The organism is Bacteroides sp. AF20-13LB (genome assembly GCF_003603065.1).
Classification (GTDB): Bacteria; Bacteroidota; Bacteroidia; order Bacteroidales; family Bacteroidaceae; genus Bacteroides; species Bacteroides uniformis.
In genome coordinates, this window is record NZ_QTMH01000007.1 from 1 (window position 1) to 115343 (window position 115343).

Annotated in this window: 97 protein-coding genes and 4 tRNA genes (1 of these 101 running past the window's edge); 45 read left to right on the forward strand and 56 right to left on the reverse strand. The window is 48.2% G+C overall.

Annotation, left to right across the window (positions count from 1 at the left end):
- Positions 1-74: 74 nt before the first annotated feature.
- The 10 genes from DWX62_RS09220 to DWX62_RS09265 all read right to left on the reverse strand — a co-directional run bounded on the left by DWX62_RS09220 (position 75) and on the right by DWX62_RS09265 (position 8845).
- Complete coding sequence (locus DWX62_RS09220; RefSeq protein ID WP_120172765.1) at positions 75-1475, reverse strand: lipopolysaccharide biosynthesis protein; 1401 nt, start codon at positions 1473-1475, stop codon at positions 75-77.
- Positions 1476-1494: 19 nt separating this feature from the next.
- Positions 1495-2796, reverse strand: a complete 1302-nt coding sequence (locus DWX62_RS09225; RefSeq protein WP_120172766.1) for a hypothetical protein — start codon at positions 2794-2796, stop codon at positions 1495-1497.
- Entirely contained in the window at positions 2786-4075 is a 1290-nt protein-coding gene (locus DWX62_RS09230; RefSeq protein ID WP_120137059.1) for a DUF4910 domain-containing protein, read from the reverse strand. Before DWX62_RS09230 ends, DWX62_RS09225 begins: the two co-directional genes overlap by 11 nt.
- Positions 4076-4080: 5 nt before the next feature.
- Positions 4081-4587, reverse strand: a complete 507-nt coding sequence (locus tag DWX62_RS09235; protein ID WP_120137058.1) for an HAD family hydrolase — start codon at positions 4585-4587, stop codon at positions 4081-4083.
- Positions 4588-4932 carry a serine acetyltransferase gene (locus tag DWX62_RS09240; protein WP_165859008.1) on the reverse strand — a complete coding sequence of 115 codons (345 nt, stop codon included), beginning with the start codon at positions 4930-4932 and terminating at the stop codon, positions 4588-4590.
- Between the two features lie 237 nt (positions 4933-5169).
- Entirely contained in the window at positions 5170-6210 is a 1041-nt protein-coding gene (locus tag DWX62_RS09245) for an N-acetylneuraminate synthase family protein (protein WP_120172768.1), read from the reverse strand.
- Positions 6210-6962: a glycosyl transferase family 2 gene (locus DWX62_RS09250; RefSeq protein WP_120137055.1), complete on the reverse strand. Its 753-nt coding sequence runs from the start codon at positions 6960-6962 to the stop codon at positions 6210-6212. Before DWX62_RS09250 ends, DWX62_RS09245 begins: the two co-directional genes overlap by 1 nt.
- Positions 6963-7135: 173 nt before the next feature.
- Positions 7136-7747: an N-acetylmuramidase family protein gene (locus DWX62_RS09255; RefSeq protein ID WP_229078221.1), complete on the reverse strand. Its 612-nt coding sequence runs from the start codon at positions 7745-7747 to the stop codon at positions 7136-7138.
- A gap of 35 nt (positions 7748-7782) precedes the next feature.
- Positions 7783-8271 carry a UpxZ family transcription anti-terminator antagonist gene (locus tag DWX62_RS09260; protein WP_120172769.1) on the reverse strand — a complete coding sequence of 163 codons (489 nt, stop codon included), beginning with the start codon at positions 8269-8271 and terminating at the stop codon, positions 7783-7785.
- A gap of 37 nt (positions 8272-8308) precedes the next feature.
- On the reverse strand, positions 8309-8845 hold the full coding sequence (locus tag DWX62_RS09265; protein WP_008663192.1) for a UpxY family transcription antiterminator: 537 nt from the start codon (positions 8843-8845) through the stop codon (positions 8309-8311).
- Positions 8846-9563: 718 nt separating this feature from the next.
- Between DWX62_RS09265 and DWX62_RS21800 the strand changes: the two genes are divergently transcribed.
- The 3 genes from DWX62_RS21800 to DWX62_RS09275 all read left to right on the forward strand — a co-directional run bounded on the left by DWX62_RS21800 (position 9564) and on the right by DWX62_RS09275 (position 11235).
- Positions 9564-9791 carry a hypothetical protein gene (locus DWX62_RS21800; protein ID WP_034528723.1) on the forward strand — a complete coding sequence of 76 codons (228 nt, stop codon included), beginning with the start codon at positions 9564-9566 and terminating at the stop codon, positions 9789-9791.
- A 216-nt stretch (positions 9792-10007) separates the two neighbouring features.
- Positions 10008-10355 carry an SH3 beta-barrel fold-containing protein gene (locus DWX62_RS09270; RefSeq protein ID WP_022401485.1) on the forward strand — a complete coding sequence of 116 codons (348 nt, stop codon included), beginning with the start codon at positions 10008-10010 and terminating at the stop codon, positions 10353-10355.
- Positions 10356-10395: 40 nt separating this feature from the next.
- Positions 10396-11235 (forward strand): DUF4373 domain-containing protein, encoded by an 840-nt coding sequence (locus DWX62_RS09275; protein ID WP_120172770.1) that lies wholly within the window; start codon positions 10396-10398, stop codon positions 11233-11235.
- A gap of 127 nt (positions 11236-11362) precedes the next feature.
- Here DWX62_RS09275 and DWX62_RS09280 read toward each other — a convergent pair whose 3' ends face one another.
- Both DWX62_RS09280 and lipB read right to left on the reverse strand, forming a co-directional pair.
- A complete protein-coding gene (locus tag DWX62_RS09280) occupies positions 11363-11959 on the reverse strand; it encodes an ACP phosphodiesterase (RefSeq protein ID WP_117589442.1) in 597 nt (198 codons plus the stop codon).
- Positions 11956-12627, reverse strand: coding sequence for a lipoyl(octanoyl) transferase LipB (gene lipB / locus DWX62_RS09285; protein WP_272202404.1), 672 nt, complete (start codon positions 12625-12627; stop codon positions 11956-11958). The genes DWX62_RS09280 and lipB overlap by 4 nt, the downstream gene beginning before the upstream one ends.
- Positions 12628-12764: 137 nt before the next feature.
- On the opposite strand from lipB, the gene DWX62_RS09290 reads away from it, so the two are divergent.
- Together DWX62_RS09290 and DWX62_RS09295 are read left to right on the forward strand one after the other, a co-directional pair.
- On the forward strand, positions 12765-15611 hold the full coding sequence (locus tag DWX62_RS09290; RefSeq protein WP_120172772.1) for a TonB-dependent receptor: 2847 nt from the start codon (positions 12765-12767) through the stop codon (positions 15609-15611).
- A gap of 92 nt (positions 15612-15703) precedes the next feature.
- Positions 15704-16537 carry a helix-turn-helix domain-containing protein gene (locus DWX62_RS09295; RefSeq protein ID WP_005828170.1) on the forward strand — a complete coding sequence of 278 codons (834 nt, stop codon included), beginning with the start codon at positions 15704-15706 and terminating at the stop codon, positions 16535-16537.
- 11 nt (positions 16538-16548) lie between these two features.
- On the opposite strand, the gene DWX62_RS09300 is transcribed toward DWX62_RS09295, so the two are convergent.
- The 4 genes from DWX62_RS09300 to DWX62_RS09315 all read right to left on the reverse strand — a co-directional run bounded on the left by DWX62_RS09300 (position 16549) and on the right by DWX62_RS09315 (position 21352).
- On the reverse strand, positions 16549-18243 hold the full coding sequence (locus tag DWX62_RS09300; protein ID WP_035448221.1) for a heavy metal translocating P-type ATPase: 1695 nt from the start codon (positions 18241-18243) through the stop codon (positions 16549-16551).
- A gap of 70 nt (positions 18244-18313) precedes the next feature.
- On the reverse strand, positions 18314-18625 hold the full coding sequence (locus DWX62_RS09305) for a heavy-metal-associated domain-containing protein (RefSeq protein ID WP_035457917.1): 312 nt from the start codon (positions 18623-18625) through the stop codon (positions 18314-18316).
- A 28-nt stretch (positions 18626-18653) separates the two neighbouring features.
- A complete protein-coding gene (locus DWX62_RS09310; protein ID WP_008663185.1) occupies positions 18654-20870 on the reverse strand; it encodes a TonB-dependent receptor in 2217 nt (738 codons plus the stop codon).
- An 83-nt stretch (positions 20871-20953) separates the two neighbouring features.
- Positions 20954-21352 (reverse strand): hypothetical protein, encoded by a 399-nt coding sequence (locus DWX62_RS09315; protein ID WP_034532772.1) that lies wholly within the window; start codon positions 21350-21352, stop codon positions 20954-20956.
- Between the two features lie 138 nt (positions 21353-21490).
- Between DWX62_RS09315 and DWX62_RS09320 the strand changes: the two genes are divergently transcribed.
- The 9 genes from DWX62_RS09320 (at position 21491) to DWX62_RS09360 (ending at position 31878) form a co-directional block, all read left to right on the forward strand.
- Complete coding sequence (locus tag DWX62_RS09320; RefSeq protein ID WP_008663184.1) at positions 21491-22357, forward strand: DUF3298 and DUF4163 domain-containing protein; 867 nt, start codon at positions 21491-21493, stop codon at positions 22355-22357.
- Positions 22358-22394: 37 nt separating this feature from the next.
- Entirely contained in the window at positions 22395-23015 is a 621-nt protein-coding gene (gene rsmG, locus DWX62_RS09325) for a 16S rRNA (guanine(527)-N(7))-methyltransferase RsmG (protein WP_008663183.1), read from the forward strand.
- Positions 23016-23030: 15 nt separating this feature from the next.
- On the forward strand, positions 23031-23669 hold the full coding sequence (locus DWX62_RS09330; RefSeq protein WP_005828155.1) for an MBL fold metallo-hydrolase: 639 nt from the start codon (positions 23031-23033) through the stop codon (positions 23667-23669).
- A 31-nt stretch (positions 23670-23700) separates the two neighbouring features.
- On the forward strand, positions 23701-26550 hold the full coding sequence (gene gcvP / locus DWX62_RS09335; protein WP_120172773.1) for an aminomethyl-transferring glycine dehydrogenase: 2850 nt from the start codon (positions 23701-23703) through the stop codon (positions 26548-26550).
- The gene (locus DWX62_RS09340; protein WP_120172774.1) at positions 26529-27212 is read left to right on the forward strand and encodes a hemolysin III family protein; all 684 of its coding nucleotides are present in this window, start codon (positions 26529-26531) and stop codon (positions 27210-27212) included. The genes gcvP and DWX62_RS09340 overlap by 22 nt, the downstream gene beginning before the upstream one ends.
- Positions 27213-27329: 117 nt before the next feature.
- Positions 27330-28154, forward strand: a complete 825-nt coding sequence (locus tag DWX62_RS09345) for an ABC transporter ATP-binding protein (RefSeq protein ID WP_009036898.1) — start codon at positions 27330-27332, stop codon at positions 28152-28154.
- A complete protein-coding gene (locus tag DWX62_RS09350; RefSeq protein ID WP_005836332.1) occupies positions 28151-28945 on the forward strand; it encodes a hypothetical protein in 795 nt (264 codons plus the stop codon). The genes DWX62_RS09345 and DWX62_RS09350 overlap by 4 nt, the downstream gene beginning before the upstream one ends.
- A 3-nt stretch (positions 28946-28948) precedes the next feature.
- Entirely contained in the window at positions 28949-29317 is a 369-nt protein-coding gene (locus DWX62_RS09355; RefSeq protein WP_005836330.1) for a GntR family transcriptional regulator, read from the forward strand.
- Positions 29318-29547: 230 nt separating this feature from the next.
- Complete coding sequence (locus DWX62_RS09360) at positions 29548-31878, forward strand: carboxypeptidase-like regulatory domain-containing protein (RefSeq protein ID WP_120172775.1); 2331 nt, start codon at positions 29548-29550, stop codon at positions 31876-31878.
- A gap of 111 nt (positions 31879-31989) precedes the next feature.
- On the opposite strand, the gene DWX62_RS09365 is transcribed toward DWX62_RS09360, so the two are convergent.
- The 3 genes from DWX62_RS09365 to DWX62_RS09375 all read right to left on the reverse strand — a co-directional run bounded on the left by DWX62_RS09365 (position 31990) and on the right by DWX62_RS09375 (position 34496).
- Positions 31990-32553 carry a nitroreductase gene (locus DWX62_RS09365; protein ID WP_005828141.1) on the reverse strand — a complete coding sequence of 188 codons (564 nt, stop codon included), beginning with the start codon at positions 32551-32553 and terminating at the stop codon, positions 31990-31992.
- A gap of 64 nt (positions 32554-32617) precedes the next feature.
- Positions 32618-33742, reverse strand: coding sequence for an HpaII family restriction endonuclease (locus DWX62_RS09370; protein ID WP_005836324.1), 1125 nt, complete (start codon positions 33740-33742; stop codon positions 32618-32620).
- Positions 33743-33899: 157 nt separating this feature from the next.
- Positions 33900-34496 (reverse strand): YigZ family protein, encoded by a 597-nt coding sequence (locus DWX62_RS09375; RefSeq protein ID WP_005837654.1) that lies wholly within the window; start codon positions 34494-34496, stop codon positions 33900-33902.
- 184 nt (positions 34497-34680) lie between these two features.
- Between DWX62_RS09375 and DWX62_RS09380 the strand changes: the two genes are divergently transcribed.
- From DWX62_RS09380 to DWX62_RS09390, 3 genes are all read left to right on the forward strand, one after another.
- On the forward strand, positions 34681-35523 hold the full coding sequence (locus DWX62_RS09380; protein WP_035449226.1) for an AraC family transcriptional regulator: 843 nt from the start codon (positions 34681-34683) through the stop codon (positions 35521-35523).
- Positions 35524-35658: 135 nt separating this feature from the next.
- A complete protein-coding gene (locus DWX62_RS09385) occupies positions 35659-36237 on the forward strand; it encodes a sugar O-acetyltransferase (RefSeq protein ID WP_035448206.1) in 579 nt (192 codons plus the stop codon).
- Between the two features lie 9 nt (positions 36238-36246).
- Entirely contained in the window at positions 36247-37398 is a 1152-nt protein-coding gene (locus tag DWX62_RS09390; protein WP_035448204.1) for a glycerate kinase, read from the forward strand.
- Here the strand turns inward: DWX62_RS09390 and DWX62_RS09395 are convergent.
- The 12 genes from DWX62_RS09395 to ettA all read right to left on the reverse strand — a co-directional run bounded on the left by DWX62_RS09395 (position 37395) and on the right by ettA (position 53987).
- Entirely contained in the window at positions 37395-38735 is a 1341-nt protein-coding gene (locus tag DWX62_RS09395) for an MATE family efflux transporter (RefSeq protein ID WP_035448203.1), read from the reverse strand. The genes DWX62_RS09390 and DWX62_RS09395 overlap by 4 nt on opposite strands.
- Before the next feature lie 109 nt (positions 38736-38844).
- Complete coding sequence (locus DWX62_RS09400; protein WP_005828120.1) at positions 38845-39027, reverse strand: hypothetical protein; 183 nt, start codon at positions 39025-39027, stop codon at positions 38845-38847.
- Positions 39028-39091: 64 nt separating this feature from the next.
- The gene (locus tag DWX62_RS09405; protein ID WP_008663162.1) at positions 39092-39493 is read right to left on the reverse strand and encodes an FKBP-type peptidyl-prolyl cis-trans isomerase; all 402 of its coding nucleotides are present in this window, start codon (positions 39491-39493) and stop codon (positions 39092-39094) included.
- An 18-nt stretch (positions 39494-39511) separates the two neighbouring features.
- On the reverse strand, positions 39512-40087 hold the full coding sequence (locus tag DWX62_RS09410; RefSeq protein ID WP_005828115.1) for a flavodoxin family protein: 576 nt from the start codon (positions 40085-40087) through the stop codon (positions 39512-39514).
- Between the two features lie 130 nt (positions 40088-40217).
- On the reverse strand, positions 40218-41465 hold the full coding sequence (locus DWX62_RS09415; RefSeq protein WP_117879011.1) for a DUF1015 domain-containing protein: 1248 nt from the start codon (positions 41463-41465) through the stop codon (positions 40218-40220).
- Positions 41466-41568: 103 nt separating this feature from the next.
- The gene (locus DWX62_RS09420; protein ID WP_005828107.1) at positions 41569-42489 is read right to left on the reverse strand and encodes an NAD(P)-dependent oxidoreductase; all 921 of its coding nucleotides are present in this window, start codon (positions 42487-42489) and stop codon (positions 41569-41571) included.
- A 110-nt stretch (positions 42490-42599) separates the two neighbouring features.
- Entirely contained in the window at positions 42600-43667 is a 1068-nt protein-coding gene (gene serC / locus DWX62_RS09425) for a 3-phosphoserine/phosphohydroxythreonine transaminase (protein ID WP_005828105.1), read from the reverse strand.
- Between the two features lie 274 nt (positions 43668-43941).
- A complete protein-coding gene (locus DWX62_RS09430) occupies positions 43942-45279 on the reverse strand; it encodes a DEAD/DEAH box helicase (RefSeq protein ID WP_120172776.1) in 1338 nt (445 codons plus the stop codon).
- Positions 45280-45425: 146 nt separating this feature from the next.
- Entirely contained in the window at positions 45426-46715 is a 1290-nt protein-coding gene (locus tag DWX62_RS09435; protein ID WP_005828102.1) for a DNA/RNA non-specific endonuclease, read from the reverse strand.
- A gap of 97 nt (positions 46716-46812) precedes the next feature.
- Positions 46813-49305, reverse strand: a complete 2493-nt coding sequence (locus DWX62_RS09440) for a choice-of-anchor J domain-containing protein (RefSeq protein WP_070101216.1) — start codon at positions 49303-49305, stop codon at positions 46813-46815.
- 12 nt (positions 49306-49317) lie between these two features.
- Positions 49318-52065 (reverse strand): TonB-dependent receptor, encoded by a 2748-nt coding sequence (locus DWX62_RS09445; protein ID WP_005828100.1) that lies wholly within the window; start codon positions 52063-52065, stop codon positions 49318-49320.
- Positions 52066-52289: 224 nt separating this feature from the next.
- Positions 52290-53987 (reverse strand): energy-dependent translational throttle protein EttA, encoded by a 1698-nt coding sequence (gene ettA, locus DWX62_RS09450; protein ID WP_005828098.1) that lies wholly within the window; start codon positions 53985-53987, stop codon positions 52290-52292.
- Between the two features lie 138 nt (positions 53988-54125).
- On the opposite strand from ettA, the gene DWX62_RS09455 reads away from it, so the two are divergent.
- A tRNA-Lys gene (locus tag DWX62_RS09455) sits at positions 54126-54198 on the forward strand.
- Between the two features lie 343 nt (positions 54199-54541).
- On the opposite strand, the gene DWX62_RS09460 is transcribed toward DWX62_RS09455, so the two are convergent.
- Entirely contained in the window at positions 54542-56746 is a 2205-nt protein-coding gene (locus DWX62_RS09460) for an alpha-galactosidase (RefSeq protein ID WP_120172777.1), read from the reverse strand.
- A gap of 100 nt (positions 56747-56846) precedes the next feature.
- Positions 56847-57608, reverse strand: a complete 762-nt coding sequence (locus DWX62_RS09465) for an SDR family oxidoreductase (protein WP_005836294.1) — start codon at positions 57606-57608, stop codon at positions 56847-56849.
- A gap of 213 nt (positions 57609-57821) precedes the next feature.
- Here DWX62_RS09465 and potA point away from each other — a divergent pair, with 213 nt between their 5' ends.
- The 7 genes from potA (at position 57822) to mtgA (ending at position 65109) form a co-directional block, all read left to right on the forward strand.
- Complete coding sequence (potA, locus tag DWX62_RS09470) at positions 57822-59228, forward strand: polyamine ABC transporter ATP-binding protein (RefSeq protein ID WP_005828085.1); 1407 nt, start codon at positions 57822-57824, stop codon at positions 59226-59228.
- 16 nt (positions 59229-59244) lie between these two features.
- Complete coding sequence (locus tag DWX62_RS09475; protein WP_005828083.1) at positions 59245-60018, forward strand: ABC transporter permease; 774 nt, start codon at positions 59245-59247, stop codon at positions 60016-60018.
- Positions 60015-60806 carry an ABC transporter permease gene (locus DWX62_RS09480; RefSeq protein WP_005828082.1) on the forward strand — a complete coding sequence of 264 codons (792 nt, stop codon included), beginning with the start codon at positions 60015-60017 and terminating at the stop codon, positions 60804-60806. The genes DWX62_RS09475 and DWX62_RS09480 overlap by 4 nt, the downstream gene beginning before the upstream one ends.
- Positions 60807-60850: 44 nt before the next feature.
- A complete protein-coding gene (locus DWX62_RS09485; RefSeq protein WP_171028991.1) occupies positions 60851-62188 on the forward strand; it encodes an ABC transporter substrate-binding protein in 1338 nt (445 codons plus the stop codon).
- 32 nt (positions 62189-62220) lie between these two features.
- Positions 62221-63549 (forward strand): MATE family efflux transporter, encoded by a 1329-nt coding sequence (locus DWX62_RS09490; RefSeq protein ID WP_005828079.1) that lies wholly within the window; start codon positions 62221-62223, stop codon positions 63547-63549.
- 100 nt (positions 63550-63649) lie between these two features.
- Positions 63650-64324 (forward strand): OmpA family protein, encoded by a 675-nt coding sequence (locus tag DWX62_RS09495; protein WP_005828077.1) that lies wholly within the window; start codon positions 63650-63652, stop codon positions 64322-64324.
- A gap of 80 nt (positions 64325-64404) precedes the next feature.
- The gene (gene mtgA / locus DWX62_RS09500; protein WP_005828075.1) at positions 64405-65109 is read left to right on the forward strand and encodes a monofunctional biosynthetic peptidoglycan transglycosylase; all 705 of its coding nucleotides are present in this window, start codon (positions 64405-64407) and stop codon (positions 65107-65109) included.
- A gap of 75 nt (positions 65110-65184) precedes the next feature.
- Here the strand turns inward: mtgA and DWX62_RS09505 are convergent, their stop codons facing one another.
- The 3 genes from DWX62_RS09505 to DWX62_RS09515 form a co-directional block, all read right to left on the reverse strand.
- A complete protein-coding gene (locus DWX62_RS09505) occupies positions 65185-66333 on the reverse strand; it encodes a cytochrome d ubiquinol oxidase subunit II (protein WP_005828073.1) in 1149 nt (382 codons plus the stop codon).
- Positions 66334-66353: 20 nt separating this feature from the next.
- On the reverse strand, positions 66354-67928 hold the full coding sequence (locus DWX62_RS09510; protein ID WP_005828071.1) for a cytochrome ubiquinol oxidase subunit I: 1575 nt from the start codon (positions 67926-67928) through the stop codon (positions 66354-66356).
- 116 nt (positions 67929-68044) lie between these two features.
- A complete protein-coding gene (locus DWX62_RS09515; protein ID WP_005836288.1) occupies positions 68045-68266 on the reverse strand; it encodes a DUF4492 domain-containing protein in 222 nt (73 codons plus the stop codon).
- A 210-nt stretch (positions 68267-68476) separates the two neighbouring features.
- Between DWX62_RS09515 and DWX62_RS09520 the strand changes: the two genes are divergently transcribed.
- The 9 genes from DWX62_RS09520 to DWX62_RS09560 all read left to right on the forward strand — a co-directional run bounded on the left by DWX62_RS09520 (position 68477) and on the right by DWX62_RS09560 (position 78376).
- The gene (locus tag DWX62_RS09520; protein ID WP_005836286.1) at positions 68477-69877 is read left to right on the forward strand and encodes a TolC family protein; all 1401 of its coding nucleotides are present in this window, start codon (positions 68477-68479) and stop codon (positions 69875-69877) included.
- Positions 69878-69889: 12 nt separating this feature from the next.
- Complete coding sequence (locus DWX62_RS09525) at positions 69890-71119, forward strand: efflux RND transporter periplasmic adaptor subunit (protein WP_117991489.1); 1230 nt, start codon at positions 69890-69892, stop codon at positions 71117-71119.
- A gap of 15 nt (positions 71120-71134) precedes the next feature.
- Positions 71135-71881, forward strand: a complete 747-nt coding sequence (locus DWX62_RS09530; protein ID WP_005828066.1) for an ABC transporter ATP-binding protein — start codon at positions 71135-71137, stop codon at positions 71879-71881.
- A gap of 60 nt (positions 71882-71941) precedes the next feature.
- Positions 71942-73162, forward strand: a complete 1221-nt coding sequence (locus DWX62_RS09535) for an ABC transporter permease (RefSeq protein ID WP_022401517.1) — start codon at positions 71942-71944, stop codon at positions 73160-73162.
- A gap of 245 nt (positions 73163-73407) precedes the next feature.
- Positions 73408-74475 carry a sensor histidine kinase gene (locus tag DWX62_RS09540; protein ID WP_022401518.1) on the forward strand — a complete coding sequence of 356 codons (1068 nt, stop codon included), beginning with the start codon at positions 73408-73410 and terminating at the stop codon, positions 74473-74475.
- Complete coding sequence (locus tag DWX62_RS09545; RefSeq protein WP_022401519.1) at positions 74472-75173, forward strand: LytTR family DNA-binding domain-containing protein; 702 nt, start codon at positions 74472-74474, stop codon at positions 75171-75173. The genes DWX62_RS09540 and DWX62_RS09545 overlap by 4 nt, the downstream gene beginning before the upstream one ends.
- A 412-nt stretch (positions 75174-75585) precedes the next feature.
- On the forward strand, positions 75586-76272 hold the full coding sequence (locus DWX62_RS09550) for an energy transducer TonB (RefSeq protein WP_005828058.1): 687 nt from the start codon (positions 75586-75588) through the stop codon (positions 76270-76272).
- A 316-nt stretch (positions 76273-76588) separates the two neighbouring features.
- Complete coding sequence (gene pdxH, locus DWX62_RS09555) at positions 76589-77233, forward strand: pyridoxamine 5'-phosphate oxidase (protein WP_120172778.1); 645 nt, start codon at positions 76589-76591, stop codon at positions 77231-77233.
- Positions 77234-77332: 99 nt separating this feature from the next.
- On the forward strand, positions 77333-78376 hold the full coding sequence (locus tag DWX62_RS09560) for a DUF2776 family protein (protein WP_120172779.1): 1044 nt from the start codon (positions 77333-77335) through the stop codon (positions 78374-78376).
- Here DWX62_RS09560 and pgl read toward each other — a convergent pair.
- From pgl to gnd, 3 genes are read right to left on the reverse strand one after another with little or no spacing between them, the layout of a single operon-like run.
- Entirely contained in the window at positions 78369-79085 is a 717-nt protein-coding gene (gene pgl, locus DWX62_RS09565; protein WP_005836269.1) for a 6-phosphogluconolactonase, read from the reverse strand. The two genes, DWX62_RS09560 and pgl, sit on opposite strands and share 8 nt — an antisense overlap.
- Entirely contained in the window at positions 79082-80578 is a 1497-nt protein-coding gene (gene zwf, locus DWX62_RS09570; RefSeq protein WP_117589218.1) for a glucose-6-phosphate dehydrogenase, read from the reverse strand. The genes pgl and zwf overlap by 4 nt, the downstream gene beginning before the upstream one ends.
- Before the next feature lie 17 nt (positions 80579-80595).
- Positions 80596-82071: a decarboxylating NADP(+)-dependent phosphogluconate dehydrogenase gene (gnd, locus tag DWX62_RS09575; RefSeq protein WP_034523384.1), complete on the reverse strand. Its 1476-nt coding sequence runs from the start codon at positions 82069-82071 to the stop codon at positions 80596-80598.
- A gap of 128 nt (positions 82072-82199) precedes the next feature.
- Between gnd and DWX62_RS09580 the strand changes: the two genes are divergently transcribed.
- The 7 genes from DWX62_RS09580 (at position 82200) to DWX62_RS09610 (ending at position 92706) form a co-directional block, all read left to right on the forward strand.
- Positions 82200-83360 carry a dicarboxylate/amino acid:cation symporter gene (locus DWX62_RS09580; protein ID WP_120172815.1) on the forward strand — a complete coding sequence of 387 codons (1161 nt, stop codon included), beginning with the start codon at positions 82200-82202 and terminating at the stop codon, positions 83358-83360.
- Positions 83361-83434: 74 nt separating this feature from the next.
- Positions 83435-84511 carry a GDP-mannose 4,6-dehydratase gene (gmd, locus tag DWX62_RS09585; protein ID WP_005828049.1) on the forward strand — a complete coding sequence of 359 codons (1077 nt, stop codon included), beginning with the start codon at positions 83435-83437 and terminating at the stop codon, positions 84509-84511.
- Positions 84512-84537: 26 nt separating this feature from the next.
- On the forward strand, positions 84538-85614 hold the full coding sequence (locus DWX62_RS09590) for a GDP-L-fucose synthase (protein WP_120172780.1): 1077 nt from the start codon (positions 84538-84540) through the stop codon (positions 85612-85614).
- 20 nt (positions 85615-85634) lie between these two features.
- Positions 85635-88049 (forward strand): TonB-dependent receptor, encoded by a 2415-nt coding sequence (locus DWX62_RS09595; protein ID WP_120172781.1) that lies wholly within the window; start codon positions 85635-85637, stop codon positions 88047-88049.
- A gap of 101 nt (positions 88050-88150) precedes the next feature.
- Positions 88151-89809, forward strand: coding sequence for a long-chain fatty acid--CoA ligase (locus tag DWX62_RS09600; RefSeq protein ID WP_035448166.1), 1659 nt, complete (start codon positions 88151-88153; stop codon positions 89807-89809).
- Between the two features lie 54 nt (positions 89810-89863).
- Positions 89864-91411, forward strand: coding sequence for a sulfatase (locus DWX62_RS09605; RefSeq protein WP_005828045.1), 1548 nt, complete (start codon positions 89864-89866; stop codon positions 91409-91411).
- An 8-nt stretch (positions 91412-91419) separates the two neighbouring features.
- Positions 91420-92706 (forward strand): hypothetical protein, encoded by a 1287-nt coding sequence (locus tag DWX62_RS09610; RefSeq protein WP_008663090.1) that lies wholly within the window; start codon positions 91420-91422, stop codon positions 92704-92706.
- Between the two features lies 1 nt (position 92707).
- Here DWX62_RS09610 and DWX62_RS09615 read toward each other — a convergent pair whose 3' ends face one another.
- The 9 genes from DWX62_RS09615 to DWX62_RS09655 all read right to left on the reverse strand — a co-directional run bounded on the left by DWX62_RS09615 (position 92708) and on the right by DWX62_RS09655 (position 99722).
- The gene (locus DWX62_RS09615) at positions 92708-94696 is read right to left on the reverse strand and encodes a fructose-1,6-bisphosphatase (protein ID WP_005828043.1); all 1989 of its coding nucleotides are present in this window, start codon (positions 94694-94696) and stop codon (positions 92708-92710) included.
- A gap of 54 nt (positions 94697-94750) precedes the next feature.
- Positions 94751-96421, reverse strand: a complete 1671-nt coding sequence (locus DWX62_RS09620) for a putative transporter (protein WP_120172782.1) — start codon at positions 96419-96421, stop codon at positions 94751-94753.
- A gap of 93 nt (positions 96422-96514) precedes the next feature.
- Complete coding sequence (locus DWX62_RS09625; protein ID WP_005828041.1) at positions 96515-97528, reverse strand: inorganic phosphate transporter; 1014 nt, start codon at positions 97526-97528, stop codon at positions 96515-96517.
- A gap of 12 nt (positions 97529-97540) precedes the next feature.
- Positions 97541-98188 carry a DUF47 family protein gene (locus DWX62_RS09630; RefSeq protein ID WP_005828040.1) on the reverse strand — a complete coding sequence of 216 codons (648 nt, stop codon included), beginning with the start codon at positions 98186-98188 and terminating at the stop codon, positions 97541-97543.
- A 28-nt stretch (positions 98189-98216) separates the two neighbouring features.
- On the reverse strand, positions 98217-98864 hold the full coding sequence (locus DWX62_RS09635; RefSeq protein ID WP_009036866.1) for a DedA family protein: 648 nt from the start codon (positions 98862-98864) through the stop codon (positions 98217-98219).
- A 95-nt stretch (positions 98865-98959) separates the two neighbouring features.
- Positions 98960-99373: a hypothetical protein gene (locus DWX62_RS09640; RefSeq protein WP_005828038.1), complete on the reverse strand. Its 414-nt coding sequence runs from the start codon at positions 99371-99373 to the stop codon at positions 98960-98962.
- A gap of 96 nt (positions 99374-99469) precedes the next feature.
- Positions 99470-99541: transfer RNA gene (locus DWX62_RS09645), tRNA-Glu, on the reverse strand.
- Positions 99542-99556: 15 nt separating this feature from the next.
- A tRNA-Lys gene (locus DWX62_RS09650) sits at positions 99557-99629 on the reverse strand.
- A 3-nt stretch (positions 99630-99632) separates the two neighbouring features.
- Positions 99633-99722 (reverse strand) — tRNA-Ser (locus tag DWX62_RS09655).
- A 228-nt stretch (positions 99723-99950) separates the two neighbouring features.
- On the opposite strand from DWX62_RS09655, the gene DWX62_RS09660 reads away from it, so the two are divergent.
- The 3 genes from DWX62_RS09660 to DWX62_RS09670 all read left to right on the forward strand — a co-directional run bounded on the left by DWX62_RS09660 (position 99951) and on the right by DWX62_RS09670 (position 103492).
- Positions 99951-101300, forward strand: a complete 1350-nt coding sequence (locus tag DWX62_RS09660) for an MATE family efflux transporter (RefSeq protein ID WP_009036865.1) — start codon at positions 99951-99953, stop codon at positions 101298-101300.
- Positions 101301-101387: 87 nt separating this feature from the next.
- Positions 101388-101972, forward strand: a complete 585-nt coding sequence (locus DWX62_RS09665) for a cyclic nucleotide-binding domain-containing protein (protein ID WP_120172783.1) — start codon at positions 101388-101390, stop codon at positions 101970-101972.
- Between the two features lie 161 nt (positions 101973-102133).
- Positions 102134-103492, forward strand: a complete 1359-nt coding sequence (locus DWX62_RS09670) for a transposase (RefSeq protein WP_009036863.1) — start codon at positions 102134-102136, stop codon at positions 103490-103492.
- 230 nt (positions 103493-103722) lie between these two features.
- On the opposite strand, the gene DWX62_RS09675 is transcribed toward DWX62_RS09670, so the two are convergent.
- The 7 genes from DWX62_RS09675 to DWX62_RS09705 form a co-directional block, all read right to left on the reverse strand.
- Positions 103723-104484: a creatininase family protein gene (locus DWX62_RS09675; protein WP_009036862.1), complete on the reverse strand. Its 762-nt coding sequence runs from the start codon at positions 104482-104484 to the stop codon at positions 103723-103725.
- A 62-nt stretch (positions 104485-104546) separates the two neighbouring features.
- A complete protein-coding gene (locus DWX62_RS09680) occupies positions 104547-105425 on the reverse strand; it encodes a helix-turn-helix domain-containing protein (protein ID WP_120172784.1) in 879 nt (292 codons plus the stop codon).
- 74 nt (positions 105426-105499) lie between these two features.
- On the reverse strand, positions 105500-107824 hold the full coding sequence (locus DWX62_RS09685) for a TonB-dependent receptor (protein WP_009036860.1): 2325 nt from the start codon (positions 107822-107824) through the stop codon (positions 105500-105502).
- 151 nt (positions 107825-107975) lie between these two features.
- On the reverse strand, positions 107976-108314 hold the full coding sequence (locus DWX62_RS09690; protein WP_009036859.1) for a hypothetical protein: 339 nt from the start codon (positions 108312-108314) through the stop codon (positions 107976-107978).
- A 45-nt stretch (positions 108315-108359) separates the two neighbouring features.
- Entirely contained in the window at positions 108360-110105 is a 1746-nt protein-coding gene (locus tag DWX62_RS09695; RefSeq protein WP_009036858.1) for a bifunctional metallophosphatase/5'-nucleotidase, read from the reverse strand.
- A gap of 26 nt (positions 110106-110131) precedes the next feature.
- Positions 110132-112042 carry a HAMP domain-containing sensor histidine kinase gene (locus DWX62_RS09700; RefSeq protein WP_120172816.1) on the reverse strand — a complete coding sequence of 637 codons (1911 nt, stop codon included), beginning with the start codon at positions 112040-112042 and terminating at the stop codon, positions 110132-110134.
- Entirely contained in the window at positions 112035-112598 is a 564-nt protein-coding gene (locus tag DWX62_RS09705; RefSeq protein WP_008663017.1) for a hypothetical protein, read from the reverse strand. Before DWX62_RS09705 ends, DWX62_RS09700 begins: the two co-directional genes overlap by 8 nt.
- Positions 112599-112730: 132 nt before the next feature.
- On the opposite strand from DWX62_RS09705, the gene DWX62_RS09710 reads away from it, so the two are divergent.
- A complete protein-coding gene (locus tag DWX62_RS09710; RefSeq protein ID WP_057256087.1) occupies positions 112731-114866 on the forward strand; it encodes a Tex family protein in 2136 nt (711 codons plus the stop codon).
- Between the two features lie 53 nt (positions 114867-114919).
- Here DWX62_RS09710 and DWX62_RS09715 read toward each other — a convergent pair whose 3' ends face one another.
- Positions 114920-115343: the end of a type II CAAX endopeptidase family protein gene (locus DWX62_RS09715; RefSeq protein ID WP_120172785.1), read on the reverse strand. Its footprint extends 473 nt past the window's final position; only the last 424 of its 897 coding nucleotides appear in the window; its start codon lies beyond the right edge, outside the window; its stop codon occupies positions 114920-114922.

Sequence of the window (115343 nt, forward strand, 5' to 3'; positions counted from 1 at the left end):
ATTTTTGTTCGCAGCGAAGATAGAGGTTGCAATCAATAGCCATTTTTTGACTGCTTACCTATATAATAATAATATTACGTCTTTTTAAATTGTAACCACGATTTTATTACTAAACAAGCAATAAAGACAATTGTAATAACTATCTTAATGTTAAGATCGGAATCAACAAAAAATAAAGCCATTACTGTTAGAAACAAATGAATGGCAGCTATTTTAAGTATAGGATATGTAATCTTAGAATTATCTTTAAATACCTTCATATAAAAGCCTGCGTAACCCATATAGAAAGATGCGATGAAATACGCAATAACTATTCCCCAAATAGATAAGAAGGGAATTAAAATACAATACAACACAAAAGCAATGATACCAGAACAGAAAGTTAATCTTAAAAGGGAGGTTGTCTTTTCATGATAAAAAAATATATTACTCGCACCTACGTACATCGGTCGATAATTAAAAGCCATTACAAATATGACAGCATACGGATAGGTTGATGCCAACTCTTTATTGGAAATCAAAATATTGAAAACTTCACGACTCCACAAAGAAAAAATAAAAGTGCAAAAATAGGTAATGCCCAAATAGACATAAATTAATGCTTTAGCCCTGACTTCATCACGTTTCTTAATTGATTCCATACACATGGGATAGATAGCCTGATTTATAGCATTCACCCAATTCTCCATCAGCGAACTAATCTGAATCATTATGTTAGCACGTCCAAATACCGGAAGAGGGGTGGAATAAAAATCCATGATCACTTTACTGGAGGAGTTCAATAAGAAGCCACAATAGTAGTGAGGCACTGTAGGGAGTGAAACACGAAGGTATTTAAGTATAGTTTTTCTCTTAAAATTATAGATTGGTGATAGCTTTAATTCAACATTAACTGCATACCAATAAGAAGCGTTCATTAGAAATACTCCTAAAAAGCCACCTACATACCAACCCAAGTAGCCAAGTCGATAATGTACGACTAGAATATAATTGGCTAGAAGAGTAACTATACCAGACAAAATACTCCTCCACACTATTGGGATTGGCTTCATACTATTAACATAATAATAATTGCCAATTGTAGCAGTAGGACCAAAGAATACATTAGAAAAATTAGTTAAAGCAATAATCAGCCATTTATATTCTGCCGCCTCCTCAGGAATGATGAAATACAAAAGTAAGCCTTGAAGAAATGCAAAGAATATCATCCAAATATTGAGAAAACCATATATCTCACGCCACAAGATCTTGTATTGAAAACTACATTTATAAAAAATAACTCCCAGAACAGAATTAAATCCTAAAGTGGATAAAGCTGTGAGTGCTTGTGTATATGCATTAATTGTACCAGCAATACCATAATCTGTTGCAGTTAGGTATTGTGTCATTATAGGCAGCAAGAATACGTTTATTACCTGTGGTATATAAGGTGAAATACCAAAAAGCAGAGAATTAGTAAGAAGCTTACGTAGCATACTTTATTCCTATATGCAATTATACGAGCTTTGCAGATTTGATGTCAAGTCCCAAGGATTGAAGATATTCTTCATCAAAACCCCTCTTTAAAAAGTTGGCAACAATAGTAGAACAATTTCCTTCATATTCTTTATCGTATGCAGCATTAAAGAACTGTGCAATATCTGTAGAGACCATTTTAAGAGAATGACCAGACAGCATACACTTCAACTCATCTTCGTCTTTTGCATACTTAACCAATCCTTGTGCTACATAACTATATTGATCGGAAAATCCGCTCTTAGACAATGAATACATAATACTTGGCACACGAGCCATCAAGGCATCTAAATGTATTGAGGAATCATTTGCTATCAATATACCAATTCGATTAAGAAAATCAAAAGGAGTTTCATCATAGGCAGAAGTATATTCGATATTAGCATTTTCAAATTTAAAGTGCTCAAAATGCAGCATTCCCGGGTGTGTGCGAATAACGATCTTATAGGCAGGACTAATATTTAATATGAACTTGCATAATGCCTCTATATGATTATAATCATCAATCATATTGACAGCCACTCCAATCGTATTTATAAAAGCCTCTTTTTGATTAATGATTTTTGGTTTCATATAATCAAAGCGACATGCACCTAAAATCACCGTTTTCGATGTTCCGTCTTTATGAATATCTGTGTATTTATGAAAACTTTCGACTCCATCCAAAAAGGCATAACTAAATTGAAGTGCTGGATAGTAATTGGCCACAGATGCATGCTGAATATATAATGATTTTATATTCAAATTATTACAATGCCAAAGTGCCATTCTTGCACAATCCACATGGTCATTAGAAAAGAAGACACATTTAGGCGACATTTTTTTAATAAAATCACCTATAGTAAAAAAGTAACCTGGACTTCGTAATATCAATGGTAATCCATAACCATAGATTCTTTTTTCTTTCCCTTTATATTTCAGAAATCGTATTAGAATTGGTATTATATAAATTAAAGATTTTATATAAACCCTCTTTAATGTCAATTCAGGAACTTCAACGTCAAGAAGAAGATGATAATCCTGTTTATCGAATTTGTCCATCACAGAACTTAAAGCCCTTCGATTATTGAGTGACAAACAGAAAAACAAAATTTTTCCTTTCACTGAATTAATCTCTTTATACTTATAATTTCCATATATCAAAGAATAGACAAAACTGCGTGTGAAATAATATACTCCCCGCACTATATAGTAAAAGGATGAATGCCTTTTAAGGGGATATAAGTTTTCATTCAAAGTGAAATCTGAAAAATGAAAGAAAAAATCCACATTATTCTTCATATTTCAATATGCCATTTTTGATTAATACATCTTTTGCTTCCAAAAAGGAACCAATGGGGAGTTGTGCTTTCTTCAATATGTCGAATAGAGTATGCTTTCCATCAGAATAGTTGAGTATCCACATCATTGCATCAGTAACTTTACTCCGTGCATTAGGGGCACTTATAGTAGGATATAGTCCTCTTTTCCCCAATTGTGGTTCACACATAGGCATTTGATTAAAATACCTTCCATCATTCTCTAGAATACGAATTACATCATATAAATCTTCTGTCGATTGTTGTATTACCTCAAATGAAATATAACTCTTGTTGTCTAATGAAGTGTGATACTCTTTGAATGTTCCATAAACGCTATGCATTAATGAGCAAAATGGAAGATTAACACCTGGAGAGCAGTATTGTCTTTCATCACTACCCAATGGAAAAAAATCAATCACACAAGTGTTTGGATATCTACTTTTAGCAATATATTCAGTTGCAGCTTCAAGCAAGCTATCCCCGCGTCTGGACTTCTTGAGTGAATAGGGGGCAGCATCGCCAATACAAGTCAATATCATTCCACCTTTTACATATTTCTGCAAGTGCTCAAAATGATGAGAAATATACCAAATACTACCTATAGTCTCAGGCATCAATAAAAAGCGATATGTATATCGGGGCTTTACAAGTTTCTGCCTTATGAGACTATATAAATAACATAATACCAATGGACCAGAAAGTTCATTGTTGGCCAATGACGGATGACAAATATAACTGGAAAAAACTATTTCTTCCTTTGATTCTCCTTCTATCACTGCTTCTGCGACAGTCATTGATCCCTCTTCGTTATGACATGAGTCTATAAATACTTCATATTGTTCTTTGGGGTTTAAAGAAAGGAATTGATTGTAGCTCAAGCAGAACCCCCATCTTTTAGTATAATAGGAAGTTCTATAAGGTATAGCTTCAGGCTGGGCTTGAATATAATACAGATGCTTAATCAGATTATCATAAGAAAGAAGTTCATGACAAGCTATTGAATAACCCATCAGGTGCAAATTATTATTTGAGAAATCTATAATAATATTTCCTTTGGTATCTTTAATCCAAGCCTCTTTGACATTCCACTCTGCAGGTACTTTCCAGTCATAACAAGAGGTTCCTGCAGGCACTTCCGTAACATTGAATGGTACTAACTCAGACAGTATTTTTATTGTCTGTCGATTACCTTCACCTGTAAGGCTTCTGTTCAACGGCCATAAACGGTCAAAATAGGATTCTATTTCATTAACATCCATTGCACCTATTGATTTGCTAATACTACATTATCTATGATTGAAAGGATTTTTTCCTCCCCCAAAATAGCCTCAACAAACTCACGAAACACACCTTCACCGCCTTTTTTGGATAGCGTAATATTTCCATATGACTTCATATAGAATGGTGCCGAGGAAGGTACTCCACTGGTACCCACACTTCTAAGAACAGCCAAATCGTTGATATCATCCCCAATATAGGCCACTTCAGATAGTGAAATCCCTAAATCAGAAATAAGCTGATTAACAATCTGCATTTTGTTTTTAACTCCAAGAAAGCAGTAATCAACTTTCAATTTATCCGCTCGGCGTTTTACTATTTCCGTATTCTCACCAGTAATAATGCCAACCGAGATATTACATGCATGAGCAAACAAAACACCTGCGCTATCATAGGTATTAAATTTCTTCCATTCATCGTCTGTACGATTATAATACATGCCGCCATCCGTCCAAACGCCATCTATATCAGTTAGTATCAGCTTGGGTAACATTTATCTTTTATTTATTGCCGGAGTACCTACAAGTATGGCATTGGATGGAAAATCAGACATAACCAATGCATTAGCCCCTATAACAGAATTATCGCCAATATGAATTGAACCAAGAATTAAAGAACCGGCATACATGGTAACATTGTTACCAATCGTAGGACGTCCTCCATTTTTGTCTCCAATTGTACAATTTTGATGGATAGTAAAGTTGTCTCCAATATGTGCTCTTGCTCCTATGACTGTGCCAACTCCATGATTAATTCTAAATCCTTCTCCTATCTCAGAAGAATAATAAATTTCTATCTGTCCAATCACTCGGCCTAACAGAGAATATAAGTCCGCCACCCCCCCCGTTTTTGTAAATATTATTCGCTATTCGATAACAAAGAACTGTTTGCAACTGTGGCGTAAGAGACAACCTCTTAATGTCAATCACCCCTTCATACCATCTATTATAGTCCGATTGAAACTTAGCCAAAGCATCGTCTATTAGATGTGCCGGACAATCGAAAGAGTAATTGGATAAATAACAATTACTCTTCCATTGATTGATAAGTTGAATGACTTGAATTGATTTCATTATTATTGAATATACTTAAAGTAAATAATCTCATTTACAGGAATGTCTTCACGAGCCGTTTTTCCCACCACTTCATTTAGTTGGTTCCATTTAAAACCATCTCCAGGACTTAACATATGGAGGTCTTCCTTTTTTATTATCTCACCTTTCTTAATGTGCCGTTTACTCGCAATAGAACGTTCTAATTTTATTTTAGAATTAATTACACTCTTATCAATATAGAGCTTTTCTTCTCCCAACCAACGTTCAGCTATTCTAATATCACGAACCATGCGATTTACTCCATCAGGACCCAATGAACCAGCTTGATCTGTACCTTTCATATGGCGGTCGATAGTAATATGTTTCTCAATGATTTCCGCACCCATCCCCACTGCTACTATAGGAGCTGAGATGCCAACCGTATGGTCCGAGAATCCTATTCGGTATTGTCCATAATGCTTTTTTAAGTATTCAATTGTACGAAGATTTAGATTGTCTGGATGCGTAGGGTACTGAGAAACACAATGTAAAATTGATATCTGTGAATGATACTTGGTAATCACTTCCAAAGCATCATCCAGTTCTTTCTTTCCAGCCATTCCCGTAGAAAGAATAATGGGAATTTCTGTTTCGGCCATTACCTCCAAAAGAGGAAGATTTGTCAAATCTCGACTTGCTACCTTTAAATAATCTGGAGTAAAAAGTTTGAGAAGAGACATACAGCCTTTTGCACACAATGTTTCTACAAAATCAAGCCCCTTTTCTTTTGCATACTTATATACTTCATAATGCTCCTCATCTGATAATTCAAGGAAAGCACGATGTTCTCCATAAGTACGCCCAAAAGAATTAGGTGTATCGTAGATGCGATTCATCTGTGAAGTTGTTAATTCTTCGTTTAAATCTCTTTTGGTCAACTTGACCGCATTCATTGGCTTAAGTTCAATATTAAAATCGTCTTCCCTTACCGGACGAGCAATCAACTCGACAATTAATTTCGCAATATCCACTGAGCCGTTGTGATTTTGGCCGATTTCGCCAATAATATAGGTATCTTTCATTATTTGCTGTTTTTTTCGATTTGATTCTTCATGTCATCATAATAAGTCACATGATTATCTAAGTAGTTGATTATCTCAGAGATTTTGGGATAGGGATTAGTCATACACAAATCACCATAGATCTTTGCGGCATTGTCAAAATCTTCTTTCGTGTCTATTGTTAGACGTATGTTAGGATGGTTTTGCAAACATTCAGGCCCTTCAATCCAACCAATTCTGAAAGATTCGGGATGGGTATAAATATAATTGGTAACATGCTCATGATATAATTTTTCTGTCGTAATTGCGCTTATTTTCTTTAGTGCATCCAGCCGGACATATTCAGTCCAAAAGCCATAATGAGTTTTAATCGAAGGCGAACCTGAAATCTTAAAACTTACATAGTCATATTCTTCTGAGACAGATGAAACATATTGAATAAGATTTTCGATAGAATCTAATTCCAAAAAAGGATTATCAGAACAAACACGAATCAAGTGCTCTACACCTAAATATTCAGCAGCATCTATAAAACGTTGGAGAACATCATTCTCTGCCCCTCGAAAACAAGTTATACCATATTTTTGGGCAACCATCTCTAATTCTTTGTTTTTTAAATCAATAGATGTTGCTAATACCACATTTGCATGAATATGCAAAAGCTTCTTAATTAAAAGGTCAAGTATTGTTTCTCCTTGATAAAAAGGAAGCAAAATTTTCCTAGGTAAGCGAGACGAGCCTAATCGGGCTTGGATAAAAAAAGCGAATTGCATTTTACACTATATTTATTATATTGAGAATTGTTCTTACGAATATAATACTCACTTGAACACGGGAGCTGTACTCAAGAATGCGGTGATAGTAACCTTTATCATGCGAAGTATAATCATTTTGAGTATAACGACTAAACCAATTATTGGTCAACATTCAATTTAGACGTATTATTTTACAAGCTGTATTTCTGATAAGCTGCCTCCAACTTCACGTCATAACGATTCTGCGCATACGCCGGTCCGTTATAGCATTTAGCAAACACTGCCCAATCCCTAGCCTGCAAAGCCTGAAGCATCTGGCTATTCTTCTTAATAAAATTAGCAGTAAGTAATAGCTGTTTGAATTCGCTCTCGCACATGCTACGTACAAAACTTTCTATGCTTTCTTCTCCACAAGCCGCATAGTTAAAGCCCATAATCTGGAACATACCCCAACTGGCGGAAGCATCTGCCGCTTCACGATTTATCTTACGGGCTTGCTCCAAGCGGTCATATTCGCCAATACCACCTTTATAGTGTCCTTTTTCCCATTTAGGATAAAGGATATTCTCATTACCTTTCACATAATCTTCAGGATTACTCCCCCTTTTCTTCAACTGGGTCCAAAAAATATGCCCCTCAAAAAGAATGGCAGGCCTTCCGGGAGAAAAAAAACCTCCCCTACCGCCGGTTTCCACTTGCTGAACAGCCTTCAATGCTGCAGGTTCACAGCCCAACAGTTCGGCTACTTGGGTGAAATCCTCATCTATCAGACGCCCACTATTTGATTTTTCAATGATACTCATACACATTTATATTTATAAAATCCATTTTATGGATTTTATTCGTCAATATATTCCCAAGGATAAGGATTATCCACCACATTCTGAAACTCATCAACGGCCTCCCGTTGTTCGGCAGTCAGCAATGCAGCATCCCAAGAGGCAATGATGGAGTGAGCTTCATCCGCCAAAGCCTCATCGAACACCTCCCCATAGCAGGCAGTAAGCAGACGGAGCTTCAGCAAAGATGCGGGAAGAGTATCCAGAACACCCCAGCAACGGTTCAGAACTTCCTGTACATGCTGCTGTTTCTCGCCATGGTCAATGAACGAAGCGTTGTAACCCATCAGGAGGGCAAGGCAGACATTCGCCTGCTCCTCCATCGTAGCACCCCAGGTACCCGAACTATACAGAACTGCAGTCTGGTGATAAACCTCACCATTACGACGTGACAAGTCATCACTATAAATAGGACTCCCGTCCATACCCAAATACATCAGATCGTGCGCGGCACGCTGAAGGAGAAGTGCTTCTTCTAAAAGAGACATGAGTAATAATTAAAAATTATAAATTAAAAATTAAAGATTAGCGGATTACTTCGATGAGGTCCGGATGGATGGTGGCCATGGCAACAGCAATGACACCTTGTATCTCTATAACCACACGGCGGTCACGTGCCCCCTTTACTTTCAGAAAAATACCCTCCTGACCTGCAAAGTCACCACCCGTAATACGGACTCTAGTTCCCTTCGACAGATTCAACTCTTCGGGCTGGAAATAAAGCAAATGGTCGTTATAGGTTCCGGCAACGGCGATGAAGCGCTGCATCTCATGGTCGGGAATAATTATCTTCTGACCACTGCGAGTATCGGTTATATATTGCAAATAAGTAATTTGAGACTTAACACGCTGTACGTCGGAAGGACGTGCATGGACAAAAACCAGATTACGGATGACGGGAACCAAAGTACGGACTTTCTTACCCTTACGGATACTTACCTTATATTGCATGGGGACAAAACAGCCGAGGTTCTCCTTCTCGAGAAGATGCACCGCATCAAGCTCTCTGCGGTATGTGGCACGCATGGCATGCCAGACTTCAACCTCGTTATCCGTTTCCATTTTCGTTGTTTTGTTCACAAAAGAGTGTTCCTCTGGGGCTTTGAACCCTCGGTATATACCTGGTATCCAATCATTTGCGAGCACCTTATGTAAAATACAGCAAGCATTGTGCCCTTCTTGCCAACAGTTTTTTTGCAGTTCGTCATTACCTTCTGGTAAGAGACTATAAACGAACGGATTACAAACAAAAAGCGTTTTTTAAACGTTCGTTTAATGGACGTCAAATTTCAGGAAATGAAATAGGGAATGAGTTAATAAAAGGGAATGGAAATTTTAAATATTAAATAAGATACTTAATATACTGAATTACTGTAGATTAAACTTAGATACGATGGGTTTTACAAAATATTTTTATTAAACATTTTGAGGATATAAAAAACAGTCTTATCTTTGCGTCCATTAAACGAACGTTTAAAAAACACTTCCAAGTCAAAGTCATTTCCATTTATATATCAACGCATTAACCCATCATAAAGATAAAACCCAGCTTTTTATCTCCATCCTTACTCTACAAAAACAAAAAACTTGATATACCTTTGCATTTATTTTACAAACTACAGTAATTTTAATTATTAACCCAAAAACATTAGAAAATGAAGGCAAAAAAGACACTCCAAAGTAAGGAAAAAAAACAAAAAGAGACACCCTTAAAACGGATGTAAAGCACGGCATATCAGCTCCGAAAGCAGGAGTAGGACGTCCCTCAAGCGGGGAGGTTATGGGAATACTGCCACAATATAGGAAAGAAGTCATTAAAGACATCATCCTATGGAAAAAATCAAGATACTTTATAGAAGAAAAGCCGACAAGCAACAAGGCATTGGCACAATGGGCATACTCACATTTCGACTTTAGAACGCCAGACTATAAAAGACTGTCAGAAAACACTATAATACAAGAGTTCGGTGAAGTGTGGCGGGAAATGAAGGTAGCAGGAGAGATATAGGGAATAAAACAAAAAGGGCAGAAACCACGAAACTTATTGACAATAATTAAATATAAACAACTTAAGGAATAAACCACTTATCTTTGCCGCCACTTTGGTAAGGATGAAGCCACACCACCTACAGATGCCGCTTTCTCAATGAATGCGGCATCTTTTTTTATATACAAGCGTACCTCCTGCCAAACTAATACAATTATTAATTTTAAAGACAACAAGATGAGAAAGTCGACAAAGAACGCTTCACTTCACGAAGCACTGAGAAACCTATGGAAAATACGTATCATGCTGGAAAAGAACTACACGGAAACATGCGCCACATGGATGGCCCGACGGATAGAAAGCCTGATAGACCACATGCAATACGGCCACGCACTCATAGCCTACCACAAGCAGGACGGGACATTCAGGCTGGCGAAAGCCACCTTACTGCCCTACAAGGCTGACTTCAGAAGAGATTATGACATCACAAGAGTGACAAGCACCATAGCCTTCTGGGATGTGGAACTGCAGGCATGGAAAACTTTCCAGCTGGAGAACTTCCTCGAATGGAGCCCCATATGCTAACCATTAACCATTAATCACTAATCATTAAACACTAAAAACAATGGCCATGATGTACGGGGGAATGCTATACTTCCCCCTCAAAGTAAATCTATTCGAAGAGATAGCAGTGGAACTGGTGGAAGCCAGGTTCGGACTGAAAGGAACGGCGGCGGTAATGAAACTGCTGTGCAAGATACACAAGGAAAACGGATATTACCTGAAATGGAACGCGGAGCAATGCACACTGTTCACAAACAAGGCGGGAAAGGACATCAACGAGCAGGAGATGCAGGGAATCGTGGACATCCTGGTGGAGAAAGCCTTTTTCGACCCCAAAACCTATAAGGAGCAAGGGGTACTGACCTCTACCGAGATACAGAAGGTATGGCTGGAAGCCACCAAAAGAAGAAAAAGGGACCTCACCACCCTGCCCTATCTGCTGGTAGAGACGGAGGAAGATAAACCGGACAAGGACAAAACTTGTACGCAAAACCGAGAAAATTGTACGCAGGATGCGGACATTTTCCCCGAAAATGCATGCAATTCCAAACAAAGCAAAGAAAGCAAAGTAAAAGAAAGCAAAGCAAAAGAAAGTAGAGCACTTCCCCCTCTTACTCCCCCCGGGGAAAGCGGAGGAGCGCAGGGAAATCCTGATCTGGACATTCCCGGATATGCCTACAACAGGAATACGCACAACCTGGAATGCCTCATGCTGAATCTGGAAAAGCTCTACATCACCGACCGGGAGGAAATCAGGAAGATTCTGAAGTTATCGGACTACGGCAGGCTGGGAAACTACGTCTGGAAAATATTCAATGGGACGAACTGGAGCAAGGTGAACAGCAAGGGAGGGTACATCATCTCGGTACTGGCAAGAGAGAAGCGGAGTACGGGAAGCTGATTCCACAGGGCACAAGCTATCAATAACATGTCATGCAGGAAATCAACAACGTGTGATACAAAAAACAAATATCGTGTCGGCAGGATATTAATTCCTTGCCGACACGATATTCATTCCTTCTTCGTCCTTAAAATTGTGACTTATAATTATGCTGATATTCAGCGCAAAACCTCTGCAATTCAATAAAAAATGGCTGGAACACAGCAAACAGTTCCTCATCGTGCTCTTTAAGGTAACAAATTGCCTTATCTACGGATATATCAATATGATGATATTCCACCATGATGTTCAAAGACTCTCTTATTCCGTTCAGAGTGGCGTATTTCCGCAAACGGTCGGTCAGGATAAAATGCCAGATGAAACGTTTGAACCGTACCGGAAGATAGCGGTAATTGATGAGGAGGGAAAGATAGAAAGTCCGGGTATACCTCCTCAAGGAAACTCCGGAGAACGACTCGAAACGGGAAGCCAGCAAATAATCGAAATAAATATCCAGCAACACCCCCGAATACCGTCCGAATTCAGGTTGAAGCCTATGCACCACCTCGCAAACTGCCGGATGATGGTCGGTATAGTCGTCAATAGCGCGGTGAAGCTGAATCCCCTTGGCTATATCCGGCGGATAATTTTTATAGGAACTTCCTTTTACGGCATCCCCTACAAAATTGCCCAACTGTACTTTTCTGTTCGAACCGGAAAGGAATATATGTGCCAGGTAGTTCATGACAAAAGACTTACCAGTTCCTTGCAAAGACGCTCCTTCACCTCTTCCATCGGCACTTCATGTCCCAGTTCTTTCTGCAAAGAAGTGACCCCCTTGTCGATGAATCCGCAGGGATTGATATAGCTGAAATAACGTAAATCGGTATTCACATTCAGTGCCAGCCCATGCATGGTAACAAAATGGCTGCTGCGCACGCCGATGGCACAAATCTTACGGGCACGGGGAGTATCGCCCTCCAGCCATACGCCCGTTGCCTTCTCCAGGCGTCCGGCAGCGATGCCAAACGAAGCACAAACGCGAATTACCGCCTCTTCCAGCAGATGCACATACTCCTTCAACCCCAAAGAAAAGTCCTCGAGGTTCAGAATAGGATAACAGACCAACTGTCCCGGACCATGATACGTAATGTCTCCACCACGGTCAATATGATAGAGCGTAGCCCCTATCCTGCGCAGTTGTTCTTCTCCCAGCAGCATATTCCCTTCTTTCCCGCTACGCCCCAATGTATAGACATGGGGATGCTCGCAGAGCACAATATGATTGACATAGCACTCTCCTGCCTGCTTGGCGTGTACAAGTGCGTCAAACCATTCCGTCTGCCGGCTCCATGCCCCGGCATAAGGAATCATGTTCCAATCTGATATTTCCAGTTTCATGCAAGCAAATATAGCACTTTTTTGAATTCACTCCCCGAATTTATCTTAAATATGTAGCATCTATTCATAAAAATACACCTTGATAATCTGATAATATCTCACGTACTTTGCAAACATTCTGATATAACTATTCACAAAAAGACAGACTTATGAAAAAAAGAATTCTAATAACGCTATTCGCAGCGTTACTGTTCAGCTTTTCCATATCTGCACAGATATTGAAGGGGCACGTATATGATGCAACGACCAATGAACCGCTTGCAGGGGCATCGGTCACCTACAAGCTGAAAGACACGCAAGGCGTAGTGACCGACATAAACGGTGCATACGAAGTACACCTGCCGGCGGGAGGTGTAGATTTGGTATTCAGCTACGTGGGATATGAGGATGTGCCAATGCCCATCGTCATCAGCAAAGGAGACATTATGCAGAAAGACGTGTACATGAAGGAAAGCACCAACCTGCTGGAAGATGTCGTGGTCTCGGCCGGACGGTTTGAACAGAAGCTGAGCGATGTGACGGTCTCCATGGATTTGATAAAGGCCAGTGACATTGCCCGCCAGGCTCCCACAGACATCACCTCGACACTGCAGACCATTCCGGGGGTGGATATCATCGACAAGCAACCCAGCATTCGAGGCGGTGGCGGCTGGACTTACAGCGTAGGTGCCCGCAGCCTGGTACTGGTAGACGGGATGAGCGTGCTCAGCCCCCAAAACGGAGTCATCAACTGGAACAGCGTACCTCTGGAAAATGTGCAGCAGGTAGAGGTCATCAAAGGAGCCTCCAGCGTGCTCTATGGTTCGTCGGCCCTGAACGGCATCATCAACATACGCACCGCACGGCCGGGACTGACCCCTCAGACCCGTTTCAGTGCCTATGTAGGAATCTATGACGACCCCGACAACAGCGATTACCAATGGAGTGACAAATCTTTCTGGAAAGAGGACAAATATCCGGTAAAGCCCTTGTTGCGCAACAGCCTTTTCAGCGGTGTACGCAATCCGCTCTACGAAGGTTTCGACCTCACCCACTCCCGCCGCATCGGTAACTTTGACGTCAGCGGCGGACTGAATCTCTTTACCGACGAGGGCTACCGCCAACAAGGTTACAACAAACGTTTCCACATCAACGGAAACCTCACCTACTATCAGCCGGATATGGGTATGAAACTGATGAACTACGGTTTCAACGTGGATTTCCTTTCCAACAAGTACGGGGATTTCTTCATCTGGCGCTCGCCCGGCGAGGCCTACCGCCCCTCTCCCTTTACTAATATGGGACGTGAGTCCAACAACTTCCGCATTGACCCTTTCTTCAACTTCACCAATCCTGAAAGAGGTACTTCACACAAAGTAAAGGGCCGTTTCTACTACAGTGCGGACAATGTGGTACGCCCTACACAATCCGCCTCCATTACGGATATTCTGGGCAACATGGGCACCGACGCACAAGTCATCCAGAACATTGCCAATGGAGACTACACAGCCCTCCAACCACTGATGACCGGAGTTATCAAATGGCTGGGAAGCGACAAGCTGAGTGATTTGATGGACGGTGTCTTCGGCTCTCTGGACAACATATTCCCCAATGCCACCACTGCCGACTATTGCGACCTCATCTCCTGGGTAATGAGCAACGGCCTGCCGTCTGACATAGGCGGACTGCTTGAAGGGAAACTGCCCAGCGACCTGGTTCCCTGGCTATCCGGTGTACTCAATCCGGAGCGCAATCAATCACCGACACGGACGGACAAGAATTACGACTATTATCTGGACTATCAGTTCAACAAGAAATGGGACGGCGGCGCACAAATCACCACGGGCCTGACTTACGAACATATCCGCACCTTCTCCGGCGAAACGGAAGAAGTACATCAAAGTGACAATGTTGCCGCCTATATGCAATACGACCAGCGCTTCTGGGACCGCCTCAGCGTATCGGCCGGTGTACGTGCCGAATACTACCGGATAGACAAGCACTACCGGGAAGCCGACACAAAGGTTTTCGGGAGCAAGATCCCTTTCCGCCCCGTGTTCCGTGCCGGGCTGAACTACCAGCTGGCCGATTACAGCTTCCTGTGTGCCAGTTTCGGCCAGGGTTACCGTAATCCCTCCATCACCGAGAAATACCTTCGCAAAGACATCGGAGGTGTAGGCGTATATCCCAACTACAACGTACAGCCGGAAAAAGGATTCAATGCCGAGCTGGGATTCAAGCAAGGGTACAAGGCAGGCAATTTACAAGGATTTGCAGATGTCGCCGCTTTCTATACCCAATACAAGGATATGGTGGAATTCCAGTTCGGCCTATTCAACAATGCGGACCTGAGCATGATAAACAGCGTTACAGACGCCATACAAATGCTGAAGGACGGCAAGGGTTTCGGCATCGGGGCACAGTTCCACAACGTGTCCAAAGCACAGATTTATGGAATGGAAATCAGTACCAACGGCATGTACACCTTCAACAAAAACGCCAAGCTGCTCTATAACCTGGGATATGTATATACCGAACCGAGGGATGCCGACTACAAGAAACGCAATGCCCTGGAGAACACCTATACCGACCCGCTTCAGATGAAGGAGAAAAGCAATGACGGCAAGTACTTGAAATACCGTCCGAAACACAGTTTCAAGGCCACGCTGGACTTTCAGTGGAAACGCATCAACATAGGTGCCAACGTAAACTGGAAAAGCAAGATGCTTGCCGTGGACTATATTATGCTGGACGAACGCAGCAAAAGTGAACCTGACCTGCTGGACTACGTGCGCGGCATCCTCTTCGGCTCGTCCAACGGGGAAACCCTGGCATCCTATTGGAAAAAGCATAATACGGACTATGCCACAGTGGACATGCGCTTCGGGGTGAAAGCCACCAAGGAAGTAGCTTTCCAGTTCATGATAAACAACCTGCTGAACAAGGAGTACAGCTATCGTCCCATGGCAGTAGGCGCGCCACGTACTTTCGTCGTAAAGATGGACGTTACATTTTAAAAAAAGAACATTTCATTTTAAAAACAGAATGTCTTCCGTTACTTTTTCCCGGAAAAGAATTACCTTTGTGCGAACTCTAAACGACAAAGCGTATGGAATTTCCTCAAGTCGACCTGCCAGTAGACATGATTGCATGGACTGAAGTAACGGAAGACATTCTAAACATATACAAACAGTCGTGCCGCCTGAAAGCATGCATCTTTGCACTATGCATAGAAGGTTCCATCACGGTATCCATCAACTTGATGGATACGGAAATCAAGCAAGGGGATTTTATCACCCTGCTTCCCGGAACCATCATACAGTTTTACGAACAAAAGGAAAAAGTGTGCCTGGGATTCGTGGGGTTTTCTTCCCATTGCCTCAATGGAGTCAACCTCATCCAGTCTACATTGAGCTCCTTCTCCAACATACTGGAGTATCCGGTACTGGCTGTCAACCCTACCGTCGCCTCCTACTTCAAGGACTATTTTGCCCTATGGGCACGCATCACGACCGGTCCCTATCCTCCCGATACAAAAATGGCTCAAAGCACATTGAACATGCTCCTCAGCGGCATAGACAGAATGTATTGCCACCGTCCGCAGATGCAAAAAGGGAATAAGAGCCGGAAAGAGGAAATATGCCGCGAACTGGTGCAGCTCGTCATCGAAAACTATACCCGCGAACGCCGCGCGCAATTCTATGCCGACAAACTGGGCATCTCCCTGCAACACCTCAGCACCACCGTGAGGCAGGTGACCGGCAGAAATGTATTGGACATCATCGCCCACGTCGTCATCGTAGACGTGAAAGCCAAGCTGAAATCAACCAACATGACCATTCAGGAGATTGCCTATTCCCTGAACTTCCCCAGTGCTTCCTTCTTTGGAAAATACTTCAAGAGGCACATGGGCATGAGTCCGCTGGAGTATAGGAACAGCTGAGAATACAGCCGTCAGAACCTGGAACTCAGACGAAGGCTGCTCAAAGCCACGGATACACAGGAAAGAGCCATGGCAGCACCTGCCAGCGCAGGACTCAGCAGGATGTCATAGACGGGATAGAGTACTCCGGCCGCGACAAAGATACCCACTGTATTATAGATGAAAGCCCAGAACAGATTCCGGTACATGAGGCTCACAGTCTGGCGAGACAACCGGAAAACTTTGGGCAACAGCAGCAGGTCTGAAGTCCTGAGAGTAATCATGGCGGTGTCCATCAACGTATCGGTCCCCTTTCCCATGGCAATGCTTACATCAGCACAGCTCAAGGCTTGCGCATCGTTCACGCCGTCACCTACCATGGCGACCGTTTTACCCTGAAGCTGCAGCTTATGGATGAAATCCTCTTTGTCGTCGGGCATGGCATCAGCCACAAAACGCATGATACCCAAACTGCCGGCCACGGAAGAAGCTGTACGCTCACCGTCTCCCGTAAGCATGCATATCTCGATGTCCTGGATACGCAGTTCCCGGATAGCTTCCATAGAAGTCACCCGCAACTGGTCCTTGATGGCAATAACGGCAAGTAAATCGTTCTCACGCCCAAAGTAGACAATACTGTTTCCGTCCGATTCATATTGTGTCAGCATATCGGCCAGGATATCCGACAAATTGGCTTGATAATCTTTCAGCAGTTTATGGCTTCCTACCCAATATTCCGCACCCTGATAGGCCACTCTGACACCTTTTCCGGTAATGTTTTCAAAACCGTCCAGGTGGGCAGGGATAACCTGCTCCTCCCCTTCCAGGGCCGTAACGATTGCTTCTGCCAGAGGATGGTCCGAAGTAGACTCGGCAGCAAGCAGTACATCTTTATAATGCTCCTCCTGCCCTTGCGCCCACAGCCAGCCTATTACCGTAGGATGTCCTTCTGTCAAGGTCCCGGTCTTGTCGAATACCACCACATCCACATTGCGCATCTGCTCTAAAGCGGAAGTGTCCCTGATAAGGATATGATTGCGGGCAGCTTTATTAAGGCCCGCCGCCAAAGCTACTGGAGTGGCCAGCCCTACCGCACACGGACAAGCCACCACCAATACGGACAAAGCGGCAAACAGACCGTGTGACACTACATCTATGCCTCCGAAGAACACCCATATAAAAAAGGTCAGCAGGGAAATGATGAGAATGACCGGGACAAAAAGCTCGGCAACGCGGTCGTCAATGCGTTGCTTCTCCGGCAGTACGCGGGCTGCGTTATGCTGCCAGCCTCCCAACCGGCAGATAGCCGCCGACACATTTCGCCGGGCACGTTCCTCCATAAACTCGCCGGTCAGGGAAAAGGCGATGATGACGGCGGCAACCCCATAATAGACATGCGGTTCCAGCCCGATGCCCAGCCAATAATCCGGGAAGAAAGTGTTGAACACACTGAACAGAAAAGCCACAGAGGTGGTAAGCGCCACCAGACGGTCTATATTGTTGCGGCCCGACCGGGTTCCCTTCCAGGCACCGGCATAAAAAGGAGCGCCGAAAAACAGCAGTACCGGAATTGCCAGTACCATCTGTATTTCACGGGTATAGGGTACATGCACAAAGACTGTAGAAAACAGTATCAGTACGATGGCAAAAAGCCATGCACCGACGACGCGCAATCCCGTGCTGTGCATATCCGGCACGGGATGTGCCTTAGTAATTATATTGCTCATTCGATTTATTTTTTAGATGGTTGTTGTTCCGCTTTAATAAAGCAACAACTGGAATGAGCAGTTTGTTCAATTACTTCTTATCGTCCTGCTTGGTTTCCTTGACAAACTCCGCTTCATAATGGAACTTTTGGAAACCTTCTTTCAACTTTTCCACATTGGTCTTGTCGGCATCATACGTGATGGTTACCGTCTTTGTCTTCAGGTCTGTGTGGAAGTCCTTCAGTCCCTTCTCAAAACGGATGTTATTGTTTATCTTCCTTACACAGTTCTCACACTTCATCTGTGCTACCTTGAACACGGCTGTACGGATGTCTTTCGCCATTGCGGCAGATGCACAGAAGAGTACAACTGCCAAAGTCATTAAAAATCTTCTTGTTTTCATTGTTTCGCTATTGATTTAATAAATAATATTATATTCTCGGCAAGTTAAAACGGACACCTACATAGGCTTTTGCCCCATGCATCGGTCCCCACACCATCGTAGCGTCAAAGTTGCTTCCCCAGGGATTGGAAGCATCAATGATGGGGTTTTTCTGCTTGAAGTTTGTCAGGTTCTCGCCACCGACGTATATAGACCAGCGACGGAAATAGCGCGTCACCTGGGCACTCAACTGCTCGAAGCCGCCATAGCGCCTTTCCCACGACCAGTTGCCGTCTGTCAGTTCGTATGGAGCCGGCATGCGCCCGCCACCGTTCAGTTGCAAAGTCACATCAAACTGCCACAATCCCAAAGGTGTCTGATAAGAAGCCGTCAGCAAACCTTTATACTTGCTGGTAAGGGGTTTCTCCATCAGCTCTCCGTTGTAATTCGTTTTGGCATCCGTCCAACGGTAAGCCGCGGTAAAGGTGAAACCCGGGAAGAACGGATAGCTTGCCTCCACCTGCACTACCTGCGAATAGGAACGGCCGTGAAGGTTGTAGAACAGAACGGCATGCGGGTCCGTATCCATATCCACCACCACCTGCTTGCGGAAATCCGTGTAATAGTATTCCGCATTCAGGTTCAAGGTTTTGCCGAACAAGGGAATATAGGCGGAAGCGCTTGCGCCATAGTTCCAGGCCTCATCCTGGTCAAGACGTTTGGCGATGTCTATCCGGCGGCTGCTTGCCAGCAGGTAGTTATTCTCGGCCAGCACATGGTTTGTGCGGTATCCCTTTCCTGCCGAAAGACGGAAATGTACATACTCGTTGGGATTGTACTTCACATGGAAACGCGGAGTGACGAAATAGCCGTACTCACTGCTATGGTCGCCGCGGATACCACCCATCAGCACCAGTTTATCGTCCCAGTTGTAGGTGTACTGCACGTAGGCGCCGGGGACGGCTTCTTTGGTGAATTTCTTCGTCAAAGGCTGTGCGGCGTCATTGTCCAGGCGATAGTGCTGGTCGTAGGAGTCATAGTTGAAGCTCAGTCCGGCAGAAAGGCTTTGACGCTTGGTCAGTTCCGTCTCGAACAGCAAGGAGGCATAAGCGTTGTGCTGGTCCACATCGTAGATTTTCCGTCCGTACAAGGCATCCTGCTTGTGCAGGGAGCCGGAAAGGATCAATGCCAGGTTGGTGTTCTTCTCCTTATTGAATATATAGGCGTTCTTGGTGAAGGCTTCGTAGCGGTCGGTACCTATACTTATCTTATAAGGGTCTGCCAGGGACGTTTTGCCATGGCTGACTTGCCCGCTGTTGCGGTCTTCCGTAAGCACTTTGATGCCTGCCTGGAAGACGTAGCGGTCGCCCATGTATGCCCAGCGGTTCCAGAGGTTGTACTGCTCCACACGGGGGATGTCGGCAAAGCCGTCGTCGTTGCTGTCGTGAGCTTTGGTCTCATTCTCGTAATGCGCCAGCAAAGAGGTGCTCCAACGTTTGGAGAGTTTCACCGTGGCATCGGCATTGGCTTCATAACGGTTGGTGCTGCTGGCAAAGAGGTTGGCGGAAAACCAATCGGCTTCGGGCAACTGGGGTTTCTTGAATTCCACATTGATTTGTCCCGTGATGGCCTCATAGCCGTTCTTCACGGATGAACTGCCCTTGCTCACCTGAATACTCTGCATCCATGGCCCGGGTACATAACCCAGTCCGTAGGGGGCGGCAGAGCCGCGGTAGTTGGGGATATTCTCCGTCATCATCTGCACATACGTACCGGACAAGCCGAGAAGCTTGATTTGCTTGGCACCGGTGGCGGCGTCAGAGTAGGTGACGTCCACCGAGGGATTGGTCACAAAACTCTCTCCCAGGTTACAGCAGGCGGCACGACTCAACTCGGCGCTGCTTATCATATCTTCATTCATCACACTGTTGCGCAGCTTCATGGTGCCCAACTTACGGCTGACCACATTCACCTCGCTCAGTTCCACCCCTTCGCGCAAGACAATGTCGAGCGTCTCATTGCGGTTACTGACGTGTATCGTATCGTTCTCAAAACCGATAAAGCTGACTACAAGCATATGCTTGTCATTGGGTTTGGACAAGGAGAAAGTACCGTCCGCCGAAGTGGTGGTGCCTTGAGTGGTTCCCTGCCAGAAGAGGTTGGCACCCGCAATCGGGTCGCCCAAATTATCCTTTACCGTTCCCTTTACCTGCGCCTGCAAGGCGGTGAAAGAGAACAGAAGAATGGCTATCAAACTATATTTCATTTCTGTTTTATACTTAAAGAAGTGATTAAAAAACAAACAGTTCCCTCCGGACAATTCATGTCATTGCCCCGTATAAAACAACACTAAATGAGAAGCGTGGAATAGAGCGCCAGATAATGACGCGAGCCGACGACATATGGCGGTGCTCCTGAAACAACTCTCGGAGTACAAGCCACCTGCGGCAAGGAGTGATCAAACAGCGGCAGTTGCTCGCAAAACAGTGTAAGGAATGGCACGAACGAAACAGACTCGTGTGCATGCTTCACGAAATCCACCTTGTAGTAGACGGCTGTACAGCCGGTATCCTTGCATGTTTGCCGTGAGGCACGATGTGCATTATGGCATTTGGAACAGCCGGAGGTGCAGCAACTTTGTGTCGTCTCGCATCCGGCACAGCAATACTGAACTACAGAAATCCCCACTCCGCTTATAATGATAAGGGAGGAAAAGAGTACAGCCAGTATGTAACGGAGTTCCTTCATAAGCGCTGCAAAGATAGAAAGTTTTAACCGTTTGCCGGAATTAATTTTTCCTTTTTTATGTGTGCAGTTCGTTAATAAGTTCTATATTTGTCGATAAAGTTTTTTGATTGATATGTTGATTTATAAACGAAACTCAATATGAAAAAGCAAACTGTCAGCCTACTTGTCCTTCTGCTTGCGGCAAGCGGCTTTTTCTTTTCCTGCGGTAACACCGTGAACAAAAACGCATACGCGTTGGAGTTCGACAGTATACAAGTAAACGAAACCGTACATCTCTTCGGAGACACAGCCAAGCCGGCCTGCAACCTCATCCTCAACGTTGCCTACGCCAGCCAGTCATCCGACGTGAGGCTGAAAGACAGTCTGAACGCCTTCTTCCTCTCTGCCTGCTTCGGCGACAAGTACATGGCGATGACACCCGAAGAAGCTGTCAAGAAATATACGGAGAAATATGTCGGCGACTACCGCAATGACCTGGAGCCGATGTACAAGAAAGACGAGGAGGACAAACAGGACGAGCAGAGCATAGGAGCCTGGTATTCCTATTATAAAGGAATCGAAAGCCATGTGCAGTTGTGCAATACCTTAGTACTGACCTACCGTATAGATTACAACGAATATACCGGCGGCGCACACGGCATCTATATGTCCACCTTCCTCAACCTCGACCTAAAGACCCTAAGCCCCATCCGCCTGGACGACCTCTTTGAAGGCGACTATAAGGAAGCGCTGACCGACTTGCTTTGGAAACAGCTGATGGCAGACAACAACGTCAGCACCCGCCAAGAGCTGGAGGACATGGGTTACGCCACCACCGGTGACCTGGAGCCTATCGAGAATTTCTACCTGGACCCAACGGGAATCACCTTCTATTATAATGTATATGAAATTGCCCCATACGTAATGGGAGCAACCAAAATCACGTTGTCTTATGAGGACATAGCCCCTCTGATGAACGGTAAATTCATTGTATTAAGCAGCGCTATAAAAACAGACGGCGAATAGGAACTGTAATCAATTGTCTATCAACATAAAATTCACAATGGATTTAATACTCAAATATTTCCCGGACCTGACGGAAGAACAGAAACGGCAGTTTGCCGCACTCTACGACCTCTATCTGGACTGGAACTCTAAGATTAATGTCATTTCACGCAAAGATATAGAGAACTTGTACGAACACCATGTGCTGCATTCTCTGGGCATAGCCAAGGTAATCCGCTTCAGGCCGGGGACACAGATTATGGACCTCGGCACGGGAGGAGGCTTTCCGGGAATCCCGCTTGCCATCCTTTTCCCCGAAGTATACTTCCATCTGGTGGACAGCATCGGAAAGAAAGTACGCGTAGCCTCCGAAATAGCCAACAGTATCGGGCTGAAAAACGTCACCTTCCGTCATGCCCGCGCAGAAGAGGAAAAAGGGAAGTTCGACTTTGTGGTGAGCCGTGCCGTGATGCCGCTGACAGACCTACTGAAGATTATCCGCAAGAACATCTCCTCCAAACAGCAGAATGCATTGCCCAACGGACTGATTTGCCTCAAGGGGGGCGAATTGGGAAATGAAACCATGCCCGTCAAGAACAAGACCACGCTGTGGGACCTGAAGGAGTTCTTTGAAGAGGAGTTCTTCGAGACAAAGAAAGTAGTATATGTAGGGGGATAAATCTAAATACATAATATGAAAATAAAGAGATTCGAATTTAATATGTTCCCGGAGAACTGTTATGTGCTTTGGGACGAAACCAATGAAGCGGTCGTCATTGACCCGGGCTGTTTTTATGAGGAAGAAAAGCAGGCCTTGAAAAACTTCATCATCAAGAATGGGCTGAATGTGAAACATCTGCTGAATACCCATCTGCATCTGGACCATATCTTCGGCAATCCTTTCATGCTGAAAGAGTTCGGTCTGAAGGCCGAAGCCAACCAGGCCGATGAGTTCTGGATTGACGAAGCGCCGAAACAAAGCCGCATGTTCGGCTTCCAACTGCAGGAAGCCCCCGTGCCCCTGGGCACTTATCTGCACGATGGAGACATCATCACCTTCGGCAATACAGAACTGGAAGCCATCCATGTGCCGGGACACTCGCCAGGCAGCCTGGTGTACTATTGCGCGGCAGACCACTGCATGTTCTCGGGGGATGTGCTGTTTCAAGGCAGCATCGGCCGTGCCGACCTTGCCGGCGGCAACTTCGACGAACTGATAGAGCATATTTGCAGCCGTCTGTTCATCCTGCCCAACGACACGATTGTCTATCCCGGACACGGAGCACCGACTACCATAGGAATAGAAAAAGCGGAGAATCCGTTCTTCCGGTAAATATACAGCAAACTTTTAAATCATTACAGCCATGAAAAACGACCTATTGGCCTACCGCCACATCGGCATCAGCGAAAAAGACGAGGAAAAGATGCTCCAAAAAATAGGAGTGAAAAGCCTGGACGAGCTGATTGATAAAACCATTCCTGCCAACATCCGCCTGAAAGAACCGCTGGCTCTGCCCAAGACAATGACGGAGTATGAATTCGGACAGCATATTACAGGACTGGCTGCCAAAAACAAACTTTACACAACCTATATCGGTATGGGATGGTACAATACCATCACTCCTGCCGTTATCCAACGGAATGTATTCGAGAACCCCGTTTGGTACACTTCCTATACCCCCTATCAGACCGAAGTCTCACAAGGACGCCTGGAAGCCCTGATGAACTTCCAGACTGCCGTATGCGACCTCACCGGCATGCCCCTTGCCAACTGCTCCCTGCTGGATGAAGCGACTGCCGCAGCCGAAGCCGTGACGATGATGTACGCCCTGCGTCCGCGCGACATGCAGAAATCGGGCGCCAACGTGGTATTTGTTGACGAAGCCGTCTTCCCGCAGACACTGGCAGTAATGACTACCCGCGCCATTCCGCAAGGTATCGAGCTGCGTATAGGAAAATACCATGAAATGGAATTCACGCCGGACATCTTCGCCTGCGTACTGCAATATCCCAACGCTACCGGCAACGTGGAAGATTATCGCGCCTTCGTGGAAAAAGCCCATGCGGCCAACTGCAAAGTGGCCGTTGCCGCCGACATTCTGAGCCTCGCCCTGCTCACCCCTCCGGGAGAATGGGGAGCTGACATCGTCTTCGGAACCACACAACGGCTCGGTACACCGATGTTCTACGGCGGGCCGTCGGCAGCCTACTTTGCCACCCGCGACGAGTACAAGCGCAATATGCCGGGACGCATCATCGGCTGGTCGAAAGACAAATACGGCAAGCTGTGCTACCGCATGGCGCTGCAAACCCGCGAGCAGCACATCAAGCGTGAAAAGGCGACTTCCAACATCTGTACCGCGCAGGCACTGCTGGCTACAATGGCAGGCTTTTATGCCGTATATCATGGTCCGGAAGGTATCCGCACCATTGCGGAACGCATCCACAGCATTGCCGTATTCCTGGAAAAGAGCATCAACAGACTGGGGTACAAGCAGGTCAATGCACAATATTTCGACACGCTCCGCTTTGCACTGCCCGACACCATTTCGGCACAGCAGATACGTACCATCGCTCTAAGCAAGGAAGTGAACCTGCGTTATTTCAAGAATGGAGATGTAGGCATGAGCATTGACGAAACTACGGATATAGCTGCCGTCAATGTACTGCTCTCCATCTTTGCCATTGCCGCCGGAAGGGATTGGGAAAAGACAAGCGACGTACCCATGGCAAGTAGCATCAGCGCGGAGATGAAGCGCCAAAGTGCCTATCTGACACACGAAGTATTCAACAAATACCATACGGAAACGGAGATGATGCGCTACATCAAGCGCCTCGATCGTAAGGACATCTCACTGGCACACTCCATGATTTCCCTCGGCTCGTGCACCATGAAACTGAATGCCGCCGCAGAGATGCTGCCGCTCAGCCGTCCGGAATTCATGAACATGCATCCCCTGGTGCCCGAAGACCAGGCCGAAGGTTACCGCGAACTGATAAGCAACCTCAGTGAAGAGCTGAAAATAATTACCGGCTTTGCCGGCGTCAGCCTGCAACCAAACTCCGGTGCGGCAGGCGAATATGCAGGACTCCGCGTCATCCGCGCCTATCTGGAAAGTATAGGACAAGGGCACCGCAATAAAATACTGATACCTGCATCCGCACACGGCACCAACCCGGCATCCGCCATCCAGGCAGGCTTTACCACCGTGACCTGCGCCTGCGACGCACAAGGCAACGTGGATATGGCCGACCTGCGCGCCAAAGCGGAAGAAAACAAGGATGACCTCGCCGCCCTGATGATTACCTACCCTTCCACACACGGTATCTTTGAAACGGAAATTGTGGAAATCTGCCACATCATACACGCCTGCGGCGCGCAGGTATATATGGACGGTGCCAACATGAATGCCCAAGTAGGCTTGACGAATCCCGGCTTTATCGGTGCGGATGTCTGCCACTTGAATCTGCACAAGACGTTCGCCTCTCCTCACGGCGGCGGCGGACCGGGCGTAGGTCCCATCTGTGTGGCAGAGCATCTGGTTCCGTTCCTTCCGGGACACAAATTGTTCGGCAATGCAGCCAACCAGGTGTCCGGAGCCCCCTTCGGCAGTGCAGGTATCCTCCCCATTACTTATGGCTATATCCGCATGATGGGAACAGAAGGGCTGACACGGGCCACAAAGATAGCCATCCTCAGCGCCAACTACCTGGCAGCCTGCCTCAAGGATACATACGGCATCGTTTACCGCGGTGCTACCGGCTTCGTAGGACACGAAATGATATTGGAATGCCGTAAGGTGCACGAAGAGACGGGCATCAGCGAAAACGACATCGCCAAACGTCTGATGGACTACGGCTATCATGCCCCCACCCTCTCCTTCCCGGTACACGGCACGCTGATGATTGAACCGACGGAGAGCGAAAGCCTTGCCGAACTGGATAACTTCGTGCAGGTGATGCTGACCATCTGGGACGAGATTCAAGAGGTGAAGAACGGCGAAGCCGACAAGACGGACAACGTGCTGGTGAATGCCCCGCATCCCGAATACGAAGTGGTAGCCGATACGTGGGAGCACAGCTATACCCGCCAAAAGGCAGCCTACCCGATAGAAAGCGTACGCGAAAACAAGTTCTGGGTGAACGTGGCACGCGTGGATAATACGTTGGGAGACCGTAAACTGTTGCCCACATGCTATGGATGCTTCGACTGATGAAAAGAAAGCGTAACGGACTATTTTATAGTAAAAAAGAAGAAACCATCAATTCCATCTCCCATGGCATCGGCATTGCCATGGGAGTAATTGTAAGTACACTATTCCTGATAAAATGCTACCAAGCACAGAATCTTTGGGCAGCATTCGGTGTATGGCTCTATCTGTTCGGTATGGGCGGCTCCTATCTTGCCTCCACACTCTACCACTCCCTGAAACATCATAATCCGTGGAAACGACGCATGCGGCATTGGGACCATGCAGCCATCTATTGGCACATTGCAGGCAGTTATTCCCCCATCACACTCATTGCATTGAGAGAGGACGGCGGTTGGAGCTGGGGACTTTTCGGCTTCGTCTGGCTATGCGCCATCATCGGTACTGTTGTCAGCTTCCGTAAGATGGAGGAGCACAGTTACGTGGAAACAGTGTGCTACATCCTGATGGGGCTGTCCGTACTGGTAGTATTCAAGCAGCTTTTCGCCCTCTCCCCCACAGCCTGCTACTGGATTATTGCCGAGGGGGTATGCTACATCACGGGAGCCGCCTTCTACTCCTTGCGCAAGGCACGGTACATGCACTCGGTTTTCCATTTCTTTGTATTGGGCGGTTCAGCCTGCCACATGGTGGCTGTATGGGACATACTGGTGAAGATGCTGTAAGCAAACGGCAAGCGCACAACCGCTAAAAGAAGTTAATAAGTATCTCTTTCCCTTGCTTTTCTCCATAACTTGCCCTACGTTTGCAGTGTTGTACATCAGTACAACACTAATAAAGTTATGATAACGATAGAGAACACAAGCTACGGATACAAGTCCAATCCACTTATTTTCAACAACATATCTTTGGAAATAGGAAACGGTATATATGGACTTCTGGGAGAAAACGGCGTAGGCAAAACGACGCTGATGCATCTCATCTGCGGACTACTCTTTCCCAAAAACGGAAAGTGCAGCATAGACGGAAGAAACACGGCAGAGAGACAGTCCGAAGGGTTGGCCCGTTACTTCTTCCTGCCCGAAGAGTTGCAGATGCCTACCGAAAGCATCGCCAGCTTCGCTGCACGCCATTCCGTATTCTATCCACATTTCAATCAGGAAGAATTCAAGCTGAACCTGGAAGAGCTGAAAATCAACCGGAAACAAAAACTCTCTTCCGTCTCCTACGGACAACAGAAGAAGGCAATGCTGGCATACGCCTTTGCCCTGCATACTCCATACATCCTGCTCGACGAACCGACAAACGGGCTGGACATCACCTCCCGCCAAGCCTTGAAACGTATCATCAGCCGCAGCATGGACGATGAAAGCACGCTGCTCATCTCCACCCATCAGGCGCACGACTTCGAGAATCTGCTGGACCATCTCGTCATCCTTGGCAAAGGCGAAATATTACTGAACCGTTCGCTGGACGAAATCAGTAACCGGCTTCTCTTTGCCCGTACGGACATCCTGCCGGCAGAAAGCATTTACAGCGAACAAGACTTGTCGGGCCATTTCTCCATTCTCCCCAACGAGGACGGAGAAGAGAACACACCGGACATCGAGCTGCTGTATAAAGCGGTGTTGCAACAACCGGAAAAGATACAGAGCATGTTTCAATGAAAATCCATCATACAAACAGAACTATGAACGCAACTTTTAATCTGAAACGCTTCCTGCTACTGGAACAATATAAAAGGAATGAGACCGGCAGGCACCTGCTTTGGTCGGCAGCCGTCGTATCGTTCATCTGCATCCTGTGCATCCTCTACGACATAAACCGCGGTGGAAGTTATTACGGCAAACATACCTCTGCCACCGAATTCTCCCGCTACGTACTATGGTTTATCCTCATTGCCCCCTGCCTGCTGGAAACAAATTTCAGCAAACGCAACTCTACTCTCGATATACTGCTGCCGGCATCGGCATTCGAGAAGTTCCTGCATATCTGGATAAAATACCTGCTGCTGCTTCCCCTATTCTGCGGTCTACTGATAGCCTGCCTCAAAGGTCTGCTGTCCTTAAGCGGCAGCGAGTTCCTGCAGTATTTCGCAACGCACATCACGATGTTCCGGATACACAACACCCAGATACTGACCAATGCAATCCTGCATGCTTCCGCCTTCATCGGCTACTTCGCCTTCAGTCGGCAAGTCCTGCTGAAAAGTTTCACCATCTTTGTAGGCTCCATTGCCGTCTGCATAGGAATTGTAACTTTTGTGGCCTCCCTCATGCCCGAAGCCAGAGCGGACGGATACTGGATAGACAACATTGCCACATGGCCCAACACCAACTATCCGTTGTCGGCCGGTGCACAAGCCATCGTGACTTTCTGCAATTATGCGGCTCCCATCAGTGTGCTGCTCGGTTCATGGGTATCGAGCTACTTCCTGCTCAAAGAAAAACAACTGTAGCCTATGGACTTCAAGACCAACAAACCGATATACCAGCAGATTGTAGATTTCTGTTTCAGCAAGATTCTCACCCGCGAATGGCAGGCAGAAGAGCGGGTGGTATCCGTGAGGGAGCTCTCCACACAACTGGCAGTGAACTCGCGTACCGTGTTGAAGGCCTATGAATACCTCCAGGCAGAGGGCATCATCTACCCGGAACGGGGAATGGGATTCTACCTCTCCAAAGATGCGGTGAAGAAAGTGATGCGAATACAGAAGAAAGAGTTTTTTGAAAACCAGCTTGCCGACATGTTCCGCAGCATGGAGCTGCTCGGCATCAGTATAGAAGAAATAACAGAACGATATAACAAACTTAAAAAAGACGGTTCATGAAGAGATACGCAAAGACTGCATTATGGATTACCTTCGGACTCCTCTTCGGACTTACGATTGTCAAAGTTTCGACACTGATGTACGAGATTTATTCCTTCATGCATTCCTAACTTTCATCGGACAGACGAGGAAAGTATAAACAACTGATATACAAGCTTCAGCATCTTCCCTTAACGGGAAGAGTGACTTTTGCATCCCTATCCAACAGTAACAGACTAATACAAACGATTATGAAAACCCAACTTTTTTTACTATTGCTTGCCCTCTCCGTACTCAGTACGCAGGCACAGAGCCTCTCCATCAAAGGACGCGTCACGGACGCCTCGCAAGAGGCAGTTATAGCCGCCAATGTGTCATTATGGACCATAGACTCTACTTTGGTGACCGGAGTAACCTCGAATGCACAAGGCAAGTTCGCCCTCCCTAAAATCAAGGCAGGCGATTACCGCCTTTCCATCTCCTTCATCGGCCTCCAAAGTGAAAACATACTGCTGAAACTGAATAAAAGCCTCGACCTGGGCGATGTACAGTTGCAGGAAGATGCCGTAAGCCTCGGTGAAGTGACGGTATCCGCCAGCAATGTGCTGCAGCGGGTAGACCGGCAAATCATCCTGCCTTCCGAAAGCCAGCTGAAACGCTCGTTCGGTGCCTATGACCTGCTGAACAATCTCGGCATTGCCCGTCTGCAAGTGGACAATCTGAGCAACAGCATGAGCGTCAGCGGTGGTGGGGCCGTACAAACCCGTATCAACGGCATTAAAGTGACAGACAAGGAGATAGCGGCCGTCAGAGCCAAAGACGTACTGCGTGTGGAGTTCATCGAAGACCCCGGCAAGCAGTACGGAGACGATGAACTGGGCGCCGTAGTCAACATTATCCTGCGCCGCCGCGAAACGGGCGGTGTTGTGAACTTCCAACTCTCCGATTCGCCCCACACCCTATGGGGAGAGAATTTCCTGAGCGCGAAGTTCAATTACAAGAACTCCGAATGGGGCATCGACTACTTCAACAAGAACGGCAAGTATCACAGCCGCCTCGAATCCCATGAAACCTTCTATCTGGGCGACCGTACCATCGACCGCATCAAGGAAGGCATCGAAGACGAGTCTCCCTCCCTGAGCTTCATCAACAACCTGAATCTGACGTACAATCTGACGAAAGCGGACAAATATGTATTCAATGCCATTTTCCGTAACAACCTCAGCAATGCCCCCTACCAGAATGAGCTGAACAAGATGTGGGCAGTGGGCAGCACGGAGTCCATCTATTCATACGTCAACAACCATACATCCAGCTACTCTCCGGCGCTCGACCTTTACTTCCAGCATACCCTGCCCCATCAGCAGAGCATCCAGGTGAATGTAACGGGAACGCTCATCCATACCAAGAACAACCGGAAATACAAGGAGTACAAAGACGAGAACGCACCGCTGGCGGACATCCAGACATTGGTGGACGGTGACAAGCGCTCCGTCATTGGCGAAGCCATCTATGAAAAGAACTTCAAGGAGGTGAAGCTGAGCGGCGGTGCCCGCCACTATCAGATGCGGACAGAGAATGAGTATAAAGGTTCCAACCCTACCACTTCGAAGATGGACCAGTCGCAGACATCCGCTTTCTTCGAGGTGCAGGGCAAGGTAAAGGACTTCAGCTATGCGGGCAGTGTAGGAATGACACGTGCCTGGTTCAAGGAAAGTGAGGAAGACCATGCTTACTATACCTTCACGCCCACCGTGCGGTTGAGCTATAATCTGAAGAAGGCGGGATTCCTGCGCTACCGGTTCAACATCAGTCCTGCCATACCGTCGCTCGGCTCGCTGACTGATGTGGAGCAAGCGATGGACACGATACAGATAGTCCGCGGAAACCCGTTGCTGAAAACGTATCAACAGTTCACGAACTCCTTGTCTTACAGCTATTCGAAGAAGCAGTTCAATGCCAATCTGAGCGTGCGCCACCAGTATTATGACAATCCCATCATGGAAAGCATCTTCGTGGAGGACGGCAAACTGATACTGAAAGATGAAAACCAGCGGTCGTTCCAAAGCCTGAATGCGGAACTGATGGTCGGCATTAACGGCGCTACGCTGTTCGGGCTGAAGGATTTCCTGACGCTTTATGCTTCGGGAGGATATACGCGCAGTTGGTCGGAAGGCCTGAACTATAGCCATATGTACGATGAATTCTATTACAGCGTGATGGCGCAAGTGCAATATAAAGACTTCTCGCTGCTCGGGCAGTTCCGGAAAGTGCAGAACAATTTCTTCGGCGAAACCATTAAAAAGAACGAAAACCAGACGGCATTCATGGCAATGTACACCCGGCAGAACCTTCAGGCGGGAATCGGTATTATGTTTCCCTTCACCAATAACTATAAAGTGGGAAAAGAAAGAATCAGCAAAGTGGCTCCTTTCCGTTCCGAGACATTCGTCAGGGAGACGGGACAGATGGTCGTGCTGCGCGTGGGTTATACATTCGAGTTCGGACGCAAGCACAAGGCAGGCAACAAGGGGCTGAACAACAGTGATACGGACAGCGGCATCATCAATATGCAGCGATAACCCATTTCCTCTGTGAAGAGGAAGCCCAACGGAGAGTGGCGGAATTATACGTTATTTTGCTTCATGTATGATTAATTACCTGACCGCCACCTCTCCTGCGGGTATCTCTGTTTAGCGGATGATGGTCACCGTACCTTCCTTCACCTTTTTCTCCTTCACCGGAGCATCGGCGGGAGCATATCCCAGGGCTGCGCAGCCATATACCTTATGGCTCTCGGGTACACCCAGCTTTGTCAAGAAAGCCCGGACATCGGGGTCGTCGCAGGTCTGCCCCAACTGGTTAATCCAGCAGGAACCGATGCCGAGGGACTTGGCTGCAAGAAAAATGTTCTCCAAGGCGCAGGCACAATCCATACCGGCCCACCACTTGTCCGGCTCATTGGAGACAATGACCAACGTGGGGGCATGATAGTAGCAACAATAAGTCTGGCTGTGTCCACGCTCCCGTGTATGGAGGTCGTCACTCTTGGCAAAGGCACCTTTGATTTTATCGTTCAGCTCTTCCAGCACCTCCTTATTCTGGATGGCGGTAAAGTGCCACGTCTCCAAATGCATACCACTGGGAGCATAGGTAGCCGCCTCAAGGATAAGGTTCAAATCTTCTGCGGAAACTTGCTGTTCCGTATAGGCACGGACGCTGCGGCGTGCCTTGATGGTTTGTAATGTCTCGTTCATTTATTTATTTATTTGAGAATTGATAGTTGATAATGCACATCAGTACGTGTTCAGTGGGGCTGTTTCACCGTTTCACCAGCCCAATCTTTACATTCAGCTTGAAGTACCAGACGCCGTTCTCGCGCTCCAAGAAGCCGTATTTATCTTTCTCTACGGCACCTTTCTCCAAACGCGTATTCTGATAGAGGAAGTCTGCAAAGACCTGCGGACGGGATTTGTGGTAGCAAAGTACCTGCCCGCTGCCGTCCGTCAGGAAGATGCCTTCGACGGCAGAGTCCGTACCGTTATAAATTTTGGCAGGGCGCATGCCGAGGGCAAGTGCCAGCAGGAACTGCTTCATCTTGAACTCGTAGAAGCGGTGCTTGTTTATCAACTCGTCCTTTATCTTCAACGGATTCATCTCCTTGATGCGCTCCGTCAATTCGCTGATGCGGGTGATGCCGTCCAAGTGCATCAAGCGTACCATCTCGGCAAGCATGCGGGGGAAGTGGAGGTCTATCATCAGCAAGTTGCAGCGGAACACGCGGTCGGCAACGTCGGCATACTTCAGCACGCCGCCCAGTCGCTCAATCATCATCATGCGTTCTGCCACTTCCGTAGGAGATTCCGGCAGGGCATTCACCTTGTTCACCGTGGGCACGGCAAACTTGACACCGCTTTGCTCCAGCTTCAGATTCGCCGTGCGCCCTCCGTCCAGCAACGGATTCATCGGGGTAAGACGACAACGGACATTGAAGCCCGTTAGAGGTGCTTCGGGATGCCAGAAGGCAACGGAGAAGTCGGTACGGTCCTCCGTCTTTGCTTCCAGGTCGAAGATGTTGACAGCATCCAAAAAGGCTTCCAAACCTTCGGACACTTCCACTTCCTCGCCCGAAACGTTCTTCAGCAGATGCAGAACCAACTCTGCCGCATCACCAAAGTCTTCGCGGGGGAAACGCAGTTCCTCCTTCTCGCCCGGAACAAACGAACCGTCCTTCCCGGCAGTTCCGCTGACAACGCGCACTTCCTGCGCTTCGATATAGTAACGGCGCGTACCGTCATGCTCTTCCCTCTGTATCAAGGCAACGGGCCAGCGCAGGGTTTCGTCTTTTTCAGCTTTCGGTGTACCCAGTGACACGGCTCCATCCGCCAGCAGGCGAAAGAAGGTGTAGAGCTCGCCCAGTTCTCTTTTTGTTGCACTAAATGCCATAAACTTTCTTTTGTTTAAAGGAGGGAGTCAGCCTTTCATAAGGAGTGATGCCGTTTCCGCAAAGAAAACAGTCTGTTCCGAAGGACAAAACAACTTGTTCCGTTAAAGGAAACGAACAACTTCCCTATTGAAAGGGGCTCTTATCCCATTTGTTGTATTATTCAAACCTCAATGTTTCTACTTTCTCCAACCGTGCCCGCAACTTCGGCATCATGGACTGGCGGATACGGAGCGTCATGCGGCAGTCCATATCATACGACTGTTCCAGGATTTCCGGCTCCTCCTCCTTCACTACTCGCATCACATCGTTCATGAAAGGATATTCGAAAAGGAAGGTAACCGTCTCATCCACGGTCTTTTCAATAACGGTGGCGGCAGCAATGGCTTCGGCGGCGGCGGCTTTATAGGCTACAATCAGTCCGCTCGTACCCAATTTGATGCCTCCGAAATAACGCACTACGATAATCAATATATCCGTCAATTCGTTGGAATTGATTTGTCCCAGAATCGGCTTGCCTGCCGTACCCGATGGCTCGCCGTTGTCGTTGGCACGGAAGTCCTTCCGCTCATGGCCCAGCATGTAGGCGTAGCACACGTGGCGGGCGTCGTAATATTTCTTCTGGTAAGTTTCCAGATGCGCCTTCACCTCCTCTACTGTACGCACCGGCAGGGCAATAGCAATGAACTTGCTGCGCTTTTCAGTGTAAATGCCCTCGGAAGGGGCAACGATGGTTTTATACGTATCTTCGCTCATGCTGCAAAGATAATGCAAACTGAAGAGAGAACTTTCATGCTTGCATGAAAAAAGTTATGTTGAAGTGCAGCTTATCTTATCTAAAGATAATGCAAAATCAAAAGCAGCAGAAATAAGCAAGCTGATTTCTGCCGAAAAGAGTTATCTTTGTACGAAGAATCAGATTTATAATCAAACAGAAAAAATGACAGACGGAATCAAGACATTGCACTATTCGGACCTCTTCCTGGCAATGTATTTCGAGGGAGGGAGAAGCTGCACGCACCGGAATCATTCGCACGTGCTGGTATATATGTACTCCGGTGAAATGGTTATCGATGAAAGAGGCAAAATCACTCGGCTGCATAAAGGAGACTGTGCCTTTATCCGTAAGGACTTTAGTGTGCAAATGACCAAACAAGCCTGGAATGGAGAGCAGTTCAAAGCCATTTTCCTGATGTTCACTCCCAAATTCCTGCGTGACTTTTACAGCAGGCTGAACCGGGACATCCTGCCTAAAGATGCCAAACGAGATAAAATAAGCTTGTACAAGCTACCTTCCAACCGCCCCGACATTGTAAGTCTGTTCGAATCCATGACACCCTATTTCGATTCGAGCATCCACCCGACTGAGGAGTTGCTGCAACTGAAAAGGATGGAGGGGATATACGTGTTGCTCAATACGAGTAAAAACCTGTATGCTTCCGTTTTTGATTTTGCAGACCCGTGGAAAATAGACATATTGGACTTTCTGGAACACAATTACATGAACGACATATCCATGGAAGAAATGGCCAATTATACCGGCCGCAGCCTATCCACGTTTAAACGCGATTTCAAAAAATGCAGCACACTCTCCCCACGGGAATGGCTGATACAGCGCCGTCTCGAAGCCGCCCGTGAGCTGATACGGAAAGGAGGGCGCAAAGTATCGGAAATCTGTTTTGAAGTAGGTTTCAAGAACCTCTCCCATTTCTCGAAAGCTTATAAAGCCACCTACGGTATTCCTCCGACAGAAGACATACAGCAGGAAGTGAGTCTCACATAGATTGCGGAACTTTTTCTATCCGTGGACTGCACGGCAAAGCATATTGAACCGTACAACAAAGCCATTGTAGCATAGCCTCCTTACATTTGTACCCGAAAAATGATTAGAGTGTATAACAATTTAAATCAAACGATTATGAAAAGTATTTTTGAAAAAGATTTATCGGGAGAGATGGTTTCACCCAACGAGCCGGGCTACAATGCATTAATTGAGGACATTTTCGCTACCATCAAGGTTGCCACAGAAATGAATACGGGTTACCGCACCCCCGAAGAGGTACACGGATATATGGGCAAGATTCTCGGTAAACCGCTTGAAGAAAGTACAACGGTGCTGCCGCCACTCTACATCGACTACGGTAAGCCTATCACCATCGGAAAAGGGTGCTTCATCCAGCAATGCTGCACTTTCTTCGGTCGCGGCGGCATAACGATTGGCGATGAGGTATTTATCGGACCGAAAGTCAATCTGATTACAATCAACCACGACCCCGATCCGGAGAATCGCAGCGCTACCTATGGCCGTCCGATTACCATTGAGGATAAGGTATGGATAGGAATCAATTCGACCGTCCTCCCCGGAGTACGTATTGGCTACGGCGCAATTATCGGAGCGGGCAGTGTAGTGACCAAAGACGTTCCTCCTATGACTGTGGTAGCCGGGAATCCAGCCAGATTTATCAAAAAAATCAATAAACCACACCAAAAAGATTAAAGCAAATTCATGAAAAAGATAGTGATTGCCATCGATTCCTTCAAAGGATGTCTCACCTCGGCAGAAGCCGGAGAAGCTGCCGCCCAAGGGGTACATGCCGCATGTCCCGAATGCCGGACCATCGTGCTCCCCGTGGCCGACGGTGGAGAAGGCATGCTCGACGTCCTGCTTGCAGCCAGTAACGGAAAACGTATCACCGTCCGTGCCCACGACCCGTTGATGCAACCGTGCGATGCCAGTTACGGCATCTCCGGAGACGGCAATACCGCATTCGTAGAAATGGCTGCCATCAGCGGCCTGCCACTGGTTCCTGCCGACAAAAGGAATCCGATGAAAACCACCACCTTCGGAACGGGCGAACTGATACGCGATGCCTTGGAACGGGGATGCCTCCGTTTCGTCATCGGACTTGGAGGGAGCGCCACGAACGATGCCGGTCTGGGAATGCTGCAAGCATTGGGATTCCGTTTCTTCGATAAAGAAGGACACGAAGTGGGAAGCATGGAAAAAGGCATCGCCCTATGCGGTGCCCTTCTATCGGAAATCAGCTCCATAGACAGCTCTTCTGCCCATCCCACACTGAAAAAGGCATGTTTCACGGCGGCGTGTGATGTACGCAATCCTTTCTTCGGTCCCAATGGAGCAGCCCACGTATTCGCTCCCCAAAAAGGAGCAGACGCGGATATGGTGAAGGAACTGGATGTTGCTATGCAGCATCTTTCGGACGTCATATTCCGCACTACCGGCAAAGACGTATCCTTGCATCCCGGTGCCGGTGCGGCAGGCGGTATGGGGGGCGGTCTCTACGCATTTCTGGATGCACAGTTGAAACCCGGCATAGAGCTTCTTTTGGAAACTCTGGACTTTGCAGAAAAGATTAAGGATGCCGACCTCCTCATCACCGGAGAAGGGAAATCGGACCGGCAGACTCTTATGGGGAAAGTACCTTCGGGCATCTTGCAGGAAGCAAGAAGGCAACATATTCCCGTCATCCTGCTGGCAGGAGCGATAGAGGATGCCGGGATACTGAATGCAGCCGGATTCCGGGGCGTATTCTCCATTACCCCCTCTCCCGTCTCTTTGGAGCAGGCCATGCAGCCTGAATTTGCTCAAGAAAATATCCGAAGGACAGTGGAGCAAATTTGCCGGATTTTCTTTTAACTCCCTCTAACTCCTTTAACATACCGATAGCACCAGATACCGACTACATCGGCAATCAGCCAGCCGATGGGGATGGACCACCAGATGCCCGTCACCCCAATCTCAGGTATCGAAGCAAGCCAGTAAGAAAGAACTACACGGGTGCCCAGCGACAGCACGGTCAGCACAACAGACATGCCCGGCATACGGATGGCCCGATAGTATCCGTACAGCAAAAACAAGATGCCGATGCCACAGTAGAAAGCACCTTCGATGCGTAGGTACGCCACTCCCACCGCAATAATCTCCGTTTCGTCCGGACGGACAAAGATAAGCATCAACGGTTTGGCAAAGATGAAAACCAATACGGACACAAGGAGCGAAAAAACAACAGCCGTGACAAATGCACTGCGAACACCCCGGTGGATACGGTCGTAACGTCCGGCCCCGAAGTTCTGTGCAATAAAGGTGGAAAAGGCATTCCCAAATTCCTGCACGGGCATATAGGCGAAAGAGTCAATCTTCACAGCTGCCGCAAAAGCTGCCATTACCGCTGTTCCAAAGCTGTTGACAAGCCCCTGTACCATCAGGATTCCCAGATTCATCACCGACTGTTGGACGCAAGTCAGTGTAGAGAAGGAAGCTATTTCCTTCAAGCAAGTACGGTCAAAACACATGTCTTCATGATGCCATCGCAGTTCCGGACGCCTTCTGTAAGTATAAATGATGATGCCCAGAGCAGCTACTCCTTGAGCGAGGACAGTGGCCGCAGCCGCACCCTGAATCCCCCAATCCAGTTGTAGGATAAAAAACAAGTCGAGCGCTATATTCAGAACGACAGAAACTGCCAGAAACCAAAGCGGAGTGACAGAATCCCCTACTGCACGCAGCAGAGATGCGTAGAAGTTATAGATAAAGGTGAAAACTATACCGCAGAAGATTATCCACAAGTAGCTGCGCATCATGCCGTATATGTCTTGCGGAACCTGCAACAGCCGGAGAATAGGATCGAGCCAGATAAAAACGACTACATTCAGTATCAGTGTCACGATACCTATTAGTGCAAACGAACTGAATATGCTACGACGCAGTGCTACATGGTTTCCGGCACCATAATGTAAAGAGAACACAGTGCCACTGCCCATCGCCAGTCCCAGCAAAACGGATATAAGGAAAACCATCAGTGTGTATGCCGAACCGACCGCCGCCAACGCCCCTGCACCAATGCATTGGCCTACAATGAGCGTATCTGCAATGTTGTAGCATTGCTGCAAAAAAGACCCTACCAGCATGGGTAGGGTAAAATGCAATAAAGTACCGGTTATGCCTCCTTGAGTGAGGTCTCCTTTCCGTAGCATCCTGCTTTTGTTTTTAAGAGTTTCATTTCCGGGTACAAAGATACAAAACCCTCCAACAAACCATCTGGACTCGACGAAGAAAGAGGCATGTAATAAAAAAAGCAGAGGGTTAACCTCTGCTCTCCATACTGTTTTTGTCAGGATTCAGAATCTTTACGACCTGACGAACATCTCTCTTGTCTGCATTACCGTAAAGGCCAATCTGTTGTCCGGGTACTGTTCCCTTTTCATGTTCTGCCTGGGACAATGCTACTTTCGGGTCAATATGCCCTGCTTTCTTATCTATATTCATACCTATTGAGTTTTTCTAAATTCTTATATGAGAACAAGATAAAAAAGCAAATTGTTCAGCAGTGTCACGAGATATTTAGTAATTCCACTTCAAATATCAGTGTGGAATACGCCGGAATGGGTCCACTGGTACGTGTACCGTATCCCATGGTGTAAGGGATATATACAATCCAACGACTTCCGGGATGCATTCGTAGCAAGGCAATCTGCCAGCCCTCAATCACTTCATTCAGACGAAAAGCCTCCGGACAATTCCGTTTCCACGAATTATCGAACTCACGCCCATTAATAAGCGTGCCTTTATAATGCACAGATACTACACTGTTGAGACGTGGTGTCGGACCGTCTCTGCCTTCCTCCAATACCCGATAAAGTATGCCGCAAGGCAATTCCTTGATTCCTTCTGCCGTACGCAACTGCTCCAGAAACTGTTCGTTCTGCAATTTATATTCTTCTTTTCTACTCATATTGACTTTTTCAATACTTTACAATAATTTGTGCACTGCTTTCTTGCAGTTCCGCATATCCTTTTCCGTCAGCTCAGGATGCTTCTTAGTACCTCCCCTCTCAATGGTTTTCACAATCTTGAAACCACTCCATTTCAGAATCTCCCTGAAAGCTTTCACCACACCGTGCGTCTGATTATAGAGAATATTGAAAGGATAAGGGGTAGTACAAGTGCTTACCACAATCGCTTTCTTGCCCTTATGAAGCGGAAGGGGCATTCCCCAGGAGTTCTCCCCCATCATACCGTAAACCATACGGTCGAAAAGCACTTTCACTTCTCCCGGCATGTTTCCCCAATAGCAAGGGGCACCGATTATCACTGCATCGGCTTCTTTCATAGACTGCAACACTCTCTGTGCCCCATCCTCGGGCAGACAACACTTCAATGAACTGCGACACTTCATGCAACCGATGCAGGGATGTACCTGCAACTGTGGAACGTCTATATAAACTGTTCCAACTCCGCAGCCTTCAAGTTCCTGCTTCATCAGCTCCAACATTTTCGACATGTTGCCATGACGACGGGGACTACCGTTAAGAATCAATACCTTCATTGTATACTCTCAATTTTTCGGCAAAGGTCGGCATTTTCTACATAATAACCTTATTATTCTGTTTTAATCCGAAAAAAACGGGGATGTCTTTTAGTGGAAGACATCCCCGTTTCAGTTTATATCAATTCATTTAGTCCAGTTTATGAATCACCAACCCCGAACGCAACTTCGGCTCAAACCAAGTTGTCTTGGGAGGCATGATGTTGCCCGTATCGGCGATGTCCATCAGCTGCTTCATGGAAACGGGATAGAGGGCCAATGCCACTTTCATCTCACCGCTGTCCACCCGCTTCTTCAACTCTTCCAAACCACGGATGCCACCTACAAAGTCGATACGCTTGTCGGAACGGAGGTCTTTGATGCCAAGCACTTCATCCAGTATCAGATTGGAGGAGATGGTTACATCCAGTACACCAATGGGGTCGTTATCATTATAAGTACCCGGTTTGGCAGTAAGGCTGTACCACTTTCCGTCCAGATAGAGGGAGAAGTTATGCAGTCCGGACGGCTTATAGATGTCCTCACCTTTCTCCTCCACGATGAAATTCTTGCCCACAGCGGCCAGGAACTCTTCGGGAGTCATGCCGTTCAAGTCCTTCACCACCCGGTTATAGTCAATAATAGTCAACTGGTTGGCAGGGAAGCACACGGCCATGAAGTAATTGTACTCTTCGTCACCACGGTGATTGGGGTTTTGCTTGGCTTTCTCTGCACCCACCAAAGCGGCAGCGGCGCTGCGATGATGCCCATCGGCAATGTAGAGGGCGGGCATTTGGGCAAACTCTTGGGTAATGGCATCAATGTCCTCCTGCTTGTCTATAATCCAGAAGGTATGACCGAAACCATCACCCGGAGCGATAAAGTCGTATACCGGTTTCCCCGCTGTATAACGGGAAATGACGGCATCCAGTGCAGCGTTATCGGGATAGGCAAAGAATACGGGCTCAATGTTGGCATTGTTCACGCGGACATGCTTCATACGGTCCTCCTCTTTATCACGACGAGTCAACTCGTGCTTCTTGATAACGCCGTTCATATAATCGGGAACATAGGCACCGACAACAAGACCGTACTGTGTCTTGCCGTTCATGGTCTGGGCATAGACGTAATAGTTTTCTTTATCATCCTGCACCAGCCAGCCTTTCTCTTGGAACATACGAAAGTTCTCTGCAGCTTTCTGATAAACACGTTCGTCATGCTCATCCGTACCGACGGGAAAATCTATTTCCGGCTTGATAATATGATATAGGGATTTTTCATTACCTTCCGCTTCTATGCGGGCTTCCTCTGAATTGAGTACATCATACGGGCGGGAAGCTACTTGTTCTACTAAGTCTTGGGGAGGACGGACTCCTTTGAAAGGTTTAATGATTGCCATGGTAATTAGATGTTTTAATGGAATACTTAGGCGCAGATTACACGGAACTGTACGGAAAATAAAAACTCCGTGAAATCCGCGTAATCCGCGCCTACTAAAAATATTACTTGTTTACGCGGAACTTCTCGCAACCGTCTTTCAGGAAGCCTACAATCTGCTTGGCAGCGGCAATACCTGCGTTGATATTGGCTTCGGCAGTCTGGGCCCCCATCTTTTTCGGTGTAGAGAAATAACGTCCGGCAAACTTGGCTGCAAATGTTTCATTGGCAGCAGGCATAATGTCGGTCATGTATTTCAAGTCGGTACGCTCTTCCATCAGCTGAATCAACTCGGCTTCATTGATGACTTCCTTACGGGCTGTGTTCACCAGCAGTCCGCCTTTCGGCATCTTGTTCACCAATGCATAATTGATGGAATTCTTCGTTTCGGCAGTTGCAGGAATATGCAGGGAAACGACGTCGCAAGTAGAGTAAAGCTCTTCAGCAGAACCCACAGCCTTCACTCCATCCTTCTCGATTACTTCTTTCGGGCAGAAAGCGTCGAACGCATAAATCTCCATACCGAAGCCTTTGGCAATACGGGCTACGTTGCGGCCTACGTTACCATAAGCATGGATACCCAGCTTCTTACCCATCAGTTCCGTACCGGAAGTACCGTTATACATATTACGGACAGCCATCACCATCAAGCCGAAAGCCAACTCGGCCACAGCATTGGAGTTCTGCCCCGGAGTATTCATTACACATACATTGTGGGCAGTAGCTGCTTCCAAGTCCACATTGTCATAACCAGCACCGGCACGCACCACAATCTTCAGTTCCTTGGCGGCATCCAGCACTTCAGCATCAATGATGTCACTGCGGATAATGATAGCGTTGGCATCTTTCACAGCCTCCAGCAGCTTGGCTTTTTCACCATATTTTTCCAGCAGCACGAGTTCGTAACCTGCTGCTTCTATTTCTTTACGGATACCGTCTACTGCCACTTTGGCAAACGGTTTGTCTGTTGCAACTAATACTTTCATAATTTCATGATATTAAAAAGACTCACCACAGATGACACAGATTATCACAGAGTTTAATCATAAAAACAATCTGTGCAAATCTGCGTAATCTGTGGTGAAAAACAATATTATTAATGAAGTTTCTCAAATTCCTGCATGCAGTCAATCAGAGCCTGCACACTTTCCTTCGGCATGGCATTGTAGCAGGATGCACGGAATCCACCTACAGAACGGTGTCCCTTGATACCTACCATACCTCTTTCGGTAGCGAACTTCAAGAAGTCAGCTTCCAATTCCTTGTATTCGGGAGCCATCACAAAGCAGATGTTCATGCGCGAACGGTCTTCTTTGGCAGCCGTACCCACAAACATTTTGTTACGGTCAATTTCAGCATACAGCATATCGGCCTTTTCGATGGCACGGCGTTCCATTTCCTTCACGCCGCCCTCTGCCTTAATCCAACGCAATGTCTGCAGGGCTGCATAGATAGGGACAACGGGAGGAGTATTGAACATGGAACCGCTATCCACATGCGTCTGATAGTTCAACATGGTCGGAATATAGCGAGATACCTTACCCAGCGCGTCATTCTTCACGATGACGAATGTAACACCGGAAGGAGCCAGATTCTTCTGCGCACCACCATAGATACAGATATATTTGGACACGTCGATAGGACGGGAGAAAATATCAGAAGACATATCGGCCACCATCGGAACGTTTACGTCCAAATCCTCTTTCAGTTCCGTACCGTAGATTGTATTGTTGGTAGTGATGTGGAAATAGTCTGCATCAGCAGGCACTGTATAGTCCTTCGGAATATAAGTATAAGTAGATTCAGCGGAAGAAGCGACTTCAACTACTTCACCGAATGCCTTAGCTTCTTTCATGGCTTTTTTGGCCCATACACCCGTATTCAGGTAAGCAGCTTTCTTTTCAAGGAAGTTGAAGGGTACCATGCAGAATTCCAAACTGGCACCACCGCCCAAGAACAGTACCGAATATCCTTCGGGGATATTGAGCAATTCTTTGAATAATGCCACAGCTTCGTCCACAACGGGTTGGAAGTCTTTGGCACGGTGGCTGATTTCCATCAGTGAGAGGCCTGAGCCATTGAAATCAAGAATAGCCTGTGCCGTATTCTCAATCACCTCACGAGGAAGGATAGAAGGTCCTGCATTGAAATTATGCTTTTTCATTTGAAGTTTGTTTTGGTTATACAATTTCGTTCATTAATGTCTTTCGACTTTGCGAAATTACGGAAATATTTCTTCAAAACAAACCTTTCCTGATGAAATTCTATTTTTAAGCCGCATTTAGCTTACTTTTTAATGGTTTATACAAGATATATGCACCATTTTGTTATCTTTACTTATCAAGGATAATACTTTTAGAGAAACTAAAAGCAAGGCGGTTTCATTACTTCATATTCAAAAGAATAAGCGCAAATAAAATGAATATTTATAAGATAAATCACTTTGCTTCCTCGATAACAGTTTTCATTCCCTTGATTTTTTCACCGCGTACCAGCGTCAACAATTGTTTCATTTTACTGCGGCGCACGGCTACAAAGGCATAGTGTTCCTTTACATCCACCTGCCCGACATCTTCACGCGCCATTCCTCCTTTTTTATACAAGAAGCCGACAATATCTATCTTGTTCAACTTATCCTTTTTCCCTTTACCTATATATAAGGTAGCCCATCGGGGCTTGGCCGGTTTGGGAAGCGTCTCCGGAAACTCGTACGTTTCGATGTCTTCAGAAATGTACTCGGGTACCCGCTCCTCGACATGCAGAACAAGATATGCATTTCCCGATGCCTCCCAGCGGGCAGTACGTCCATTACGGTGTGTATAGGCTTCCTCGTTTACGGGAGGATGGTAATGCACCACATTCTCAATACCCGGAATATCCAGTCCGCGGGCGGCAAGGTCTGTAGATATCAGTACGGCGCAACTGCCATTGCGGAACTTGTAAAGCGCACGTTCGCGGTCGGGCTGCTCCATACCGCCATGGAACATGTCGCAAGGGAACTTCCTGGCTTGCAGGTACCCGGCAACACGCTCCACGCTTTCACGATAATTGCAGAATACCAAAGTGGAATGATAGCCGAGGGTACAAAGCAGGTTATAGAGGGTTTCCAGTTTGTCCTTCTCCGGAGAAACGACCTTATGCAGCCGCAGACGCGGAGCAAGGGCTTCCGGAGCAAGAAAATCAAGCTTCATGAGCCGGGAGCCGGAAGACGGGGAATCACCTCCTACTCCGGCAAATTGCGGTATTTCCTCTGCATCGGTGGCCGAGAGAAGCACACGCTTTTTCAGTGAGGGAAGCTGCCCGATAACCTCTGCCATCTCGTCATGGAAACCGAACTCAAGACACTTGTCGAATTCATCTATCACCAGAGTGACGACAGTGGCGGCATTGAAATTCTCTTTCCTCAAATGGTCGCTCATACGTCCCGGAGTACCGATAATGACGGTGGGATGAATGCCTTTCATTGTCCGGTGTTCTTCCATGGCAGGACGCCCGCCATAGCAGCTCATAGCCTTGAAGGGAGTTCCCATGGACTTGAACACAGTTTCTATCTGCAAAGCCAATTCGCGTGAAGGTACTAGTACAAGAGCCTGCACACCTTGTATATCCGCTTTCAAGGTCTGTACCAGCGGAAGGAGAAAAGCCAGTGTCTTACCCGAACCGGTGGGCGAAAGAAGTACTAAATCTTTAGCTGATTGATAGGCTTCCTTAGCAGCCTCCTGCATCGGCGTAAGTTCTTGTATCTTCAAATTATGAAGTATATCCGAAAGTTCCATGAATATCTCTTTTTTAATCAATATGCAAAGATACGGATAAGAAGTCAGTTTCCATCAAAACAAAAACAGCTTTTAAGAAAGCTACCTAAATCATGACATGCCCGTCATACTAAAAGGGGAGACTCTCCTTATAGTTTCTGAAGCTTTTACCAAGCCCAATCGTCAGCACTATAAGTAGCTTCTACAGTCTTCTCTATCTCATTAGGCAGGTTACAGAAGAAGTCGATACCGGTTTCGTACTCCAAATTTTTAATAGAAACGGCATAAACCATAAATTCATCTTTTCCAGGTTTTTCTGGCAATAATTCAGAATGAGGGACTAAAAAAGCGATAGTATGATAAACCCCTGCCTTCTCGCTCAACAGAGCCATGTAATAATAGCTGGGGCAAATGAGTCCGCCAAGTGTCAGCCCGTCGGCATTGGTGGTGGGATAAAGCCCGTCATTGGCTTTCTTCACACCTGTGAAATTGGTAAGCAAACGGTCAGTAGTACCACCTTTCACGACATAAAGTTTGTCGTATGTGCCATTGATGGTGGAACGTCCCCAAGTCTGCACCTGCTTCTCAAGAGCCGCCCAATACTTTTGATTGAAACTCCCTATCTGTGGCGAGATATTACTGTAGTAGAAGGTCTGCTTATTGGCACTTTTACTGTACACACGGTCTTCGCTGGCACAAAGATGCCCCTTGTCGTACCCATCGCTCTTATGCATGGATTCAGTCACCTCCACGCTGTTGTCAATATTGGGGTCGTCTTGATTCCACTCGTTGGCACGCTTCACGTTGTCTTGCGCAGTAATCGGGTCGAAACTGAATGCCACCCAAGCCGAATGCTTCTTGGAAGCGATGTATTCCAAAGAGAAATTGAGTACCTGCCCGGCACCTTCCTCATCAGACACGCCTGCATAGTATTCAATATATTGATTGGTTGCATTGAGAGCTGGGATTTCAAGATTGTCTGCTTTATTGTTATCAGCAATATTGGCATTTTTCACATCTATATCCTCAGAAGCCACATACTCTATGCCCACTTCATTACCGTGAATATAGGCCACGCGGAGCTTGCCCATCTGATAATGATTGTAGCGGTTGAAACGCACCCAATAGCACGTAGAGGGTTTCACCTCAACGCTTTCGCTGAAAGCATCGGCAGACGGAACAACAGTAAGCCCTTCCAGCGACTCACTATTAACAGGAGCAAATGCGTAATTACGCCCGGTAAAAGCTTTGGACTGGATATAGAAAGGGGTGCCGATAGCCTTGGGCTTATACACGTTGAAACCATTGTCGCTCGACTCATAGCCCTTCATCACGTAAGTATCCGAACCCTGCTCGGTAGGTATTATCTCGGGAATGAGCGAAGCCTCTGAAGAATCATCACATCCAGCCAGCCAAATTCCGACCAGCAAAAGAAATAAGTAAGACAGTTTTTTCATCTATGTTTCTAAATTTGATTTTACGATACTAAGAATGCAAATGTGGTAATGGACAGTAAAGTCCATTACCACATTGTCTATTGCACAACCTCAGGAATTATTCCTTCACCACAAAGTTACTCATGTAGAATGTAGGAGCAAATCCAGGATCAGTATTACTTGCATAACGGAATGCCACATATACTTTCTTGCCCACATAGTCGGCCATGGAAGTACGCATTTCGATCTCTTTAGAGCTTGTAGGCCACTCGAACGACAACGGATCACTCCAAGCCGCTCCCTGCAATGCTGCAATCTTCTCTTCATCAGTAGCAGTAGAAGCCGCAGGGATATAATTTTCGGACACATGTACAGACACTGCGTTCTCAATTTTGCCTCCATACAAATAGTCTGCCGAAGCAGTGAATACCATCTGTGGGGCAATAGCTTCGGTAAGATCTACCTCACCGGTTACAAGCCATGCCTCCGTATCGCGGTTACGCTGATAATAACCGCTTGCCTTGATACGGGTATAACCTGCACCTGCACTCCATACATAATTCATGCCATCAAGCTTCACATTCACAATCTGGGCATCGTTATGAAGTTCACCAGCAAAGTCATTGCTATAATACTCTTTTGCTTCCATCCATTTGCCGTCAGTCTTCAGGAATGCCATTTCAGCAGTTTCCGTTTCGGTATTCTTCTTCACCCATGCAGTGCCATCGAAGCCATATTCATCGGCCATCACATCATACTCCTTATTTCCGAAATAAACTACTGCCTTGACATCCCCGCTCTGTGCGTAAGGGAATGCATTCTTCAGATAAACGGGCAATACGGCATCAGCATCGCTCAAATAGTCCGAACCGGTAGAAACATAATCGGCAGGTTGCATCACACGGATACCGATACTTGCGCTTTCTTCGTAGGCAGTCCAAGCCGAACCGTCATACTGGTAGAGAGCAGAAGCATTTGGCTTCACGTCTGATGCACGGGTAACGGCACGAGCAGGCATTTCAGCTTCTGATTCAGGAATCTCCTTATAAATATCCACACCCTCATAATACCCTGATACGGTACTTGTAAGTGACATATTCTTAAACTCTACAGTAGGCGCACACTCTGTAGTACTCTTATAACGGAAAGCAATGGCTATCTTCTTGCCCTCGTAAGCACTCAGGTCAATATCACCGGAATTTACATAATTCCAATTCTTGCCTTCCGGCCATTGAGGTACATTCAGAGTCTTCCATTCAGCAGTAGCCACATCATCCACATAATCTTCCGAAGCCAGCAATTCAATAAAATCAGCACGATTGTTACCATTCAAGAAATTAATGGCAATATCTACCTTAAGAAGAGGAGCCTTCGCTTTTGCTAAATCTATAATAGGAGAAACCACCCATGCTTCCGATTCAAAATCGCTATCTCCTACATGAGCACTACCCTTCCAACCATATTTACCATCCACCTTCCATACATTAGTTAACGTGCCGGTAAGTTTCACATTTTGAGTAGTGAAACCGCCCTCGTTTCCATTGAACGACTCATTCATATAAATGCCCAACGTAGCATTCGGATAAGAACCGTATGAATAAGAGTTTCCTTTTTCATAGAAATTCAGCTTGATGATTTTGTCCTTTTCCACATTTTTTACATCAAATGCCTTACGGTCATAGTTGTAAGCAAAGCTCCAATCCCCACCCTCGGGTATGGAAGTACCGATGTTGAAGCTGTTAAACGTACCACTCTGATAGATGAACTTGCCATCCGGACGTTGCATAGTGAAACCTTTTTCCGTAGGAGTAAGTGTCATGATATGATTGGACACATCGCTGGTGATGAAACCATCCGCAATCTCTACCGGTTCACCCTCCATATAACCATACGTCTTATCCGGGTCTTTGAACTGACCGAAAGGAATCCAAGTATTGTCCTTCGTCGGAGCCACAATGACATAATTACCTCCTTCGGCATCAATAGAAGTTACTTTCTGGTATACCATTTTCACTGCACCGCCGCCTGTACTGGGCTCGGTCTCCGACCAAGCGTAATTCACTTGGCACACATCTCCCGTCTTCGGGTTCTTGATACCTTCCTTCAACAAAGCAGGAAGCTTCTTCAACGTAGAAGGGGTGAGATATTTCACTACCATGCTTTCCCCCCATACTGTAGCGTAATTGTCAGAAGTAAGATCGAAAGTCTGAGCTTCGTTTATCTTCGAGAGATATTCAGGTTGCTCCTTGCCGATATTGTACTGCACCAGCACCTTGGAACCATCTGACAGATATGCGTAGAGCGAATCGACAAATGCAGGCAGATAATCTTCAGGAGCTACCATATCAGTAAACATCTTGGTTTTACCCAGCTGGTTCAATGCCGTAAGATAAGTCTGCCCCTCGGGATCCTTGGCGAGAGCTATCCCTTGGTTCTTCGGCATAGAAGCTATTTTGCCATAATGGGCATCAGCCAATACGAGGGTATCGGTACTGACATCCGTGATGGTTTCTTTTTCATCAAATCCGGGGAAATTATCCTCGTTATAATCGCAGGCCCCAAGTGCAAACAGCGAAGCCAATGCGGTTCCTAATAATATATGTTTTTTCATAAATATGTTCGCTTAGAAATTCAACTTCAATCTTACAGTATAAGTACGTCCCCAACCATAGATAACACGTGTGGCCGTCTCCCAGTCATGGTTACTTCCATCGCGTGCATCGGCTATGTACTCTTGGTTGAACAAGTTGTTCACATTGCCGCTCAGTGTAGCACGAATCTTACCGAAGTCAAAGGTATATCCTGCACTTACATCAAATGTGCTCCATGAAGGAATCTCCCAAGGTTTTTCCACCACGTAAGCCTCTTTTTGAGTGGCTTGGCTCGCATCAATGTCATAATCGGCATAATTGCGTGCAAAGAAGTTCCAGTCTGCATTAAGACGCAAGCCTTTCATTGGGCGGAATGTCACTCCCAAAGCAGCTGTAGTCTGAGCAGAACCGCCCACCTGTACATTATCCATTTCAATGGTATACTTGTACTGATCTACATTACTCATATCTGTCACCACTTCACCACGGCTATTCGCCATAATCTGGCCTTCAGTATTCATCATGAAGCCTTTCGCTGTCCCATTCCAGCGCCAGTCTCCCCAAGAGAACATACCGTTAACTTCCATCCAGCGGAAAGGCTTGGCAATAAAGTCAAGCTCTATACCCATGTGGTTAGCCTGCGCACCGGTCATGTTCATTGTCCAACGCTGGGAAGCCCCGTTTACGTCTTCATAGGATCCGGTATCATATAAAGCCTTGTCTTTCCACATAGTATAATAGGCGTTTACATTGGCTGAAAAATACTGGCTACGATATCCATAACCTAATTCGAAAGAGTAAACTTTCTCATTCTTAGCATCGGGATTACGCTCATGTGAACTCTGAGAATTGATGAAGGTATTATCAAAAATAGGAGCACGGCTGATAAATCCGGTATTGAAGAATACGTTATTGTAATCATCAAGGTTGTAATTCAAACCAGCTTTCACATTGCCTCCCAAATAATGCTTCTTCGAAGACAGCTGTTTGTCACCACTATAATAAAAACGGTCTTTACGCCAATAACTGGTATTTGTAAGACCACCTGAAACAAATGCACTCACTTTATCTTTATTATACTCCAATTGGGCAAAACCACCTTCGTACATCACAAAACCGTCGTAGTCACGACGAATCACATCTCCTACTCCCAACTTCTGGTTTACCCAGGAGGTGACTCCACCATTCACACTATTCTCAGCCAATACACTCTTACGGTTATAAGAGTCTACATAATACTGCCCTCCAAAAAGATCGGTAATGACATTCTTGTGCAAACCTTTATAATAGCGGAAGTCAATACCACCATAGAAATCAAAGTAATCACCAAACTTAGTGGTATAAGTAGAAATCAATCCTGTCCAGAAATGGTCGTTCGAGGCTTTGTTCATAATCATCAGCGAACCTTTATAACCGGGCATTCCACTCACATTCACCGGATTAGTATAGTTATCTGCATTAAGCTTATCCACAGCATCATAATCAAAAGTACCATCAGGACAACGGAACTGAGTGTTCACCGTACCATCACTGGCCGTACCGTACCAAGAGCTGGTGTACCCCGTTACCCCCGTACCACTATAGCCCGCACCAGTACCGATAGACATATAAGCTGCTGTACTGAGGCTTGACTTATGGTTGATTTGCCACAAATGATTAAGAGACATCTGGGGCTTATGGTATTCGTTACGTGAAGAGTTCATCACTTGTCCATTGCGATAACCGAAAGTAGAGTTGTAACGATAGGGACTTTCCTCACCCATCCATTGTTTTACACGCTGATACTCCTTGATATTCAAACCATTTGCCATATTACGCTGATTATGCCACTGAGGTGCTCCAAAAGCTGTAAATGAAAGTTGATGGTTGTCATTGATACGTTTTGCAATACTCATGAACCAAGTGTAGGCCTCGGATTCCGTACCTTGAATATAACCGTCGCGTTTATCTCTGGCACCCAATAAAGTAAAGGCCCAACCATCTTTTGTCAGACCGGAAGAGACACTGAACATCACTTTACTGTAGCCGTCATTACCCATGCCGTAAGAGATGAAGCCGCCTTTCTTGGCATCAGTAGTCTTGGTTATAATGTTTTGTGAGCCACCTACTGAAGGAGTTGACACCTTGCTGGCACCAAGTCCACGTTGTACCTGAATACTGCTGGCCACATCAATCAAACCACCCCAGTTACTCATGTATACTTTCTGGTTTTCCATTCCGTTCATGGGTACACCGTTAATCATCATAGCCACATATTCTGACTTAAAACCACGAATCTTTATGTTGGAATCACCAAAGCCACCTCCCTCATTAGAAGCATAAACACCCGGAGTAGATTTCAAGATTTGCGGTAACTCCTGAGAACCTATCTTATCTTCAATAAATACGGGGTCGACAGTAGATACTGCAACCGGAGTCTTGCGTGCCACAGCAATAGACGATGTAATCACTACGTCCTTCAGCATCACAGCATCCGGTTCCATTGGGATAGCACCCAAATCCACAGAAGCGCCCTTCTGCGTAATCTTCTTCTTCTGGTCTTTATAACCCACGTACTTGAATAGTAATGTCGCATTCGAAGCAACGCTTTGCTTGAAATAGCCATCAATGTCGGTCACCGATCCTTGTGTAGTACCTTCCACCATGACGGCGGCACCCACTAACGGTTCACCTGTTTCTGAATCAACAAGCTGACCTCTCACTGTAGTCTGAGCAAATGCAGCGGCACTAAATACCGACAACACTGCAACCAACAGGAATTGAATTAGATGTTTTCTCATAATTCTGTTTTTTGTTAATAGATAGTGTTAATTAAACATTAATTTATGTTTTAAGTCGCAAATATAACTAATAAAAACGAGATTAATGTTATATTTATGTTACATTTTTTGAAGGTAGAAAGGCTTTTTTGAGATATTTTTAAACAAAAAAAGCCCTGCATTCTACAGCAGGGCTTTCGTATTGTCAACAAGTAAAAGAATATACTTTCAAATTCGCACCGAAATCAATCATTCATGAGCTTTCTATAACGTACACGGGTGGGTTCTTCTTTCCCAAGACGTTTCTGTTTATTTTCCTCATATTCTGAATAAGAACCTTCAAAGAAGAACACATTGGAGTCTCCTTCGAAAGCGAGGATATGCGTACAGATACGGTCAAGGAACCAACGGTCGTGACTGATGACCACAGCACATCCGGCAAAGTCCTCCAAACCTTCTTCGAGGGCACGGAGCGTATTCACGTCGATGTCATTGGTGGGCTCGTCCAGCAACAGCACATTACCTTCCTCCTTCAGGCAGAGCGCCAGATGCAAGCGGTTGCGTTCACCACCGGAAAGCACCCCACAGAGCTTTTCCTGGTCGGCACCGGAGAAGTTAAAACGGGACAGATAGGCGCGTGCATTAATGTCGCGCCCTCCCATGCGAATCAGATCGTTTCCGCCGGAAATGACCTGATATACGCTCTTGTTGGGGTCGATATCCTTGTGCTGCTGGTCCACGTAGGCAACCTTTACGGTCTCCCCCACCTCGAATTCGCCTTTGTCTGCCTTTTCCAGTCCCATGATAAGACGGAAAAGCGTAGTCTTACCGGCACCGTTAGGGCCGATGATACCCACGATACCGTTGGGTGGAAGCATGAAGTTGAGGTCATCGAACAACAGTTTGTCACCGAACGCCTTTGCCACATGCTTGGCTTCAATCACCTTATTACCCAGACGGGGACCGTTCGGGATAAAGATTTCCAGCTTCTCTTCCTTCTCCTTCACATCCTCGTTCAGCAATTTGTCGTAGGAGTTCAGACGCGCCTTTCCCTTTGCCTGACGGGCCTTGGGAGCCATGCGCACCCACTCCAGCTCGCGTTCCAGCGTCTTGCGGCGCTTGCTGGCGGTCTTTTCCTCTTGCTCCATGCGCTTGGTCTTCTGTTCCAGCCAACTGGAGTAGTTACCTTTCCAGGGAATACCTTCGCCACGGTCCAGCTCAAGAATCCAGCCGGCAACGTGGTCGAGGAAGTAACGGTCGTGCGTTACGGCAATCACCGTACCCTCGTACTGCTGCAAGTGTTGTTCCAGCCAGTCGATGGATTCGGCATCAAGGTGGTTGGTGGGCTCGTCAAGAAGAAGCACGTCGGGCTTCTGCAACAATAGGCGGCAAAGGGCCACACGGCGGCGCTCACCACCGGAAAGATGTTCTACGGACTGGTCTTCGGGCGGACAACGGAGGGCGTCCATGGCGCGTTCCAGCTTGCTGTCAAGGTTCCAGGCATCGGTCGCGTCAATGATGTCCTGCAACTCGGCCTGGCGGGAGAAGAGCTTGTCCATCTTGTCCTGGTCCTCATAATATTCGGGCAAGCCAAACTTCTGATTGATTTCCTCGTATTCTGCCAGCGCGTCCACAATGGGCTGCACGCCTTCCATTACAATTTCCTTTACGGTCTTGGTGGGGTCGAGGTACGGTTCCTGGGCCAGATACCCCACAGAATATCCCGGCGAGAACACCACTTCGCCCTGATAGGACTTATCCAATCCGGCGATAATCTTCAGCAGGGTCGATTTACCCGAACCGTTCAGACCGATGATACCGATTTTTGCCCCGTAGAAGAACGAGAGGTAAATGTTCTTCAGTACCTGCTTGTTGTTCTGCTGAATGGTTTTATTCAGCCCAACCATAGAAAAGATAATCTTTTTATCGTCTACTGTTGCCATGTATTTAATGATTAATGTTCAGTGATAATGATTAATATCAAGGATTGATGGGGACAAAGATAAGAAAAAAGATGATATTATTTTGCAAATTTCAAAAAAGTATCTATCTTTGCACCCGCTTAACAGCAATGAAGGATTGAATCGCTAGCTCAGCAGGTAGAGCACAACACTTTTAATGTTGGGGTCTTGGGTTCGAGCCCCAGGCGGTTCACATAGAAACAAAGCCAGAAGGCGACAAAAAGAAAAAAGTCCTACAATATCAATGTATTGTGGGACTTTTTTTATGTTTCCATCTTACCTGAAAGTCCCAAAAGGGTACGAAAAGAAAAGTTGGACATCCAAACAGTGGTACAATTGGTACAGTGGGTACAGCGCCTCTTCTGCTTCACACACATGCGCTTATGTACATTACTTCATAACGCGTACATTATTTATATACATGCGTGTGTGAGATAGAAGAGACGCTGTACCCACTGTACCAACTGTACCCATAAACCTCACCTTTACGCCGCTCAAGTTCACCTTTACACGGCCCAACCTCACCTTTGCTTATGTCACTTCACCTCTTCCAGATAAAGCACACGGCTCGAATAGTCGTTCTGCTTGTGATAGTCCACCTTATGGTTGTAGGGAATCTCCAGCCCGTTTGCCATGAGGTAGGCACCACTGAAACTCTTTCCTTCGTAGTTCAAGGGAACATTATCTATACGGTTCAGTTCATGCACCCGGTATTGCTTGTCGGCACAGAGCCCTGCCATCTTCACACGCGGCAGGTGCTGGTTACAGAAATGTTCCGTCTTCCACCAATAGAAGACTGCCTTGTCCTTCTCCGGAGCCACGTACATCAGAGAAGCCACACCTTGCTTGTCATAAGGAGAGAGCAGGCGGTAAATGTCTCCCAACTGTACTACGGGACGAATGGTCTTGTACTCGGCAATGGCATTCTTGCAAAGAGCCTTTTCTTCTTCCGTCATATTTTTGGGCTGGATTTCCATACCCAAACGACCACTCATGGCAACGTCTATCCGATATTTCAGAGGGATGGTGCGGAACGTCTGATGATTGGGGGCAGCACTGATATGCGATGCCATAGCGATGGCGGGGAAGAAATAGGAAGTTCCCCACTGCATATAGACACGTTGCAGGGCATCGGTATTGTCGCTTACCCAGAACTCGTCGAAGTAAGGCAGCACTCCGTAGTTGGCACGACCGCCGCCACTGGCACATGCCTGGATGGTAAGGTCGGGATATTTGGCACGGATGCGCTGGCAGATTTTCTCGAAGCCGCGGTGGAATTCGATGTACATGTGGCTCTGATTATCCTTCGTCAGATATTGCGAACCGTGGTTCTGGACAGACATATTGGCGTCCCACTTGATGTAATCTATTTCAGGATAAGAGGTCATCAGGTTGTCTACCACACCGAAAACGAAGTCCTGCACGGCAGGATTGGCAAGGTCAAGCACTACCTGCGTGCCGCCGCGTCCCAACACAACGTCACGTTCGGAAGCTTTAAGTACCCAGTCGGGATGCTTCTCGTAGAGTTCGCTGGTAGTGTTCGCCATCTCCGGCTCAATCCAGATGCCAAACTTGACGCCATGTTTCTTGGCATCACTCAGCAAGCCTTCAATGCCGTTCGGAAGCTTGTTCTTGTCCACCACCCAGTCGCCGAGTGATGAGCTGTCGTTCTTACGGGGATACTTGTCGCCAAACCAGCCATCGTCCATCACGAACAACTCGCCACCCATGGAGACAATGTCCGCCATCATTTGGTCCATACCTTGCTGGTTGATGTCAAAGTACACGCCTTCCCAACTATTCAAAAGAATCTTGCGGGGGGTAGTGCCGTGCGCCAGTTTGTGCAGGCGTGCCCAGCGATGGAAGTTACGGCTGCCGCCACTCAAGCCTTCATTACTATAAGTCAGGGCAAGTTCGGGAGTGCGGAAAAGCTCGTCCTTCTTCAAGGAATAAGTAGAGTTCTCTTCGTTGATTCCGGCAAAGAAATGGTGGTATTCATCATCGTGCGTCTCAATGCGGAGCTTGTAGTTGCCGCTGTAACAGAGGGCTGCACCAATCACGTTGCCCGTGTTCTCCTGCGGACGACCGTCGAGGGAGAACATCACTTCGGCATGGTCAGTATGGGAATTGCGCACACCGTCCTTATTCTTGATAACCTTCATGCCCGGAGTGAGAGGTTCCTGCGTCAAGACCCCTTCATTGGCCCAGGAACCGGAGAGATGGGACAGCCATACATCGCCACGGCGGATGGGCAGATAGCCGGAAGCAAACTGATTGAGCACCACCGACTTCTTCTCCTGATGGGAGATTTCAGTCCAGGATTCTATCACGTCGGCATCCTGCCAGGCACGGTAACAGACGTTGACGAAGAAGGGATACACCTTATCCTTCAGTGCCACGACAGTCGTCACGACATTCCCTTCCTTTTCGGTAGTCACGTTCAATACTTCGAGCTGGAGGGTCATGTTACCGTCGGCATGCTTCACAGCGAGGGCCGTCTCCACGGGAGCATTCAATCCATATTCGGGATAGGCTGCATGGTTCGCTTCTGCCGCAGAGATATTCTGCAAGTCGGCTTCAGAAAGTCTGTTACCATAATACAAGTGTCTCAATGTACCACCTTCAGGAGCCGAAAGCACCAAAGAGGTTTTCGGAGTGGATACACATACGTTTTGAGCCAACAAACTGCCGGTCAGCAGCAGTGCTCCAAAGAGAAAATTTGTTCGTTTCTTGAAATTCATGCTTTTCTTGTTTAGATTCTATATTCATTTAGCTGTGAGCAAATGTAGGCGTTTCCCCGAAGATAAAATAGTATCATTTTATCATATCCTTATACAAATTCTATTTCCGGCTGACAATTGTCCCCGTGGCTTGGTTGGCAGGCATCACCAGCACTTCCGCAATCTGGATATGCTCGGGGACGGCAGCGGCGAAATAGACCACTTCGGCTATATCGTCGCCGGTCAGCGGGCGTATACCTTTATATACATTATCGGCCGCCTCCCGGTTACCACGGAAACGGACGACGGAGAAATTGGTTTCCACCAACCCCGGCTTGATATTCGTTACGCGTATCGGGGTATCCACCAGGTCGATGCGGAGTCCGTCGGAAAGTGCCTTGACGGCAGCCTTGCAGGCACAGTACACACTGCCTCCCGGATAAGCGTAATCTCCGGCAATGGACCCCATATTGATAACGTGACCACGGCCGCGCTCCACCATACCGGGAACCACGAGGCGGGTCATGGCAAGCAAGGCTTTCACGTTAGTGTCGATGACAATGTCCCATTCATCCAGGTTGCCTTCATGTTCCTTGTCCACCCCAATGACGAGTCCGGCATTGTTCACCAGTATGTCTACCGCCTTCCATTCCTCCGGAAGGGATTCGAGGGCGGCACGGGCAGCCTGCCGGTCGCGGACATCGAAAGGAAGCAGATACACATCGGCTCCATATTTCTCCAACAATTCTTTCTTTACAGCATTCAGTTTCTCCACATTACGGCCATTGAGTATAAGCCGGTAACCGTTCATGGCAAATTTACGCGCGCAGCCTTCCCCTATTCCCGAGGAGGCTCCGGTGATGAGTACAATCTTCTTTTCCATCATGTTATTAAGTTTTAATATCAATACTGCCAACAAAGGTATTACTTATTATTTTAACTTCATAGGAATAATGAATTTTAGAGTAAGGCGAAAAATCCCGATAAATTATGTAACTTTGCACCCGCTTTTTGAAAGCCCGAGAAACTGTTTTGATTTTATTTCAGCTTTCTTCTGAGATTTGTTTAATTCGTTTGGATAAAGTAAAAGACGCTTATGCAAAAGTCCGATTGCATCATCGGTGTGGAGCACGTATCGAAATTTTTCGGAGATAAGGCCGTGCTGAATGATGTGAATTTGTCTGTCCGTAAGGGCGAGTTTGTAACAATACTGGGACCGTCCGGCTGCGGAAAGACAACTCTGTTGCGCCTCATTGCAGGCTTTCAGACAGCCTCGGAAGGAGTGATAACCATTGCCGGAAAGGACATCACGCAGACACCGCCGCACAAGCGTCCGGTGAACACCGTGTTCCAGAAGTACGCCCTCTTCCCCCACCTCAACGTGTTCAACAACATTGCTTTCGGGTTGAAGCTGAAGAAGCTGCCCGGTGCCACCATCGAGAAGAAGGTAAAGCAAGCCCTGCGCATGGTGGGCATGACGGACTATGAGGACCGCGACGTAGACTCCCTCTCCGGCGGGCAGCAACAGCGCGTAGCCATTGCCCGAGCCATCGTCAACGAACCCGAAGTGCTGCTACTGGACGAACCCCTTGCCGCCCTGGACCTAAAAATGCGCAAGGACATGCAGATGGAGCTAAAGGAGATGCACCAGAAGCTGGGCATCACCTTCGTATATGTGACCCACGACCAGGAAGAGGCACTGACCTTGAGCGATACCATCGTCGTGATGAGCGAAGGACGCATCCAGCAAATAGGCGTGCCGACGGACATCTACAACGAACCCATCAACTCCTTCGTAGCAGACTTCATTGGTGAAAGCAACATCTTGAACGGAGTTATGATAAAGGATAAAGCCGTCACCTTCTGCGGACACGAATTTGAATGCGTGGACACGGGATTTGGCGAGCAGATGCAGGTAGACGTAGTGATTCGCCCCGAAGACATCTACATCTTCGATGTATCCGACGCCGCACAGCTGACGGGGACCGTAACCAGCTGCATCTTCAAAGGCGTACACTACGAAATGCTGGTGCAGACGCGCGAAGGCTACGAGCTGATGGTGCAGGACTACCATGCCTTCGAGGCAGGACGCGAAGTCGGCCTGCTGGTGAAACCCTTCGACATCCACGTGATGAAGAAGGAACGCACCTGCAACACCTTCGAGGGAAAGCTGGTGGACGAGACGCACGTAGACTTCCTGGGCTGTAACTTCGAGTGCCTCCCCGTGCAGGGCATCGAGCCGGGCAGCGCCGTGCAAGTGGAAGTAGACTTCCAGCACGTCATCCTCGAAGACAACGAAGAGGACGGCCGTCTGACGGGTGAAGTGAAATTCATCCTCTACAAAGGGAACCATTACCACCTGACCGTGTTTACGGACTGGGACGAAGACATCTTTGTCGACACCAACGACGTGTGGGACGACGGCGACCGCGTAGGTATCACCATCGCCCCTCAAAATATACGGATTGTTCAATCTCTTAATAAGGAAGGAAGTGCTCAATAAGTTATCCCATTTCTTCATGCGCCGGCGCAACTGGACGGTACCCTACGCGCTGTTTCTGCTTGTATTTGTCATAGTACCGCTGCTGCTCATCGTGCTCTATGCCTTTACGGACGACGGAGGGGCGTTTACGCTGGCCAACTTCCGCAAGTTCATGATGCACCCCGAAGCGATGAACACGTTTGTCTACTCCATCGGAATAGCCGTTATCACCACGCTGGTCTGCCTGCTGCTGGGCTATCCGGCAGCGTATATCCTGAGCCAGAAGCAATTCAACACCTCACGCACCATGGTGGTGCTGTTCATCCTCCCCATGTGGGTGAATATCTTGATACGTACGCTTGCCACAGTGGCGCTGTTCGACTTCCTGAACCTGCCGCTGGGCGAAGGTGCCCTTGTGTTCGGTATGGTCTACAACTTCCTGCCGTTCATGATATACCCCATTTACAACACCCTTCAGAAGATGGACCACAATCTGATTGAGGCTGCGCAGGACTTGGGAGCCTCTCCTACCCGCGTATTCGGCAAGGTGATTCTGCCGCTCTCCATGCCGGGAGTGATGAGCGGCATAGTGATGGTGTTTATGCCTACGGTTTCTACCTTTGCCATTGCCGAGTTGCTGACAATGAACAACATCAAACTGTTCGGCACCACGGTGCAAGAGAATATTTACAACGGAATGTGGAACTACGGTGCCGCCCTCTCGCTCATCATGCTGCTGCTGATAGGCATCACCATCCTCTTTACCAACGAGGAGGACGGGGCATCGAATGAAAGCGGAGGTGTGATATGATGACACGAATCTTAACCCGCGGCTACTTGTGGCTGCTGCTGGCGTTGCTCTACTCGCCCATCTTAATTATTATGATATTCTCCTTCACGGAGGCAAAGGTGCTGGGCAACTGGACGGGATTCTCCACCAAGCTGTACAGCTCCTTGTTTACGGGCGGGATGCACCACTCGCTGATGAATGCCATCTGGAACACATTCGCCATTGCCCTGCTTGCCGCCACCGCCAGTACGGCGCTGGGCAGCATTGCAGCCATCGGCATCTTCAATCTGCGCTCGCGCACACGGCAGGTAATGAACTTCGCCAATGCCATCCCGATGATGAATGCAGACATTATCACCGGTGTGTCGCTGTTCCTGCTGTTCGTCAGCTTCGGCATATCGCAAGGATTCACCACAGTGGTACTGGCACACATCACTTTCTGCACGCCCTACGTGGTGCTCAGCGTAATGCCCCGGCTCAAAAAGATGAACCAGAATGTCTACGAGGCGGCACTCGACCTGGGCGCCACACCGTTCCAAGCACTGCGCAAGGTTATTCTTCCGGAGATATTTCCGGGTATGATAAGCGGATTCATCCTTGCTTTCACGCTCTCCATCGACGACTTTGCCGTGACCATCTTCACCATCGGCAACCAAGGGCTGGAAACGCTCTCCACCTACATCTACGCCGATGCGCGCAAAGGTGGACTGACGCCGGAACTGCGGCCACTCTCCACCATCATCTTCGTGACGGTGCTGGTGCTGCTGATTGTAATCAACAAGCGGGCCGAACGGACGAAAAACGATTGATGTGAGTGATGAGTTATAAGTTATCAATTGTCAAGAACAAGATGATGAAAAGGATAATAAACATACTGATTCTACTGTGCTGTATCGCATCCCTCTCTTCTTGTGGAAACTCCACAGAAGAGCGCAGCCGTGTACTGAAGATATACAACTGGGCGGACTACATCGATGAAGATGTGCTTGCCGAATTTCCCGACTGGTACAAGCAGCAGACGGGCGAAGACCTCCGTATCATCTACCAGGTGTTCGATATCAACGAAATCATGCTCACCAAAATTGAGCGCGGGCACGAGGACTTCGACGTCGTATGCCCCTCGGAGTACATCATCGAACGCATGCTTCGCAAAGACCTCCTGCTACCCATCGACCGCAACTTCGGCCACACGCCGGACTACATCCCCAACGTGTCGCCCTACATTCGCCACGAGCTGAACAAGACCTCGCAACCGGAACGCCAGACCGAGGACTATGCCGTGCCCTACATGTGGGGCACCGCTGGTATCCTCTTCAACAAAAAGTTTATTACCGCCGAAGAGGCCGGCACATGGGACATCCTCTGGGACTCCAAAAACCGCGGCAAAATACTGATGAAGGACAGCTACCGCGATGCCTACGGTACCGCCATCATCTACGCCCACGCCCGGGAGCTGGCCGACAGCACCGTCACCGTAGAGCAACTGATGAACGACAACTCCCCGCAGGCCATCGCCCTGGCCGAGCAACGCCTCAAGGAGATGAAACCCAACATCGCCGGCTGGGAAGCCGACTTCGGCAAGGAAATGATGACCAAGAACAAGGCGTGGATTAACTTCACCTGGAGCGGCGACGCCGTCTGGGCCATCGAGGAGGCCGATGCCGTGGGTGTGGAACTGGACTACACCGTCCCCTGCGAAGGCAGCAACATCTGGTACGACGGCTGGGTAATCCCCCGCTACGCCCGCAACGTGAAGGCGGCAAGCTATTTCATCAACTACCTCTGCCAGCCTTCCGTGGCACTGCGCAACATGGATGCCATCGGCTACGTCAGCGCCGTAGCCACACCGGAAATCATGGAGGCCAAGACCGATACCACGCTCGACGTGCACTCCGACCTCAGCTACTTCTTCGGCCCCCTGCCCGGAGCCGACAGCCTGCAGATAGACCCGGTACAATATCCTGACCGCCGAGTAGTGGAACGCTGCGCCATGATACGCGACTTCGGCGACCGCACGGAACTAGTGCTCGAGATGTGGAGCCGCGTGAAAGGTGACAATCTCAACACAGGCATCGTGCTGCTCATCTTCGCCGTTTTCGGTCTGCTCTTCATCTGGCTGGTATATGCCAAGATACGAAAGTACAAGCAGAAACGCCGCCACCGTCTCCGCAGAAAGCGGAAAAGGGGATGAGCAACACATTGTTTACCTAAAAACCCGTCAACGTGCAAGGAACAAAGAATCTGACACAAGGCCCCATCAACCGCCAGCTTTTCACGCTGGCAATGCCCATCATGGCCACCTCGTTCATCCAGATGGCCTACAGCCTGACGGACATGGCATGGGTAGGGCGTCTGGGCAGTGAGTCCATGGCTGCAGTAGGTGCGGTAGGCATACTGACGTGGATGTCCGGCTCCATCGCCTTGCTCAATAAAGTGGGCGCCGAAGTCAGCGTAGGCCAGTCCATCGGTGCACGCAGCGAAGAGGACGCACGCAGCTTTGCCTCGCACAACATTACGATTGCCCTGCTCATCTCCGTCTGCTGGGGAGGCCTGCTCTTCCTTTTCGCCCGCCCCATCCTGAACATCTTCGAGCTGAAACAGCATATCACGGACGCCGCCGTGACTTATCTGCGCATCGTGTCGACGGGACTGCCTTTCATCTTTCTCTCCGCTGCCTTTACGGGCATCTACAACGCGGCAGGACGAAGCAAGATTCCGTTCTACATCAGCGGGACGGGACTGATAATGAACATCGTCCTCGACCCTCTGTTCATCTTCGGCTTCGGTTGGGGAACAGTGGGCGCGGCACTTGCCACATGGCTTTCCGAAGCTACAGTATTCGGCATCTTCGTCTACAAACTCCGGGGGAAAAGCGCCGTGCTCGGAGGTTTCTCCTTTATCGTTCCGCTGAAAAAGAAGTACACCCGGCGCATCTTCAAGCTCGGGCTGCCCGTGGCTACGCTGAACACGCTATTTGCCTTCGTCAATATGTTCCTCTCGCGCACCGCCTCGGAGCAGGGAGGACACATCGGACTGATGGCATTCACCACCGGTGGACAAATCGAGGCCATCACCTGGAATACTTCGCAAGGATTCTCCACGGGGCTGAGCACGTTCATCGCCCAGAACTATGCCGCGGGGCAGAAGTCGCGCGTGAAGCAAGCATGGCGCACCACCATGTGGATGACGGGCGTATTCGGAAGCCTCTGCTCACTACTGTTCATCTTCTTCGGCAGCGAGGTGTTCTCTATCTTCGTACCCGAGGCCGAAGCCTACCGTGTGGGTGGAGATTTCCTCCGCATCGACGGCTATTCGCAAATGTTCATGATGATGGAAATTACCATGCAGGGCGTGTTCTACGGACTGGGACGGACAGTGCCGCCTGCCATTGTCAGCATCGGATGCAATTACATGCGTATTCCGGTGGCGTTATTGCTGGTGCACATGGGTATGGGAGTGGATGCCATCTGGTGGGCAGTAAGTGGAACGACCGTTGCCAAAGGTCTTATACTGACAGCCTGGTTCGTCCTCATCAAAAGGAAAATTCTCTAAAAAAGGACAGAACTGGCGAACTTTAGAAAGAAGAATATGGTTATTATATACATAAATTTGCAACATTAAAGATAAAGTCAACTTTTAAAGAAAAAGAGTTATGAAGAAGATGAAATTTACAGTATTACTTTTGTGCGGCGCATTGCTGCTGGGCAGTTGCGGCACAATGAACAACAAGGCCAAAGGTGGAATAATCGGCGGTGGCTCCGGTGCAGCAGCAGGTGCCATTATCGGCGGACTGATAGGTAAAGGCAAGGGGGCAGCCATTGGAGCTGCGGTAGGTGCTGCAGTAGGTACGGGTGCCGGCGTTGCCATCGGACACAAGATGGACAAGAAGGCTGCCGAAGCTGCCAAGATTGAAGGCGCCCAAGTGGAGCAGGTGACGGATGCAAACGGCTTGCCGGCTGTCAAAGTATCCTTTGCGGCAGGTATTCTTTTCGGCTTCAACTCCGCAGCACTGAGCAACGAGGCAAAGGCTTCCCTGCGCGAACTCGCACAGATTCTGAAGGAAGACCCGACAACCGATATCGCCATCATCGGCCATACCGACAAAGTGGGTACTTACGAAGCCAACATGAAAGTTTCCAAGAACCGCGCCTATGCCGTAGAGAACTATTTGCAGGATTGCGGCGTATCTCCGGCCCAGTTCAAGAAAGTGGAAGGCGTGGGATACAACGAATACGACGAAAGTCTGTCTGCCGACCAGAACCGACGCGTAGAGGTATATATGTATGCCAGCGAACAGATGATTAAGAATGCGGAGGCAGCTAATTAATATGGTAAAGTGATTAATGTGTTAATGTGCCAATATGCATATTGGCACATTAACACATTAATCACATTGGCACTCTCTCCATGAAACTCCCGAAGCCTTTGCGGTTCCTCCGCAACATCATATTATTCTTCTTTATTTCCACTATCCTAGCGGTAGTGGCTTATCGTTTTGTACCCGTCTACATCACGCCACTGATGGTTATTCGCAGCGTGCAACAGGTCTTTAAGGGTGAAAGTCCATGCTGGCACCACACTTGGGTATCTTCCGACAAGATATCCCCTCACCTGCCTATGGCCGTCATTGCCTCGGAAGACAACCGGTTTGCCACACACAACGGATTCGATTTCATCGAGATACAGAAAGCGATAAAGGAGAATGAAACAAGAAAACGGAAACGGGGCGCAAGCACCATCAGCCAGCAGACGGCAAAGAATGTATTCCTATGGCCCCAGTCTTCCTGGGTACGTAAAGGACTGGAAGTCTACTTCACCGTACTGATAGAATTCTTCTGGTCCAAAGAACGTATCATGGAGGTCTATCTCAACTCCATCGAAATGGGAAAAGGCATCTATGGCGCACAAGCTGCCGCCAAATACAAGTTCAAGACTACAGCAGCCAAGCTCTCTGCCGGACAGTGCGCACTAATAGCGGCAACATTGCCCAACCCCATACGCTTCGACTCAGCACACCCCTCCCCTTACATAAAGAAAAGGCAAGGACAGATTCTACGATTGATGAAACTGGTACCCAAATTCCAGCTAAATGAGAAGCGGACAAAAGAATAAGAAGAGGATGTATCAAAACAGTTAATAGCACACAGATGACACATCCTCCTTTAATTTTTAATTCTTAATTTTTAATTAATACGCGTGTCCTCCCTCTTCCATCTCCTTCGCATCAATCTTGCGATTGTCGATACTGCGCCAAGCGTAGAAGATGTAGGCAAGAACGAAAGGAACAAGGATAGAGACATAAGCCATAACCTTCAGTGTGAACTGGCTCGAGCAACTGTTTGCCAACGTGAGTGAGCTTTGCAGGTCGTGGGTAGAAGGATAATAGGCCGTATTGTTATAGCCTGCCACAAGCAGCAGTGCCAATACCGTAAGCACCGTCCCTGCACCGGCAAACCAGATACCCTTGTCGAATGCCGGCTTCCACAGCGTGCGGATAATGCCCCAAAGCACAGCCACCACACCAACCAGGAATACAAGCAGCACTACCGGCATCTGCAGGAAGTTCGTCAGATACTTGTAAGGTTCCATGAACACCTCTCCCGTTTCCGGGCGTACAGCATAGCCGTCGGCAAGCAGCGTACGGATGACGAAGGCCAGGAAGAATACCAGGAACAACGCCGTATTTCCCCAGAGTGCCCGGCGGCAGCGTTTCACCAAATCATCCTCATTGATATTATTAATAAAATAAAGCGCTCCCAAGATACGTGCCAGAAAGAACACAGCCAGCCCCAGCACCACATTCCACGGATTAAGCAGCGCATCCAACCCATGCCAGCCGTTAGCCCATTGACTGATAACCGGCATTGCCGCATCTGCGATATTCCCTTTATTGATATAGAAGTTAGACCCCGTGAAGAACGTGGCCACTGCCCCACCCAGCAATACCGGACCTACCACTCCGTTTATCACCAGGAACGTGCGATACGTTGTCTTGCCCAGCAGATTTCCCGCCTTCGACTGAAACTCGTAGCTGACAGCCTGCAACACAAAGCTGAACAGAATAATCATCCACAACCAATAAGCTCCTCCGAAACTGGTACTATAGAACAACGGAAACGAAGCAAAGAACGCGCCTCCAAACGTGACAAGCGTTGTAAACGTGAACTCCCACTTCCGTCCCGTAGAATTAATCATCATCTTCTTCTGCTCCTCCGTCTTCCCCAGACAGAACAGAAGCGAATTACCTCCCTGCACGAACAGCAGGAATACCAGTAGTGCTCCCAGCAAGGAGACTACAAACCACCAATAGTGTTGAAGAAATATATAAGCATTCATTGTGAGTTATGAGTTATAAGTTATGAGTTATGTGACGGTGTGTGCGTTTCGGTTTCAGGACCTTTGCGAATAGCCTTCAGCATAATTCCCACCTCAGCAATCAGCATGACAGTGAAAAGTACCAGGAAAATAAAGAACGTGGTCTGCACGGAGCCTACATCCAGCTTAGAGATGGCGGCACTCGTGGGCAGCATATCTTGGATGGCCCACGGCTGACGACCACACTCGGCAACCACCCATCCGGCTTGTCCAGCCAGATAGCCCAGCGGAATGGTGAGCATAGCCACCCAATGCATCCATGGCATCCGCGACAAGTCTTTCTTATAGGCCAGGAACAGCACCACAATAAAGAAGAGGATGAAGTATCCACCCAACATCACCATCACACGGAACATGTAGAACGTAAGGGACACATTGGGCACCAGCTCGTTCACGTCCTTGATATAACCGTAACCGAAATAGGCTACATTATCTTTCAACACTTTGGCAGCCACCTCTGCATCTGCCTCATTGCCCGCAGCCTTGGCTGCACGATAGGCGGCAAACGCACCGATAGCCGTTTTTCCTTTTTCTATTTTCTCCTCTGCCGAAAGCGCTACGGTACCATCGCTCAACGGATATCCACCTTTCAGCAGGTCATTGATGCCGGGAACAAAAGCATCCATCTTGCGCTCGGCAAGCAGCGACAGCATCTTCGGAATTTCCACACGGAAAAGGAATGGGTCTACTCCGTCCTGCGGTGTCTGCTTGGCAGGATTCAGCAGCCCGAACGCTACCAATCCGGCACCTTGCCGCCCTTCATAATAGCCTTCCATAGCAGCCAGCTTCATCGGCTGCTTTTGCGCCACCTGATAGCCCGAGCCATCACCCGTCCAGGCAGAGAGCACAGCGGCACACAGACCTACCCATGCGGCAATCTTTACACTTGCCAGCGCAAATTTCTTCTCGCGCTTCTTCCACAGATACCAGCAGCTTACGCCTACTACAAACACGGCAGCCAGCACCCAGCCGGACAGCACGCTATGGAAGAACTTATTGACAGCCATCGGCGAAGTTGCCACAGCCCAGAAGTCCACCATCTCGTTGCGTGCCGTATCGGGATTGAACTCCATACCTACGGGATTCTGCATCCACGCATTGGCAACCAGAATCCACCAGGCAGAAATCGTGGCGCCCAGCCCCGTGAGCCAAGTAGATGCCAGGTGGAAACGCTTGCTCACCTTATCCCAGCCGAAGAACATGACGGCGATAAACGTTGCTTCCATAAAGAAAGCCAAAATACCCTCGATGGCAAGCGGCGCACCGAAGATGTCGCCCACAAACCAACTGTAATTACTCCAATTCGTACCGAATTCAAATTCCAGAATAATACCGGTTGCTACACCAATAGCAAAGTTGATACCGAAAATCTTCATCCAGAATTTGGCAGTACGTTTCCAAAATTCGTCACCCGTACGGTAGTACGCTGTCTCCATGATACCCATAATTACCGCCAGTCCAAGTGTCAGCGGCACAAAAATCCAGTGATAGATGGCGGTCAAGGCAAATTGGGCTCTCGACCAGTCAATCAGGGAAGTGTCAATGTGTCCAAGCATAAGAATCAAGTTATGAGTTATAAGTTATGAGTTATTAAGTTTTTAAGTTATCGGGTAAGAACAGAGAGACACGGAGAATTTATAAGGGCAAGGAAATAAACTCTGTGTCTCCGTGTTTAGTCGCCCAGACTCCGATGGATAAGCTCATTACTGACATAGCCTTCCTTGTCATCGCCCACCACGGGGGTATTCAGAAACCGTGGGAAGAAGAAAAGGCGGAGAATGAAAAACATGATGAACAACTTCACAAGAATGATAAGCCACAAAGTACGCCCTAACGTCATACTTCGAAAACCTTCCAAATAAAAACGCCAAATGTTTACCGCAGTCTGTTTCATGCCGATAAAATTATAATGATTACAAATATAAAATACTTTTATATAAAGAACAAATAAAAAGGTGAAAAGTTGAACAGAAAAAAGACTTCTCCCATTCATCGGTACAAAAAAGATTTTAGGCGAGGAAAATTCACTCAACGTCTATCACTTTTGCAATCCTTTCTCCACCCCACTACATTTGCAAATGTAAAACCATAGAATAACGAAGATATGACGAACGTAAAAAGATTGACAGTGATAGCGCTATGTATGGCAAGCTGCATGGGAGTGGCCGCCCAAAACGGCACTTCCACGCAGATACCCGGCAGTTCCGAGCAGCCAGCCGACAGCCTGCCCGCCCAATGGGACTTGCAAGCGTGCATCGACTATGCCTTGCAGCAAAACATCACCATCCGCAAGAACCGCCTCAACGCGGAAAGTGCCCAGGTAGATGTAAAGACCGCCCGAGCCGCTCTCTTCCCCAGCCTTTCGGCCAGTGTGAGCCAGCGTGTCGTGAATCGCCCGAAGAGCGAGACAAACACCATCATCGACGGCGACAACATCACCAGCAGCCAGAGCAAGACTTCCTATAACGGCAGCTACGGCATCGATGCCAACTGGACCCTCTACAACGGCGGGAAACGCCTCAACACCATCAAACAACAGCAACTGAACAACCGCATTGCCGAACTTAGCGTAGCACAGAGCGAGAACAGCATCGAAGAAAGTATCGCACAAACCTACGTACAGATACTCTACGCCGCCGAAGCCGTGAAAGTGAACGAATCGACCCTGGAAGTGAGCCAGGCCGAATGCGAACGCGCCCGCCAGCTTCTCGAAGCAGGAAGCATAGCCAAAAGCGACCTGGCACAACTGGAAGCGCAGGTAAGCACCGACAAGTACCAACTGGTGACCGCACAAGCCACCCTGCAAGACTACAAACTACAACTGAAACAACTCCTGGAACTGGACGGCGAATCCGAGATGAACCTCTACATCCCCACACTCGGCACGGAAAACGTACTGGCACCCCTGCCCACCAAAACGGACGTTTACCGTTCTGCCCTCGTGCTCCGTCCGGAAATAGAAGCCGGCAAACTGAATATACAGACATCCGACCTCGACATCAAAATTGCCCGCGCTGGCTATCTGCCTACGCTGAGCCTCAGCGCCGGCATCGGAACCAGCCATGCCAACGGCAATGACTTCACCTTCAGCGAGCAAGTCAAACAGAACTGGAACAACTCGCTGGGCTTCACCGTAAGCGTGCCTATCTTCAGCAACCGGCAGACCAAGAGTGCCGTAGAGAAAGCCAAGATTCAGAAGCAGACCAGCGAACTGGACCTGCTGGACGACCAAAAAACGCTGTACAAGACCATCGAAACCCTCTGGCTCGATGCCAACAGCGCCCAGCAGCGCTACGCCGCCGCCACAGAGAAACTGAAAAGTACGCAGACCAGCTATGAACTGATTCAAGAGCAGTTCAACCTGGGCATGAAGAATACCGTAGAACTGCTGACTGAGAAAAGCAATCTGCTCAGCGCACAGCAGGAGACACTGCAAGCCAAATACATGGCCATACTGAATATGCAGCTACTGAAGTTTTATCAAGGAGAAAAAATCGAATTATAATACCTTATATATATGAACAAAAAAAGAATCATCCTCATTGCCGTAGCTGCCGTAATCATAGTGGGCGGCGGCGTATGGCTCTTCGGTGGTGCCAAGGCCAAGCACAAGGTGACCTACGCCACAGCAACCATCCATAAAGGTGAGATTTCCGAATCCGTAACCGCCACGGGAACCATCGAACCGGTGACAGAAGTGGAAGTGGGTACCCAGGTGAGCGGTATCATCGACAAGATTCATGTAGACTACAATTCCGTAGTAACCAAAGGCCAGCTCATTGCCGAGATGGACCGCGTGACACTGCAAAGCGAACTCGCTTCGCAACGCGCCGCCTACAACGGTGCAAAGGCCGAATACGAGTACCAGAAAAAACTCTACGAGCGCAACAAGACGCTGAACGAAAAGCAGCTCATCGCCGCCACGGACTATGAGCAGTCCGTCTATAACTACGAGAAGGCCAAGAGCAACTACGAAAGCAGCCAGGCATCACTGGCAAAGGCTGAACGCAACCTCTCCTACGCCACCATCACCTCTCCCATCGACGGTGTGGTCATCAGCCGCGACGTGGAAGCAGGACAGACCGTGGCTTCCGGCTTCGAGACACCGACACTGTTCACCATCGCTGCCGACCTGACGCAGATGCAGGTTGTGGCCGACGTGGACGAAGCAGACATAGGCGGTGTGGAAGAGGGACAGCGCGCCACGTTTACCGTAGACGCCTACCCGAATGACGTGTTCGAAGGAGTGGTCACACAAATTCGTCTGGGAGATGCCAGCTCAAGCAGCACGTCGAGCACCAGCACCAGCACGGTTGTGACCTACGAAGTAGTCATCTCCGCCCACAACCCGGACCTGAAACTGAAACCACGCCTGACAGCCAACGTCACCATCTTCACCCTCGACCGCAAAGACGTACTGTGCGCTCCTGCCCGTGCCCTGCGCTTCAACCCCGAAAAACCGCTTATCGGCGACAATGATATCGTGAAGGATTGCGAAGGGGAACATAAACTCTGGACCCGCGAAGGCAACACCTTTACCGCCCATCCGGTGAAGATAGGTATCTCCAACGGAGTCAACACGGAAATTATCAGCGGCATTAACGAAGGTACCGTAGTGGTGACCGAAGCCACCATCGGCAGCATGCCCGGCAGCAGCGCTCCGGACATGAGCCAGGAAGCTCCCGGAGGTGAGAAGAGTCCGTTCATGCCTGGCCCTCCGGGAAGTAAGAAGAAGAGCGGAAAATAATACAAAAAAAGAATTATGAATAAAGCAGTCATTGAACTTCAAAATATCAAACGCAACTTCCAGGTGGGGGACGAAACCGTGCATGCCCTGCGCGGCGTCTCGTTCACCATCCGTGAAGGCGAGTTTGTCACCATCATGGGTACATCGGGCTCCGGAAAGTCGACTTTGCTGAATACCCTCGGCTGCCTGGACACGCCCACCAGCGGCGAATACCTGCTGGACGGTATCTCCGTACGCACCATGAGCAAGCCTCAACGCGCCGTACTACGCAACCGTAAAATCGGCTTCGTATTCCAGAGTTACAACCTGCTGCCCAAAACCACTGCCGTGGAAAATGTGGAGCTACCGCTGATGTATAACTCCTCCGTCTCGGCTTCCGAAAGGCGGAGACGTGCCATCGAAGCCCTGCAAGCCGTGGGGCTGGGCGACCGACTGGAACATAAGTCCAATCAGATGTCCGGCGGTCAGATGCAACGCGTAGCCATCGCCCGCGCCTTGGTGAACAATCCCGCCGTTATCCTGGCAGACGAAGCTACGGGTAACCTGGACACCCGTACTTCTTTCGAGATTCTGGTACTGTTCCAAAAGCTGCATGCCGAAGGACGCACCATCATCTTCGTCACCCACAACCCCGAAATAGCCCAGTACAGCAGCCGCAACATCGTGCTGCGCGACGGACAAATCAAGGACGATACCATCAACACCCAAATCCAGAATGCAGCCGAAGCCCTGGCAGCATTGCCTAAGCAGGAGGAGGAATGAGGGATAAGGGATTAAGGATTAAGGATTAGGGATTAATTTTAAACTTTCCATTAAAACGATATGAACGGAACAAACCTTTTCAAAATAGCCTTGCGAGCCTTGAACAACAACAAGCTGCGCGCATTCCTCACCATGCTGGGCATCATCATCGGCGTGGCGTCCGTCATCACGATGCTTGCCATCGGACAAGGTTCGAAGAAAAGCATCCAGGCGCAAATCTCCGAGATGGGCTCCAACATGATTATGATTCACCCCGGTGCCGACATGCGCGGCGGTGTCCGCCAAGACCCCAGCGCCATGCAGACCTTGAAGCTGACCGACTACGAAGCCCTGCGAAACGAAACCAACTTTCTGGCTGCCGTCAGCCCCAATGTCTCCTCCAGCGGGCAGCTCATCGCGGGCAACAACAACTACCCCTCCTCCGTGAGCGGCGTGGGCACGGACTATCTCGAAATCCGGCAGCTCAGCGTGGAGAACGGCGAGATGTTTACCGAAGCCGACATACAGACCTCTGCCAAGGTGTGCGTCATCGGAAAGACCATCCAAGACAACCTCTTTCCCGGAGGAGAGGACCCTGTGGGACGTATCATCCGCTTCAACCAAGTGCCCTTCCGCGTGGTGGGCGTGCTGAAGTCCAAAGGCTACAACTCCATGGGCATGGACCAGGACGACGTAGTGCTTGCCCCTTACAGCACCGTGATGAAACGCCTGCTGGCACAGACCTACCTTAGCGGCATCTTCGCCTCCGCCCTCACCGAGGACATGACGGACAATGCCACCAACGAAATCACCGAGATACTGCGCCGCAACCACAAGCTGAAGGAGAGTGACGACGACGACTTCACCATTCGCAGCCAGCAGGAACTCAGCACCATGCTGAATTCCACCACCGACCTGATGACCACGCTGCTTGCCTGCATAGCCGGCATTTCGCTCGTAGTGGGCGGCATCGGCATTATGAACATCATGTACGTATCGGTGACGGAACGCACGCGCGAAATCGGCCTGCGCATGAGTGTAGGCGCCCGCGGTGTCGACATCTTGAGCCAGTTCCTCATCGAAGCCATCCTTATCAGCATCACCGGAGGCATTATCGGTGTCATCATCGGATGCGGAGCCAGCTTGATAGTGAAGGGCGTTGCCCACTGGCCCATCTTCATCCAGCCGTGGAGTGTATTCCTCTCCTTCGCCGTATGTACCATCACCGGAGTGTTCTTCGGTTGGTATCCCGCCAAGAAAGCTGCGGACCTCGACCCGATAGAGGCCATACGCTACGAATAACCTTTTCTCCCTTGCCGGAAGTTAGCCAAATAGTTCTTAAGTATTAGGAAAAAAAATTCCGGCAATAGGGAAAAAAGTTATGCGAAACCAAGGATAATCTCTATCCCAAGCCTTGGGATAGACATCCGCAAGCTTGGGATACATATCCGCAACCTGGAAACGCTTATCCGCAACCTGCGAACAGAGATTTGCTTCGCAGGCGGCGGATATTAACAATATTCATCTAAAATTCCTATCTTTGTATCATGATGAAACAACAGCTCCCTAACCCACGCCGCCGCGGCATCGAAACTCTGATACACATCATTGTCTGGGGTATCGTCATCGGTTTCCCCTTTCTGATGATGACACGCAGCGGCTTCAATATCAGCCTTGCGGACTATCTGCGCCACGGTAGCAGCAGTACCCTCTCATTCTTCCTTGTATTCTACATCAACTACTGCCTCCTCATTCCCTGCTACTTGTTCGAGGGACGCATCCGGCAGTATCTCCTGCTGAACACACTGCTCATCATCTGCATTACCACCGGCGCCCACCTTTGGCAAGAATACACATTCCAAAACCATATGCGCGGCGATGATGACGGTCAGTACATGGGGCCTCCCAAATGGATATTCATCTTGCGCGACGTCTCGACCATGATTCTCACCGCCGGCCTCAGCGCTGCCATCAAGCTGAGCCGCCGCTGGGCGCAGATGGACGCCGCCCGCCGCGAAGCCGAGAAAAGCCGCACGGAATCCGAGTTGAAGAACCTGCGCAACCAGCTCAACCCGCACTTCCTGCTCAATACGCTGAACAACATCTACGCCCTCATCGCCTTCGATGCCGACAAGGCACAGACTGCCGTGCAGGAACTGAGCCGACTGCTGCGCCATGTGCTGTATGACAATCAGCAGAACTTCGTCACCCTGGACAAGGAGATGGACTTCATCCGCAACTACATCGAACTAATGCGCATCCGCCTCTCCGCCAACGTCCGTGTGGAAACAAAGATAGACGTCCGACCGGACAGCCGTACGGAAATAGCTCCGCTCATCTTTATTTCCCTCATAGAGAATGCCTTCAAGCATGGCATCTCCCCCACCGAGCCCAGCTTTATCCGTATCCACTTCAGTGAAAGCCCCGGAGAGATACATTGCGAAATAACCAACAGCTATCATCCCAAAAGCGTGGCAGACAAGAGTGGAAGCGGCATCGGGTTGGAACAAGTGCGCAAGCGTCTGGAGCTGACCTATCCCGGCCATTACGACTGGCAGCAAGGAGTGAGTGAGGACATGAAAGAGTATAAATCTATTTTAATTATAAAGATATGAATCTGAAGTGCGCCATTGTAGACGACGAGCCCCTCGCCCTGGGGTTGCTGGAAAGCTACGTCAACAAGACCCCGTTTCTAGAGTTGGTCGGTAAATACTCCAGTGCCGTACAAGCCATCAAGGAGTTGCCCGAGAAGCACATCGACCTGCTTTTCCTCGACATCCAGATGCCCGAACTGAACGGACTGGAATTTTCGAAGATGGTCGATTCCGGCACCCGCATTGTCTTTACCACCGCCTTCGACCAGTATGCCATAGACGGCTACAAAGTCAATGCGCTGGACTACCTGCTGAAACCCATCTCCTACGTCGACTTTCTGCAGGCTGCCAACAAGGCTGTGCAATGGTTCGAATTGCTGCAACAGTCCAAGGAAGAGATTCAGAGCATCTTCGTAAAGAGCGAGTATAAGCTGGTGCAAATCGAATTGAGTAAAATTCTGTACATAGAGGGGCTAAAAGACTATCTCAAAATCTACGAGGAGGATTCTCCCAAGCCTATCCTGTCTCTCATGAGCATGAAGGCAATGGAGGAACTTCTGCCTGCCTCGCGTTTCATGCGCGTCCACCGTTCCTACATTGTTCAGAAGAATAAAATACGTATTATAGACCGTGGCCGCATCGTGTTCGGAAAGAATTACATCCCGATAAGTGACAGCTATAAACAAGCTTTTCAAGAATTTTTAGACCAAAGAAGCTAAAAAAATCGACTAATCCGTCGATAAAATCGGAAAAAACGTCGATTTATTATAGAATCCTTTTGCATATTAAAATATGTTTTTTTATCTTTGCACCGAACAGATAGGAGTTGTGAAACTCCCCCAATAGAATAGTTTAGTTAAGTCTAGTTTAGTTTTTGTGTGAAGCACTTCCTCCGTAAGCGAACGCTGGAAGTGCTTTTTACATATCAACACTATTTAATCCACAAGCAGAAAAATTATCAAAGCAAATTTAAAAAACTATATATAACTACATATCAAACACCAACATAACATTCATTTTCTTATCTTTAATACAGAAACAAGTGGGCACGCATGTTTTATGATTTTACTAATCACATCTGTATAATGTTAGTTTCGCGACAACCATTATACGGTAATAATCTTGTAAATTATGGAAATCAAGAAAACATCCAAAGCAAGCCTGGAAAACAAGAAGTCAAGTTGGCTACTTGTAGGTTATGTAATTGTGCTGGTCTTCATGTTCGTTGCATTTGAATGGTCGAAGCGTGATGTTAGGATTGACATGAGCGGTGCTATTACCGAGAACGTATTTGAGCAGGAAATTGAAATTCCTATCACGGAGCAACCCGAATTAGTAGCTCCGCCACCCCCTCAAGCTCCTGCAATTGCCGAGGTATTGACAATTGTGGATGATAATGACAATGTGAAAGAAACAGCCATTGCCTCTTCCGAAGAAATCGGTGAAGCTGTAATCATCAAACCCATATCTCCAACCGTAGATGAAGAGATTCCGGTAGAGGATGAGATTTTTGAAGTTGTAGAGAAGAATCCCGAGTTTTCTTATAATGGCATGAGTCTGATGCAATATCTGGGTAAGAGTATAAAATACCCGACTATTGCACAAGAGACCGGAACCCAGGGGCGCGTAATAGTACAATTCGTTGTCAACAAAGACGGCAGCATCGTAGATGTAAAAGTAGTAAGAGGCGTAGATCCCTATCTGGACAAAGAAGCTATCCGTGTGATTTCCACCATGCCCAAATGGAAACCCGGTGAGCAACGAGGCAAACCGGTCCGTTGTAAATTCACAGTTCCCGTAATGTTTAAATTACAATAGCAGACATGCCAGTGTCCACTTTCCACTTGTCTCCATAAGGTAATCTCCAATATCCGAGGGTGTGTCGAAACTGGTATTCACCACAGATTACACAGATTTGCACAGATAAGCATCTTTGATTATCAGTAGATTAAGCTCATTCTGTGTTAATCCGTGTAATCTGTGGTGAATTTTGACACACCCCCATTTTTTTAAGTATCAACACAGCCATTTCCTTCTTCCATATTTTTCTTTCCGCAGAAAAACAAAAACATTCAGCCCTCTCAGACTGTTACATAGAAAAACAATATATCACTCCTGATAAAACCACACGATAATGAAATCACAACTCTTTGACATCAGAAGAGAATATAAGAAAGGCAGGCTGACACCGGGTAACCTCAACGACAATCCCTTTGAGCAATTCGACCATTGGCTGAACGATGCTATCCATAGTGATGAGTACGAGCCCACCGCCATGACGGTAGCTACAGTCTCGACAGACGGGCATCCTTCTACACGCACAGTGTTGCTGAAAGGGGTGGAAAATGGCCGTTTCATCTTCTTCACCAACTACGAAAGCAGGAAAGGCCGGCAACTGACTGCAAATACGTATATATCCTTATCTTTCGTATGGCACAAACTGGAAAGGCAAATACACATTGAAGGAAAAGCTGAAAGATGCGCTCCTGCCGATTCTGACGCCTATTTTGCAAGCAGGCCTTACAAAAGTAAAATCGGGGCGAGGATTTCACCCCAAAGTCACGTCATCGGCAGCCGTATGGAGATAATGCGCGCGTTCGTCCGCGAAGCGGCAACATGGATAGGGCAAAGTATCAAACGTCCCGACAACTGGGGAGGTTTTGCCGTCACCCCTTTCCGTTTTGAATTCTGGCAAGGACGGGAAAGCAGGCTACACGACCGTTTCCTCTATTCCCAACAAGCGGATGGCAGCTGGAAAAAGGAGAGGCTGGCTCCCTAAATACGGACAGGGAAACACTTCTCATCACAAATAAATCTTAAAAGGAGGAACAAAGCCACAGAAACGCTGTTTGAAGGGGAAACTCTAAAAACAACAGTTATGAATTACGGTATCAGTATTCTTTTCAGGGCTATACCCTTGTTGATGGCCCTTTTCTGTTTCGGCTACGGAGCCTTTGTGCTCCACGAAGGACTGGACTCGGCAAAATTTGTGGCCGGTCCGGTAGTATTTTCCTTAGGGATGATTTGCATTGCCTTGTTCGCCACAGCGGCAACAATCATTAGACAAATTATTCATACCTACAATCCGATAGCCAGATACGTACTTCCGGTTATTGGTTACCTGGCAGCCGTACTCACAGTAATTTATGGTTGGAATTATATGCACGAAGCTGCCACGGCAAGCAATTTCGTGGCAGGACACGTGATTTGCGGAGTCGGTTTCATCACAGCTTGTGTAGCTACCACAGCCACAGCCTCCACCCGCTTCACCCTCATTCCCGCCAACTCGGAACGTATCGACCAGCTACAACCTGCCGATGCATTCAATTCCTCCCAGGGATATATCCTGATAGCAGTTGCCACCCTTATGGCAGTAATGGCATGGATATGGGCCTTCTGGCTATTGTCAAAAAGCAGCGAGCACAATGCATATTATGTAGCAGGCCATGTCATGGCAGGACTTGCTTGTATCTGTTCCAGCTTGGTGGCGCTGGTTGCAACCATCGTCCGCCAGATACGCAACAACTATACAAAGGCTGAACGGAAACGGTGGCCGGCCCTTGTTTTGATAATGGGCAGCATCAGCATTCTCTGGGGACTTCTGGTCTTGGCCAACAGCAATCCGGCACTCTCCTCCACAGGATATATTATGATAGGCCTGGGACTGGTATGCTACAGCATTTCCAGCAAAGTCATCCTGCTTGCCGCCATCTGGCGGAACACTTTCAAGCTGGCCAACCGCATCCCGCTGATTCCGGTCTTCACGGCCCTGGCTTGTCTGTTTCTCTCCGCCTTTCTGTTTGAGATGGCAAGCCTGCACAATGCCTATTTTGTCCCTGCACGCGTACTGGCAGGTTTGGGAGGCATCTGCTTTACATTATTCTCCATCGTAAGCATTCTGGAGAGCGGTACATCTAAGTAGACATTTTCCCGCCATTGGCCTGAGCATCGAGGAACAATTCCACACGCTCGGCATGGTGGGCCACATAAGCTGCCGGACCGGTATCCCCGGAATCAAGAATATCGCGGACCACATCCGCCTTATTCTTGCCGGTAATAAAGAAAATAAGATTCTTCGCAGCAAACAAAAGGCAGCCGGTCATGGCTATGCGTTTCTGTCCATTATAGGGATTGACACTCACCTCATAAGGATGAAAGGAAGAAAGCAGATATTCCTGCCCCGGAAAGATAGAGGAGGTATGCCCGTCGTCTCCAGCACCGAGCAAAACGACATCGAAGGCCGGGAAGCCACCCCAAAGCGGAACCGTGCGGCAAACCAGCGTCGAATAGTTCTTTGCTTCAATCTCCGGGCGGTTCACTCCATAAATAGGATAAACGTATTCATCGGGCATGCCTACTTCATCCAACAGCAAACGGCGCATGGTACCATAATTGCTCTCATAATCCTCTGCCGGCACACACCGTTCATCCACCCAATAAATCCGCATCCGCATCCAAGGAGTCACCTCCTTGTACTCGTTGGCCCAAATGTCGAACATCAGCGAAGGAGTACTTCCCCCACTGAATGCAAAATAAAAGGTCTTTTCCGGCTCACGCTCCATCATCGCAATCAAATGTTCAATCAACGCATGTGCCGTAGCTGTAGCCGAATGGTAAACATAACTTTTCATAACTCGCAATATTCATCTGTATTAGTCAAATTCTTACACGGATTGGTCCACTCAGCACCATGTTCGTGCATCATCGCTTCACTTTCCAAAGGTCCCCACGTACCTACGGGATACCCATATAAAGGAGCATCCGTATGCTCTTTCCAATAACGCAACACGGGATCGAAAAAGCGCCATGAAGCCTCTACCGCGTCGCTGCGGGTAAAGAGTGTAGGGTCACCTTGTATGCAATCCTCTATCAGACGGGCATAGGCATCGCCGGTAGGCAACCCGCCCAACTGGTCATAACTGAAGTCCATCATCACCTGCTTCACGTCAAATCCCGGTCCGGGAGTCTTCATGCCGAATTTCAGCACAATGCCTTCATTGGGTTGCAGGCGGAGAATCAGCTTATTCGCGCGGGGACAATGTCCACCCTCGCAACGAAACATCTGATGGGGCGTCTCACGGAAATGTACAACAATCTCAGTCACCTTTGTCGGCATTTGTTTGCCGGTACGGATATAGAAAGGAACACCCTTCCACCGCCAGTTGTTAATACCGATTTTCATGGCAATATACGTTTCGGTACGCGAATCAGGTGCCACGTTCTTCTCTTCCCTATACCCGGCTTTCGAGCCCGAAGCCGTATATTGTCCGCGGACAATGTGTTCCTCCAAATCCTCCTCTGTCAAGGGGGCCAATGACTCATAGACCTTCACCACCTCGTTGCGGAAATTATCGGCATTGAAAACGGCAGGCGGTTCCAATGCAGTGAGCGCCACAAGCTGTATGAGGTGGTTTTGTACCATATCGCGCAAGGCTCCGGCACCTTCATAGAATCCGCCACGTCCTTCGATACCCAGATTCTCTACGGCTGTAATCTCCACATAGTCTATATAATTACGGTTCCATAGCGGTTCGAAGATTCCGTTGGCAAAACGGAAGGCGAGAATGTTCTGCGCCGTTTCCTTACCCAGAAAATGGTCGATGCGGTAAATCTGATGCTCCTTGAAAACGGAAGCATAAATGCTATTCAGCTTTCTGGCTGACTCCAAATCGTAACCGAACGGCTTTTCAACGATGATACGCGTATCAGGACGGTTCAGACCGGCCGCCTTCAAGTGCAAGGGAATGACACCGTACAAGGAAGGTGGAGTAGCCAGATAGAACAGCAGGTTGTCCGGTTTCTGCTCACCGGTAAACTCTTGTAAACGTCCGTCCAGCAGATGATAGCCTTCAACCTCGGCGGGATCCAATGTCTGGTAATGCAGATGGCTGCAAAAATCCCTCATTTTATCTTCCACCTGCTCTCTGGAAGCTACGAACTTACTCAATTCACTCATTATATATTCTTGGTAACGGGCATCCGTATACTCGGTGCGTCCTATCCCCAGAATGGAGAATCCTTCCGGCAACCGCCCGCCACTATATAAAGTATAGAGCGCCGGCATCAGTTTGCGCTTCGTCAAGTCACCCGAAGCGCCGAATATAACAATCACTAATTTATTCATCATCTTCTCCCCCTTTCTCACACATTGTACGTACCCGATTTCGTATCTCCTCCGTGTCCCGTCCAATTTTCATGGAAAAACTGTCCACGCAACTCGTCTGTCCTTTCAAAGGTATGCGCACCAAAATAGTCACGTTGCGCCTGAATCATATTGGCAGGCAACTTGGCAGACACCAGCGAATAGAAATAATTCAAGGCGGACGAGAATGCAGGCACCGGAAGTTCCTCTTTCATGGATTGTGCCACCAGATGTTTCCAGCCGGAAAGCAACAGCTGCATTTCATTTTTGAAATAAGGAGCCAACAGCAGATGTTTGGGCTTGTCTTTTGCCTCGAAAGCCGTAGCTATGTCGTTCAGGAAAATACTACGGATGATGCAGCCGCCCCGCCACATGCGTGCGATGGATGCCAAATCGAGGTTCCAGGCAAAAGCGTCGGATGCACGCTGCAACACGGCGAATCCCTGAGCATATGACACTAATTTGGAAGCATAGAGTGCGGAATAGATATCCTTCACCATCTCCGACTTGTTGTACACCGCCTGCGAGCGTCGGCATACAAATTGCTTGGAAGCCGTTTCACGCAAGCCCTTCTGTGCCGACAAACTACGTTCGAACACAGCCGTAGCAATCAGCCCCAACGGCATGCCCAGCTCCATCGCATTGATAACGGACCACTTGCCCGTACCTTTCTGTCCGGCGGTATCCAATATCTTATCTATCAGGTAACCTCCTGATTTGTCCTTATGACGCAGTATGTTGGCGGTAATTTCAATGAGATAGCTACGCAACTTACCCTCATTCCAATCAGCAAAGATTTCCGCCATCTGTCCATTGTCCAGACCAAGCAGATTCTTCATCACCCAATAAGCTTCGGCAATAAGCTGCATATCTCCATATTCGATACCGTTATGTATCATCTTGACGAAATGACCGGAACCGGCAGGACCAATCCACTGGCAGCACGGGGTACCGTCAGATGCTTTTGCCGCAATACTCTGCAGGATAGGCTTCACCTCAGGCCAGGCACTTTCAGAGCCTCCGGGCATGATAGACGCGCCGTTCAGCGCTCCTTCCTCTCCACCGGAAACTCCAGCTCCCACAAAACGGAAGCCTTTCTTTTCGGCCAATGCCACACGCCGGTTGGTGTCCTCATAATTGGAATTACCACCGTCAATCAGGATATCCCCTTCGGACAAATGGGGAAACAGCTGTTCCATCAGTTCATCCACCGCACTGCCGGCACGAACCATCATCATTATTTTGCGGGGTATGGCAATGGAAGTTACAAATTCGGCTATATCTGTATAGCCTTCAATTTTTTTCCCTTTGGCGCGGCCGTTCACAAAACGCTCCACCACCCCTTCTTCCACTCCCGGAACCGTACGATTATATACCGAAACATTCCATCCCTTATCTGCCATATTGAGGGCCAAATTCTCGCCCATAACTGCCAGACCGATAAGTCCAATGTCTGTTTTATTTAAATTCTTCATATTCATGTAAATTTTGTCTTTATATGGAAACAAAATGCTAACAGCATTTGTTCGTATGAATTACGAAAATAAAATAGTACTTTTGTCAGCGAAAGCCTATTTTTCAACCAGACAGAAAACCAATGCTCATGAAGAACTTCCACATCGGACTATTGCCACGCATCATCATTGCCATTATCTTAGGTATACTTTTCGGAAATTTCCTACCGGCTTCGCTGGTACGGCTGTTCGTAACATTCAATGCCATTTTCAGTGAATTCCTGAACTTCTCCATCCCCCTCATCATTGTGGGGCTAGTCACGATTGCCATTGCCGACATCGGCAAAGGAGCCGGACGGATGCTGGTCTTCACAGCGCTCATTGCTTACGGAGCTACCCTATTCTCCGGCTTTCTCTCCTACTTCACCGGTGTGGCGGTATTTCCTTCCCTCATAGAAACCGGGGTGCCGTTAGAAGAAGTCAGTGAATCTCAAGGTATTCTTCCCTATTTTTCCGTGGGCATCCCGCCATTGATGAATGTTATGACCGCACTCGTACTTGCCTTCACACTGGGGCTGGGCCTGGCTCATCTGAAAAGCGAGGTACTGAAAAATGCGGCACGCGATTTTCAAGAGATTGTCATCCGCATGATCAGTGCAGTGATATTGCCGCTGCTTCCCATCTATATTTTCGGTATTTTCCTCAATATGACGCACAGTGGACAAGTATTCGGCATCCTGATGGTCTTTATTAAGATTATCGGTGTAATCTTCCTGCTTCACATCTTTCTCCTGGTATTCCAATACAGCATTGCGGCACTGTTTGTCCGCAAGAGCCCTCTCAAACTACTGGGACGGATGATGCCTGCCTACTTCACGGCTCTAGGCACTCAATCCAGTGCCGCCACTATCCCCGTAACATTGGAGCAAAGTCGGAAGAACGGCGTCTCTGCCGATATTGCCGGATTCGTCATCCCACTTTGCGCCACCATCCATCTGTCGGGCAGCACATTGAAGATTGTGGCATGCGCCCTGGCACTGATGATAATGCAAGGCATGCCCCATGATTTCCCTCTATTTGCAGGATTCATCTTCATGCTGGGCATCACTATGGTAGCCGCTCCCGGGGTACCGGGAGGCGCCATCATGGCATCACTGGGCATCCTGCAATCCATGCTGGGCTTCGACGAGTCGGCACAAGCACTGATGATTGCGCTATACATAGCGATGGATAGCTTCGGCACTGCCTGCAATGTGACGGGCGACGGGGCAATCGCACTGATTATCGACAAAGTGATGGGAAAGAAATAGTTTATATTTTGCCATCTCGTGGAAAATAACGAATATTGCAGTCCGAAAAGACATAATAACAAGAAGCATACATTATGAAGAAAGCCCTTATCTCCGGCATTACCGGGCAGGACGGCTCGTTCCTTGCCGAATTCCTCCTGCAGAAAGGATATGAAGTGCACGGTATCCTGCGCCGCTCTTCCTCTTTCAACACCGGCCGCATCGAACACCTCTACTTCGATGAGTGGGTACGCGACATGAAACAGAAACGTACCATTAACCTGCACTATGGAGACATGACAGACTCCAGCTCTCTCATCCGTATCATCCAGAGTGTGCAGCCGGACGAAATATATAACCTTGCCGCCCAAAGCCATGTCAAAGTATCCTTCGACGTGCCCGAATATACCGCCGAAACCGATGCCGTAGGCACCCTGCGCATGCTCGAAGCCGTACGCATTCTCGGTATGGAAAAGAAGACACGCATCTACCAGGCCTCCACTTCCGAGCTCTTCGGAAAAGTGCAGGAAGTGCCGCAAAGCGAAACGACCCCGTTCTATCCCCGCAGCCCCTATGGCGTAGCCAAACAGTATGGCTTTTGGATTACAAAGAACTACCGCGAAAGCTATGGCATGTTTGCTGTAAACGGCATACTCTTCAACCACGAGAGCGAACGCCGAGGTGAAACCTTCGTGACAAGAAAAATCACACTGGCGGCTGCCCGCATCGCCCAGGGCTTCCAGGACAAGCTGTATCTGGGCAATCTGGATGCCCGACGCGACTGGGGATATGCCAAAGACTACATCGAGTGCATGTGGCTCATCCTGCAGCACGACACCCCCGAAGACTTCGTCATTGCCACCGGAGAAATGCATACCGTACGCGAATTTGCGACACTGGCATTTCGGGAGGTAGGCATCACTCTGCGCTGGGAAGGCCAGGGAGTGGATGAGAAGGGTATCGACACACAGACCGGAAAAGTCCTCGTGGAAGTCGACCCAAAATATTTCCGGCCTGCCGAAGTGGAACAATTGCTGGGCGACCCCACCAAAGCAAAAACACTGCTGGGATGGAATCCGAGGCAGACCAGTTTTGAAGAGTTGGTACGCATCATGGCAGAGCACGACATGAAATTTGTGAAGAAACTGTATTTAAGAAGCAAAGAGCTTTGAATGAACTATTAAACTTTCAGACAACAATGTTAGACAAAAATGCCAAAATATATGTAGCAGGCCACCGGGGACTGGTAGGTTCTGCCATCTGGAAAAATCTTGAGGAGAAAGGATACACCAATCTCATCGGCAAGACCCACAAAGAACTCGATTTGCTCGACGGGGTTGCCGTACGCCGCTTCTTCGACGAGGAGCAGCCCGAATATGTATTCCTTGCCGCCGCCTTTGTGGGTGGCATTATGGCCAACAGTATCTACCGTGCCGATTTCATCTACAAGAACCTGCAGATACAACAGAACGTCATCGGCGAAAGCTTCCGCCACGGAGTGAAAAAACTTCTCTTTCTTGGCAGCACCTGCATCTATCCCCGTGATGCCGAACAGCCGATGAAAGAAGACGCACTCCTCACTTCTCCGCTGGAATACACGAACGAGCCCTATGCCATCGCCAAAATAGCCGGACTGAAAATGTGCGAAAGCTTCAATCTTCAATACGGTACGAACTACATTGCCGTGATGCCCACCAACCTTTACGGTCCCAACGACAACTTCGACCTGGAACGCAGCCACGTGCTCCCTGCCATGATACGCAAGATACACCTCGCCCACTGCCTGAAACAAGGCGACTGGGATGCCGTACGCCACGACATGAACCTGCGTCCGGTGGAAGGCATCAACGGCGACAGCAGCAAAGAAGACATTCTGAATATCCTCCGGAAATACGGCATCAGCGAAGAAGAAGTGAGATTATGGGGTACCGGCACCCCCTTGCGCGAATTCCTCTGGAGCGAGGAGATGGCAGATGCCAGCGTCTTCGTCATGGAACACGTCGACTTCAAAGATACCTTCGAGCCGGACGACAAGGAAATCCGCAACTGTCACATCAATATCGGTACGGGCAAGGAAATCACTATCCGCCAGTTGGCAGAGCTGATTGTCAACACCGTAGGCTATCAGGGCCGGTTGACCTTCGACACTTCCAAACCCGACGGCACCATGCGCAAACTGACCGATCCCGGTAAGTTACATGCATTGGGATGGCATCATAAGATTGATATCGAGGAAGGTGTGCAACGCATGTACCGATGGTACTTGGGAAAGTAATTAGTGACGTCTGATTAGCCATGAATGCCATACGGTACAAGGTGGGAACTGTATTGTTTATATTGCTGATACTTTTATCAGGTATCAGCCCAACCATGAATGCCATGATAGCTCCCGTGACCTATTCCGTTCGCGGCAAAGTCATCGACAGACAGTCCAGACAACCCGTGGCCTACGCCAACGTTTTCGTTGCCGGCATCCCCGGGAAAGGGGCATCCACCGATTCACTCGGCACATTCAAGACAGAGCAGGTACCTCCGGGCATCTATAGCCTTGAGGCATCCTGCATAGGATACCAGACTGTTTCCACCCCCGAATATATTGTTTCAGCCTCAACCCCGTTCATCGAGATAGAGATGGAAGAGGATGCCAATCTGCTGAACACAGTAGTGGTGGTGCCTTCTCCCTTCCGGCGAAGTATCGAAAGCCCGGTCAGCATGCGTATCATCGGCTTGCAGGAAATAGAGAAAAGTCCCGGAGCCAACCGGGATGTTTCGCGCATCGTACGCTCCTATCCCGGCGTCTCTTTCTCTCCCATCGGCTATCGCAACGACTTGATTGTTCGGGGCGGTTCTCCTTCCGAAAACCGCTTTTATATGGATGGCATCGAAATCCCCAACATCAACCACTTTGCCACTCAGGGTGCATCCGGAGGACCGGTAAGTATTGTCAATGCCGACCTGATACGCGAGATTACATTTTATACGGGCGCCTTCCCCGCCAACCGCTCCGGAGCCTTGAGTTCCGTCCTCGACTTCCGCCTCAAGGACGGAAATCCGGACAAGCAGGCGTTCAAAGCCACCATCGGCGCATCGGAAGTCTCGCTCAGCGGAGCAGGCCATCTGGGGCAGCGCACCACTTATCTGTTCTCCGCACGCCAGTCCTACCTGCAACTTTTGTTCAAGGCTTTGGGACTGCCCTTCCTGCCCAATTTCATTGACGGACAATTCAAAACAAAAACCCGTTTCAACGAGCACAGCGAGCTGACCCTGCTTGGTCTTGCAGGCATTGACAAGATGAAACTGAATACCGATGAAAAAGGAGAAGATGCCGAATATCTGCTCAGCTATCTCCCCACTATCCATCAGGAAACATTCACTCTCGGAGCCTCTTACAGACACTACAATGGAAGGCACGTACAATCCCTTATACTGAGCCATAACTACCTGAACAACCGCAATCTGAAATACCGCAACAACGATGACTCTTCCGAAGACAACCTGACCCTGCGCCTACGCTCCACAGAACAAAAGACCACCCTGCGTTTCGAAAACCAAACGCGCTTGGGAGCATGGACCCTAAAAGAAGGAGCAGAACTGAACAACTCCATCTATACAAACCACAGCAGGCAAAGACTATACGGCAGTCATTCGAGTACGCTTTCCATCTACGAAACCTCACTCAACATCTTCGGCTGGGGGGCTTTCTTCTCTTCCAACTATACCACCGCCGACAAGCGTCTGGCCCTTTCTGCCGGTATCCGTATGGATGGCAACACTTACAACCGAAAGATGCGGCAGCTATGGAAACAGTTCTCCCCACGCCTCTCTGCATCCTACAAACTCTCGGAACAATGGACCCTGAGCGGAAGTACCGGCCTCTACCACCAATTGCCTCCCTACACCGCTTTGGGATATAAAGACAATGAAAGGCAATATCTCAACAAAAACCTGAAGTACATGCAGGTCTTTGAAAGCAGCCTCGGTGTGGACTGGCACCTGCAAGACCGGTTCATGGTTTCTGCAGAAGGTTTCTTCAAGCGTTACAGCCGTATGCCACTTTCCCTCCAAGACAACATTCCGTTGGCATGCAAAGGAAACGATTACGGTGTCACCGGCAACGAAGCACTCGTCCCTACAGCCAGCGGCAGGGCCTACGGACTGGAAACCATGTTCCGCTGGCAGGCATCCGGCAAGTTCAATCTCGTATCCTCCTTCACCTTATACCGCAGCGAATACCGCAACCGTTCAAATGGAGACTTCATTCCATCTGCCTGGGACAACCGTTTCATACTCAACATGAGCGGTACATACAACCTGCCCCGGCGCTGGAGCATAGGAGGCAAGCTAAGCTATATAGGCGGCAGCCCCTACACTCCCTATGATGAAGACAAATCATCACTCGTAGAAGCATGGGATGCCAAAGGACAGCCCTACTACGACTATGCGTACTATAATACCGGGCGGCTTCCCAACTTTGCCCAGTTAGACTTGCGTGTGGACAAGTCCTTCTACTTCCATCACTGCATGATAGGAATCTATCTGGACATACAGAATATCACCGGCAACAAACTGAAGCAGCCGGATGTGATAATGAGTACGGGCATCATCGAAAATCCGTCTGCTCCTGTTGCCGAACAGCGCTATAAAATGAAATACCTCAAGCAGGAAAGCGGCACTATCCTGCCTACTTTAGGTATAACTGTCGAATTTTAACAAATAGCCACCATAAAAACTATTTTCCTTATAAAAGTTTGCTTTCTATATATAAACCCTTATATTTGCACAATTTTCAACCAAATGTGCAATTAAATATCATGGAACAAAGTTTTATCGCCTATATAGAGAATAGCATAAAGGAAAATTGGGATTTAGACGCTCTGACCGATTACAAGGGAGCAACCCTACAATATAAGGACGTAGCCCGCAAAATAGAAAAGCTGCATATCATTTTCGAGGCAAGCGGCATCAAGAAAGGCGATAAGATTGCCGTCTGTGGCCGCAACAGTTCCCACTGGGGCGTAACGTTCCTCGCAACATTGACCTACGGTGCGGTAATCGTCCCCATCCTTCACGAGTTCAAGGCAGACAATGTACACAACATCGTGAACCATTCCGAAGCCAAACTGCTTTTCGTAGGCGACCAGGTTTGGGAAAACCTCAACGAAAGTGCTATGCCGTTGCTGGAGGGCATCATGATGATGGCAGACTTCTACATTCTTGTCTCCCGCAGCGAAAAGTTGGACTATGCCCGCGAACATCTCAACGAAATGTTCGGTAAGAAATACCCCAAGAACTTCCGCAAGGAACATGTCAGTTATCACAAGGACCAGCCCGACGAACTGGCGGTCATCAACTATACATCCGGCACCACCAGTTACTCCAAAGGAGTGATGCTGCCCTACCGCAGCCTTTGGTCAAACACTACTTTTGCTTTCGAAGTATTGCCGCTGAAAGCCGGTGACAAGATTGTCTCCATGCTGCCAATGGCACATATGTACGGACTTGCATTCGAGTTTCTGTATGAATTCGCCGTAGGTTGCCACATATTCTTCCTCACTCGCATGCCCAGCCCCAAAATCATTTTCCAAGCTTTCACCGAAGTGAAGCCTAACCTGATTGTGGCTGTTCCGCTCATTATCGAAAAGATTATAAAGAAGAGCGTACTGCCCAAGCTGGAAACTCCCGCCATGAAGCTGTTGCTGAAAGTACCCATCATTAACGACAAGATAAAAGCAACCGTACGCGAACAAATGATTCAAGCCTTTGGCGGAAACTTTGCAGAAGTCATTGTAGGAGGAGCTGCCTTCAACCAGGAAGTGGAGCAGTTCTTAAAGATGATAGATTTCCCCTATACGGTAGGCTATGGAATGACGGAATGCGGCCCCATCATCTGTTACGAGGATTGGACCCGCTTCAAACCCGGTTCTTGCGGAAAAGCCGCACCGCGTATGGAGGTGAAAATCCTATCATCCGATCCCGAAAACATTCCGGGAGAGATTGTCTGCCGTGGTCCCAATGTCATGCTGGGTTACTACAAGAACGACGAGGCCACCGTACAGGTACTCGACAAAGACGGCTGGCTGCACACCGGAGACCTTGCCCTGATGGATGCCGAAGGCAACGTAAGCATCAAGGGACGCAGCAAGAACATGCTCCTTGGTCCGAGCGGTCAGAATATCTACCCGGAAGAGATAGAAGACAAACTGAACAATATGCCGTATGTAGCCGAAAGCATCATCGTGCAGCAGAATGAGAAACTGGTAGGTCTGGTTTACCCCGACTTCGATGATGCCTTTGCCCATGGGCTGAACAATGACGACATCGAACGCGTCATGGAGGAAAACCGTGTGGCACTGAATGCAGAACTGCCCGCATACAGCCAGATATTCAAAATGAAAATCTATCCTGAAGAATTTGAAAAAACGCCGAAGAAATCTATCAAACGCTTCTTGTATCAGGAGGCCAAAGGATAATGTAAAAAACAATTAAACTACAACCTATCTAACCCTTTCTAAATTATTATCTAAATGAGAAACGAATTATTATTATCCGCCATGCTTCCGATATGCGGAATGGCGGGAGAAGCGTATGGCATGCCGCCTGGGGATGCCGTACCTGCTCCAAAAGAGCAGCCAAACATCATTCTGTTCCTAGTGGATGACATGGGATGGCAAGACACGTCCCTCCCCTTTTGGACACAGCGTACCAAGTACAACGATACGTACCATACTCCCAACATGGAACGGATGGCTACACAAGGCAAAATGTTTACGCAGGCCTATGCATGCAGCATCAGTTCACCTACGCGTGTCAGCCTTTTTACGGGAATGAATGCTGCCAGGCATCGAGTCACCAGTTGGACCCTCCGTAAGAACACTACCCATGAACAACCCGACTCGGTCATGATTTATCCGGAATGGAACGTTAACGGCATTTGTCAAGAGCCTGGCGTGGAACGGACCACACAAGTCACCTCCCTGGCCGAAGTGCTCAAAGACCATGGCTATCACACCATTCATTGCGGAAAAGCCCACTTTGGTGCTGAAGGCACTCCCGGAGCCGACCCGTTGAAAATGGGGTTTGAAGTGAACATAGCCGGACATGCTGCCGGTTCACCTGCCAGCTACTATGGCAAGGAGAATTTCGGTAACAAAACAGACGGTAAAAGCCCGCTGGCTGCCGTACCCGGTCTGGAGAAATATCATGGAACCGACACTTTCCTAAGTGAAGCCCTTACCATAGAGGCCATGAAGGCCCTGGACGATGCACAGCAGACTGACAAGCCATTCTTTCTATACATGGCACACTATGCCATCCATACCCCTATACAACCTGACATGCGTTTCTACCAGAAGTACCTGGACAAAGGCCTTCCTCCGGTAGAAGCCGCCTATGCTACTCTCATTGAGGGTATGGACAAAAGTCTGGGAGACATCATGGATTATTTGGACAAGAACAACCTGACGGAAAACACTATCCTCATCTTCATGTCCGACAATGGCGGTTTGGCGGCCCATACCCGCGCCGGACAACTGCATGTCCAGAACTATCCGCTCAACAGTGGTAAAGGTTCCGCCTACGAAGGAGGCATACGTGAACCGATGATTGTCCGCTGGCCGGGCATCGTAGCGCCCCAAACCCAATGCGACCATTACCTGATGATAGAGGACTTCTTCCCCACTATCCTTGAGATGGCAGGCGTAGACAACTATACAACCGTACAGCAACGCGACGGCATCAGTTTCATGCCATTGCTCACCGGAAAAGGTAAAATGAAAGACCGTGATATCTACTGGCATTATCCCAATAGCTGGGGTCCTTCCGGCCCGGGCATCGGAGCCACTTGCTCCATCCGTTCGGGCGAGTGGAAGCTGGTGTATTATTTCGGTGACGGTAGACGGGAACTTTTCAACATCCCCGCCGACATCAGTGAAAAACATGATATGGCCCGAGAGAAGCCTGAAGTTGTCAAAGAGTTGTCACGGAAATTAAGTAATTACCTCCGGTCTGTGGATGCGCAGCGCCCTCTGTTGCGTGCCACCCGCCAACCAGCTCCCTGGCCGGACGAAATATAGAAAAAAGTATGAAACGAAACCTTTCCCTCCTCCTCGTGTCCCTGCTTTTTGCAGGGACAGCTCTTGCCCAAGAACATAATCCGGGCAGCGTACAGCCGGATACGATTCAGAAATCCTCCGAGAAATCTTTCCGGAAACAACGCTCTCCACGAACAGACCATGGCCCGGTAGGTATCAATATCTCCTTATGGAAAAACATCTCCACACAGCGGACTGATACCATAGGAAGCACCTGTTTCAATCTGGGTGTGTTCTCCTCCATGAACCGTCTGAATGGCCTCGGCATGAATATTCTTGGCAGTGTAACCGGCAGGGATGTGAACGGTGTACAGATGGCAGGTCTGTCAAATATGGTGGGGGGAAGCATGCGAGGCATGCAGATAGCAGGAATTACCAACATCAATGGCAACAACCTTATCGGAGTATCCGTTTCGGGACTGGTAGGTATCACCGGAAACCATGCGCAAGGCGTCATCATTTCCGGTCTGGCAAACATCAGTGGGGACTATAATCGTGGCGCCTCCATAGGCGGCCTGTTGAATATCAGCGGAGAAGGTGCTTCCGGCATACACTTTGCCGGACTCGCCAATATTTCCGGTGGAAATTTCAAAGGATTTTCAGGGGCCGGCCTGCTAAGTGTAATCGGTGAAGACTTGAATGGCATGCAGATGTCCGCCCTTACCAACATCACCGCCGGAGATATGACCGGTGTTCAGGTTTCCGGCCTGGGCAATGTGGTGGGTGGTACAGCCCGAGGATTACAAATAGGCGCTGCCAATATGGCCATACGTGCCAAAGGGCTTCAAATAGGTCTATTCAACTACTACAAAGAAAAATTAGATGGTTTCCAGTTGGGATTAGTCAATGCCAATCCCCAAACAAAAGTTCAACTGATGTTTTTCGGTGGTAATGCCACCAAGCTGAATGTAGGTGCCCGTTTCAAGAACCGGCTCTTCTATACCATCCTCGGTGGCGGTACCCATTATCTGGATTTTGGCGATAAGTTTTCCGCTGCCCTCTTCTACCGTGCCGGTCTTGAATTACCGCTCTACAAACAGCTGTTCATCAGCGGAGATCTGGGATACCAACATATAGAAACCTTCAAGAACAAGGACTACGGCATTCCGGCACGTCTCTATGCCCTCCAGGCACGTGTCAATCTGGAATACCACCTGACCGAGCGCTTTGGCATATTCCTCACCGGCGGTTATGGCGGCAGCCGCTACTACACCCAAGGGAAAACCTATGACAAAGGCATCATTGTAGAGGGCGGGGTGACGATACTGAAATTATAAATTATTGTTTCTCCTTAATCAGCCCCGTCCTATACGCCACCAGCAGTTTCATCAAATCCTGAATCTGCGTAACGAGTTCACTTCCTTTATCCGTATCCTTCACCATCATACGCTGCGAATTGAATTCGACAACCAGGGTTGTAGACTTGATGTCTTGTCCTTCTTCAATGGCTTTCTGACGGCTCTGGAACGGCTCATGCTGCACCAACTGCAAGCCGTGGGAATGATATACCAGCGTATATCCCGCAATTCCCGTTTCCGGCTGATAGGCTTTTGAAAAACCACCGTCAATCACCAGCAGCTTACCATCCGCTTTGATGGGTTTCTCACCTTTAATGGTCTTTACCGGTACATGTCCGTTGATGATATGCGAATGTGGCCCCGGCTTCACGCCGAACTCTTCAAGAATGCGGTCACACACCTCAGCCTCGTTGCGCAAAGCATAGTAATGCCCTTTCGTCTCCTTATGCAATGTTTTGTCGGCCACAAAATAGCGTTCAAAGGTAGCCATCTTGTCTTTATCGAAGGAAGGGGCATCCGGTCCGCACCACATGTACCAGACATAATCCAGTGCAAACTGTTTCTCGTCCGAACCGTCCTCGTCAAAGTAAGCGGTACGTATCAGCTGGTCGGTCTTTTTCAGCAACTTACGTCCCCAGTATTCCTTTTGGCCGATGCGAACATGTTTAAAACTGCCGTCCGCATTCAGAGGCACGGAAGCATGATAAAGCAGGTTACTGTTGCACACCAGATACATGCCGCCATACGTAAACAAGCAGCGCATGTGCTTCTTCATCTTCTCGCTGTTCATGAAAGAAGAATGAATCCGGTGCATCAGTTCGCGCTCTTCGTCCGACAGACGATACGGGTCCGCCGGGTCTACGGTGGGGAAATTCACATCGCGCAACGGATATTCCTTGCCTTCGTATACAAACACACCACGCTCGAAATCCACCAGATGCAGCAGTTTCCGGTTCTCCATACCGAACTCAGGACGGCGGCTGATGATTTCCGCCTCCAGTTTCAACTGGATAACCGTAATCGCCTTGTGCATCTGTGTAATCAGCCGCAAGGTCTTCTCATTGTATTCCGCATCGGCAAAGTTCATTTTCGGCGCAAAGATGGTGCAAGGGTCATCCGCATAGGTATCCATGGCAAACGTTGCAAGCGGCAACAGATTGATGCCATAACCATCCTCCAGCGTTGCTAAATTGGCATAGCGCATCGACATACGGATTACGTTGGCTATACAAGCATCATTACCTGATGCGGCACCCATCCACAGAATATCGTGGTTACCCCATTGGATGTCGAAATTATGATAATCACAGAGAGTATCCATGATAATATGCGCACCCGGTCCGCGGTCGTATATATCGCCCACGATATGCAGCGAGTCGATGGTCAAGCGCTGGATAAGGTTGCACATCGCCACAATAAAATCATCCGCACGCTTCGTAGAGATAATGGTACTGATTATGACATTGATATAGGCATGCTTGTTAGGTTCGATGCTCGATTCGTGCAACAGCTCTTGAATGATATACGAGAACTCTGCTGGAAGTGCCTTGCGTACTTTCGAACGGGTATATTTGGACGAAACGTTCTGGCATACTTTTACCAACTGGTTCAGTGTTATCAAATACCAGTCATCCAGGTCCGTTTCCTGCTCCTTGATAAGTTGCAGCTTCTCTTCCGGATAATAAATTAACGTACAGATTTCCTTCTTCTCACTTTCGCGCAGTGTATGCCCGAATATTTCGTTCACCTTACGTTTCACTGCCCCCGATGCATTCTTCAGCACATGCTGAAAAGCCTCATACTCGCCATGAATATCCGTCAGAAAATGCTCTGTACCTTTCGGCAGATTCAGAATGGCCTCCAGATTGATGATTTCTGTACTGGCATCAGCAATGGTAGGAAAACTGCGTGATAATAATTGCAAATAACGCAAGTCATTGACAATACTTTCCGGAGTTATATTTCCCATAGTTATTTAATTGATAGTTGATAATTGACAGTTGATAATATCCCTCATTCTTCATTATCCATTAATGAAGAACATGAGCAGCACTTGGGCTATAATTACCCGTAGAAACATGCACAGCGGATAAACCGTAGCATAAGCTACAGACGGATTGTCTCCCGGAATGGTGTCGTTGGCGTAGTTCAGCGCCATGGGGTTTGCCATGCTTCCGCACAGCATACCCGCCATTGTTCCGAAATCTATCTTCAGCCACTTGAAGGTAACGATACCCATAATCAATACCGGAACCACAGTCAACGCAAAACCCGTAGCAATCCATAACAGCCCTTCCGGCCGGAATACCGTATCGAAGAAATGGACACCTGCATCCAGTCCCAGGCAAGCCAGGTAAAGAGACAATCCCAATGCACGGAGCATCAGGTTCGCACTGCGCGTAGTATAAGTCACCATGTGCATCCTCGGACCGAATGTCCCGATAAGAATACCTACGATGATAGGGCCTCCTGCCAATCCGAGCCGCACGGGAGCGCTGATGCCGGGAATGGAAATAGGAATTGCTCCCAAAGCCAGACCGATGACAATGCCGATAAATACCGCCACCAAGTTCGGTTCCTTCAGGCTTTTCACAGCATTGCCCAGCACCTTCTCCACATTTTGTATAGCAGCGGCTTCGCCCACTACGGTCAGGCGGTCACCCAATTGCAAGGTCAGTTCCGCTGTGGCCAGCAGCTGCACGCCGCTACGATAAACCCGGCTGATATTGATACCGTAATGATTACGCAGATGGAGAGAACCCAGCTTCTTGCCGTTCAACTCCGGGCGCGTCACCACGATACGTTGCGAAATCAACTGGCTGTCTATGGCATTCCAGTCTATATCTTCCTTGTTCCAATCAGTATGCTCCTGCTCGCCGAAAAGCACGGTCAGAGCCGGCGTATTTTTCTCCGAGGTAATCACCAGCAGGCGGTCACCTTCCTTTATAATCTTTTCCGAGGTAGGAATACTCACATTCCCATCCCGCCACAAGCGGGAAATCACGAACTTCGGATAGCTGTTCAGCCCGCCTATTTCCTTGATACTCTTGTTGAAGATGGCAGGATTGTGCACCTGGAACGCAACAATGTAAGGCTTGTTCACGTCATCCTTCTCTTTCAATTCCAGGTCTTCCTTATGCGCCAGCGTCTTACGGATGAACAGTACGGCCAGAATGACCCCTACCACCCCCAGCGGATATGCCACCGCACACCCCAAAGCAGGGGTACTGGACTCCAATCCCATCTGTTTCAATGTCTGCTGTGCCGCACCGAGTGCCGGTGTGTTTGTCGTGGCACCGCAAAGTATGCCCACCATATCCGGCAGGGATACCCCCAACCCATAGCTGCCCAGTACAGTCAGCAGGGTGCCGATAAGCACTACACCCGTGGCGAGCATATTCAGTTGTACCCCTCCTTTACGGAAAGAGCTGAAAAAACCCGGTCCCACCTGCAAACCCAAAGCATACACAAATATCACCAGCCCGAAGCTTTCCGCATAATTCAGCATCTGCGGGTCTATGGACAACCCGAAATGCCCGGCAATGATGCCGGCAAAGAATACAAACGTCACTCCCAATGAAATGCCGCAAACATGTATCTTCCCCAATCCCAATCCGATAGCAGAAATCAGTGAGAGTACCACAACCGCCTGCAAGGCGGAGTGCTCGACGAATAAACTATATAGCCAGTCCAATGTGCATTCTATTTTACAGTTTCAGGCTGCAAAGATAGTGCAAACCTCATGCAAAATAAAACGAACCCGTCTATTTTTTATGCGGCAGCACTTCTAAAAAAGGGATACGATACAATAAATCCCTGCTGCCAGCAAAGCACTGACGGGGATAGTCAGCACCCAAGCGGTCATCAGACTCTTCGTAACTCCCCAACGCACAGCCGAAAGCCGCTTCGTGGCCCCTACTCCGATAATAGCTCCCGTAATGGTGTGTGTCGTACTTACCGGAATCTTCAGATACTCCGTCAGATAAAGCGTAAACGCACCGGCAGTTTCCGCAATCACCCCTTCCAGTGGCGTCACCTTCGTAATCTTAGTCCCCATGGTCTTCACAATCTTCCACCCGCCGGACATGGTACCGAGTGAAATGGCCGTAAAACAAGAGAATGCCACCCAGTCCGGCAGGTCATCAATACTGTTTATCCCCATTCCCAGTCCTTCCGAATGTCCGGCTATCATAGCCGCAGCAATGATACCCATTACCTTCTGTGAATCATTCAGACCGTGCCCGATGCTGAACAAAGCCGAAGACACCAGCTGCAGTTTCTTGAACCACACCTCGGCCGTATGGGGATGCGCCCTGCGGCAAATGTACAAGACCAACAACGTAAAACCAAATGCCACCACCATACCAATCAAGGGAGCCAGAAAAATGAATGCCGCAATCTTCAGAATGATACTCAACTGGATGGCCTCAAAACCGTGTGCCATGATGGCAGCTCCGGCAAAACCTCCGATAAGCGTGTGCGAAGAAGAGGAAGGGATTCCCTTCCACCAAGTGAACAGATTCCAGGCAATAGCCGCAATCACGCCGGCCAGAATGATAGGCAAAGTAATGTAAGGCTCCATCACCGTTTTCGATACGGTGTTGGCAATGCCGAAACCGCCGATGACACACTTGGCGATGAAAAAGGCCACAAAATTGAAGAAAGCCGCCCATATCACCGCCTGAAACGGTGTAAGCACTTTGGTAGACACAATGGTGGCAATAGAATTGGCCGCATCATGAAAACCGTTGATATAATCGAATATCAGAGCCAGTACAATGATAATCACTAATAGTTCCATGCGTCCGTTCGTTTATGCGTATTTCACAATCAGGCTCCTCAAAATCTTGCCCACGTGTTCGGCTGCGTCCGTCGTTTTTTCCAACTCATACATAATCTCCTTGATTTTGATGAGTTCAATGCAGTCCTTCTCTTCTTCAAAAAGCCTGGTGATGAAAAATTCATAAATATCATCTGCCCGGTTTTCTATGTCATGCAGCTGGTTGCAATATGCGCGCAGCTTATCCGGACTCTTGCGGAATGCCTCCAGTTCATCCATGGCCTGGCCGATGAGGGCCGCTTCTTGTTGAACCATATGTCCCAGCTCTTTCCCCTTGTCCGAAATAGGATGCGGATTATAGATAGTGATACGCTTGGCACAGCTGTTTATTCCATCAATCACATCATCCATGCCCGAAGCCAGGTCATGGATATCCTCCCGGTCAAAAGGAGTAATGAAAGTAGTGCCCAGTTCATCCAGAATCAGATTGGTCAGCTTATCGCCCTCGCGCTCCAAATCTTTGATTCGTTTATAATCTTCCGCCCTCTTCTCAGGCGAGTCATGGCCCAATATTTCTATCAACAGAGCCGACGAGGACAATAAAATCTCAGACAATTGCTTCAGCAAAGGAAAGAATTTCGGTTCTTTCGGTGTGAACCGGCTAAAAAAAGAATTCTTCATAATGGATAAATGTACTAAGTATATTAATTTATTTTTGTTTTCGTTGTTTCAGTCTTGCACGCAGCACTTCTACCACGGCCGGCAGTATGGAAACCACAATAATGGCCACAATCAGCAGTTTGAGGTTCTCTTGTACAAACGGAAGGTCACCGAAGAAATAACCCGCATAACAGAAAATGGCAATCCAGCAGGCGCCCCCAATCAGGTTGTACAGCATGAAGTAATAGTAATGCATCTTACCCATCCCCGCCACGAATGGCGCAAACGTACGGACGATAGGCACAAAACGAGCTATGATAATTGTCTTGCCTCCATACTTCTTATAGAACTCATGGGTCTTGTCGAGATGGTTTTGCTTGAATATTCTGGAATCGGGATTATTGAAGAGCCTTCGCCCGAAGAAATGCCCTATCATGTAGTTGCAAGAGTCGCCCAATACCGCGGCAACAAACAATATCAAAGCCAGCACATTGACCTCGAGAGGCATGTCGGGCAGTGCGGCAATAGCTCCCGCCACAAAAAGCAGGGAATCGCCCGGCAGGAAAGGTGTGACCACCAGCCCCGTTTCGCAGAAAATAATCAGAAACAATATGGCATACGCCCACATATGATATTCCTGCACTATATCAATCATATACTGATCGATATGGAGAATAAAATCCAATAGAAAATCCATTATATATTGATTATCAGTACTTAAAAAATAGAGAAAAACTCGGCATGGGGAGACGGGCAATCTCTCCGGCTCCCGAAAGAGAGGAGGGGAAAGTACTAAATAAGAATACGCCTCAGCGTATATACATAATATCTATATGAAATCTTATGGGGATGGAAAGTAAAGGGGAAAGAAGTTGTCTTTTCTTCCGGGAGCAGAGTTTTCAGGGTTCTCGCAACCTTGGCGGCAATGAAGTCCGGATTAAGCCTCAACAATTTCGAGCAAGAGGCATGCCGTAATGAGAAGGTATTTCCTATGCAACCGGCATCTGCCAGGCAATTATAATTCGCGTCCTCCCCTTTTTCCTGGCATTGTCTGCCATCTGCCCCCGACAAGCTGTGCTGGGCTCCGGAGAAATAATGCACATCCGCAGTAGGGAGTGTCTTACATCCCTCCATATCATCAGAAACGGAAGTGAACTTCGATATGAGGAACAACCCTAACAAGATATAGAATATACATTTCGCCATAGCGGGTGCAAATATAGAAACTATTTTCGGATTACAACAGAAAAATGAAAAACAAAAAGCGGTTAACCGTTTCATCAGTCAACCGCTTTCTTGTTGTAGTGGGTACGAGAATCGAACTCGTATACCATGCGTGAGAGGCATGTATCCTAACCGTTAGATGAACCCACCCTCGCATTTGTCTTGTACACCCTCAGGGATTCGAACCCTGGACCCACTGATTAAGAGTCAGTTGCTCTACCAACTGAGCTAAGAGTGCATCTGGCGGAAGCTGGGGGATTCGAACCCCCGGTACGGTTACCCGTACGTCAGTTTAGCAAACTGGTGGTTTCAGCCACTCACCCAAACTTCCTTTTTTATAACCAGCATTCTTTTCAAATGCGGTGCAAATGTAGGGCAAACTTTTGGACTGTGCAAATCTTTCCTACATATTTTTTTCACCGTTTTCATACAATTTGAGATAACACGTTAACACTCAAACCCTAAAACAAGAAAAAAAATTTGATACATATCAAACCGTCCTTTTCAACCTTTCCTTATCTTTGCGCGATTTTTAAAGTATAGTGCACATACACGGACAATGATACAACAAGAAAGCCTGAAAAAGCGGCTTGCCAAGCTGGCCGCCCCCATTTTTATAGAGACACTTCTCATCATGATGCTCGGTGCGGTGGACACCATCATGCTGAGCCGCCACTCGGACAACAGTGTTGCCGCCGTAGGGGTAGTCAACCAAATTATCATGCTCACTTTCCTCGTTTTCGAAGTCATCAACCTCGGAACGTCCGTTCTGTGTTCCCAGTATCTCGGTGCGAAACTACACAAGAAAGTAGTGCAAGTAGTCGGCGTATCCATCCTCGTCAACCTGGCGGTAGGTATCACGGTCAGCCTGGTACTGTTCTCCTGCGCCCATCCCATCCTCCGGCTGATGGGGCTCACCGCTGAACTGATGCAGGACGGCATGGACTATATGCGTATCGTAGGCGCTTTCGCCTTCTTCCAGGCACTATCCCTCACCCTCTCCGCCTCCCTGCGCAGTGCCAACAAGGCCATCTACCCGATGATGGTCACCGTCGTAGTCAATATCCTAAATATCATCGGCAACTACTCCCTCATCTTCGGTCGCTTCGGCTTTCCGGAACTGGGCGTGGAAGGCGCCGCCATCTCCACAGCCTTCAGCCGGGGTGTCTCCATGATTATACTGTTCGTCATACTGTTCCGCAAGCACATCCACCGTTTCCCACCGGCATACTTCCGCCCTTTTCCGTGGATAGAACTAAAGAACCTGATGAAGGTAGGCCTGCCCTCCGCCGGCGAACAATTGTCGTACAGCTCGTCGCAAGTCGTCATCACCTACTTCATCAACATGCTGGGAGTGGAAGCGCTCGCCACCCGTACCTATTGTGTCAACATCATCATGTTCGCTTATCTGTTCAGCATCTCCATGGCACAAGGCGGAGCCATCTGTATCGGGCATCTGATAGGCGAGAAGAAACCTCACGCAGCCTTCCTTATGGGAAAATACGTCATGAAGAAATCCGTCATGATTACCGTCATGCTGTCCTGCATCCTCGCTCTTTCGGGGCATGCCATCTTTGGCTGGCTCACGTCCAACCCCGACATCATACGTATGGGTGCCACCATCCTTATCATAGATGTACTCCTCGAAATAGGCCGCCCCATCAACATCTTCGCCACCAACGCCCTTCGTGCGGCAGGAGATGTCAATTACCCCTTCTACGTAGGGTTGGTGGTGCAGTGGAGTGTAGCTGTAGGTGTGGGATACCTTTTCGGTTTCCCCCTCGGCTGGGGTATCTGCGGCATGTGGGTAGCCTTCCTGTTGGACGAGAATATCCGCGGCTTCATTTTCGTCCGCCGCTGGTATGGCATGAAATGGGTAAACAAAAGCTTCATCCGGAATTGTTTTTAATTCCAAAAGTCCTATCTTTGCTCCCCGAAAGCAGAAGCGGACCGAACTTTACCGGCCTTACTTACTGAACAAATAAATCATGGTCTTATGGATGCACTATTGAAAGAAACCGTAGATGCCGCTATCAACTCCCGCTATCCGGACATGGCTCCCGAGGGAAGAAGGTTGATAGAGGAAATCCTCATTCGCAAGGAAGTAGAAAAGGGCGCATTATTACTCAATGAAGGGCAAATAAGCCATAATATCGTATTTGTAGGAAAAGGCATGTTGCGCCAATTCTATTATAAAAACGGCAAAGACGTCACCGAACACTTTTCCTATGAAGGCTGCATCATCATCTGCATAGAAAGTACCCTGAAGCAGGAACCCACCCACCTCATGATTGAGGCACTCGAGTCGAGTGTCGTATACCTGCTGCCATACAACAAGCTGTTGACACTTACCGAAATCTCATGGGAAATAAACATGTTCTATCGGAAGATTCTGGAATATTCCCTGATTGTCTCACAGATAAAGGCTGACTCCTGGCGGTTTGAGGCTGCACGCGAGCGCTATAACCAGTTCATGGAACATCAGCCCGAAGTCATCAAGCGGGCTCCCTTGTCGCATATTGCGTCCTATCTGCTGATGACCCCCGAAACACTGAGTCGGGTACGTTCGGGCATACTGTAACCCTCCACCTGTCTGCCCGGAGAATACATAGGGATATTCCTAAAATAATAAAATTTAAGGCAACTAACTTGCAATGAGTTAGTTGCCTTTTTTGTATCTTTAAGCATTCCCCCCAAAAACGGTTTGACGGCCAAAACGGGGGTAATTAAAAATAAAAACACATGGTAAAGATACAAAAAATTTCAGAAATCGAACCTTGTTTAGGTTTTACCGAGTTCGATATGCTTAAAAAATATCGTCAAAGTTTTGTAACGAGTGAATTAGGTCGCCTCCATTCTCTATTCCCTTTCTCGGAACTGGCCCGACAAATGCATTTGAAGTCTTCTCCTTTGGGTCGTAAAAGTTATTTTTCTCCCGAAGGTAAAATAGCCTTGATGGTCCTGAAGTCCTATACCAACTTTTCCGATGCACAACTGATTGAACATTTAAACGGTAATATTCATTACCAGTTGTTTTGTGGTGTTCAGATTGATCCGCTTCATCCGCTGACCAATCCTAAAATCGTCAGTGCGATCCGCCAGTTCCTGACGAATCGCCTTGATGTTGAGTCCCTCCAGCTTATTCTTGCCGGGCATTGGAAACCTTATCTTGAGAACCTTCATGTCTGTATGACCGATACCACCTGTTATGAAAGCCGTCTGCGTTTCCCTACTGATACCAAACTCTTATGGGAAGGTATCGTATGGCTTCATCGTCATCTGTGCAAACATTGCCGGAGATTGCACATACAACGTCCCCGTAACAAGTATCTTGATGTAAGCCGTGCCTACCTTGTTTACAGTAAACTGCGTAAACGCAGGAAATCACAGACCCGTATGATTACACGCAGGCTACTTCAGTTGTTGGAAAAGTTGCTTGACCAGTTGGAGCGGATCCATTCATCCTACGGGAACAGGCTTACACTATCCTCTGATTACCAAAGACGATTCTCGGTCATACAGACGGTTCTTGAGCAAGGGAAGAATTTATTTGCAGGCCAAAAAGTGTCCGACCGTATCGTGAGTATCGACCGGCATTACCTTCGCCCCATTATCAGAGGCAAGGAAACCAAATCCGTTGAATTCGGAGCCAAGGTCAACAATATACAGATAGATGGAATCTCCTTTATAGAACATATCTCCTTTAAGGCTTTTAACGAAGGAGTACGTTTGAAAGACTGTATTCATCTGCAACAACAACTGACCAAGGTTAGGGTTAAGGCGCTTGCAGCGGATTCAATCTATGCCAATAATGCCAACCGGAAATTTTGTACTAAATATCATATAAGTACTTCCTTCAAGCGTAAGGGCAGAGCCGCCAAAGATGAGCCGCTTCGGAGGATCTTACGGTCGGAACTCAGCCGTGAAAGAGCTACCCGGCTGGAAGGAAGCTTTGGAACGCAGAAACAACATTACTCACTGGCCAGGATAAAAGCCAGAAACAGGAAAACGGAAATGCTTTGGATTTTCTTTGGGATACATACGGCCAATGCGGTATGCATGATAGAAAAGGTCGAAAAGAAAAAAAGAACTGCTGCATAATCAGACTAAAATAACAGGAAAAGAGGAGAGGTTTTAACTTCCCCTAAAAAAGACATGTACATAATGCATGGGTGGAAAGGAAAAAATAAGAATATGTAAATAATATTCTATGAAAAGACAGAAAACTGGGGAGGTTCAACGAAAATAATCAAGAGAAAAGCTCACGTAAAGTAAAACTTTTCTCTTAATTTATTAGAAAGAGGAACATTTACGGAATATCCCCAAGTACATCAATACAGACTTCCTTGACCGACTTCCGTAAAGAGCTTCGACAACTTCTCCACCACCGGTTTCATATAACGTTCTCCTTTCTCGGCAGAAGCTTTTTTGGGGTTCCCTACCCCGCTGTCGACTGTAGCCTTATTCCAATGGCGGGGAGCCCAGCCCACCTTTTCATTCAGGGAAGGAATAGCAAACGGTTGGGATTCTCCGTCACCGGCCTCAGCCAGATTCACCAGCTCGGGATGGTAATGCATCATGACGGAAGTCTCAGACTCGCCGGCATGGTCGTCGACAACAGCCTCAAAGTAGTCTTTGGGAGGGACGATGCTGAACCAGTCGGCAGCGATAATCAGAAAATCGGGATACACAAACGCCAGGTCACGAATCATTCCCTTGAAGTTGTTGCCGCCATGACCGCTGAGAATAATCAGCTTGCGCATGCCTTGTGCATAGAGGGAGGCAACTATGTCTTCCAGAATGGCCTGCTGGGTGGAATAGCGGGTATGGATGCAGAACGGAAGTTCGCGCTGCCCCGGATTGTGTGCACCGAAAGGTACGGGAGGCATCACCATGCAGCGTACACCGGAATTCTGTAAAGCCAATGCAGCCGCGTCTACGGCAATGTCATGCGGCAGAATACAATCAGTGAGATAAGGCAGATGCAGATTATGGGGCTCCGTAGCTCCCCAAGGCAGGATGACAACGTCATACTTCACTCCTTTCACCTTTCCATAGCAGGAAACAGTAAGGTCAATTTCTCTTTTTTCCATGATAGTTTATTTTGGGGGTAAATCTTTACCGCAAAAATAAACATTATTCCGTCACATTGAACCTATTGCCGGCGATATTCTTTAGGTGACATACCGGTGTGATGCTTGAAATACTTGCCAAAGAACGACTGGTTGGCAAAGTGCAGCTCGTCCGCAATTTCCTGAATGCTCAGCTCGGAAGACTTCAACAAGGCTTTGGCTTCCAAAACGACGAGACTGTCAATCCATTCGCCTGCCGTCTTTCCGCTGATTTCCTTCACTACGGTGGAAAGGTGCTTGGCGGTGAGGAACATCTTATCGGCATAATAGGACACACTTCGCTCTTCCTTATAGGACTCTGAAACGGCACGGATAAAGCGTTCGAACAAGTCTTCCTTCCTGCTTTTGGGTATGCGCTCCTGAACGGCATGCCCTTGATAGATGTTGTATATCTCATAGAACAGTGCCAGCAGCAATCCCTGGGTGATTTCCTTACGGAAAGGATTGTCCTTCAGCTTCACCTTGCTCCAGAGGAAAGAGTGATACTCCTGGAATGATTGGGATTCCTCCAGAGTGATGTGGACGAAAGGCCGTTCCTTAATCATGAAGAACATGGGGAAAAGCTGTTGCATGGTGGGTATCACCATATCCATAAAATCTTTTGAGACGGCAATGAAAAGTCCGGCAAAGTCATCGGAGCGTTCTCCTTGCAGAACAATCTGGTCGGGAAGGATAATACCCAACATACCTTCCCGCATTTCACATTGCTGCAAGTTGAGTTCCAGTTTGCACCACCCTTTCAGGCAGACAGTCAGGCAAGCAGCATTCAAACGGGTGGGATAAGAGCTCAAAGACATGTCCTTGATGTCATCAAAAATAGCAAAATCATTGCCGATGAAATCGATCATCGGCAAATGATGTATCTGGGAAATATCTACATTTCGTATTCTCTTAGTATCCATGGTTTTTGTGCTTTGGCGACAAATGTAGGACTATTTTGCGGAATTTAGCTCTAAAAATCCTTAAATGGAAACTTTTAGTTCATTATCTTGAAGCCGACAAAGAAGGTTCTCGGCTGCGTAGGTCCGTAGAAATAGCCCGCATCGCGGAATTCCCCTTTATCCAGGTCTTTCTGGAAACTGTTGAAGATATTCTGTACACCCGTATTCAACTGAAGCTTGATATGGTCGTGAAGCACAAAGGTGTAGTTCAGCTTCACATTCAGGTCCAGGAATTGGGGGGTATGCTCCATGCGGTCCGAGGTGATATTGCAGAAGGCACCCTCGGGAGCATCTTCCGGTGCGTAGTGCGGCACAATCATCTTTCCCGTATAAGTGCCGGAAAGGGAGAAATCGAAATTCTTCACCGGTGCCGAGGAGAAAGTGAAGTACCCGTAATAGTCCGGTGTACGGGGCATGCGCTTGGTGGTAAGGTCTTTGCCGTCCACCTTTGTCCAGACTTCTTCATGGGTGTAGCGGCTGCGCTGCGCCGTGAAGCCGAGCTGGAACTGCGCCTCCTTGCCGTGGGCAATCTTCGCATCCAGATTGGCACCGTATACGCGTGCGCCGTTTCCGTTGCGGCGCTCCTTGATGACATCCCCTACTTCGTTCTTGCCGATATCTTCGAGCACAAAGACGTGGCGCAGGTCTGTATAGAAACCCTCCACCAGGATGTTTGCCTGCCAGTGTCCCAGATGGGCAGTCCAGTCCACCGAACCGCTGTAACTGTTGGAGCGTTCTTCACTCAGGTTATCGGCGAGTTTGATTTGGACTCCCTTGCCGCCTACTGCCGTCACGTGCAAGTCCTCATCGTATGCCTGCGGAGCGCGGAAACCGGTAGAGTAAGTCAAGCGTGCCTGAAAATCATCTGCCGGCTTGTAGAGCAGGTTGACGCGGGGGCTGAAAATAAGCTTGTCTATCAGGTTGTGCTTGTCCAGGCGGGCGCCGACCAGCATGGTCAGTACGTTCATCTTCCACTCATTCTGCACGAAGGCGCTGGCAATGCGGACATCCTGCTCCATGTCACGATGATAGCCGGTCATGATGTCGTGCAGGGAGTTGTTCTGATATTCCAGTCCGCCGGTGAAGGTGGCGGGGGCAAAGAAGCAGTTGTCCATATTGCCCACATACATGCCGCCGGCAACCCAGGTCAGGTCTTTCGTCTTGCCGTAAGCATTCATGTTCTTTTGGGCACCATAGTAGCTGTTGCGGTCGGTGTGCTGTATGGAGGTGTAAGCCGAAATCTTATGCTTGTACTCCTTCCAGAACAAATCGTAGCTCACGCCTCCGCTATTGATGATATGCTTGGTCTGCTCGGTGATGTCCGTCTCGTGCGGCTGCAAATCGAATTTGTTGCCTCCGCGACGAAGTTCGTTGGTGGTATGGTATTCCAGATTGATGCGGCTGAAATGCGTAGGACGGTAATAGGCGCGGAAGCCGAAAGTATTCATGTTCAGCTTGCCCAGCTCGGAAAAGCCATCGCCATCGCGGTCGTAGGGGTTGCGGTTGCGGTAACTCTCATAAAAGGCAATGCCGTAAGAGTTATCTTTGGCAACCAGCGACACATTGCCACCCATATATTGCTCCCAGGACTTGCCGTCCATATTGGAGAACATGCTCGATACCTGAAAGGAATTGTTGATGGGGTCTTTGGTTATAATATTGATAGTTCCTCCCACAGCATTGGCGCCAAACAAGGCAGAGCCTCCGCCACGCACCACTTCTACCCGTTCAATCATGTTCACGGGGATTTGCTCCAATCCGTACACACCGCTCAATGCACTGATGATGGGACGGCTGTTTATCAATATCTGCGAATACGGACCTTCCAAGCCATTGATGCGCACCTGGGGGAAACCACAGTTCTGGCAGTTGTTCTCCACACGCAAGCCCGATTGGTAGTTCAGTGTCTTGGCAAGGTCGGTGGAGTTGACCATCTCGAACAATTTGGTACTCATCACATTTACAACTACCGGAGCTGCCTTGCGGCTTACCTCGTTGCGGTTGGCGGATACCACCACTTCATCGGTCATGAAACTCTCCTCTTCCATCGGGAAATGTATGACGGCAGTAAAGTCCTTGCTCACCGTCACCTCCTTCTCTTGGGTCTTGTAACCCACTGCCGACACACGGAGCTTGTATTTTCCCGCCGGAAGCTTGCGGAACTCAAATTGTCCTTCTTCATTGGAAACCGTTCCCTGACCACTGCCGATAATCAAAACCGTGGCATACGGTATATTTTCCTCCGTACCTTTCACTATCACATGGCCGGAAATCATATTGCCTTCTTTTATAGGATTTACGGCAAAAGCTACGCTGGCACTTACCACTGCAAGTACCAACGCCAAAATGTATTGTTTCATCAAATTAGCGCTCTAAATAAAAAAAATAATTCAAGTCTGAAAAAAGATAATCATCCGAGATGCCGCACTTCGTTCACTGAAATGCCGGACTTCGAGACTAAAATGCCTGGTATCTACATACAAAAAATCCAGGCGTTTTTAAACCTAATGACTATGAAAAAAGAGCGGGAGGAGCGCGAAGGGAAAGGGTACGTATCACTTCCCCCTTAACAGTAGGTGTTGCCGGTTTGGCTCTGAGCATGGCCAGCAAAGGACGCATCGGGTGCTGAACCTCATACACATCCACTCCGGAAGAGTAGAATGCCGACAAATGCCCGATAACCAAAAGGGAAGTCTGAGAGTGAGAGTGTGTGCCATGAAAAGGGTGCGAGTGCGTTATCATCACCCCATTCACATAATGGACGTGAGTGAACGCAGTGATACTTGCCTGGTACATGATAAACAGTACCAGCAAGCTCAATGCACCTATAATTTTTTTCTTCTGCTTCACGTCCAAAAACTTATACTATAGATTTTGAGCCGCAAAGATAGTGAATTATTCTTTAACTTTGCCAAACAAGAACTCATAATCACGCTTGGAAGCCGGAGCCGCCCACTCTTCGGGAATAAACTTCCACTGATTCAGCGTACGCGGTTCAATCACCTTCTTCTGCTCAATGTACTGCATCAGATAATAGCGTAAGTCCTTATCCGTAGAGTGGATGATGCGTTCCTTCAATTCATCCTGCGAGATGCCGGCCCCCTTTGTCAGCAATTCGCCGCCACCGTTTCCGCGATAAGAATTCACCGCTACCTTATACATTTTATCCATATCGAACGGAGTACCGTCTGCCATACTGAGAATGGCTACCTTCTCGCCATCCGGCTTGGTCACATCCACCGTGTAGATAATACCCGCCGCAGAATCGAAGTTGAAGCTGAAATTCTTGAATGAGGCCCTATCCGTAGCACCTTCGCGGCGCTTCTCACGGAAGAGAAGGATATGGTCGTCCGGAGACTTCATCCGATTGGTCCACAAATCATACGACATCTCCAAGGCATCGCGTATCTCCTTCCCCGTCAGACGCATGGTGTAAAGCATATTTTCGTACTTATACAGATTGAACATATCGTTCACAAAAATGTCTCCTTTACGGATTTCCGTATCATAGGACAAAGGAGCCGCAAAAGAAATATCCGCTCCGCTGATTGCCAACTGCAATTCGTGGATAAGGTCTATAAAAGCGGAAGAACCGAAATAGGCAGGACGTGTGGAGATAGTCTCGGTAAAGGAACCAATTTTCTTGGAAACAAAATTCTGCACAGCTTCATTTTCGGGGGCAAAGCGTTGCATGAACTCTTCGCTGACGCCGTAGTCTTGCGTATCGGACAGTATGCCGTCTATCTTCTTGTCTATAACTTTACCATCACGCAGTTTCAAGGTTATATCCACATTACTCACAACAACACCGTTGCTGGCAGGGTCCATCACCAGTACCGAGTCACCGGCTATGTTGCACACCCTCTTGCATTCGCGCGCATGGTCGTGCCCCATCAGGACAATATCGAATCCCGGCACGTTGCACGCCACTTCCACCGAAGCGTTTTCGCGATACTTGCCTCCCATCAGCTGGGCATCCTGGCCGGCATGGAACATACCGATAACCAAATCAGGCTTTTCCTGCTCACGGATAATCTTCATCCATTTGCGGGCAGTCTCCTCCATATCGTCGAAACGCAGCCCTTTCCACAGATTCTCTGAAAGCCATACGGGGATGGCAGGAGTTATCATACCGAGAACCACAATTTTCACTCCGTCACGTTCCAGCACCTCATAGGGTTTGAAATGGGTTTCTCCGGTAGCAGTATCCACAATATTGGCACCCAATATCGGAAAACGGCAGTCACCTGCCCAACGGTCGAAAACGGTACGGCCGGTCTCTACGTCATGGTTACCCATATTGCCGGCATTATACCCCATGAAATTCATCATCTCCGCTGCCAGATGAGGGGCAACGGTATCTATGTAATTATAATAATAGGCTGTGGGCTGTCCCTGCAGAATGTCACCATTGTCCAAGAGAATCAGATTTTTGCCATAAGCCTCACGTTCTTTTTGCACCAAAGCATGCACACGTGCCAGACTGCCGGTTGCCTCCCGGCGGCGTATAAAGTCGTAGGGATAGTAGTTGCCGTGTATATCACTGGTCTGTACGACTTTCAGTTTCACCTCTCTTTCCTGCGCAGGCAGTATGCTTGTCAGGACAAAAATCCAGATAAAAAAACAACTAAATCTTTTCATTATATTTCCTTATTTCTTGTCGGTTCTTATAAGTTCATAGGATGGGTAAACATAAACCGCGCTCCATCCGTATAGGCAGGATCTATCCAAATCTCGCCGCCCCACTTCTCAACGGTCAGCTTACAGATGGACAAGCCCAAGCCGGTTCCCTGCACATATTCGTTCAGCTTCTCGAAACGTTCGAACACCCGTTTCTGTTTGTCCAATGGAATGCCGCAACCAGTGTCAGTCACCGAGAATACTGCAACATTCCTCGCCGTATCCGGCTCCAGCTTCAAGGTTATCGTACCTTCTTTTGTAAACTTGTCCGCATTGGAAAGCAGATTTATCACAACCTGCTGTAAACGCTGCACATCCGTCCGCATCTCCACTACCTCACGTTCACACTCAAATAAGAATTGATTGGTCGACCTGCGTGCCTGGGCCACGGAAGCTACTACCTGCTGGCATATCTGCACTACATTGCAGCTCTCCAAAGAAAGGATGACGCGGTCGGCCTCCAAACGGGACACATCCAATATGTCATTAATCAACCGAAGCAGCAAATCAGAGTTGGTCCTAATAATCTCGAAATAGCCACGCTGTTCTTCTTCCGAGGCTCCTCCGGCAGACAGCACGTCCGAGAAGCCCACAATCGCATTCAATGGAGTACGGATTTCGTGGCTCATATTGGCAAGGAAAGCACTCTTCAGACGGCTGGATTCTTCGGCACGGTCTTTTGCTTCGCGCAAGGCACCCTCGGATACCTCCAGTTCATCCTTCAACTTCTTTGTATGATAATAAAAGTAAAGGGAAACGAACAAACCGCCCAACAGCACCAACAGAACAGCACCGACAGACCAGATATGATACTTGTACTGTTCGTAGAAAGAAGGGGTTACGTTCAGCATCTTTACCGGCTGCGGAAGGCCGGTGATATTCAGTTTCTTTTCCTTCACAAGTTTACCGTCCAGTATGGTCTCATTCGGAATGATTTCCATATGGGTCTCACTATCCTGGGAGGTGGTCAGCAGGCGGTAAGACTGTCTTGCCATCTCCTTGCCCAAAGCACGGTAAGCAGGAACGACACCTGCCACAGCCCAATATCCCAAGCCTACGGAACTGAGCGAGAAAGTGGGCAAAGTGGGAGCTGCTTCCATCATGGCGTAGGTTGCATTCCGCATGAAGTAACCATCGTTCATGTCCACACGCCATGTCCCCATCAATATAGCTGTATTTTCCGGTAACTCATGCAATCTGTCACAAATGGTATATATGGTATTGACGCGTCCGTCCAGCAGAATCAGGTTTAGTTCCGGGAACTTCTGCATCTCCTTCACTACATAGGCCTGCATGGCAACGCCGCCATAACTGTTGTCTGAGACAAAAGCGATATTCTTGGTGCCGGGATACATCTGCTTTATCATATTGATGTTGGCCTCCACATCATACTCATAAACGAAGCCAGCCTTGATAGGCGAACTGGGGAAATCCGTGAAGAAGTCGACGGATTCGGGCATCCAGGTCTTTAAGTCGACCGTATCGCCCGGCAACAATATGGCGTTACGGCTGGACAATGCACTTACGACCGGAGTATTGCCGCGTATAGAGTCGGGCAGAGAAAGATAGGCAGCCCAAGCCTCCTGCCCAATAAGGACGGTCAGCGCCGGACTGTTATCGCCCTGGTATTTGGACAATAGCTCCACCATCCTCCGTTCCCAAAGGGGAGATTCGGAGAAGCTTTTGCAGTTCATGTTTTCCAATGCGATGGTGTTTGTCCCGCCCAGGCGTTGGAACTCCTCCATAAAGTCTGAGATGTTGCCGGAAGTACGGCCAGCATCCGGGTTATAGGAACTGATAATCAGTATCGGATGCTCCCCCGTAATAGAGAACACTGGTAACAGACAGCAGAATAATGCTATGATACATGACGATATGGTACGAAACACATCAGTCATGAAGGTCATAGTCATTAATGCCATAAAGTATGGCGTAGGACTTTGCTAAATTTGCTTTTTCAAATTTAGCCATAAATGTGGTGTCACTCTCGGCATTGGTATCACGATGTTTTGCTTCGTTAAAGTCATAAATATCCTTCAGGCCTACGGGAACGCCCTCCTCATCAAAGAAGATTGTCGCACAGCCCAAGGCATAATCAAATTCATCATTCTCATAGAAAGAAATGGTTTGGGAATAATAGACCTTTCCTTTAATGATTACCTTCTGTGGGCCATGAAACAGCTTCTCGCTTGCCGCACGCGAGGCAACAGCCGCTTTCGCAATCCGCTCAAAGACTTCTGACGACACGGTCATAGTTTGACCTTTTTTTGTAAAATACCAAAGCAGGCATTGTTTTTCAAAATCGCTATTCACTTTTGCCATGAAATGCTTCAATACCTCCTCAAGGTTTTTGCCGAAATGTGTTTGAGCCTCATTTTCGGCTGCTTTCACTAACGTATTGATAAATGTAGTGAGCATTTTATCTAAAATCGATTGACCTTTAGCTTCTTCCATATTATTGTTTATTAGTTCGTTATAGTTGACAAACTTCGCAATAATAAATGATTTTTCCAAGAATATGGGGTTTATTTTCGTACGACGATTGTTTTTCGTACTTTTGGCATCCATTATAAAAAGAGAGAACCGATGATACAACATTTCCACCGCATGATATCTGCCGCCCTCGGCATATCAGAGAAACAAATAGTACAGACCCTCGGATTGCTGAACGATGGTGCCACCATCCCCTTCATCAGCCGCTACCGAAAAGAAGTGACGGGAGGACTGGACGAAGTGCAGATTGAATCCATAAAGACCCACTACGAAAAGCTGAACGAAATCGCCAAACGTAAAGAAACCATCCTGAACACCATACAGGAACAAGGTAAACTGACCGCCGAACTTCAGAAGCGCATCGAGGAGACTTGGGACAATACCCTACTGGAGGACATCTACCTCCCCTACAAGCCCAAACGGAAAACACGTGCCGAAGCAGCCCGTCAAAAAGGACTGGAACCCCTCGCCACCCTGCTGATGCTGCAACGTGATCCTCATCCGGAGGAACGCGCCGCCAATTACGTGAAAGGAGACGTGAAGAACGTGGAAGATGCACTGAAAGGTGCCCGTGACATCATAGCCGAGCATGTTAGCGAAGACGAACGTGCCCGAAACAGCGTGCGCAACGCATTTGCCCGCCAAGGCATACTGACCGCCAAAGTAGTGAAAGGCAAAGAAGAGGAAGCGACCAAATACCGTGACTACTTCGACTGCTCCGAATCGTTGAAGCGATGCAACTCCCACCGCCTGCTCGCCATCCGGCGTGCCGAAGCGGAAGGCCTGCTGAAAGTCAGCATCAGCCCGGACGATGAGGAGTGCGTGGAACGGCTGGAACGCCAATTCGTGCGGAGCAACAACCCCTGCGGACAGCAAGTGGCAGAAGCCGTGCAGGATTCCTACAAACGCCTATTGAAGCCATCCATAGAGACGGAATTTGCCACGCAAAGTAAGGAACGTGCTGATGAGGAAGCCATCAAGGTATTTGCCGAAAACCTCCGTCAGTTGTTGCTGGCTTCACCACTGGGGCAAAAGCGTGTGATGGGTATAGACCCCGGATTTCGTACGGGTTGTAAAGTTGTGTGCCTCGATGCACAAGGAAATCTGCTCCACAATGAGAACATCTACCCCCACCCTCCGGTCAGCAAGCAGAAAGAGGCATTTGCCAAGCTGCAAATGATGATAGAGTCTTATAAGATAGATGCTGTAGCCATAGGTAACGGAACAGCCAGCCGCGAAACGGAGGAGTTCTTGAAACATCAGCGCTTCAACCGCGACATACAGATATTCATCGTCAGCGAGCAGGGAGCTTCCATCTATTCGGCCTCTAAAATTGCACGGGACGAGTTTCCCGACTACGACGTCACCGTACGCGGTGCTGTGTCCATAGGCAGACGACTGATGGACCCGCTGGCAGAGTTAGTAAAGATTGACCCGAAATCTATTGGTGTGGGGCAATACCAGCATGACGTAGACCAAACCAAGCTGAAAAAATCACTGGACCAGACCGTAGAAAACTGTGTAAACTTGGTAGGTGTCAACCTGAACACCGCAAGCAGCCATCTACTGACCTACATCTCGGGATTGGGTCCGCAACTGGCACAGAACATTGTGAACTATCGTGCCGAAAACGGTGCCTTCACCTCGCGCAAGGAACTGATGAAAGTACCTCGTATGGGTGCCAAGGCGTTTGAGCAATGTGCCGGCTTCCTACGCATTCCGCAGGCAAAGAATCCGCTGGACAATACTGCCGTACACCCGGAAAGCTATTGCATCGTAGAACAAATGGCAAAGGACTTGGGTTGCAGCGTAGCCGAGCTGATAGCCAGCCGGGAGCTGCGCCTGAAGATTAATCCGGAACGCTACCTCTCCCCCACCGTGGGCATGCCGACACTGAAAGACATCCTGCAAGAGCTGGACAAGCCCGGACGTGACCCACGCGGACCGATAAAAATATTTGAATTTGATAAGAACGTGCGCACCATCAACGACCTACGCGAAGGCATGGAATTGCCCGGCATCGTAGGAAACATCACCAACTTCGGCGCATTTGTCGATATAGGCATCAAGGAAAACGGACTGGTACACCTCTCCCAACTCGCCGACAGATTCATATCAGACCCTAATGAAGTAGTGTCCATTCACCAGCATATACGCGTAAAGGTACTCAGCATAGATATGGACCGGAAACGCATACAGCTGACAATGAAAGGAGTGGAACAGAATTAGTGATTAATGATTAGGGATTAGGGATTAATGGTTAGTGGTTAATGGTTTCCGTATTAATCATTAATCCCTAATCCCTTATAATAGTGTCTTAAGATAATTACTGTACCAAGCACTAAAAGTAGTGAACACAGAATAGAGCCTTCGAACCCGAAAGTTCCTCCATTTATCAGATTTTCTTCCGGAAAGTGAAGAATCAGCAGATTCTCATTGCTAAATTCATTTCCACTGACTTTATATCCCAAAACAGAACCTTGAATCCAGTTCCAGAACCAATGCAAGGCAATGGGGAAACAGAGGTTGCGCGTGTATATATAGGAAGCTCCCAAGAAACAACCCGCCAGCATGATATTCAAAAACGGGACGAAGGCAAAGCTGGGATTGAAAAGATGCATCAACGAAAATAACACCGCAGAGATAAACAATGCCACAAACTTATTGACGCCTCCATCCAGCATACGCCCTAAAATGAAACCGCGT

What these genes read in the sequence shown, in the direction of transcription:
- DWX62_RS09460 (WP_120172777.1), bottom strand. Translation starts at nt 56,746, where the DNA reads ATGAATTTCAAGAAACGAACAAATTTTCTCTTTGGAGCACTGCTGCTG.
- DWX62_RS09385 (WP_035448206.1), top strand. Translation starts at nt 35,659, where the DNA reads ATGAAAAGTATTTTTGAAAAAGATTTATCGGGAGAGATGGTTTCACCC.
- DWX62_RS09670 (WP_009036863.1), top strand. Translation starts at nt 102,134, where the DNA reads ATGGTAAAGATACAAAAAATTTCAGAAATCGAACCTTGTTTAGGTTTT.
- DWX62_RS09660 (WP_009036865.1), top strand. Translation starts at nt 99,951, where the DNA reads ATGATACAACAAGAAAGCCTGAAAAAGCGGCTTGCCAAGCTGGCCGCC.
- DWX62_RS09675 (WP_009036862.1), bottom strand. Translation starts at nt 104,484, where the DNA reads ATGGAAAAAAGAGAAATTGACCTTACTGTTTCCTGCTATGGAAAGGTG.
- DWX62_RS09665 (WP_120172783.1), top strand. Translation starts at nt 101,388, where the DNA reads ATGGATGCACTATTGAAAGAAACCGTAGATGCCGCTATCAACTCCCGC.
- DWX62_RS09305 (WP_035457917.1), bottom strand. Translation starts at nt 18,625, where the DNA reads ATGAAAACAAGAAGATTTTTAATGACTTTGGCAGTTGTACTCTTCTGT.
- DWX62_RS09435 (WP_005828102.1), bottom strand. Translation starts at nt 46,715, where the DNA reads ATGAAAAAACTGTCTTACTTATTTCTTTTGCTGGTCGGAATTTGGCTG.
- DWX62_RS09275 (WP_120172770.1), top strand. Translation starts at nt 10,396, where the DNA reads ATGGCCATGATGTACGGGGGAATGCTATACTTCCCCCTCAAAGTAAAT.
- DWX62_RS09605 (WP_005828045.1), top strand. Translation starts at nt 89,864, where the DNA reads ATGAGAAACGAATTATTATTATCCGCCATGCTTCCGATATGCGGAATG.
- DWX62_RS09580 (WP_120172815.1), top strand. Translation starts at nt 82,200, where the DNA reads ATGAAGAACTTCCACATCGGACTATTGCCACGCATCATCATTGCCATT.
- DWX62_RS09220 (WP_120172765.1), bottom strand. Translation starts at nt 1,475, where the DNA reads ATGCTACGTAAGCTTCTTACTAATTCTCTGCTTTTTGGTATTTCACCT.
- DWX62_RS09315 (WP_034532772.1), bottom strand. Translation starts at nt 21,352, where the DNA reads ATGAAGGAACTCCGTTACATACTGGCTGTACTCTTTTCCTCCCTTATC.
- DWX62_RS09695 (WP_009036858.1), bottom strand. Translation starts at nt 110,105, where the DNA reads ATGAAAAGATTTAGTTGTTTTTTTATCTGGATTTTTGTCCTGACAAGC.
- DWX62_RS09320 (WP_008663184.1), top strand. Translation starts at nt 21,491, where the DNA reads ATGAAAAAGCAAACTGTCAGCCTACTTGTCCTTCTGCTTGCGGCAAGC.
- DWX62_RS09415 (WP_117879011.1), bottom strand. Translation starts at nt 41,465, where the DNA reads ATGGCAATCATTAAACCTTTCAAAGGAGTCCGTCCTCCCCAAGACTTA.
- potA (WP_005828085.1), top strand. Translation starts at nt 57,822, where the DNA reads ATGCAAAAGTCCGATTGCATCATCGGTGTGGAGCACGTATCGAAATTT.
- DWX62_RS09230 (WP_120137059.1), bottom strand. Translation starts at nt 4,075, where the DNA reads ATGGATGTTAATGAAATAGAATCCTATTTTGACCGTTTATGGCCGTTG.
- DWX62_RS09365 (WP_005828141.1), bottom strand. Translation starts at nt 32,553, where the DNA reads ATGAACGAGACATTACAAACCATCAAGGCACGCCGCAGCGTCCGTGCC.
- DWX62_RS09600 (WP_035448166.1), top strand. Translation starts at nt 88,151, where the DNA reads ATGGAACAAAGTTTTATCGCCTATATAGAGAATAGCATAAAGGAAAAT.
- DWX62_RS09245 (WP_120172768.1), bottom strand. Translation starts at nt 6,210, where the DNA reads ATGAAAGATACCTATATTATTGGCGAAATCGGCCAAAATCACAACGGC.
- DWX62_RS09475 (WP_005828083.1), top strand. Translation starts at nt 59,245, where the DNA reads ATGCGCCGGCGCAACTGGACGGTACCCTACGCGCTGTTTCTGCTTGTA.
- DWX62_RS09610 (WP_008663090.1), top strand. Translation starts at nt 91,420, where the DNA reads ATGAAACGAAACCTTTCCCTCCTCCTCGTGTCCCTGCTTTTTGCAGGG.
- DWX62_RS09520 (WP_005836286.1), top strand. Translation starts at nt 68,477, where the DNA reads ATGACGAACGTAAAAAGATTGACAGTGATAGCGCTATGTATGGCAAGC.
- DWX62_RS09560 (WP_120172779.1), top strand. Translation starts at nt 77,333, where the DNA reads ATGAATTACGGTATCAGTATTCTTTTCAGGGCTATACCCTTGTTGATG.
- DWX62_RS09700 (WP_120172816.1), bottom strand. Translation starts at nt 112,042, where the DNA reads ATGACTGATGTGTTTCGTACCATATCGTCATGTATCATAGCATTATTC.
- DWX62_RS09395 (WP_035448203.1), bottom strand. Translation starts at nt 38,735, where the DNA reads ATGCTACGGAAAGGAGACCTCACTCAAGGAGGCATAACCGGTACTTTA.
- DWX62_RS09360 (WP_120172775.1), top strand. Translation starts at nt 29,548, where the DNA reads ATGAAAACCCAACTTTTTTTACTATTGCTTGCCCTCTCCGTACTCAGT.
- DWX62_RS09630 (WP_005828040.1), bottom strand. Translation starts at nt 98,188, where the DNA reads ATGAAGAATTCTTTTTTTAGCCGGTTCACACCGAAAGAACCGAAATTC.
- DWX62_RS09685 (WP_009036860.1), bottom strand. Translation starts at nt 107,824, where the DNA reads ATGAAACAATACATTTTGGCGTTGGTACTTGCAGTGGTAAGTGCCAGC.
- DWX62_RS09440 (WP_070101216.1), bottom strand. Translation starts at nt 49,305, where the DNA reads ATGAAAAAACATATATTATTAGGAACCGCATTGGCTTCGCTGTTTGCA.
- DWX62_RS09515 (WP_005836288.1), bottom strand. Translation starts at nt 68,266, where the DNA reads ATGAAACAGACTGCGGTAAACATTTGGCGTTTTTATTTGGAAGGTTTT.
- gcvP (WP_120172773.1), top strand. Translation starts at nt 23,701, where the DNA reads ATGAAAAACGACCTATTGGCCTACCGCCACATCGGCATCAGCGAAAAA.
- DWX62_RS09615 (WP_005828043.1), bottom strand. Translation starts at nt 94,696, where the DNA reads ATGGGAAATATAACTCCGGAAAGTATTGTCAATGACTTGCGTTATTTG.
- DWX62_RS09510 (WP_005828071.1), bottom strand. Translation starts at nt 67,928, where the DNA reads ATGCTTGGACACATTGACACTTCCCTGATTGACTGGTCGAGAGCCCAA.
- DWX62_RS09590 (WP_120172780.1), top strand. Translation starts at nt 84,538, where the DNA reads ATGTTAGACAAAAATGCCAAAATATATGTAGCAGGCCACCGGGGACTG.
- DWX62_RS09280 (WP_117589442.1), bottom strand. Translation starts at nt 11,959, where the DNA reads ATGAACTACCTGGCACATATATTCCTTTCCGGTTCGAACAGAAAAGTA.
- DWX62_RS09535 (WP_022401517.1), top strand. Translation starts at nt 71,942, where the DNA reads ATGAACGGAACAAACCTTTTCAAAATAGCCTTGCGAGCCTTGAACAAC.
- DWX62_RS09705 (WP_008663017.1), bottom strand. Translation starts at nt 112,598, where the DNA reads ATGGAAGAAGCTAAAGGTCAATCGATTTTAGATAAAATGCTCACTACA.
- DWX62_RS09270 (WP_022401485.1), top strand. Translation starts at nt 10,008, where the DNA reads ATGAGAAAGTCGACAAAGAACGCTTCACTTCACGAAGCACTGAGAAAC.
- pgl (WP_005836269.1), bottom strand. Translation starts at nt 79,085, where the DNA reads ATGAAAAGTTATGTTTACCATTCGGCTACAGCTACGGCACATGCGTTG.
- DWX62_RS09710 (WP_057256087.1), top strand. Translation starts at nt 112,731, where the DNA reads ATGATACAACATTTCCACCGCATGATATCTGCCGCCCTCGGCATATCA.
- gmd (WP_005828049.1), top strand. Translation starts at nt 83,435, where the DNA reads ATGAAGAAAGCCCTTATCTCCGGCATTACCGGGCAGGACGGCTCGTTC.
- DWX62_RS09260 (WP_120172769.1), bottom strand. Translation starts at nt 8,271, where the DNA reads ATGTCTCTTTTAGAAGAAGCACTTCTCCTTCAGCGTGCCGCGCACGAT.
- DWX62_RS09235 (WP_120137058.1), bottom strand. Translation starts at nt 4,587, where the DNA reads ATGTTACCCAAGCTGATACTAACTGATATAGATGGCGTTTGGACGGAT.
- DWX62_RS09375 (WP_005837654.1), bottom strand. Translation starts at nt 34,496, where the DNA reads ATGAGCGAAGATACGTATAAAACCATCGTTGCCCCTTCCGAGGGCATT.
- DWX62_RS09430 (WP_120172776.1), bottom strand. Translation starts at nt 45,279, where the DNA reads ATGGAACTTTCGGATATACTTCATAATTTGAAGATACAAGAACTTACG.
- DWX62_RS09330 (WP_005828155.1), top strand. Translation starts at nt 23,031, where the DNA reads ATGAAAATAAAGAGATTCGAATTTAATATGTTCCCGGAGAACTGTTAT.
- DWX62_RS09640 (WP_005828038.1), bottom strand. Translation starts at nt 99,373, where the DNA reads ATGGCGAAATGTATATTCTATATCTTGTTAGGGTTGTTCCTCATATCG.
- DWX62_RS09465 (WP_005836294.1), bottom strand. Translation starts at nt 57,608, where the DNA reads ATGGAAAAGAAGATTGTACTCATCACCGGAGCCTCCTCGGGAATAGGG.
- gnd (WP_034523384.1), bottom strand. Translation starts at nt 82,071, where the DNA reads ATGAAGAATTTAAATAAAACAGACATTGGACTTATCGGTCTGGCAGTT.
- DWX62_RS09250 (WP_120137055.1), bottom strand. Translation starts at nt 6,962, where the DNA reads ATGCAATTCGCTTTTTTTATCCAAGCCCGATTAGGCTCGTCTCGCTTA.
- DWX62_RS09370 (WP_005836324.1), bottom strand. Translation starts at nt 33,742, where the DNA reads ATGGCATTTAGTGCAACAAAAAGAGAACTGGGCGAGCTCTACACCTTC.
- DWX62_RS09310 (WP_008663185.1), bottom strand. Translation starts at nt 20,870, where the DNA reads ATGAAATATAGTTTGATAGCCATTCTTCTGTTCTCTTTCACCGCCTTG.
- DWX62_RS09410 (WP_005828115.1), bottom strand. Translation starts at nt 40,087, where the DNA reads ATGAAGGTATTGATTCTTAACGGTAGTCCCCGTCGTCATGGCAACATG.
- DWX62_RS21800 (WP_034528723.1), top strand. Translation starts at nt 9,564, where the DNA reads ATGGGAATACTGCCACAATATAGGAAAGAAGTCATTAAAGACATCATC.
- DWX62_RS09390 (WP_035448204.1), top strand. Translation starts at nt 36,247, where the DNA reads ATGAAAAAGATAGTGATTGCCATCGATTCCTTCAAAGGATGTCTCACC.
- DWX62_RS09295 (WP_005828170.1), top strand. Translation starts at nt 15,704, where the DNA reads ATGGAATTTCCTCAAGTCGACCTGCCAGTAGACATGATTGCATGGACT.
- DWX62_RS09225 (WP_120172766.1), bottom strand. Translation starts at nt 2,796, where the DNA reads ATGAAGAATAATGTGGATTTTTTCTTTCATTTTTCAGATTTCACTTTG.
- zwf (WP_117589218.1), bottom strand. Translation starts at nt 80,578, where the DNA reads ATGAATAAATTAGTGATTGTTATATTCGGCGCTTCGGGTGACTTGACG.
- DWX62_RS09485 (WP_171028991.1), top strand. Translation starts at nt 60,851, where the DNA reads ATGAAAAGGATAATAAACATACTGATTCTACTGTGCTGTATCGCATCC.
- DWX62_RS09350 (WP_005836332.1), top strand. Translation starts at nt 28,151, where the DNA reads ATGAAAATCCATCATACAAACAGAACTATGAACGCAACTTTTAATCTG.
- DWX62_RS09530 (WP_005828066.1), top strand. Translation starts at nt 71,135, where the DNA reads ATGAATAAAGCAGTCATTGAACTTCAAAATATCAAACGCAACTTCCAG.
- DWX62_RS09400 (WP_005828120.1), bottom strand. Translation starts at nt 39,027, where the DNA reads ATGAATATAGATAAGAAAGCAGGGCATATTGACCCGAAAGTAGCATTG.
- pdxH (WP_120172778.1), top strand. Translation starts at nt 76,589, where the DNA reads ATGAAATCACAACTCTTTGACATCAGAAGAGAATATAAGAAAGGCAGG.
- DWX62_RS09445 (WP_005828100.1), bottom strand. Translation starts at nt 52,065, where the DNA reads ATGAGAAAACATCTAATTCAATTCCTGTTGGTTGCAGTGTTGTCGGTA.
- DWX62_RS09595 (WP_120172781.1), top strand. Translation starts at nt 85,635, where the DNA reads ATGAATGCCATACGGTACAAGGTGGGAACTGTATTGTTTATATTGCTG.
- ettA (WP_005828098.1), bottom strand. Translation starts at nt 53,987, where the DNA reads ATGGCAACAGTAGACGATAAAAAGATTATCTTTTCTATGGTTGGGCTG.
- DWX62_RS09265 (WP_008663192.1), bottom strand. Translation starts at nt 8,845, where the DNA reads ATGGAAACGGATAACGAGGTTGAAGTCTGGCATGCCATGCGTGCCACA.
- DWX62_RS09405 (WP_008663162.1), bottom strand. Translation starts at nt 39,493, where the DNA reads ATGAGTAGAAAAGAAGAATATAAATTGCAGAACGAACAGTTTCTGGAG.
- DWX62_RS09505 (WP_005828073.1), bottom strand. Translation starts at nt 66,333, where the DNA reads ATGAATGCTTATATATTTCTTCAACACTATTGGTGGTTTGTAGTCTCC.
- DWX62_RS09550 (WP_005828058.1), top strand. Translation starts at nt 75,586, where the DNA reads ATGGAAATCAAGAAAACATCCAAAGCAAGCCTGGAAAACAAGAAGTCA.
- rsmG (WP_008663183.1), top strand. Translation starts at nt 22,395, where the DNA reads ATGGATTTAATACTCAAATATTTCCCGGACCTGACGGAAGAACAGAAA.
- DWX62_RS09290 (WP_120172772.1), top strand. Translation starts at nt 12,765, where the DNA reads ATGAAAAAAAGAATTCTAATAACGCTATTCGCAGCGTTACTGTTCAGC.
- DWX62_RS09545 (WP_022401519.1), top strand. Translation starts at nt 74,472, where the DNA reads ATGAATCTGAAGTGCGCCATTGTAGACGACGAGCCCCTCGCCCTGGGG.
- DWX62_RS09355 (WP_005836330.1), top strand. Translation starts at nt 28,949, where the DNA reads ATGGACTTCAAGACCAACAAACCGATATACCAGCAGATTGTAGATTTC.
- DWX62_RS09635 (WP_009036866.1), bottom strand. Translation starts at nt 98,864, where the DNA reads ATGGATTTTCTATTGGATTTTATTCTCCATATCGATCAGTATATGATT.
- DWX62_RS09680 (WP_120172784.1), bottom strand. Translation starts at nt 105,425, where the DNA reads ATGGATACTAAGAGAATACGAAATGTAGATATTTCCCAGATACATCAT.
- serC (WP_005828105.1), bottom strand. Translation starts at nt 43,667, where the DNA reads ATGAAAAAGCATAATTTCAATGCAGGACCTTCTATCCTTCCTCGTGAG.
- DWX62_RS09625 (WP_005828041.1), bottom strand. Translation starts at nt 97,528, where the DNA reads ATGGAACTATTAGTGATTATCATTGTACTGGCTCTGATATTCGATTAT.
- DWX62_RS09495 (WP_005828077.1), top strand. Translation starts at nt 63,650, where the DNA reads ATGAAGAAGATGAAATTTACAGTATTACTTTTGTGCGGCGCATTGCTG.
- DWX62_RS09255 (WP_229078221.1), bottom strand. Translation starts at nt 7,747, where the DNA reads ATGAGTATCATTGAAAAATCAAATAGTGGGCGTCTGATAGATGAGGAT.
- DWX62_RS09420 (WP_005828107.1), bottom strand. Translation starts at nt 42,489, where the DNA reads ATGAAAGTATTAGTTGCAACAGACAAACCGTTTGCCAAAGTGGCAGTA.
- mtgA (WP_005828075.1), top strand. Translation starts at nt 64,405, where the DNA reads ATGAAACTCCCGAAGCCTTTGCGGTTCCTCCGCAACATCATATTATTC.
- DWX62_RS09300 (WP_035448221.1), bottom strand. Translation starts at nt 18,243, where the DNA reads ATGAGCAATATAATTACTAAGGCACATCCCGTGCCGGATATGCACAGC.
- DWX62_RS09340 (WP_120172774.1), top strand. Translation starts at nt 26,529, where the DNA reads ATGCTATGGATGCTTCGACTGATGAAAAGAAAGCGTAACGGACTATTT.
- DWX62_RS09380 (WP_035449226.1), top strand. Translation starts at nt 34,681, where the DNA reads ATGACAGACGGAATCAAGACATTGCACTATTCGGACCTCTTCCTGGCA.
- DWX62_RS09525 (WP_117991489.1), top strand. Translation starts at nt 69,890, where the DNA reads ATGAACAAAAAAAGAATCATCCTCATTGCCGTAGCTGCCGTAATCATA.
- DWX62_RS09540 (WP_022401518.1), top strand. Translation starts at nt 73,408, where the DNA reads ATGATGAAACAACAGCTCCCTAACCCACGCCGCCGCGGCATCGAAACT.
- DWX62_RS09345 (WP_009036898.1), top strand. Translation starts at nt 27,330, where the DNA reads ATGATAACGATAGAGAACACAAGCTACGGATACAAGTCCAATCCACTT.
- DWX62_RS09480 (WP_005828082.1), top strand. Translation starts at nt 60,015, where the DNA reads ATGATGACACGAATCTTAACCCGCGGCTACTTGTGGCTGCTGCTGGCG.